A 111,382-nucleotide genomic window follows, 5' to 3' on the forward strand; every position below is an offset into this window, starting at 1 on the left:
GCTTCGTGGTCGTTGTCGACCCAGGCGGTCACCGGGAGGGTGCCGGCGGGGCGCCCGTCGGAGACGACGGGCAGGCCCTGGCGGACGAGCTCGGTGACGACCGGGTCGTGGTCGGAGGGGTCGATGACGACGGTGCCGTCGAGGGCGACGTTCGACCAGACGTCATGGCGGGAGGTGGCGGGCAGGATGACCAGGGCGTAGCCGCGCGCGAGCGCGGCGGATGTGGCGGCTCTGGCCATCTCCGCGAAGTACGCGAATTCGGTGAAGGTGAAAGGTTCATCCCCGTAGGTCGTCACGGTCAGGCCGATGAGGCCCGACTTGCCGGTACGGAGCGTGCGGGCCGCCGCGGATGGGCGGTAGCCCAGCCGGTCTGCGACCTCGCGGACGTGGCGGCGGGTGGCGTCCGGGAGCCGGCCCTTGCCGTTGAGCGCGTCGGAGACAGTCGTGATGGAGACCCCGGCGGCGGCGGCCACATCCCGGATGCCCGCTCGCCCCTGCCGGCTTCCCCGGGTCTGTGCCCGGCTCACCTGGTGCTTCCCTGCTGCTGTCATGGCGAGCCGATAGTAGGGCGAGGGCGGGTGGTTGGGCCGGTCGCATATGCGCCCATTGACAGGCACGTTTCTGCATGATCAATAACTGCCAATTGCCCATGAAGGCAAGGGAGTTAAGGGTCCTGGCATGGGATCTGCGGTTGTCGACCCGCATGGGCCTGCCAAGGAGGCCATGTCTCGAAGAGGTCTCAACTCACCTCTACGGGCGACGCGCGCCACGGCGCACGCCACCGGCGCGCGCCACCCGCTCACGCGCTCCCCGACTTGTCCACAGCTTCTCCGGTCCGTTGTCCACAGCCCATTCGCAGCGGAGGCGAATCCTCATAAGGTGAGGAGTATTGGTGGTACGGATCGGTCGAGGAGGACCACAGTGAGCGCAGTGAGCGAGGCCGGCGGAACCGGCGGGACGAGCGCGGGCAGCCCGAGGCTGCGAGCCGTGCTGGACGGCATCCCCACCTACAAGCCGGGCAAGCCGGCCGCCGCGGGCGGTCCGGTCGCGTTCAAGCTGTCCTCCAACGAGAACCCGTATCCGCCGCTGCCGGGCGTGATGGAGAGCGCAATGTCCGCGGCCTCCACCTTCAACCGGTACCCGGACATGGCCTGCACCGGTCTGATGCAGGAGCTCGCCGACCGCTTCGGCGTTCCCGTCTCGCACCTGGCCACTGGTACGGGTTCGGTGGGTGTCGCCCAGTCGCTGCTCCAGGCGACCTCGGGGCCGGGCGACGAGGTCATCTACGCCTGGCGGTCCTTCGAGGCGTACCCGATCATCACGCAGATCAGCGGGGCGACCTCGGTGCCGGTGCCGCTGACCGACGGAGATGTGCACGACCTCGAGGCGATGGCCGAGGCGATCACCGACCGGACGCGGCTGATCTTCGTCTGCAATCCGAACAACCCCACGGGCACGGCGGTGCGCCGCGCCGAGCTGGAGCGGTTCCTGGACCGGGTGCCCTCCGACGTCCTGGTGGTGATCGACGAGGCGTACCGCGAGTTCGTCCGCGACGCCGACATCCCGGACGGCATCGAGCTGTACCGGAACCGTCCGAACGTCGCCGTGCTGCGGACCTTCTCCAAGGCGTACGGCCTGGCGGGGCTGCGGGTCGGCTTCGCGATCGCCCATGAGCCGGTGGCGGCGGCGCTGCGCAAGACGGCGGTGCCGTTCGGCGTGAGTCAGCTGGCGCAGGACGCGGCGGTGGCCTCGCTGCGGGCCGAGGACGAACTGCTCGGGCGGGTCGGCTCGTTGGTGTCCGAGCGCGAGCGGGTCCATGCGGGGCTCGTGGCCCAGGGCTGGACCGTGCCGGACACCCAGGCGAACTTCGTCTGGCTGCGGCTCGGCGAGCGGACGCTGGACTTCGCGGCGGAGTGCGAGCGGCACGGAGTGGTGGTGCGGCCGTTCGCGGGTGAGGGCGTGCGCGTCACGATCGGTGAGTGCGAGGCGAACGACCTGTTCCTGAAGACGGCGGAGGGCTTCCGTAACGAGGGCTGATCAGTCCGGTGGGAGTCTCGGCGGGAGTGTGTCGAGGGCGGTAGGTCAGTCCTCGACGTGCTCGACGCGGACCGGGTCGCCGTCCCTGACGGTGGCCAGGACGCGCGGGTCGCCGTCGAGCGAGCCCAGGACGTTGCACGGGCTCGCGAGCCGGCATTCGGAGCCCCGGGATATCGGGGTGGGGCCGTAGGGGAGCGCGAGGGCGTCGCCCTCGGTCCAGAAGGCGACCGTGCCCGGCTCCACCACCTGTCGCGCGTCGTCCTCGACGGCGGTGGAAACCGGAGTGTCGAAGTAGACCTCCTCGCCCCATGTGCGGGCGGTGGAGGCGATCGGGAGAGCCCCCACGAGCGCCTTGCTCGTGGGGGTTTCGTCGAGGGTGGCCGTGGTGTGCCCGGCCGGCCAGGAGATGCGGATCCGAAGGGTCATACCCCCGATTCAACAATATGTTGAAGGCCGGGGGAAGAGGTGACCTTCGAGTAGGGGTACCCCGGTCTTACGTACGGATTTCGTATGAGCCATAATGCTTGTGAATGTGAACGCGTTCACAAGCGCGCCCCGTTCTTCCCGAATGGGCGGGATTAAAGGGGCAAACTGCCGACGTGACCACGCGATGTAAGGAGAAGACGTGGACCTAGCTCTGGCGCCGGAGACTCTGGCGCGCTGGCAGTTCGGCATCACCACCGTCTACCACTTTCTCTTCGTCCCCCTGACGATCTCCCTCGCCGCTCTCACCGCCGGTCTCCAGACCGCCTGGGTGCGTACGGAGAAGGAGAAGTACCTCAAGGCGACGAAGTTCTGGGGCAAGCTCTTCCTGATCAACATCGCGATGGGTGTCGTCACCGGCATCGTGCAGGAGTTCCAGTTCGGCATGAACTGGTCCGACTACTCCCGCTTCGTCGGCGACATCTTCGGCGCGCCGCTCGCCTTCGAGGCGCTGATCGCGTTCTTCTTCGAGTCCACGTTCATCGGCCTGTGGATCTTCGGCTGGGACAAGCTCCCCAAGAAGATCCACCTCGCCTGTATGTGGATGGTGTCGATCGGCACCATCCTCTCCGCGTACTTCATCCTGGCGGCCAACTCCTGGATGCAGCACCCGGTCGGCTACAAGATCAATGCTCAGCGAGGCCGGGCCGAGCTCACCGACTTCTGGCTGGTACTCACCCAGAACACCGCGCTCACCCAGTTCTTCCACACCATGACTGCCGCGTTCCTGGTCGGCGGCGCGTTCATGGTGGGCATCTCCGCCTTCCACCTGGCGCGCAGGAAGCACGTCCCGGTGATGCGGACCTCGCTGCGGCTCGGCCTGATCACCCTGATCATCGCCGGACTCGGCACGGCCATCAGCGGCGATCTGCTCGGCAAGGTCATGTTCAAGCAGCAGCCGATGAAGATGGCCGCCGCCGAGGCGCTCTGGGACGGCGAAGCGCCGGCGCCGTTCTCGATCTTCGCCTACGGCGACGTCGAGAAGGGGCACAACAAGGTCGCCATAGAGATCCCGGGACTGCTGTCCTTCCTGGCGAACGACGACTTCACCTCGTACGTCCCGGGCATCAACGACATCAACAAGGCCGAGCAGGAGCAGTTCGGCCCCGGCGACTACCGGCCCAACATCCCGGTCGCCTACTGGGGCTTCCGCTGGATGATCGGCTTCGGCATGGCCTCGCTGGCCATCGGCATGGTCGGCCTCTGGCTGACCCGCAAGAAGTTTCTGCTGTCGCCGGGGATGCGGACCGGTGAGGACGAGGTGCCGAATCTGGTCCTGTTCAAGCGGAAGGCCCTCAACCCCCGCCTGACCACGTGGTACTGGATCGTCGCCCTCTGGACCATGGCCTTCCCGCTGATCGCCAACTCCTGGGGCTGGATCTTCACCGAGATGGGACGTCAGCCCTGGGTCGTCTACGGCGTGCTGCGCACCAGCGACGCGGTCTCCCCCGGTGTCTCGCAGGGCGAGGTCATCGCTTCCATGACCGTCTTCACGCTGCTCTACGCGGTCCTCGCCGTGATCGAGGTCAGGCTGCTGGTGAAGTACGTCAAGGCCGGACCGCCCGAGCTCACCGAGAACGACCTCAACCCGCCCACCAGGATCGGCGGGGACGACCGTGACCCCGACCGGCCCATGGCCTTCTCGTACTGAGGCTCAGGAGATCGAGGCATGGAACTCCACAACGTCTGGTTCGTACTCATCGCCGTCCTCTGGATCGGCTACTTCTTCCTCGAAGGCTTCGACTTCGGGGTCGGCGTCCTGACCAAGCTGCTCGCCCGCGGCCGCTCCGAGAAGCGGGTCCTGATCAACACGATCGGGCCCGTCTGGGACGGCAACGAGGTGTGGCTGCTCACCGCCGGCGGCGCGACCTTCGCGGCGTTTCCCGAGTGGTACGCGACGCTCTTCTCCGGCTTCTACCTGCCGCTGCTGATCATCCTGGTCTGTCTGATCGTCCGCGGTGTCGCCTTCGAGTACCGGGCGAAGCGGCCCGAGGAGAACTGGCAGCGCAACTGGGAGGAGGCCATCTTCTGGACCTCCCTCATCCCCGCCGTGCTGTGGGGCGTCGCCTTCGGCAACATCGTGCGCGGCGTGAAGATCGACGCGGAGATGGAGTACGTCGGCACCTTCGGGGACCTGCTCAACCCGCACGCCATCCTCGGCGGCCTGGTCACCCTCGCCCTCTTCACCTTCCACGGCGCGGTCTTCGCCGCGCTCAAGACGGTCGGGGACATCCGGGCCCGGGCGCGGGCGCTCGCGCTGCGGCTGGGTCTCGTCACGGCCGTCCTCGCGCTGGGCTTCCTGATCTGGACCCAGGCGGACAACGGCGACGGCTGGAGCCTCGGCGCCCTGCTCGTCGCCGTGGTGGCGCTGGTCGGTGCCATCGGGGCGATCAAGGTGGGGCGCGAGGGCTGGTCGTTCGCGCTGTCGGGCATCACGATCGCCGCGGCGGTGGCGATGCTCTTCTTCACCCTCTTCCCGAACGTCATGCCGTCTTCGCTCAACCCGGAGTGGAGCCTTACCGTCACGAACGCGTCGTCGAGCCCGTACACGCTGAAGATCATGACGTGGTGCGCCGCGATCGCCACTCCGCTGGTGCTGCTCTACCAGGGCTGGACGTACTGGGTGTTCCGCAAGCGGATCGGCACGCAGCACATCGCGGCCGACGCCGCTCACTAGTGGGGGATGTTTCACGTGAAACCGATCGATCCGCGTCTCCTCCGGTACGCCAGGGCCACCCGCTTCTTCCTCGGAGCGGTCGTGGCGCTCGGCCTGGCCGGGGCGGCGCTGGTCGTCGCCCAGGCGATGCTCGTCGCCGAGGTGGTGGTGGGCGCCTTCCAGAAGGGCCTGTCGGTTTCCGACCTGACCACGCCCCTGCTGCTGCTCGCCGGAGTGGCGGCGGGGCGGGGGCTGGTCTCCTGGCTGACCGAGCTGGCCGCCCATCGGGCGAGCGCGGCGGTCAAGTCCGAACTGCGGGGGCGGCTGCTCGCCCGGGCGGCCGCGCTGGGGCCGGGATGGCTCAGCGGCCAGAGGGCCGGCTCGCTCGCCGCCCTCGCGACGCGCGGGGTCGACGCCCTCGACGACTACTTCTCGCGCTATCTGCCGCAGCTGGGGCTCGCGGTGGTGGTACCGGTGGCGGTTCTGGCCAGGATCGTCACCGAGGACTGGATCTCGGCGGCGATCATCGTCGTGACCCTGCCGCTGATCCCCCTCTTCATGATCCTCATCGGCTGGTACACCCAGGCCCGGATGGACCGCCAGTGGAAGCTGCTGTCCCGCCTCTCGGGACATTTCCTCGACGTCGTCGCCGGGCTGCCGACGCTCAAGGTGTTCGGCCGCGCCAAGGCGCAGGCCGATTCGATCCGCGCCATCACGTCGGAGTACCGACGGGCGACCATGACGACGCTGCGGATCGCCTTCCTCTCCTCCTTCGCCCTGGAACTCCTCTCGACGCTCTCGGTAGCACTGGTCGCGGTCGGGATCGGCATGCGGCTGGTCCACGGCGACCTCGACCTGTACACCGGTCTGGTCATCCTGGTCCTCGCGCCCGAGGCCTATCTCCCGATCCGGCAGGTGGGGGCGCAGTACCACGCGGCGGCGGAGGGGCTGGCCGCCGCGGAGGAGATCTTCGAGGTCCTGGAGACCCCGGCGACCGAGCACGGCACCGGCGCCGTGCCGTCCTCGCCGCGTATCGAGCTGGAGAACGTGACCGTCCGTCATGCGGGCCGTTCCGAACCCTCGCTGGACGCGGCCTCGCTCGTCGTCGAGCCTGGCGAGACGGTCGCCCTGGTGGGGCCGAGCGGGGTCGGAAAGTCCACGCTCCTCGATGTCCTGCTCGGGTTCGTCGCACCCGAGCCGGGCGGATCGGTCCGCGTCGGGGGCGCGGAGCTCGGCACGCTCGACGTGGAGGAGTGGCGCGAGCGGATCGCGTGGGTGCCGCAGCGGCCGTATCTGTTCGCGGGCACCATCGCCGAGAACGTCCGCTTGGCCCGCCCCGACGCCTCCGACGAGACGGTACGGGAGGCCCTGCGGGACGCCGGGGCCGACGCGTTCGTCACGGGCCTCCCGGAGGGCGTCGACACGCCGCTGGGCGAGGACGGCGCGGGCCTCTCCGCCGGCCAGCGCCAACGCCTCGCCCTGGCCCGCGCGTTCCTCGCCGACCGGCCCCTGCTGCTTTTGGACGAGCCCACGGCCGCGCTGGACGGCGAGACCGAGGCGGCCGTGGTCGACGCGGTCCGCCGCCTCGCGGCCGGCCGCACGGTACTCCTCGTCGTCCACCGCCCGGCACTGCTCGCGGTCGCGGACCGCGTGGTGACCCTGGCACCTGCGCCTTCCCTCTCCGGGGACGGTGCAGTGGGGCACACCCATGGGCGCCCTGCGTCCGGTGACGCTGTTCCGGCTGCGGTGCACGCCGCGCCCGGCGGCCCGGGTGCGACCGTCGACCCTGCCGATCTCGTCGCACCCGTCGAGCGCGAGGCGCTCGACGAGGCGCTCGACAGTGGGCCGTCCAGTGCGGACCGCCCGGACGACGCGGACGTCGCGCGCGGCGGGGCGACTCCTCCCGGCGGGCGTGCCGTCTTTCGGCGCGTCCGCGCCATGGCCGGGGAACTCCGCGGACGGATGGGGTTCGCCCTGCTGCTCGGAAGTCTGGCCCTGGGCTCCGCCGTCGGACTCATGGCAGTGTCCGGATGGCTCATCTCCCGGGCCTCCGAACAGCCCCCGGTGCTCCACCTGATGGTCGCCGTCACGGCCACGCGCGCATTCGGCATCGGCCGGGCCGTGTTCCGGTACGCCGAGCGGATCGTGTCCCACGACGCCGTACTGCGGATGCTCGCCGAACTGCGGGTCGCCGTCTACGGGCGCCTGGAGCGCATCGCCCCCGCCGGGCTGCGCCGCACCCGCCGCGGCGACCTGCTCTCCCGGCTCGTCCAGGACGTCGACGCTCTCCAGAACTACTGGCTGCGCTGGCTGCTGCCCGCTGGGGCCGCCCTCGTCGTGGGGGCCGGCTCCGTCGGGTTCACCGCCTGGCTGCTGCCCGAGGCCGGGGCCGTACTCGCCCTGGGTCTCCTCGCCGCCGGTGTGGCCGTACCGCTGCTGAGTGGCATGCTGGCCCGCCGCGCCGAGCGGCAGCTCGCGCCCGCCCGCGGCGCCCTCGCCGTCACCGTCGTCGACCTGCTGCGCGGCTGCGCCGAACTGACCGTGGCCGGAGCGCTCAAGGACCGTACCGACCGGGCCGGGGCCGCCGACCGCACGCTCACCTCCATCGCCTCCCGGCAGGCCGCCGCGACCGCGCTCGGCGCCGGGCTCTCCGCGCTCGCCTGCGGCCTGACCGTCGCCGCGGCCGCTCTCGTCGGCGTCCAGGCCGTCCGCGACGGCCGCCTCGACGGCGTGGCACTCGCCGTCGTCGTCCTGACCCCGCTCGCCGCCTTCGAGGCCGTCACCGGCCTCCCGCTCGCCGTCCAGTACCGCCAGCGGATCAAGCGCAGCGCCGAGCGGGTGTACGAGGTCCTGGACGCCCCCGCCCCCGTACACGAGCCAGAGCGGCCCGCCGCACCGCCGCTCAGCCCCTTCCCGCTGGAGGTCACCGGCCTCACCGCACGGCACGCGGGCCAGGAACGGGAGGCGCTCAGCGGCTTCACGCTCACCCTGGAGGCCGGGCGGCGCGTCGCCGTCGTCGGCGCCTCCGGATCAGGCAAGACCACGCTCGCCCAGGTGCTGCTCCGCTTCCTGGACGCCGACGCAGGCTCGTACCGGATCGGCGGAGTGGAGGCCGCCGGGCTCGACGGAGACGACGTCCGCCGCCTCGTCGGCCTGTGCGCACAGGACGCCCACATCTTCGACAGCACCATCCGCGAGAACCTGCGCCTGGCCCGCACCGGCGCGAGCGACGACGAACTGCGGGCGGCACTGAGCCGGGCGCGGCTCCTGGAGTGGGTCGACGGGCTGCCGTACGGTCTCGACACCCTCGTCGGCGAGCACGGCTCGCGGCTCTCCGGCGGGCAGCGGCAGCGGCTCGCGCTCGCCCGCGCGCTCCTCGCCGGCTTCCCCGTCCTCGTCCTGGACGAACCCGCCGAACACCTCGACCTCGCCACGGCGGACGCGCTCACCGACGATCTGCTGCGGGCCACCGAGGGCCGCACCACCGTCCTCATCACCCACCGGCTGCACGGCCTCGACGCCGTCGACGAGCTGGTGGTCCTGGACGGGGGCCGGACCGTGCAGCGCGGACCGTACGCGGAGCTGGCACAGGCCGACGGCCCGCTGCGGCGGATGCTGGAGCAGGAGCGGGAGACCGATGCCCTGCTCGCTCCGGGCCAGACCGCGGAGCGGCCGACTTTTCTCGCCAAATAGGACTTACTAGGCTCAAGCCCATGACCGCCGCCGTGCCCGATCTCCCGGACCCCCTGGAAGCCGCCACTCAGGCCACCCGCAGCCTCCAGGGCCTGTCCACGGAGCTCACCGCACGCGTGCCACAGCTCCTGGAGGCCATGCGCTCGGTCGGCACCGGGCTCGAACTGCACTCCACCCTCGACCGCATCTGCGTCACGGCGGCCGAACTCGCAGGCTCCCGGTACGCCGCGATCGGCGTCGTCGACGAGGAGGGCGACGGCCTCTCCGACTTCGTCACCTCGGGCGTCGACGACGAGACCGCACGCCGGATCGGGCGGCGCCCCGACGGACACGCGGGCCTGCTCGGCGCACTCATCCGCGCCCCCCAGACGATCCGGCTCGCCGATCTGTCCGCCGACCCCCGCGCCGCCGGGTTCCCGCCCGGACACCCCCCGATGCGGACCTTCCTCGGCGTCCCGATCCGGGTCCAGGGCGAGATCTTCGGCAACCTCTACCTCGCCGAGAAGAACGACGGCGGCGAGTTCAACGACTACGACGTCCACATGGTCCGGGTCCTCGCCACCGAGGCGGGCATCGCCATCGGCAACGCCCGCCTCTACGAGGCCGCCCGCCAGCGCGAGCGCTGGATCGACGGCTCCGTGGCCGTCACCACCGCCCTGCTCTCCGGCGGCGACGCGGACGACGCCCTGGCGGTCGTGGCCGAACAGGCCCGCAGGCTGGCCGACGCGGCCGCCGGCATCGTTCTGCTGCCCGCCGAGGACGGCGGCCTGGAGATCGTCGCCGTCTCCTCCGACCGGCCCGCCACGTCGCTCGGCGTGGTGATCCCGCCCGAGAGCGGCGTGGTGCGACGACTCCTCGAAGGCGAGGCGGTCTTCGTGGACGACGCCTCCACCGACCCGCGCATGAGCAGCCGGCTCGCCGCCCCGTACGGCCCCAGCATGCTGCTGCCACTGCACAGCGGCGGAAAGGTGCTCGGCGCGCTCGCCACCCCACGCGCGCGTGGCGGCAGGCCCTTCACCGAGGCGGAACGGACCCTCGCCACCCAGTTCGCCTCCCAGGCCGCGCTCGCGCTGATGATGGCCGACGCCCAGCGCGACCGGGAACGGCTCGCCGTCTACGAGGATCGCGACCGGATCGCCCGTGACCTGCACGACCTGGTCATCCAGCGGCTCTTCGCCACCGGGATGATGCTGGAGAGCGCCCAGCGGAAGTCGATCGTGCCAGAGGTGCGCGAAGGAGTCGGCAAGGCCGTCGACGAACTCGACGTGACCATCCAGGAGATCCGTACCGCGATCTTCGCCCTGCAGCAGGGACCCGCGGAGGCCCCGTCCGGACTGCGGACCCGGGTGCTGCGGGAGATCAACATGGCCGCCGTGCCCCTCGGCTTCAAGCCCGCGCACCGCTTCCTCGGGGCGATCGACTCGACGGTCGGCGACCTCACCGGCAAGAACCTCATCGCCGCCCTGCGCGAGGCCCTGTCCAACGCCTTCCGGCACGCGCGGGCCACCCGGATCGAGGTCGTCGTCGACGCGGGCGCCCGACTCCCCGACGGCACCGCCGGGGTCCGGCTCTCCGTCGCGGACGACGGCGTCGGCATCCCGGAGGGCGGGCGGCGGAGCGGACTGCGCAACCTGGCGCGGCGCGCCGAGTCGCTGGGCGGGTCGAGCTGGTGCGGCCCGGGAATCGGCGAGGACGGCGGCGGTACGACGGTGGTGTGGCAGGCGCCGCTGTAGGGCCCACGCTGGGAGGGCTGCCCGGAGGTACGCCCGGAGAGACGCCCGCCTGCACGCCCCGCTGTAGGGCCTGCCGCAAGCCGTCGAGCGTGCCGGCAAGGATCTGCTAGTCGTCGAGCGTGCCGGCGAGGATCCGCTCGATGACGACCGCCACGCCGTCCTCGTTGTTGGCGACCGTACGGCCGGAGGCGGCGGCGATCACGTCCGCGTGGGCGTTGCCCATCGCGTACGAACGGCCCGCCCAGCTGAGCATCTCGATGTCGTTGGGCATGTCCCCGAACGCGACGACCTCCTCGGCGGAGATGCCGCGCTCGGCACAGCACAGGGCCAGGGTGGACGCCTTCGAGACGCCGAGGCCGCTGATCTCGAGCAGCGCGGTCGGGCTGGACCGGGTGAACGAGGCCAGCGTGGCGGCCGCCGCGCGGGCCGTCGCCAGGAACGCGTCCGGGTCCAGGTCCGGGTGCTGCGCGAGGAGCTTGAGGACCGGGGCGGCGGCGCCCGGCTCCTCCTCGAAGAGCAGCTTCTCGGCGGAGGCGACGGTCGCGCCCGGGTCGAGGAAAAACGGCGGATACTGCGGCTCGTAGTGGATGCCGGTGGTGAGCTCGACCGCGAAGGACGTCCCCGGCGCGGCGGCCCGCAGCGCCGACACGACGTCGAGCGCGACGTCCCGCCCCAGCGGACGTACCTCCAGGAACGTTCCTCCCGCGCGCAGATCGACGACAGCCGCGCCATTGGCGCAGATCGCGAGGCCGTGGCCGTGGACGTGGTCGCTGACGACGTCCATCCAGCGGGCCGGGCGCCCGGTGACGAAGAAGACCTCGATCCCAGCCCGCTCGGCGGCGGCGAGCGCGGCGATCGTGCGCTCCGACACGGATTTGTCGTCGCGCAGCAGCGTGCCGTCGAGGTCGGTGGCGATCAGTCGGGGGGCCGGGGCTGCGGGGCGCGCGGAGTGGGGTGAGGTCACCGATCCATTCTTCCGCACCCGATGCACGGGCGTGCGAGGGGGCGCACATCTGAGAGGGACATTTCCGGCCGCCCGCACCCCGGCTCAGGGCGTGGCAAGCCGTTCACCCGTCGCGTTTGGGTGTCACGGCGCCGGAGCAAGACCCGGCTGCTCGAACGTGCTCGGCACCGGCAGGATCGTCCAGCGGTCGACCGGCCAGGCGAGCACCACGGCACGGCCCACCACGTCCGTCAGGGGCACCATGCCGCCGCGGGGGTCGCTCTGGTGGTACCGGGAGTCCTGCGAACTCTGCCGGTGGTCGCCCATCACCCAGAGACGGCCGCTGGGCACCGTGACCTTGAACTGGCCGCCCGCGTCCGTGCTGCAGGCGGTGTTCCCGGGGAAGACGTACGGCTCGGTGAGCGGCTTGCCGTTCACCTTCAGTGGTCCCGTACCCACGCACTCGACCGTGTCGCCGGCGACGCCGATGACCCGCTTGATCAGGTGCTGCTCTCCGGCCGCGGGCATCAGCCCGATGAAGCTCAGGAACGTCTGGGCCGCGTTGGGCTCCTCCGTCGGATGCCCCACCAGCCAGTCGCCGGGATCGCGGAAGACCACGACCTCGCCCCGGGCGGTTTCCGAGCCGAACCACGGGGTGAGCTTGTCGACCAGGACGCGATCGTCCTTCTGCAAGGTGTTCTGCATGGAGCCCGAGGGGATCAGGAACGCCTGGAGCAAGAACGTCTTGATCAGAAAGGCCAACGTCAGCGCGATGGCGGCGAGGATCGGAAGCTCCATCCAGAAGGGGCGGTGCCGCTTCGGTCCGCGGACGGAGGCAGAGGCGGCCTCATCCGCAGGACCACCCTCCGGGCCCTCCCGGCCGGATCGCGCATCGATCGCCAAGTCCCCCATGTCTACCCCGCCTTCGTCGCATTCCTGCCGTGTGCACGGACCCTATGCCCGATGGCGCCCGGGGCGGCGGCAGCCGACCGCTCAACGCCACGTACGGGTGACCAGGTCGCCCGCATCAGCGGATCCCTTCGATGGGCAGACGCGTGAGGGTCTCCTGGAGCGGCGGACGTAGGCTCGGGGGCATGAGTCTGCGCCTGAGCACCGTGATCCTGCCCGTCGACCGCTGGCACGAGGGAGGCCGCGCCAAGTGGCAGCGCGCCGAGGAGCTCGGCTTCCATGCCGCCTACACCTATGATCATCTGTCCTGGCGCAGCTTCCGGGAACGTCCTTGGTTCGGCGCCCTGCCCACCCTCACCGCCGCCGCCACGGCCACGGACCGCCTGCGCCTGGGCACCCTCGTCACGTCGCCCAATTTCAGGCACCCCGTGACGCTCGCCAAGGAGCTGATCTCGCTCGACGACATCTCCGGTGGCCGGGTCACGCTCGGCATCGGGGCGGGCGGCAACGGCTTCGACGCCACCACGCTGGGGCAGGAGGCGTGGACGCCGAGGGAGAGGGCGGACCGCTTCGGTGAGTTCGTGCCGCTGCTCGACCGGCTCCTGACGGAGGACGCGGTCTCGCAGCAGGGCGACTTCTACACGGCGGAGGAGGCCCGGAACATCCCCGGCTGTGTCCAGAAGCCCCGGCTGCCGTTCGCCGTGGCCGCGACCGGGCCGCGCGGCCTGAAGCTGGCCGCCCGCCACGGGCAGGCGTGGGTGACGACCGGCGACCCGAAGCTGTACGAGGAGGGGACGCCGGAGCAGTCGGTGGAAGCGCTGCGCGGCCAGGTCGAGAAGCTCGGCAAGGCGTGCGCGGAGCTCGGCCGGGACGTGGCCGAACTCGACAAGATCCTGCTCACCGGCTTCACACCGGACCGCAGCCGGCCGCTGGAGTCCCTGGACGCCTTCGTCGACTTCGCTGGACGCCACCGGGACCTCGGCTTCACCGAGATCGTGATCCACTGGCCGATCCCGGACTCGGACTTCGCCTCCGACCAGGCCGTCTTCGAGCGCATCGCCACCGAGGCCGCGGCCCAGCTCGGCTGAAGCCTCCCGTCGCACAGGCACAGGCACAGGCACAGGCACCTGCGACGGCGGCGACCTTGTCAGCGGACCTGCCGGCTCAGCCAGGGGGTCAGCGCGTCGTCCAGGACCAGCTCCTTGTACGTCTCGTCACCGGGCAGCGGCACGATCAGCCGCCATCCGGGCGGGAAGAACCTGCCCGTCACATACGCGAGACCGCCGTGGACGGAACGCAGGAAGGCGGGCACGGAGTCGCGGGGGATGTCGTCGAACTCCACCCCGTCGACAATGATCTTCGCGTCGTCCTCGGGGAAGATCTGGACGGTGACCGCCGGGGAGCCGCCCAGCTCGACGAAGGCCTCGTGCGGGAGCGAACCGTCCGGGTCGAGGACGGTGAAGGCGCCGGAGGAGAGCCGACGGGAGGTCTGGTCGGCACCGATGTCGTCGGTGACGATCATCTCCAGGTTGTACTCACGGGCGATCTCACGGATCGCGGTGACGGCCGACTCGGTAGTGGGCAGGTGCGCATGTCCCATACGAACGATCATGCCGCACGACAGGACGGTCTAGCCGGGGAAGCGGAGGAACTCCGGGGGGACGGCGTCGGTCAGCCAGACCCCGTTGGCGCTGACGTGGAAGACATGGCCGGCCTGGTACATCGCGCCGGCGTCCACACTGAGCACCACCGGGCGGCCCCGGCGGGCGCCGACGCGGGTCGCGGTCTCCCGGTCGGGCGAGAGGTGGACGTGGTGGCGGGCCATCGGCCGCAGGCCCTCGGCCCGGATGGCGTCCAGCCGGGCGGCGACCGTACCGTGATAGAGGTACGCGGGCGGCTGCGCCGCCGGCAGGTCGAGGTCGACCTCGACGGTGTGGCCCTGGCTGGCGCGGATCCGCGTGCCCTCGATCGCGAAGCGCTTCTTGTCGTTGACCGCGACGACATGGTCCAGCTCGGCGCGTGTGATCGGGAAGCCGTGCTCGGCCGCCGCACGCAGGAGCGTGTCGATCTCGGTCCAGCCGTTCGCGTCGAGGACCAGTCCGATCCGCTCGGGCTGGTGCCGCAGATGCTTCGAGAGGTACTTCGACACCTTCACGGTGCGTCTCTCGTCCATCGGTCTGTTCATGACGCCAGCATGCCGGAGGACGGATCGGGCGACCAATGAATTCGTGGAGGAGGTTTGATCCACAGCGAACCTGATTTATCCACAAGGGAATTGGCGATTCTGTGGACAACTGATAATGCTTATCAGGGCATTTGGGCTATTTCGCTGTGCTTGAGGTGATTTGAGCTGAGCGAGTCCAAGGTCCGTGTCTGTACCTCGCGTTCGGTGGCCGCGGTGACGAACGCCGCCACGTTCTCGGGGCCAACCAGCCGCTGCACGGCCCGAATCGTTCCCGAGGGGAGTGGGATCGGACGGGGCTCGTCGTCGCGGGTCGGCGGGTGGTCGGGTGACAGGTGGTGCTGGAGGTGGCGGGTGGCGAACAGGCGCATCGCACGCGCCAGTTCGGCGTCCACGGTCTGCTGCGCGAGCGGCCTCAGCCTGCGCACCATCGCCGCCGCCTCGGCCGCGTCGGCGTCCGTCGGCGGCCTGTGCTCCAGATAGCGCGCGAAGACGTGCTCGGTCGTGAACTCCAGGAAACGCGAGGCGATGTGTTCGACCTGGACGCGAAGTTCCCTCAGGTGCCCGGAGATCGCGGAGAGCGGGACGCCCGCTGCGTACAACTCCGCTGCCACGGCCAGCTCCTGGGGGCTCGGGACCAGGAACTCGTCGTCCCGGTCCGGGATCCGCTCCAGGACGCCGAGCTCGATGGCCTCCCGGATCGCGTCCTCGTCGGGCTTGCCGCCGAACGTGGCATCCAGCTCCGCACGCGATATCCGGTCGGCCTCCTCGTCCGTCCACGGCCCGTCGACCTCGGCGACAAGCCCCAGGACGCCGCCAAGACCGCGACCCGCGTCCCAGGCCTCCAGGAGCTCCTTGATCGAGGCCAGCGTGTAGCCACGGTCGAGCAGGTCGGCGATCTGGCGCAGCCGGGCCAGATGCGAGTCCCCGTACACATTGGACCTGCCCCGGCGCTCGGGGCGGGGCAGCAGGCCACGGTCCTGGTAGGCGCGGATCGTCCGGACCGTGGCACCGCTGTGGTGGGCCAGATCCTCGATCCGGTACTCCACCGGGCATGCCTGCCCCACGGGCGGCCCCTGTGCTGACTGCTCCGACAAACCCACCACTTCCACCCGCTCGCTCCTGCTACCCGATCGCGGTCCTGCGCGGGAACCCCTCCCGGGAGGGATGGTACGACCGCCGGACGGGGCGGCGTACGGCCCCGCCCGGCTCGGCCCTGCCCCGCTCGACCCCGCCCGCCAAGTCCCCGCCCGGCTCGGCCCCGCTCGTACGGTCCCTCACGCCGGCGGCTCCAGCCGGGCTATCGCGCGCAGGGCCCTGGGGGCGAAGCGGGACAGGAGGTGGGCGCCGCGCGCCTCGGGGGTGACGGGGACGACGGCCTCGTCGCGCACCACGGCGCGCAGGATCGCGTCCGCGACCTTCTCCGGCGGGTAGTTGCGCAGCCCGTACAGGCGGGAGGCCTTCTTCTGGCGGCGCTTCTGCTCCTCCTCGCCGGCCCCGGCGAACCGGGCCGTCGCGGTGATGTTCGTGTTCACGATCCCGGGGCAGATTGCCGTGACCCCGATGCCCTGGCCCGCCAGTTCGGCGCGCAGGCACTCGCTCAGCATCAGCACGGCCGCCTTGGACGTGCTGTACGCGGGCAGGGCGCGGGAGGGCTGGAAGGCTGCGGCGGAGGCGGTGTTGACGATGTGGCCGCCCTGGCCGCGCTCGGCCATCTGTCCGCCGAAGATCCGGCAGCCGTGGATGACGCCCCAGAGGTTGACGTCGAGGACCTTCTTCCAGTCCTCGCTGGTCGTCGCGAAGAACGAGCCGGAGAGGCCTATCCCCGCGTTGTTGACGAGGACGTCGACGACTCCGTACTCGCTCGCCACCTTCGCCGCGAGCTTCTCCATGGCCTGCTCGTCGCTGACGTCGACGGTCTCCGCCCAGGCCTCGGGAGCGCCGATCAGCCGGGCCATCTCGGCTGTGCGCGCCGCGCCCTCGCTGTCCCGGTCGACGGCGACGATCCGCGCGCCGGCCTCGGCGAAGGCGAAGGCGGTGGCCCGGCCGATGCCGCTGGCTGCGCCCGTGACCAGGACCAGCCGGCCGCCGAACCGCTCGGCGTACACGGGGTCGGCGGTGCTCTTCGCGGCCGTGTTCGGGGCCTTGGTGGCCGGGTCATCGTTGGCCTGGACGAACTCGGTGATCCAGGCGGCCAGTTGGTCGGGCCGGGTGCGGGGGACCCAGTGCTTGGCCGGCAGGGAGCGCCGGGTCAGGTCCGGGGCCCAGGCGGCGAGGTCGTCGTAGAGCCGCTCGGACAGGAACGCGTCTCCGGTGGGCGTGATCAGCTGCACGGGCGCGTGGGCGTAGGCGTCGGCGCGCGGCCGGCTCAGCCGGGAGCGGACGTTGTCCCGGTAGAGCCAGGCGCCGTGTGCGGCGTCGTTGGGCAGGGAGGGCGTCGGATAGTCGCCGGTCGGGACCTTCTCGATCCGCTCCAGCAGCTTGGCCCACCGCTTGCCGAGCGGTCCGCGCCAGGCGAGCTCGGGCAGGACGGGGGTGTGCAGCAGGTACACGTACCAGGACTTGGCGCCCTGGCCGAGGAGCTGGCCGATCCTGCGCGGGGTGGGCCGGGTCATGCGCTGCTTGATCCAGTGCCCGAAGTGGTCCAGGGACGGTCCGGACATCGAGGTGAAGGAGGCGATGCGGCCCTCGGTGCGCGGGACGGTCACGAACTCCCAGGACTGCACCGAGCCCCAGTCGTGCCCGACCAGGTGCACGGGACGGTCCGGGCTCACCGCGTCGGCGACGGCCAGGAAGTCGTCCGTCAGCTTCTCCAGCGTGAACCCGCCGCGCAGCGGTGTCGGCGCCGTGGACCGGCCGTGGCCCCGGACGTCGTACAGCACGACGTGGAACCGTTCGGCGAGCCGGTGCGCGACGTCCGACCAGACTTCCTTGGAGTCCGGGTAGCCGTGCACGAGCAGGACGGTCGGCCTGCCGGTGTCGCCCAGCTCGGCGACGCACAGCTCGATTCCGCCCGTACGGACCCAGCGCTCCCGCGCCCCCTGCAGTCCTGCCATCACGCCGCCCCTTCGCTTTCGTTCCAGCGCCGCACGTGCGGCAGGTCGTCGTCCAGCCAGAAAGCGCTCTGCTCGGGGTCCTTCGAGTCGGTGACGACGAGGATCTCCTCGAACTTCGCGCCCGTACCCCGGAATCCGAGGTGCGGTTCGACCGCCCACAGCCCCGGCTGGGGAGGGTGGTCGGAGAACGTGTACGGCGACCAGAGCGGTGACCAGCCGTCGCGGTGGCCGTGGATCGCGTCGCTCGCGAGGCCCTTGAGGGCCTGGGTGCCGAAGCCGAAGAGCGTGGGTGACCAGCGGCGCTCCCTGACTCGGTCGATCTTGTGGGCGATCACGCCGAAGGGATATGCGCGGTGCCGGTTGGCGTACCCCTGGCGGACCATGAGCCGGTCCACGTTCTCGTAGATTTCCCGGAGCGAGCGGCGCTCGCGCACTTGGGTCAGGATCAGTTCCCGGTGGGCCTTCAGATCGGCGAGCAGCTTGTCGTGGACCGGGTTGAGGCCCAGGCAGCCGGAGTAGCCGATGTCCGAGGTGTAGCCCTTGTACACGGGCGCCATGTCGAGGATGAAGGGCATGCCGGCCTCGAGGCGCCGGTTCGTGGGGAAGAACTGCAGCGGGATCTTGAAGTCTACGAAGGCGGTGCGGTCGCCGAACCAGGCGAAGGGCCGGTGGAACCAGTCCCGTACACCGCGCTCGTACAGCCAGTCGCGCTGCATCTTCGCGGCCTCGCGCTCGGTCACGCCCGGCTTGAGCTGCGCCGCGACCGCTTCCGCGCACTCGTACGACAGGCGCTGCACTTCTCTGAACCCGCGCAGTTCCGCGGTCTGTTCGCTTGCCACTGCTGAGGTCATGCCACCCGTCCGTCCCGTGAACATCCGTGTGCGCTACGTGCCCGTAACTTGACACTGATGAATGTGACAATGCCCGGCGGCTGCGTCAAGGGGTGTGCAGGGTCCCTGTGGAAAACGACTTTGGTATCGGCTCACCTACGGGTTCCGTACTCCTGGAGTCGGATACGGATCGAGCCGTTGGGCTGACGACCGCTGTGGTGCACGCCACTACCGTCGAGGTGTGACTGTGATCGCCACCGAAAGCCTCAGCAAGCGGTTCCCCCGGGTGACCGCTCTCGACCGGCTCTCCCTGGACATCGGGCCCGGTGTGACCGGACTGGTGGGTGCCAACGGAGCCGGCAAGTCCACGATGATCAAGATCCTGCTCGGTCTGTCGCCCGCCACGGAGGGCGGTGCCGCGGTGCTCGGCCTGGACGTCGCCACGTCCGGCCCCCAGATCCGTGAGCGTGTCGGGTACATGCCCGAGCACGACTGCCTCCCGCCGGACGTCTCGGCCACCGAGCTCGTCGTCCACATGGCGCGGATGTCGGGCCTGCCCGCCAGCGCCGCCCGTGAGCGGACGGCCGACACCCTGCGCCACGTCGGTCTGTACGAGGAGCGGTACCGCCCCATCGGCGGCTACTCGACGGGTATGAAGCAGCGGGTGAAGCTCGCCCAGGCGCTGGTCCACGACCCGCAGCTGGTCCTCCTCGACGAGCCGACGAACGGCCTCGACCCGGTGGGCCGCGACGAGATGCTCGGCCTGATCCGCCGGATCTGGACCGACTTCGGCATCTCCGTCCTCGTCACCTCGCATCTCCTCGGCGAGCTGGAGCGCACCTGCGACCACGTCGTCGTCATCGACGGCGGCCGGCTGCTGCGCTCCAGCTCCACCAGCGACTTCACCCAGATGACCACGACGCTCGCGGTCGAGGTCACCGACTCCGACACGCACCCCGACGGCGCCCACGCCCTGCGCGGCGCGCTCGCCGCGGCGGGCGTCACCCTCCACGAGGGCGTGGAGGACGGGCTGCCGGGCGCCGGCCACATCCTGCTCGTGGAGGCCGCGGGCGAGGAGACGTACGACCTCGTCCGCGACACCGTCGCCGACCTCGGCCTCGGACTTGTACGGATGGAACAGCGGCGCCACCACATCGCCGAGGTCTTCCGCCCCGGCGCCCAGCAGCAGGAGGAGGTGCCCGCGCGATGAGCTCCCAGGCCCCCGAGACCACACAGATCCACAACATCGGCTACCGCGACTACGACGGGCCGCGCCTCGGCCGTGCGTACGCGCGCCGTGCGCTGTTCTCGCAGTCGCTGCGCGGGGCGTACGGTCTTGGCCGCAGCGCCAAGTCCAAGGTGCTGCCGATGATTCTCTTCGCGGTGATGTGCGTTCCCGCGCTGATCATCGTCGCGGTCGCGGTCGTCACGAAGGCGACGAAGCTGCCGGTGGACTACACGGCCTACGCGATCTACCTCCAGCTCGTGATCGCCATCTACCTGGCCGCGCAGGCCCCCCAGTCCGTCTCGCGCGACCTGAGGTTCCGGACGGTGCCGCTGTACTTCTCGCGCCCGATCGAGCGGACGGACTACGTCCTCGCCAAGTACGGGGCGATGGCCTCGGCGCTCTTCGTCCTCACCGCCACGCCGCTGGTGATCCTGTTCGTCGGCTCCCTGCTCGCGAAGCTGGACTTCACCGACCAGGCCGAGGGCTTCGGCCAGGGGCTGGTCTCCGTGGCGCTGCTCTCCCTTCTCTTCGGCGGCATCGGCCTGGTCATGGCCGCGCTCACCCCGCGCCGCGGCTTCGGCGTCGCCGCGGTCATCGCCACGCTGGTGATCTCCTACGGCGCGGTCTCCACGCTCCAGGGCATCGCCTACGGCACGGACAACATCGACGCCATCCAGTGGATGGGCCTGTTCTCGCCGATCACGCTCATCGACGGGGTGCAGACCGCCTTCCTCGGCGCCTCCACCTCCTTCCCCGGAGGGGAAGGGGCGGGACCGGGCGCCGGAGTCGGCGTGGTGTACCTGCTGGTCGTCCTCGCGCTCATCGCCGGCTCGTACGGAGTCCTGATGCGCCGCTACCGAAAGGTCGGGCTGTGACAACCCTGAACATCGACCACGCCTCTCGGTGGTTCGGCAACGTCGTCGCCGTCAACGACGTCACCATGACGATCGGCCCCGGTGTCACGGGCCTCCTCGGCCCCAACGGCGCCGGAAAGTCCACCCTCATCAACATGATGGGCGGCTTCCTGGAGCCCTCCACGGGCACCGTCACCCTCGACGGCGAGGCGATCTGGCGGAACGAGTCCGTCTACCGGCAGATCGGCGTCGTGCCCGAGCGGGAGGCGATGTACGACTTCCTCACCGGCCGCGAGTTCGTCCTCGCCAACGCCGAGCTGCACGGCCTCGGCGCCAAGGAGGCGCAGAACGCGCTCGCCACGGTCGAGATGGAGTACGCACAGGACCGCAAGATCGCCACGTACAGCAAGGGCATGCGGCAGCGCGTGAAGATGGCCTCGGCCCTCGTCCACGACCCGTCCGTGCTGCTGCTCGACGAGCCGTTCAACGGCATGGACCCGCGCCAGCGCATGCAGTTGATGGACCTGCTGCGCCGGATGGGCTCCGCGGGCCGCACGGTGCTGTTCTCCTCACACATCCTGGAGGAGGTCGAGCAGCTCGCCTCGCACATCGAGGTGATCGTCGCCGGACGGCACGCCGCCTCGGGCGACTTCCGCAAGATCCGACGGCTGATGACGGACCGGCCGCACCGCTATCTCGTACGGTCCAGCGACGACCGGGCGCTCGCGGCCGCGCTCATCGCCGACCCGTCCACGGCCGGCATCGAGGTCGACCTCGCCGAAGGCGCCCTGCGCATCCAGGCGGTGGACTTCGGGCGGTTCACGGAACTGCTGCCCCGGGTCGCCCGGGCGCAGGGGATCCGGCTGCTGACGGTCTCGCCCTCGGACGAGTCCCTCGAATCGGTCTTCTCGTACCTCGTAGCGGCCTGAAAGGAGCCTGACCGATGTACAACCCCACAGTCGCCCGGCTCACCTACCGGGCCCTCCTCGGCCGCCGGCGGGCGCTGATCCTCTTCGCGCTGCCCGCGCTCCTGCTGGTGATCGCCGCCGCGGTACGGGCGTTCAACGGCGCCGACGACCAGATCGCGGCCGACGTCCTCGGCGGTTTCGCGCTTGCCACGATGGTTCCGCTGATCGGTGTGATCGCCGGAACGGGTGCGATCGGGCCGGAGATCGACGACGGTTCGATCGTCTATCTGCTGTCCAAGCCGGTGACGCGGCCCTCGATCATCTTCACCAAGCTGATCGTGGCGATCGCCGTGACCATGGTCTTCTCGGCGGTGCCCACGTTCCTCGCCGGCCTGATCCTCAACGGCAACGGTCAGCAGGTGGCGGTCGCGTACACGGTCGCGGCGCTGGTCGCCTCCATCGCGTACAGCGCGCTCTTCCTGCTGCTCGGCACGGTCAGCCGCCACGCGGTGGTCATCGGGCTGGTGTACGCGCTGGTCTGGGAGGCCCTGTTCGGCTCCCTGATCTCCGGGGCGAAGACGCTCAGCGTGCAGCAGTGGGCGCTGGCGGTCGCCCAGAAGGTCAGCGGGGAAGGGCTCGTGACCTCGGACGTGGGCCTGGGGACGGCGGTGGCGCTGCTGGTCGGCGTGACGGTCGCCGCGACCTGGTACGCGGGCCAGAAGCTGCGGACGCTGAAGCTGGCGGGCGAGGAGTAGGCCCCGGCCGCCGCCATCAGACCGCCGACGGTCCGGGCCATCCCGGAGAGCCGGCCCGGGCCTCCACGCGCGCGTGGAGGCCCGATTCCGTGCCCGTGGTCACCGCGACCTCCCTGCAGGCGCCGGCACCGCTCCACCCGCCCATTCGCCCGGCCCACAGGGCCGCGGGCCGTCCGGGGAGCGCCGGACTACTGTGGCTCCGTACGGGACACGAACACCCTCACCACCCTCGGGAGTCAGTCATGTCAGACCGCTTCGACGTCGTCGTACTCGGAGCTGGCCCCGGCGGCTACGTCGCCGCCATCCGCGCCGCCCAGCTGGGCAAGCGGGTCGCGGTCGTCGAAGAGAAGTACTGGGGCGGTGTCTGCCTGAACGTCGGCTGCATCCCCACCAAGGCGCTGCTGCGCAACGCCGAACTCGCCCACATCTTCAACCACGAGGCCAAGACCTTCGGCATCAAGGTCGACGGCACGGTCTCCTTCGACTACGGCGAGGCGTTCCGCCGCAGCCGCACGGTCGCGGACGGCCGGGTCAAGGGCGTCCACTTCCTGATGAAGAAGAACGGCATCACGGAGTTCGACGGCCGGGGCACCTTCGTCGACGCGAACACCCTGCAGGTGAACAAGGCCGACGGCACCTCGCAGACGATCGCCTTCGACAACTGCATCATCGCCACCGGCGCCACTCCGAAGCTGCTGCCCGGCACCGCCCGCACCGAGCGCGTCGTGACGTTCGAGGAGCAGATCCTCGCCGAGGACGTGCCGCAGTCGGTCATCATCGCCGGCGCCGGCGCGATCGGCATCGAGTTCGCGTACGTGCTCCACAACTACGGCGTCAAGGTCACCATCGTCGAGTTCCTCGACCGGATCGCGCCGCTGGAGGACGCGGACGTCTCCAAGGAGCTGGCCAAGCAGTACCGCAAGCTCGGCATCGACGTCCTGACCTCCACCCGCGTCGAGACGATCGACGAGTCCGGCCCGCAGGTCCGCGTCACCGTCACCGGCAAGGACGGCGCGCAGAAGGTCCTGGAGGCCGACAAGGTCCTCCAGGCCATCGGCTTCGCCCCGAACGTCGCCGGCTACGGCCTGGAGAACACCGGCGTGGCACTCACCGAGCGCGGCGCCATCGAGGTCGACGGCTGCTGCCGCACCAGCGTGCCGCACATCTACGCCATCGGCGACGTGACCGCGAAGCTGATGCTCGCGCACACCGCCGAGGCCATGGGTGTCGTCGCCGCCGAGACCATCGGGGACGCCGAGACGATGGAGCTCGACTACCCGATGATCCCGCGCGCCACCTACTGCCAGCCGCAGATCGCCAGCATGGGCTGGACCGAGGAGCAGGCCCGCGAGAAGGGTTACGACGTCAAGGTCGCCAAGTTCCCGTTCACGGCGAACGGCAAGGCGCACGGCCTGGGCGACTCCACCGGCTTCGTGAAGATCATCGCCGACGCGCAGTACGGCGAGATCATCGGCGCCCACCTGATCGGCCCCGACGTCACCGAGCTGCTGCCCGAGCTGACGCTGGCACAGCAGTGGGACCTCACGGTCCACGAGGTCGCGCGGAACGTCCACGCGCACCCGACGCTGGGCGAGGCCGTCAAGGAGGCCATCCACGGCCTGGCCGGACACATGATCAACTTCTGAGGTTTTCTCGGGGAAACCCGTCCGCCGGGTGGCGAACCCTCCCGACCGATCAGGTCGTGGGTGGGTTCGTCACCCGATAAATCGGTGGCTTCCGAACCTCCGCCGCGCGCACACTGGTCGAGCGGGAAACGCCCGCCACAAGACCGGGGAGGAGCGCGACGATGACCGACACCAGTTCGAGCCGGAGTTCGAGTCCGTCGAGCTCCCTGCAGGGCGGCGCCCCCTAGCGCCGCCGGGGCGGCCGCTTCGAGCGCGCGGGTTCTCCGCGCGGGCCGCCCACCCGGAGGATTGGCCGAGCGGTAAGGCACCGGCTTGCACTGTGCTTGATTCAAAGCGAGTCGTGGTCGGGGTCACCCCCGCGCGCGTTCGATCCGCGCATCCTCCGCAGAACGCAAGCCCGCTCTACTCCGCCAGCAGACGATCCAGTACGACCGCGATGCCGTCGTCCTCGTTCGAGAACGTCACCTCGTCCGCGACGTCCTTCAGGGACGCGTGGGCGTTCGCCATCGCCACGCCGCGCGCCGCCCAGGCGAACATCGGGATGTCGTTCGGCATGTCACCGAAGGCGATCGTCTCCGCCGCCTTCACGCCCAGCCGGCGCGCCGCCAGCGACAGACCCGTGGCCTTGCTCAGGCCCAGCGGGAGGATCTCCACGATCCCCGGACCGGCCATCACCACGTCCACCAGGCTGCCGGCCGTCTGCCGGGCGGCCCCCGCCAGCTCGTCGTCCGACAGCGTCGGGTGCTGGATGTACAGCTTGTTCAGCGGGGCGGCCCACAGCTCCGCCGGGTCCTCGAAGGGGACGTACGGCAGCGGCCCGTCCTGCACTCGGTACCCCGGGCTGATCAGCACCTCGCCGTCCAGACCGTCGCGGCTCGCGGCCAGCGCCAGCGGCCCCACCTCGGCCTCGATCTTCGACAGCGCCAGACCGGCCAGCTGCCGGTCCAGGGTCACCGAGGTCAGCAGTCGGTGCTCGCCCGCGTGGTAGACCTGCGCGCCCTGACCGCACACCGCGAGCCCCTCGTAGCCGAGGTCGTCGAGGATGTGCCGGGTCCAGGGGACGGACCGGCCCGTGACCACGATGTGCGCGGCCCCCGCCGCCACCACGGCGGCGAGGGCGTCACGCGTACGGTCCGAGACCGACTCGTCGGCGCGCAGCAGCGTGCCGTCGAGGTCCGTCGCGACGAGCTTGTACGGGAACGGACTCACTTGGAGATCGGCTCCAGGACCTCGCGGCCACCCAGGTACGGCCGCAGGACCTCCGGCACCCGCACCGAACCGTCCGGCAGCTGGTGGTTCTCCAGGATCGCCACGATCGTGCGCGGTACGGCGCACAGGGTGCCGTTCAGCGTCGCGAGCGGCTGGACGACCTTCTTGCCGCCCCGCTCGTCGCGCATCCGCACGGACAGGCGGCGCGCCTGGAAGCCGTCGCAGTTCGACGCGGAGGTCAGCTCGCGGTACTTGCCCTGCGTCGGGATCCAGGCCTCGCAGTCGAACTTGCGCGAGGCGGAGGAGCCCAGGTCGCCGGTGGCCACATCGATGACCTGGAAGGGCAGCTCAAGGCTGGTCAGCCACTGCTTCTCCCAGTCGAGCAGCCGCCTGTGCTCGTTCTCGGCGTCCTCCGGAGCGACGTACGAGAACATCTCGACCTTGTCGAACTGGTGGACCCGGAAGATGCCCCGGGTGTCCTTGCCGTACGTGCCGGCCTCGCGGCGGAAGCACGGCGAGAAGCCGGCGTAGCGCAGCGGGAGCTTGTCGGCGTCGATGATCTCGTCCATGTGGTACGCGGCGAGCGGCACCTCGGACGTACCGACGAGGTAGAAGTCGTCCTTCTCCAGGTGGTACACGTTCTCCGCGGCCTGGCCGAGGAAGCCGGTGCCCTCCATGGCGCGGGGGCGGACCAGCGCCGGCGTCAGCATCGGGATGAACCCGGCCTCGGTCGCCTGCGCGATCGCCGCGTTGACGAGGGCCAGCTCCAGCAGGGCGCCGACACCCGTCAGGTAGTAGAAGCGCGAGCCGGAGACCTTGGCGCCCCGCTCGACGTCGATGGCGCCCAGCGCCTCGCCCAGCTCCAGGTGGTCCTTGGGCTCGAAGCCCTCGGCCGCGAAGTCGCGGATGGTGCCGTGCGTCTCCAGGACGACGAAGTCCTCCTCGCCGCCGACGGGCACGTCCGGGTGGACGATGTTGCCGAGCTTCAGCAGCAGGTCGCGCGCGGTCTCGTCGGCCTCGTTCTGCTCGGCCTCGGCGGCCTTGACATCGGCCTTGAGCTGCTCGGCCCGCTGGAGGAGCTCGGCGCGCTCCTCGGGGGAGGCCTTGGGGATCAGCTTTCCGAGCGACTTCTGCTCGGAACGGAGCTCGTCGAAGCGGACGCCGGACGACCTGCGCCGCTCATCGGCGGAGAGCAGGGCGTCGACGAGCTCGACGTCCTCTCCACGGGCGCGCTGGGAGGCGCGAACACGGTCGGGGTCCTCACGGAGCAGGCGAAGGTCAATCACCCCACCAGGCTACCGGTGCGGGCTCGCCCCACCCCACCCGATATAGCGGTGCGTGTCGCTTTGCCCGAATTGCCGGTATTGGGAAATCCTCTCCCTATTCGTCAATAAAGGGTGCTGGGACCCCCGAAAAGGGGCGGACCGGCGTGCGCGCCTTGACTGAATCGCCGCGTGGATCACTGGACTTCTCCACAGCGAGATCGGCCCTCGCCCAAGTTTTCCACAGGCTGTGCGTCAGATCTGTGGATCGTGAACGAATTTGCTGGGCGTCGTCATGATCAAACCCGCCCCGCGCACTCTTCCGAGTGGGAATTCCTCGCCCGGCCTCGCCCTAAAGAGTTGATCAATGGAATGGGGCTGACGTGGCCCGACCTGCGCCCCTGTGGGTGAACGGAACCCGGCTGGGGCGATTTGTCGACCTTGCCCAACCGCCATATCGACTTGTCCCCAGGCTGGGAAAGAGGCCTGTGGATAACTTGGGGGTTCGTAGGAATATACGCAGGTAGGACAACCCCTTCGCGCCTGTGGACGACCAACCCCGGCGAAGGCAGCGGCGGGGCACGATCAGGTCAGGCCCGACCGTCCTGGGCCCTCGCCAGCCAATCGGAGGCCGCCATGAACTCCGCGTCCGACGTCCCGCGCCGCAGCGCCCGTACGTCCTTCCTCGCGACGCCCGCACGCGGGTACGACCCGAGGAACCGCACCTTCGGGCAGATCCGCTTCAGGCCCATCAGCGCCTCGCCCACGCGCCGGTCCGAGATATGGCCCTCGGCGTCCACGGCGAAGCAGTAGTTCCCGATGCCAGCCCCCGTCGGGCGGGACTGGATCAGCATCAGGTTGACCCCGCGCACCGCGAATTCCTGGAGCAGCTCGAGGAGGGCACCCGGATGATCGTCACCCAGCCACAGCACCACCGACGTCTTGTCCGCCCCGGTCGGCGCCGCGGGCCGGGCCGGCCGGCCCACGAGGACGAAGCGGGTCTCGGCGTTCTCCGCGTCGTGGATCTCGGTGACCAGGGCCTCCAGGCCGTAGGTCGCCGCCGCGAACTCGCCGGCGAAGGCGGCGTCGAAGCGGCCCTCCTGCACCAGCCGGGCCCCGTCCGCGTTCGAGGCCGCCGACTCCCAGAGGGCGTCGGGGAGGTGGGCCCGGAGCCAGTTCCGCACCTGCGGCTGGGCGACCGGGTGACCGGTCACCGTCTTGATCTCGGAGAGCTTGGTCCCGGGGCGGGCGAGGAGGGCGAAGGCGATCGGCAGGACCACCTCGCGGTAGATCATCAGCGGTTCACCGGAGGCCAGCTCGTCCAGCGTCGCGGTGACGCCGCCCTCCACCGAGTTCTCGATCGGTACGAGAGCGGCGGCGGCCTCTCCGTTGCGTACGGCGTCGAGCGCGGCGGGGACGGAGACCATCGGGACGAGTTCCCGGGTCGCGGCCTCGGGCAGCGTACGCAGCGCGGCCTCCGTGAAGGTGCCTTCGGGGCCGAGATACGTATACCGGGTGGCGGACATACGGTCACCCTAATAGGCGCCGGGTCCTTACGACTCCAGAAGCCGCTGGCCCACGTATTCGCCGTCGGCGGCCCCGCCCGGCACGGCGAAGAGGCCGCTCGCCTCGTGCCGGAGGAAGGGGGAGAGCGCGTCGCCCCGGTCGAGCTTGCGCTGCACGGGCACGAAGCCCCTGAGCGGGTCGGCCTGCCAGCAGATGAAGAGCAGTCCGGCGTCGGGTGTGCCGTCGGCGCCGATGCCGTCGTGGAAGGAGAAGGGGCGGCGCAGCATGGCGGCTCCGCCGTTCTGTTCGGGGGCGGAGATCCGGGAGTGGGCGTTGTCCGGGATGACGAGTGTGCCGTCGGGGCCGGTCTTGTTCAGGTCGGGTTCGGTGGTCTCGGTTCCGCCGGTGAGGGGGGCGCCGTCGGATTTGCGGCGGCCGATGACCTTCTCCTGCTTGTCGAGGGGGAGCTTCTCCCAGTCGTCGAGGAGCATGCGGATCCGGCGGACGACGGCGTAGGAGCCGCCGGCCATCCAGTCGTGCGCTCCGCCCGCGCCGGCGCCGCCTGCGGGGACGAAGATCCGCTGGTCGAAGTCGGGGTCGGAGGGCTTGGGGTTGCCCGTGCCGTCGACCTGGCCCATGAGGTTGCGGGCGGTCATGGGCTTGGCGGTGGCGCCTGCGGAGCGGTTGAAGCCGTTCATCTGCCAGCGGACGGTGGCGGCTGCGCCGGCGTCCTTCTGGAGGGCGCGCAGGGCGTGGAAGGCGACGAGGGCGTCGTCGGCGCCGATCTGTACCCAGAGGTCGCCCTCGGAGCGCTTGGGGTCGAGGGCGTCGGCGGAGAAAGCGGGCAGGGGGTCGAGCTGCGGGGGGCGGCGGGCGGTGAGTCCCGTACGGCCGAAGAAGGAGTGGCCGAAGCCGAAAGTGACGGTGAGGGAGGAGGGTCCGGCGTCGAGGGCGATGCCGGTGTCGTCGGTGGACGGCTTGCCTGCCATGAGGGCCTTGGCCGTGGTGGACCAGCGGCGCAGGAGTGCCGCGGCTTCCTTGCGGCCGGCGCCTGGGGCGAGGTCGAAGGCGATCAGGTGGCCGCGTGACTGAAGCGGAGTGGTGATCCCCGCTTGATGTTTCCCGTGAAACATCGCCTCGGTGGCGCCGACCACTGTGAGTGCGGTCGTGTCCGAGGCGGGGGTGCCGGAGTCGCCGACCGCGCTGTAGACGCCGGCGCCTCCGGCCGCGCCGAGGGCGAGGCCGGCTGCGCCTGCCGCGCCGACGGTGCCGAGGAGCTTGCGCCGGGAGATGTCGAGGGTGTCGTCGTCGTTGTTCACGTCGGTCAGCCGATCTTCACGGTCTTGTCGATGGTGGTCTGGTCGATGTCGGAGGTGCGGACCGTCACCTGGATCTGCCATTCGCCGGCCATGGGGATCTGGACTCCGTTGGCGCTCCAGTGTCCGGTCTGGATGCGGTCGGGGACGACGGGGAGGGGGCCGATGTCCTTCGCCTTGAGGGTGAAGGCGACCTTGATCTCGGGGACGTCCAGGGGGCGGCCGTTGGGGCGGTCGACGTAGAGGTGGAGGGCGTTGGCGCCGGTGCGGCCGGGGTCGAGGCTGAGCCGTACGGTGCCCTTGCCATCGACGCCCCCGGTGTCGAAGGGGAGGCGGATGTCCACGGGGCGTTCGGGTACGGCGGTCGAGCCGGAGGCGGAGCGGGAGCGTCCTGCCTCTTCTTCCGTGCGGCCGGGTTCGGTCGAGGTCAGGACGGTCGTGACGGCGAGCAGGACGACGGCGACGGCGGCTTCGGTCAGGACGGAGCGGCGCAGGCCGGTGCGTTCGGGGTCGGCGTCGCGGTCCCTCTTCTTGCGGGCGGTGGCGACGGCGGCTCGTTGCCGGGCGAGTTGGGCGGCCCGTACGGGGTCGGTGCCGCCGGCGGAGGCTTCGGCTTCCTCCGCCTCTTCTTCCTCGGCCTCGGTGTCATCCGTGGCCGTCGTCTCCGACTCCGTCTGTGCCGGTGTGGCGAGTCGCTGGGTCCAGCGGCGCGAGATCCAGGCGATGCCGACGAGGACGGCGACGAGTCCGATCTTGACCAGGAGCAGTTGTCCGTACGCGGTGCCGGTGAGGGCGGACCAGGAGCCGGCCTGGCGCCAGGACTGGTACAGCCCGGTCGCCGCGAGGACGGCCACGGAGCCGAAGGCGATCTTCGAGAAGCGTTCCACCGCGGCCCGCTCGATGCCGGGTGCCCGGTAGAGCGCGACGAGCAGGGTGGCCAGGCCGCCGAGCCAGGCCGCGACGGCCAGGAGGTGGAGGATGTCGACGGGCATCGCGATCCCGGGCTGGATGCCGGTGGAGGCGTGTTCGGCGAGTGCCCAGGTCCCCGCGATTCCGGCGGCGACGACGGTGCCGCCGATCGCGAGTCCGAAGGTGAGGTCCTTCTTCTCCCTCTCGTCGGTCCGCTTGGTGTACGTGCCGAAGAGCACGGCCACGAAGAGTGCGGCGGCGCCGAGCAGCATGAGCCGGGAGATGAGTGCGGCGCCCGTCTTCGTCTCCAGGACGGAGCTGAGTCCGCCGAGGTCGAAGGCGTCGGCGAGTTCGCCGGAGCCGGTGTAGGGGTTGCGGAGCAGCAGCATGACGAGGGTGGCGGCGGTGAGGGTGAGCCAGCCTCTGACGACGAGCCGCTGGAGGGGCCGGATGCTCGCGCCGCGCGGCCAGCAGGCGAGGACGAAGGCGCCGCCGCCGACGAGGACGATGAAGCCGGCGTACGAGAGGTAGCGGGCGATGCCGTACAGCGCGCCGACGAGTCCGCCGCCTGCCTGCTGGTCGGGGAGGGTGACGGAGGTCGGGGAGGGGGCGCCGACGGAGAAGGTGAAGGCGCCGGCGATGGGGTGGCTGTCGGCGGAGACGGCCTGCCAGGCGACGGTGTAGGTGCCTTCGGGGAGTCCGGAGCGGAGGCCGACGCCGTACCGGATGACGGCGCCGCTGCAGAGGTCGCGGAGTTCTCCGGTGTCGACGCGGTTTCCGGCCGGGTCGAGGACGCGGATGGAGTCGTCGCCCATGGCGACCTGTTCGGAGAAGGTGAGGTGGACGTCCTTGGGGGCGGTGGCGACCACCGCCCCGTCCTGCGGGTCGCTGCCGGTGAGTGCGGCGTGCGCGGACGCGGGGGCGGCGCCGGCGAGCAGGGCGCCGAGGAGCGTGGCCGCGACGAGCAGCAGCCGGGCCAGGGCGGTTCCGAGGCGCGGGGCGGTGGTGGGCATGGGTGTGTTCAGTCCCTCAAGTAGCTCAGTGCTGCTTCGGGTTGTGGGTGGCGGCTTCGACGGGCAGGTCGACCGTGATGGGGTCGGCCTTCTCGAAGTGCAGCTCGATGCTGACCTTGTCGCCCTGCTTCGGCTTGGTCTTCAGGCCCATGAACATGATGTGGCTGCCGCCTCGTTCGAGCGTGAGGTCGCCGTTCGCGGGGATGTCGAAGGACGTCACCTGCCGCATCTTCTGCTTCTTCGTCTCGTGGATCTGGACGTCGTCGGAGATCGGGCTCGTGACGGAGGTGAGCTTGTCGGCGGTGCCGCTCTCGTTCTTGATGGTGAGGAAGGCGCCGGCCATGTCCATCACGGGCTGGGGCATGAAGGCGCCGCTGACCTTCAGTTCGGGCTTGCCGTCGGCTTCGGCGGAGCTGTCGGACGAGCACCCCGTCAGCGCCAGTGCTGCCGTGAGGGCGACGGTGGCGGACAGGGCGGTGGTGCGGCGGTTCACGGGTTCTCCCCCTTGATGAGCTTCGGCAGGTCCTTGGCGTAGTCGTCGATGGTCGTGTCCTCGCCGTACAGGACGTAGCCCTGGTCGGTCGTGGGCGAGAACGCGATCACCTGGGCTCCGTGCATGGAGACGACCGAGCCGTTCTTCTCCTTCTTCGGCGGGTCGATGCCGATGCCGATCTGGCGGGCGCCGGCCTGGATGGCGGGGAAGTCGCCGGTGAGGCCGATGAAGGAGGGGTCGCCGGCGGCGGGGAGCCACTTGGCGAGTGAGGCGGGGGTGTCCCGTTCGGGATCGGTGGTGACGAAGACGACCTGGAGCTTGTCCTGGTCGGCCTTGGGGAGCTGCTTCTTGGCGATGGCGATGTTGCTCATCGTCAGGGGGCAGACGTCGGGGCAGTGGGTGTAGCCGAAGTAGATCAGCGTCGCCTTGCCCTTGGTCCGGGCGCGGAGGTCGTACTTCTGGCCCTTGGTGTCGGTGAGGACGAGGTCGGGCTTGGTGAAGGGGCGGTCGAGGACGGTCGCCGCCTTGGTGCTGTTGCCGTCGGTGGAGACTTCGGCGACGGGGCCGGTTCCGGTTCCGGTGGTCTTGTCGGCTCCGCCGCCGAGGCCGACGGCGGCCGTCACCGCGAGGGCGGCGACGACCGAGGCTGCGGCGATGATCAGGGGGGCGCGGCGGCTGGGCCTGGCCTGCTCGTCGGTGGTGGGGCCGGTCGTCTTCTGGACTGACATGGGGCGTGTTCTTTCTGGTTCAGGCGGAGCGGCGGCGGCCGGCGAGGAGGCCGAAGGCGACGCCGGCGGCGCCGATGAGGATGCCGACGACGCCGAGGACGCGGGCGGTGGTGTCGCTGGAGGAGGCGGAGGCGGATTCGGTGTGGCCGTGGCCCTTCTCGTCCTTCGCCTTGTCCTCCTGGCCGGCCTTCTCATCCGTCTTCGTGTCGCTGCCGCCGTGGTGGTCGTCGGTGGCGGCGGTGAGCTTCAGTACGGGCGCGGGGTTCTGGGGTTCCTCGGCGCCTTCCTTGGGCTCTTCGATCCAGCGGACGACCTCGTTGTTGTCGTAGGTCTGGATGGCCTTGAGGACGAGCTGGTCGGTGTCCTCGGGCAGCCGGCCGAGCGAGAGGGGGAACTGCTGGAACTGGCCGGGGCCGATCTTGGAGCCGTCGGCGGTCCAGGTGACCTTGGAGACGGCCTCGTTGATGGTCTTGCCGTGCAGCTCCAGCGGCTTGGCGAGCTTGGCCTTGGTGACCTCGGACTTCCAGCCGGGGACGGGCTGCGGCATCACGGAGGCGAGCGGGTGGTCGGTGGGGAAGTTGATCTCGACCTTGACGGTGGAGGCGTTGTCGCGCTCGTTGGGGACCTTGACGTTGACGGTCGCGTAGCCGCCCTTGGTGGCTTCGCCCTGCGGCTGGACGCCGACGTGCGCGAAGGCGGTGCCGGAGAGCAGGACGACGGAGGAGAGGGCGATGCCACCGGTGAGGGCGATACGGGAAACGTTCATGGCAGAAGACACTCCAGCTCGGGAGAGGGGTCGGGGTTCCGGCACGCCGACGGCCGGAAGGGTGTGTTCCGGGTGGTGCGGGCGTACGAAGGGCCACGGACCGGCTCTCGGTGAAGCGGAGCGGGTCCGGGTCAGGCCGCGAGGGCGCAGTCGGCGGCCGGGGGGCCGCGCCGGATGACGGTGTGCTGGAGTGCTTCGGTGCCGGTGGGCGGTGCGGTGTCGTCCGTGGTGCGGGCGGGCCGGCGCGGGCCGGCGGCGGGAAGTCCGGGAAGGCCGGCGAGCAGGGCCCGTACGAGGGTGAGTGCGGCGCGCAGGGAGCGGACGAGGGCGGCTTCGGCGAGTTCGGTCGCCCGGTGGGTGGAGAGCCGGGCGAGCCGGCCGAGGGCGAGGTCGCCGTGGCGCAGCAGCCAGCCGGTGGCAAGTGCGGCCAGGAGGTGGCCGAGCACCATCGGGAGGCTGGGCAGGAGGCCGGCGCTCTGGACGGCGCCGGCGGCCGTCCCGCCGGCCAGGTGGGCGGCGTGGGTGTGGGTGGCTGCGGTGGCCGGGTCGAGGCCGGCGTCGCTGATGATGCGCGTGGCGTCGGCGGCGCTCATGGACGCGGCGCCGGCGCCGCAGACGAGTCGGGCGGCCATCCGGATCAGCGCGTCGTCGGTGACCGGGCCGAGGGAGCCGCCGGTGAGCGGCCGTTGTCCGAGTCCGAAGAGAGCGTGCAGTCCGAGTTGTCCGCCGGCCAGGGCGGTGACGATGACGGGCAGCGAGCGTTGCCGTCCGGCGAAGAGGACGGCGATGCCGAAGAAGCCCAGGAAGCCGGCGACCAGGGTCCACAGGGCGAGGCCCGCGAAGGCGGCGATCGCGTGTCCGAGCCCGGACAGCACGACGCAGACCGCGGTGAACACCGCGGCCCTCAGCAGGCGTGGTGCGAGCGCGGGCGCAGACATGGCGGGCCCATCATCGCACCAGGCCCTGGCCCGCCATGCGGCAGGTCCGGAAGATCACCTTTGGCCGCCTTCGGATCCGATATACACGCGGCCTTCGGGTCCGGCACGCTGGCGGCCTCGGTCCGACATACAGACGGCCTTCGGGTCCGACGCGCTGGCGGCCTCGGTCCGACATACACCGGCCGTGGTGCGCACACATCCGCCGAATGAGCGCTCTTGTGCCTTCCGGGGGCTTACGGACCCCTTGGCGCGGCAATAGGTATCGGTATGTCGCGCCGCAGCATGTCGAGCCGCAGCCAGGAGGCTGGAGCATGAGCATCTGGTGGTCCCTCCATCTGAGGCGCGAGGCCGCGAGCGTTCCGCTCGCCCGGCGGCTGCTGCTCGGCACGATGGAGACGGCGGGGGTCGACCCCGATGTGTCGTACGACTTGTCGGTCGCGCTCACCGAGGCGTGTGCCAATGCCGTGGAGCACGGTGGGGACACGGGTTCCGGTCCGGCCTCGGAGGCGTACCGGGTGACGGCCTATCTGGACGGGGAGACCTGTCGTATCGAGGTGGCGGACTCGGGTCCTGGTTTCTCGGGTTACCCGCTCCCCGCCGCCCACGATGCCGAGAACGGGCGGGGGCTGCGGCTGATCGAGGAGCTCGCCGATCATGTCCATTTCGGCCGTACGGGCCGGGGCGGGGCGCTGGTCAGCTTCGACAAGATCGTCAAGTGGCGGACGGACGCGCCGCTCGCGCTGACCTGAGGACGAGCACGTGAGAACGGGTACGGGAGGGCCCCCGCCGATCACGTCTGCGGGGGCCGTATTCCGTACGAACGTCAGCCTGTACGTCAGCCCTTGAGGCCGGCCATCCAGGCCTCGACCTCGTCGGCCTGGCGCGGCAGTGCGGCGGAGAGGTTCCGGTTGCCGTCGTCGGTGACGAGGATGTCGTCCTCGATCCGGATGCCGATGCCGCGGTACTCCTCGGGCACGGTCAGGTCGTCGGCCTGGAAGTAGAGTCCCGGCTCGACGGTCAGGCACATGCCCGGCTCCAGCGTCGTGTCGACGTACGCCTCGGTGCGCGCGGCGGCGCAGTCGTGGACGTCCATGCCGAGCATGTGGCCGGTGCCGTGCAGGGTCCAGCGGCGCTGGAGGCCGAGCTCCAGGACGCGGTCGACGGGGCCCTCGATCAGGCCCCACTCGACGAGCTTCTCGGCGAGCACGCGCTGGGCGGCGTCGTGGAAGTCGCGGTAGGCGGCGCCCGGCTTGACGGCGGCGATGCCCGCCTCCTGCGCCTCGTACACGGCGTCGTAGATCTTGCGCTGGAGCTCGGTGAAGCGGCCGTTGATCGGCAGGGTGCGGGTCACGTCGGCGGTGTAGAGCTCGGTGGTCTCGACGCCGGCGTCGAGGAGCAGCAGCTCGCCGGAGCGGACCGGGCCGTCGTTGCGTACCCAGTGGAGGGTGGTGGCGTGCGGGCCGGCGGCGCAGATGGAGCCGTAGCCGACGTCGTTGCCTTCGACGCGGGCGCGCAGGAAGAAGGTGCCTTCGATGTAGCGCTCGCTGGTGGCCTCGGCCTTGTCGAGGACCTTGACGACGTCCTCGAAGCCGCGGGCAGTGGAGTCGCAGGCCTTCTGCAGCTCGGCGATTTCAAACGCGTCCTTGATGAGACGGGCCTCGGAGAGGTGGACCCGCAGCTCTTCGTCGCGTTCGGCGGTGACCTTGTCGGTCAGGGCGGCCTCGATGCTTGCATCGTGGCCGCGGACGGCGCGGACCGGGCCGGTGGCCTCCTTGAGGGCGGCGGGCAGCTCGCGGACGTCCTTGGCCGGGATGCCGAGGAGCTGCTCGGCCTCGGTCAGGGAGTGGCGGCGGCCGACCCAGAGCTCGCCCTGGCCGTCGAGCCAGAACTCGCCGTTCTCGCGGTTGGAGCGGGGCAGCAGGTAGATCGTGGCCTCGTGGCCGTCCTTCACCGGTTCCAGGACGAGGACGCCGTCCTGCGTCTGGTCGCCGGTGAGGTAGGCGTACTCGGTCGAGGCGCGGAAGCCGTACTCGGTGTCGTTCGAGCGTGTCTTCAGGTTGCCGGCGGGGATCACCAGGCGCTCGCCGGGGAAGCGCGTGGACAGCGCGGCGCGGCGGGCGGCGGTGTGCCGGGCCTGGGCGATCGGCTTCAGGCCGGTCAGCTCGGTGTCGGCCCAGCCGGACTTCATGTTCTCGGCGAGCTCGTCGGACACGCCCTGGTAAAGGCCGTTCTTCCGCTGCTTGATCGGCTCTTCGGTCTCGTCCGGGGTTTCCGGGGTGAGCTCGTCTGCCACGGGGGTCTCCTTCTTACGACACTGAACCCCGTCCATCGTACGGTCGTACGGAAGGGGGCCCAGGGCCGGAAGACCTATTACCGCTGCGTCACGTACCGCTCACTCGCGGCGGGCGGCCTACTCGAAGCGAGCGGCGAGCAGGACCACGTCCTCGCCGTCGCCGGCGGTGTCGAGGCCGTCGGGCAGCAGGGTCCGCAGGATGTGGTCGGCGATGGCCCCGGGGTCGGTCCGGTCGGCCTTCGGGACGCTCGTGGCGGCCGCGTGGAGCCGGGCGAAGGCCCGGTCCATGGGGTCGCCGGTACGGCGGAGCAGCCCGTCGGTGTAGAGCAGCACCGTTTCTCCGGGCTCGGGGGCGATCTCGACGCTCGGCGCCTCCCAGCAGGCGAGCATGCCGAGCGGCGCCGACAGTGAGGTTTCGACGTACTCGGTGCGGTGGTCGCCGATGATCAGCGGCGGGGTGTGGCCGGCTCCGGCGAGGACGAGTTTGCGCTGCTTGGGCTCGGAGTAGGCGAAGAGCGCGGTGGCCGAGCGGGCGGGCTCGGTGAGCCGGAGCAGGAGTTCGAGGTCGGAGAGGACGGCGACGGGGTCCTCGCCCTCCATGACCGCGTAAGCGCGCAGGGAGGCGCGCAGCCGGCCCATCGCGGCGAGCGCGCTCGGTCCGGTCCCGGAGACGGAGCCGACGGCGAGGCCGAGGGCGCCTTCGGGGAGCGGCAGCGCGTCGTACCAGTCGCCGCCGCCCTGGGGGCCGGTGCGGTGGCGGGCGGCGAGCTGGACGCCAGGGACGCGGGGGAGGCGGCTGGGCAGCAGCTCCTCGGCGACGGTCGTGACCTGGACGCGGGCGCGCTCCAGTTCCAGGAGGCGGGCGAGGTGTTCGGTGGCGTAGCGGCCGTAGAGACCGACGAGGTGGCGCTGGCGTTCGACGGGTTCGGCGGGTTCGTCGTACAGCCAGACGACGGCGCCGAGTCGGCCGGCGGCCTCGGTGGCGAGCGGGAGCGCGTAGCTGGCGGCGTAGCCGAGCCGGGCGGCGACCTCGCGGTGGCGGGGGTCGAGCTCCGCCTCGCCGAGCAGGTCGGGGACGGCGACCGGGTCGGGGACGGTTCGGGATCGGGTGGGGTCGGGGGTGGTCTGCGGTCCGGTCGGTTCGGGGACGGCTCGGGATCCGGTCGGTTCGGGGAGGCCGTCGAGGATGCGGCCGTAGGAGGTGGCGGAGCGCGGGACGGTCTCGATGGTGCCGAGTTCGGCGTGGGCGAGTCCGAGGCCGACGGTGGAGGTGGGGCCGAGTCCGTCGCCGGGTTCGAGGACGGCCATGCCGCGGCGGGCGCCGACGAGGGCGGCTCCGGCGCGCAGCAGTTCGCGCAGTGCTTCGTCGAGTGAACCGGTCTTGACCAGGCGTTCGGTGAGTTCGTGGAGGGTGGTGAGGTCGGAGACCCAGCCGGCCAGCCGGTCCTGGATCATCGCGCCGGGGATGCCCGGGAGGGTTGCTGCGGACGGGTTCACGGGCGGGACGGGCGCGGTAGTGTGCGCGGGCGAGGGAACCGTGGAATCGATTCCAGCCACTTTCGGCAGGTGTGGGGCGCTCATGTCGACCGGCTTTCCGACCGGTGCGTTTCGCTCAATAGCATCGCAAACCCCCATGTCAATCTGCGCCGCTAGCAATGCATCCACATGTACACGCACAAGAGGAGCGATGTCCAGCATTGTCCCCACGGGACTTGTGGTGTCCGTGGGGTTTGGCAGAAGGGTTGAAGTGCAGGCCAAGTTGGCCGAAAATTGCCCCCTCGGTGCACCTTTCGCGGTCGACTGGCGTCGTTTGAAAGCGCGTTGATTTGAACGTGATGGGTACGTAATCGGTGATGGCCAGGGGTAGTTGGAACGGCCCCGGAACCTGGCAGGGTGCCTGGGCGTCCTCACCGCCGCAGGCCGCGCCCCTCGAGTGGACGACGAGCCTCAGCTCGGCCCCTCCCGCCCCACCGCACGGGGCGGCGAACCGCCGACCTTGTACGCGGTGCTACGCACAGTGAAGTGATCTGCACATGGTGTGATGTGGATTCGGCGTTCAATGGAAAGGAACGAGCGCTCATGCGCGAGATCCTCGGAAGGCGACGCGGGCTCCGGTTCCGGCGCAGGGAAAAGACCGTCCAGCTCGACGCGGCGCTCGTCTGCGCCGCCGAGTGGGGCTGGCCCGTACTGCCCGGCGTGGGGCTGAAGGCGACGACCCGTACGTCCAGAGGGGCCGGCTGCGCCTGCCCCGACCCGGGGTGCGTCGTCCCCGGCGCACACCCCTTCGACCCCGGACTGCTCGCGGCCACCACCGACGAGCGCATGATCCGCTGGTGGTGGACCCGGCGCCCGGGCGCCCCGATCGTCCTGGCCACCGGAGGCGGCGCGCCCTGCGCGGTGAGCCTGCCGGCCGTCGCGGGGGCGCGGGCCCTGGCCGCCCTCGACGCGATGGGCATGCGGCTCGGGCCGGTGGTGGCGACGCCCACGCGCTGGTCGCTGCTGGTCGCTCCGTACGGCCTCGAACAGCTCGGCGAGCTCCTGTACGCGAAGGACAGCGTGCCCAGTTCGCTGCGGTTCCACGGCGAGGGCGGCTATCTGCTGCTGCCGCCGTCGGTCGCGGGGACGGGGCAGGTGCGCTGGGAACGGGCGCCGCTGGCCGGGTCGGCCAGGCCCTGGCTGCCGGACGTGGAGGCGGTCGTGGACGCACTGGTCGAGGCGAGCACGGGCGCGCCGGGCGGCGGCAGCAGACTCGCGTACTGACGCGGTACCGAACGGGGAGCGGAGGGTCTGGGGTTTCCTCACCCGTACGGGTGTGAGGCTGCCCGACTTGTACGGGAAATGGGCGCGGGGCGCGCGGTGCGCCGTAGTTCCGCCGATATCTTCGGCCCACGGTTCACGCCGTACACGCCGTTCACGAGTCGCAGCCAGCCGGGCAGGTGGATCCCATGAATCTCCGCATGATCGGGCTCGGGGCCGTCGTGGTGTGTGCCACGTTCCTGCCGCTGGCCGCCCTCGCCGGCCAGGCGGCCGGCCCGGGGCCGGGCGACGACGCCAAGCCGCCGGCGGAGGACGCCGGGCGGCGCGCCGACGGCGGTCTGCTGCCGGGCCTCGGCCTCGGCGCGCGGAAGGCCGCGCCGACTCCCCCGCCCGCGCCCTCCCCCTCGGCTTCGGGGGCGCCGTCGGCCGTTCCCGCCCGTGCCTCGCACTGCGGTCCCGAACTGACCTCCCCCGATGGGATCGAGGCGCAGACGTGCGTGCTCACGGAGGGCCCGGACACCTGGGCGCGTACGTACTACCGCAACGCCAGCGGCCAGCAGCTCGACGCCGTACTCACCCTGATGGGGCCCGGCGGGCGGACCGTACAAGTGCGTTGCGCCGTTCCCGCGCAGGACGAACCGGGGGCGTGCGAGACGCCGCGGGAGCGCGCGCGAGGCGCGGTTTCGGCATATTCGGCCGTGTCGGAATTCGCGGGTGCGGGCGAGGGCGGCAGCACGCCGCTGCTGCTGCGGTCGGGGAGCAACATGGCGGGTGCGGGCGGCAGTTGAGCCTCGGGACGGGATCCGTCCGGGCATGAGAAGACCCGGTCGCTGGCGACGGGGGATGCACCAGCGACCGGGCTTCTAGAACGGTAACAAGAGATCTGCTGTTCGCAAATTCGATCTCGGTTATTCGGACAGGGATTTACCTGGCCGCACGGGGAGTTGTGGCGGATGTCACCGACTGGTCGGTCTGTCAGCCACCACGGTCATCACCGTCATCACTGTCACCACAGGCACCACCGTCACCGCCGGTGTCAGCTGAGAGTCACCTGACGGTTGGTGAGTCCGCCGCGCGCCCGGCGCTCCTCGGGGGTGAGCGGGGCGTCGGTGGCCAGCGCCGCCGCCAGTCGCTCGGCGAACTCGGCGGCCGGCTTCTCGCACGCCTCGGCGCCCATCGACGTCGGCAGGTCCCAGACCGGCACCATCAGGCCGTGCGCCCGGAAGGAGCCGACCAGACGGGTGTCGTCGCCGAGGGAGGAGGTGCCGGCCGCGTGCAGGCGGGCCAGCGCGTCGAGAAGCTTCTCCTCCGGGTAAGGCATGACCCAGCGCAGGTGGTTCTTCTCCGGGGTCTCGCACCAGTACGCCGAATCCACGCCGGTCAGCTTGACCGTGGGGATCGCGGCGGCGTTGGCGCGCTCGAGGGAGGCGCTGACCTCGGGGTTGGAGTTCTCCGCGGACTCCGGAATCCAGAATTCGAAGCCCTCGTGCACGACCGGCGTGAAATCGCTGTTCGGGTCGAGCAGATCCTGCAGGCGCGGGCCCTCGGCCGGTACGCGACGGCCGGCGACCGGAGTACCCGGCTCCGCCTCCAGGGCGCGCAGGAGGGTGTCGGCGAGGTCGCGGGCGAGATCGCCGGAGGAGGAGTCGTTCTGCAGGGCGAGGAGGACGGAGCCGTCGTCGCGGCGCAGCGCGGGCCACGCCATGGGCAGCACGGTCGCGAGCGTCACGGAAGGCACGCCCTCGGGCAGCCCGTCCTTCAGGGTGAGCGGGACGGTGGCGGCGGGCACCAGTTCGCGCAGCGCGACCCAGTCGCACTCGCCGGGCAGCCCCTCGAAGGGGCGCTGGACCAGCTCGGTCACGGCGTGCGCGGCGGCCCGGCCGTGGCACGCCTTGTAGCGGCGGCCCGACCCGCAGGGGCACGGCTCGCGCGCCCCGACGACCGGGATCTCCCCGTTCGTGACCTGTGCCTTGGCGGCCTTCGTCTGGGGGCGCTTCTTGGCCATGGTGTGGCTTCTCCCGATAGCGGCAGTGCTGTGGTGCAGGCCGCGCTCGGTGCACGGCTCTGTGTCGGGCGAGCCTAGCCGCACGGAAGCGCCAAGGGACTCAGGCGGGCATGTTCACCGACCCGGGCCTCTGCGACCGGTGCGTGCGCGGGGGCCGATCGCCGCGCTGGGACGCCGGGGCGCGGCTCCGGGGGGCCGGGTGCCGGGCGCCAGGGCGCTGGTGCCGTGCGCCCGGCGGCAGGTCCCGGGCGGTCGAGGGCCGGGAGTTCAGGAGGCCGCCCCCGGGGCTCGGTCGCCCAGGGGCCGGGAGCTCGGTTCGCCGCCCCCGGGCTCGGAGCACCCCGGCTTCAGTCCAGGTCGTCGTACGCGTCCAGGAAGTCGAAGCCCGAGCCGCCGCCGACCCTCGCCGCGAAGTCCTCGCGACGGTGGCCCTCGGTGACGACCACCCAGACCGTCACCTCACCGGACGCGCCGTCCCGTACACCCCAGTCCTGAGCCAGGGCGCCGATGATGTTCAGCCCACGGCCGCCGCGTGCGGTGACCGAGGGCGTCGACGGAACGGGCCGGGTCGGACCACCGCCGTCCGTCACCTCGACGGTCAGGCCACCTGACGGATCGATGCGCCAGGCCGCACGGACGTCCCCGTCGCCCATCTCCGCCCGCCCCAGCGGCCTGCCGTGCCGGCAGGCATTGCTGAGCAGCTCGGAAAGGATCAGTACCGCATCGTCGACGACCGATTCGGACATCCCGCTGCGGCTCAACTGCTCCCGCATACGGTGTCGCGCCTCACCCACGCCCGCAGGGCCATGGGGTACGGCCATGCTCGACGACGTGGGCACCTCCTGTGCCACCACCAACGCCACCCCCGAGACCTCCTTTGCCCCACGCCACGGTGTGGATGCCCCAATGGCCTGGACCGGAAACCGTCCAAGCAACGTGCGGTGACGCACTCGTAACGATCGAGTACGGACCGAACGCGCCGGTGCACTCCCTGTAACCCTGAGGCGCATGTGGCGGAAGGGGCGAGAAGAAGGAAGGGATGGGGTCAAAGGCGGCCCAACTGGGACAGCACCTGCTTGGGCCGGTTGGTGATGACCGCCTCCACGCCGAGCCGCTCGCAGAGCTCCACGTCCTCCGGCTCGTCCACCGTCCATACATGGACCTGGTGTCCGGCCTTCTGGAGCCGAAGGATCACGGTGGGGTGATGGCGGACGATCCGGATCGACGGTCCGGCGATCCGCGCGCCCGCCGGCAGCCTTCCGTCGCGCAGCCGGGGGGTGACGAACTGCGAGAGCGAGACGGTGGGGAGCGTCGGCGCGGCGGCCGCGATCCGGTGCAGTGAGCGCGCCGAGAAGCTCATGACCCGTACGGGAGACTCCTCGGGGGACGCCGGCGCCGCGAGGCCGAACCGCCCGAGCAGCTCGAGCAGCCGCTCCTCCACCTGGCCCGCCCAGCGGGTGGGGTGCTTGGTCTCGATGGCCAGTTCTATGTGGCGTCCGGCGTCGGAGACCAGCTCCAGGAGGCGTTCCAGGGTGAGTACGGAGGTGAGCCCGGAGTCCTTCCAGTCCGGGCTCTCGCGGGCCTCCTCGCGGCCCCGCCAGGTGCCGAAGTCCAGGGCGGCGAGGTCGGCGAGCTCCAGGGCGGAGACGGCGCCGCGGCCGTTGGAGGTGCGGTCGACGCGGCGGTCGTGGACGCAGACGAGGTGGCCGTCGGCGGTGAGCCGGACATCGCACTCGAGGGCGTCGGCGCCGTCCTCGATGGCCTTCACGTAGGCGGCGAGGGTGTGTTCCGGGGCGTCTTCGGAGGCTCCGCGGTGGGCGACCACCTGGAGGGGGGCGCGGTTCGTGTGCGGCCGGGGGTGCTGCCGTGCGTGGGTCACCGCGTCATGGTGCCATTGGCGGGGCGGCCGTACCGGATCGCGTCCGTTCTGTCCACAAATAAAGAATGGGGCGCGGACGCACAGCTCCGCCTTACAGTGGCCTGACGCCCTGTGGGAAAAGCTGTCCGCAGCACCCCAGTGAGGGCATCCACCTGCGCAGTGAACGAGGAGAGAGCTGTGAGCACCGAGAACGAGGGCACCGAGGTTCCGGCGGACCCGAGTGCCCCGTCCGCCCCTCCCGTCCCTCCTGCCCCCGTCGCGCCGCCTGCCGCGTCGGTAGATGCGACCGAGGCGCCGGCGGCCGGTACCCCGGCTCCGACCCCGGCGGCCGGTACCCCGGCTCCGACCCCGGCCGAGGCTCCGGCTCCCGCGGAGGCCGAGGCTCCGGCTCCCGCGCCGACGGCTGCGGCTCCCACCCCGGAGACCGCGACCGCGGCCGCGGCGCCGGCCGGTGGCTGGCCTCCGCCTCCGCCGGCCGTACCGGCCTGGGGTGCGCCCGTCCCGCCCGTCCCGGAGGCTCCGCCCAAGCGGAGGACTGGTGGTCTGGTGGCGGCGGTTCTCGTGGCGGCCCTGGTGGCCGGCGGTGTGGGCGGCGGCATCGGCTACTGGGCGGCCGAGCGTGGCGACACGGGCGTCAGTTCGACGACGGTCGCCGCGGGGGACTCCCCGGCGTCGTTCAAGCGGGACCCGGGCACGGTCGCCGCGGTGGCGAACAAGGCGCTGCCGAGCGTCGTGACCATCCAGGCCAAGTCCGGCGGCAGCGTCGGGGAGAGCGAGGGCGAGGGCGGTACGGGCACCGGCTTCGTCTACGACAAGGAAGGCCACATCGTCACCAACAACCACGTGGTGGCGTCGGCGGCGGAGGGCGGCACGCTCTCGGCGACCTTCTCCAACGGCAAGACGTACGACGCGGAGGTCGTGGGCCGCGCGGAGGGCTACGACGTGGCCGTCCTGAAGCTGAAGAAGGCGCCGGAGGGGCTGGCTCCGCTGCCGCTCGGCGACTCCGACAAGGTGGCGGTCGGAGACTCGACGATCGCGATCGGCGCGCCCTTCGGCCTGTCGAACACGGTGACGACGGGCATCATCAGCGCCAAGAACCGCCCGGTCGCCTCGGGTGACGGTTCCAGCGGCAAGAACTCGTACATGAGCGCGCTGCAGACGGACGCCTCGATCAACCCGGGCAACTCCGGCGGCCCGCTGCTCGACGCGAGCGGCGCGGTGATCGGCATCAACTCGGCGATCCAGTCGACGGGCAACGGCTTCGGCCAGTCCCAGGCGGGTTCGATCGGCCTCGGCTTCGCCATCCCGGTCAACCAGGCGAAGAACGTGGCCGAGCAGCTGATCAAGACCGGCAAGCCGGTCTACCCGGTGATCGGCGCGACAGTGAACATGACCGACAAGGGCGAGGGTGCGACGATCGCCGACGAGGGCGCGGGCGGCACCCCGTCCATCACCGCGAACGGCCCGGCGGCGAAGGCGGGTCTGAAGCCGGGTGACGTGATCACGGCCTTCGGCAACCGCCAGATCGACAGCGGCCCGACGCTGATCAGCGAGATTTGGACCCACAAGCCGGGCGACTCGGTCCAGCTCACCTACGAACGCGACGGCAAGACCGCCACGACCACGGTCACCCTCGGCGAACGCACGGGCGACAGCTGACCGGCTAGGCTGTCCCCCGCGCCGCCCCGAACGGGATCCGGCGCGGGGTGGGTTGCCCGAGCGGCCTAAGGGAACGGTCTTGAAATCCGCGATCAGCTTCGCGGGCGGATCCGGGCCACCGCCAGAGGCTTTCCGCAGCTAACAAAGCTGCACGTGAGAGGGGCTGCCGAGTAGATCGGCAGCCCCTTCGACATGTCCGGCTGTCCCACCGTGTCCCACCCAGTCCCACTGTGGATCAGTGCGTGTGGTCAACCTGTGGTCAGCGTCGAGGGCACACCGAAGACCTGCCGCGTGGACCACCGTGCGAGCACAACCCCCACGCTGCAGGCACTATGCACGGCCATCAGCGCACTTGCCACTGCCCGGTTTCTGGCCCGAACCCGCTGTTCATGGTGAACTGCACTTTGGCGATCTTCGAGGAGTTGGGCACCTCGAACACGATGAACCCCAGAGCCGAGTCCCCGACTGCAACCGTGACGCCTCCGGGGAAATTCGGCCCTGCGGAGGTCTCCGCGAACGTCGAGTCGAACTGCTGCCCTTGGGAGTCCACGAGTCTGGCCCCATTGCTGGGGGAGTCGTCGTACACGGCTGTCCCCGTGTTCTTCAGCCGGAACTGGACCGCCACAAAGCGCTGACCTGGATCAGGCTTGGAGTATGAGGTGCCCGTCGCCGGGTCGACCACCTTGACGACGGTGACCGCGAGGTTCTCGCCGGAGGCATTCCCGGAGAGATTAAGGGTGTCTCCCACCTTGGCGGCCGGCGAGGGAGGTGGCGGCGTCGGTGTGTCCGGGACGGTCGGTGGCACGGTTTCGGGAGCGGTGGGCACCGTGGTCGGAGTTTGTTCCGGCTCCGTGACTACTTCGCTGCTGCCGCAGGCCGCAAGAGCTGCCGCGAGTAGCAGCGGAAGTGCGACGGCGAGGGGTCGGCGCATTAGGCCACCTCCCGGTTCAGCGGGTGTCCCGCCTACCTCAAGAGACGCTTCTAAGGATCCTCTGGTGGGCTTGGATCTGCACCCTGCATAGCGGTCTGGGACTGCTTGGACACCGTCTGTGATTTTGGCTCGCATGCCGACCGCCCTCCGACGAGGTGAGCAAGAAGATCGTCTCGAACGGTCCGCTGCTTTGGAGACGCGGCTACCCGAGGGGCCGTACGAGGCCAGACGGCCTCCAGAAGCAGGTTTTGAGCGGTCGGGCAGCGGATGTCCTGAAAGCAACGATGCCCCCACCATCGGTGAGGGCATCGGCGAATTACGGGTTCAGGCGACCACGAGTGGGCGCAGCCGGGCAAGTCAATGACTCAGCGCGCTTTCGATGAGCTCGTTCGCCTTGTGCTGCTGGCCTCGCAGGATCTTGGCGTAGAAGCGCCAGAGGACCGCGATGCTGTGGCCGGCGCGGCGGGCGACTTCGACCGGGTCGACGCCTGCCTTGATCCAGAGGGAGACGCACGCGTGGCGGAGTGAGTAGGGCACGTCGGCGAGCGGGGTGTTCACCTCCTCCTCGGAGAGGACCTTGCGGCGGGCCTTCTGCCAGAGCTCGGTGTATTCGTTGGACCGGACCCGGCCCCCGCGCACGGCTCGGAAGAGGCGGCCGTCAGGGGCCACTCCCTGGGTCTCGATGTGGTCGCGGAGCATCTGGACGAGGACCGGCGGGATCGGTACGGGGCGGGTGGCGCGGCGGGCGCGGCGCTTCAGGCCGCGTTCCTCGTACGGCTTGCCGTCGTCGGTCCAGCCGGAGCCGACCTCTGGGCGGCTACCGGCAAGGATCATCTCGCCCCACCCCTCCTCCGGCAGGACGAGGTTCGACTTCTTCAGGTCGGCCACTTCCGACGGACGGTTCGCGGCGTAGTACATGCACCCGAGGAAGGCGTACAGGTGCTCGCCGCGCGGGCCCTGGGCTCGGACGGCGTCGATGAGCTCGCGGGCCATCTTCGGCTCGGGGACGTACCGGAAGTCGACCTCGTCGTCCGTCTCCGGTGCGCTCCAGTCGATGCGGGTGAGCGGGTTCACGTCGAGGAGGTCCCGCTCGACCGCGTACCGGAGCGCATTGCTGAGTACCGTCCGCTTGCGGGCGACCGTGTTGTCCGCTGCCTTCTTGCCGTTCAGCTTGAGCGAGATCGCCTTGAGCGCGGGGCGGAGATTGTCCGAGACGGCCAGGTCCTTGACCTTGAGGGAGTTCGCCGCGATCCAGTCGAGCGCGGCGGCCACGTCCTCCGGCGGCTCCTGGACGTCCTTCCTCGGCGCCCACTCGCCCTCGCCGTCCTTGACCATCTGGAAGGCCCAGTTACGCAGGGCCAGGCGGAGGGTCTTGGCCTCCGGTGCTCCCTTCTGGCTCGTCGTGAGCGCCGGCGTGATGTTCGTCAGGGCCTCGGCGATGCCGACGCGGTGCTTCGCCGCCGCGTTGGGCCACTTCATCTGGGCGTACGCGCAGGCATGCGCGAACCAGGTGGGGGAGTTGAGTGCACGCAATTCGGACGTGGGGAGGCCGGTCTCCGTGTCGAACTGCTCGCCCTTCCGCTGGGCCGACATGAGTTGAGAACGGCGGCCGTCCGCCAGCGTCTTGTTCGCGAAGACCAGGTAGTGAACCTCAGGCCCGACCTTCCAGCGGAGCTGGAACGGTGACGACTTGCTCGGCCGACTGCGGACGCTCCAGATCTTCACTTCGTAGGTAAGCAACGTGGTACCTCCGGAACGGGGCGCGCCTTCGCAGGCGCGCCCCACGTCTGGGAACGGCTTAGGCGGCGAGCTCTTCGCAGGCGGCGAACCAGGCGTCCAGGTCGCTCCTGCGGACGCGGATCTGGCCGTTCGGGAGCTTGATGCACCTCGGCGCCTGGCCGCGGGCGCGCAGCCGATAGAAGGCCGAGCGGGACATGTTCAGCTCCGTCAGGACGTCCGGCAGCTTCAGGTTCGAGTCGCCGGACCGGCGGGGCTTGGTGGACGTACGGGGCATGGCGGCGGCTCCTCGGTTCCGTGCGACAGAGGTGACGGGGGTGACGCTGTGACGCGTGTGACGGCTCATGCGCCACCGCCTGTCACGTCGGGGACGACGTAGCCGCCGTCCTTCCTGATCAGCTGGGCGTCCTTGGCCATCCGGGAGCATGTCTGCCGGACGAGGTCCGACTCCAGGCCCGTGCCCTCGGCGATGGCCTTCGGCCTGGCGCCGGGGTTCGCGCGGACAAAGCGGAGGATCGTCGCGCGGGTGTCGCCGATCGTGTGCTCGGCGGCGGGGCCTTCGAGGAGCTGCCAGGCGCCGGCCTCCGCGTAGAAGCGGAGGGCGTACTCGGCCTCGTCCACGTCGCGGCCAGTGACGTGGAGAACGCCGTCGGCCTGGCCGCGGGCGCGCTTCAGGACGAGCGTGGCGTCCGCCGCTCCCGCGAGGCCGTTCGTGCCGGAGACCTCGGCGAGGAAGTCGTCCGACGCGGCCTTACGGACGTGGTGGACCAGGACCACCGCGATGCCGTAGTGGTCCGCGATCCGCTTCGCGTGACCGACGGCCGCGTAGTCCGCGTCGTACGCAGAGGCACCCGGAGCCGAGTTGCCCCGCATCTTCGCGAAGACGTCGATCACGACCATCCGCGCCTCGGGGTTGCGGTCGAGCCACTGGGCGATGGCCTCATTCCCGCCCTGCGGCAGCGGCGGGCACGAGGTGGCCAGGGTGAGACCGGACGGCGCGCGGTTGCTGCCGAGGATCTTCCCCATGCGGGTCTGGAGCCGCCGCGGGGTGTCCTCCAGGGCGAGGTACAGCACCGGTCCACCCTCGACGGGGATGGTGTCCATGGCCGTACCGCCGGCGGCGACCGAGAGGGCCAGGCCGAGGGAAAGCCAGGACTTGCCGACCTTCGGCGGTCCGGCGAGGAGGTTGACGCCCTCGGAGATGATCCCGGGGACGGCCCACTTCGGCTCCGGGAACTCGGTCGCCATCAGCTCGTCGGCCGTCCACGCCGTCCGGATGCGCTGCTGCGCGGGCTGGAGCGGGCGGGGTTCGGGTGACGGAGCGGAGTACAGGTGGGGCATGTCGTACGGGGTGTCGTTCACTTCGCCTCGTCACTCTCGGGCGTCTGCACCGCGATCCACTTCGCGGCGGCGGAGCAGGAGGTGAAGCCCTCCTCCGAGCGCGACCAGCGGAGCGTCCTGACCCCGTACGCGCCGTTGGGCGACGGCAGAGCGGCGGCCGAGAACCGCTTGCCGCCGCGCGGACCGCGTCCCTCGTAGATCTCGCCGACCACGTCCGCCGCCGTCAGCCGCTGCGGCCTGGCGCGGCTGACCAAGAATTCGTGCGGCTCGTCGCCGAACCAGGGCTGGCCCGGCCACAGGTAGAGGCCGGCGACCTTGCGCGGAGCCTCGCCGAAGCCGGTCGTCCGGGTGTTCGTGCTCCGGCTGCTGACGCTCTCGCCCGTGATGACGTGCGCGAGCGTGACAGGCGAGGCAGACCACGCGGACCGTCGTACGGGGGTAGGAACTCCCGTGGTCGCAGTCCTCGTTCGGGCAGGAGTGCCGCTCGGTCGCCCCGCCGTACGACGAGCGGTAGTGCTCGTCGTCGCGGACGTCGACGGTCCACGACGGCCGCGGGCAGTCTGCCCCGTGGGCCAGCTCGCGCCAGCCGAGGTAGACGTCTTGAACGCTGAGGTTCATGCGGCCCTCCGCGTGACGGTGCGGGGCTTGCGGGCACCGGCGCGGAGGCCGGAGGCGACCGTACGGCGGGCGTCCGACTCGGGCAGGCCCTTTCCCACGGCGGCGACGACGAGCTTCGCCGTCACGTCGCCCTCGGCCAGCTCTCCGCCGGCCACGAGCTGCCCGAGGGCCACGGACGCCTGATAGAGGGCGTTGTTCCGATTGCCCTCGACGGCCCGCTCGACCCGCTGGATCTCTCCGGCGACGGCCGCCGCGAGGTAGCGGTCCAGGCCGTCGGCAGCGAGCAGGGACACGTCCAGCGGTCCCTGCGGCGGCAGCGTCGCCGGAACGAGGAGCTTCGTCAGCCAGGGCGGGAGCGGTGCCGGGGGCGCCTCGTGGATGACTCGGTAGGACCGGCCGTCCACCGTGCTGCCCGCGCCCACGACATAGCCGCCGTTCGCCCGGGTGTCGATCTTCCAGCCGAGCTTGCCCGCCGTGTTCCGCAGTGCGGCGCCGGCAGGGGCCGTGAAGTAGAGGTGGAGGCCTCCGCTGCCGGTCCGGACCGTGTACGTGTCGCTGGGGTACCGCTCGCCGTGTTCCTCGGCGAGCAGGCCGAGCGTGTCCGCGCCGTCGGTCACACCTGCCGGGGTTCCGGCGGGCGGACGGTCCTCGTCTCCCTTGGGGACGTCCAGGTCGACGACGACCAGGCGCGAGGGGCCGGTGGCGATGCCGAGGTTGTAGTCACCGGCCGACCAGCAGCGGGTGAGGCGGGCGGGGTCGGTCGTGGCGCGGGTCTCCCACGAGCGGACGGCCGGACGCTTGCCGCCCTGGACGAGCGGGAAGACGTGCCAGCCCTGTTCGGCCGACTGCAGGACTGCCGGGGGCGGGGTGAAATGGTGCATCCTGATGGCACCTCCTGATTCTTTGGATGGGATGGGGAGGACCGGGGCAGCGGGCTTCGTTGGCCCGTCGACCGCTGCCCCGGGTCGATTCAGTGGTTCTGCGCGAGCAGCCAGACGCGGTACTCCTCGCGGACGTACGCCTGGTGGTCGTCAGAGGCGAACAAGTCGTGGCCCCTGAGGCTCAGCCCGCGGTGCTCGATGTCGTGTACGACCAGGCGATCGGCGGCGCCGAGCGCGGCCAGAACGAGCGGCATGACCGCGCCCTGGATGGCGAGGCGGTCGAGCAGCGCCGCCTGGCGGAGCAGGAACTCGCGGCTCGGCTCGAACCCCGGATCACCGGTGCAGGCCCGGAGCCACGCCAACTCGTCGTCCAGCGCCGGAGCGTCCGCGTAGGCGGCGCCCAGGTCCTTGGCGGTGCGGTCAATGGTCATGCGTGTTCCTCCTCAGGAGTCGAAGTCGGGGATAGCGTCGGCGAGCGCCGCCATGACCTGGTCGATGGCCGGCGCGGCGGGGGTGTGGGAGAGGTAGTAGCCGAAGAGCACGGCGACCACGGCCGCAACGCCCCCGACCGACTTCGAGCGGATGAGCATGAAGAGCAGGAGTCCGAAGAGGAGCAGGGCGGAGATCGTGAAGGTCAAGATCAGTCCTCCGTTACGGGAGTTCGGGCGATACGGTCGGCCGGGTCGGCTGCGGCTCGTTGGCGGGGCACGAGGTGGCCGCGAAGCCGAGCAGCAGACCGAGCAGGGCGAGGTGTACGAGTCGGCGCACGGCGGTCTCCTCGTCAGCGGGTGCCGTCGTCGTGGAGCCGGACGGCGAGGTTGTAGAGGCGGCGTCCGATCCGGACGCGCTGCCCGTAGCCCTCGCAGCGGCGGCAGTCGCGCCCGCGCTTGAGCCGCCCGCTGAAGCGGGAGACGCGGACCTTGGCACCCCAGCCCCTGCACTTGCGGCAGGCGCCGAGGGGGCTGGCCGCGCACAGGGCGGCGTAGCTGAGCGTGAGGAGCAGGAGAACGGTGGCAAAGTCGAACCACAAGGGCATGGAAACCCCTCTCAGGGCTGGATTCTGGGGTTGCGCAGGGAGTGGTGCTAGGCGCTAGTTCGCAGGTCAGAAGCCATTGAGGCCGCTAGCGGAGGTGCTAGACCTAGCGGGGTGGCCCGCTAGGTCTAGCGGCGCGGAGGGCTAGGCCGCGGCGGCTCCGCCGTCACGTTCGGCGACGGCCTTGAGGAGATCGGCGCGCTTGATGCCGCGCCGGTTCGCGCCCTTGCCGTCCTCCGCCGTGCCCCACACCTGGCCGACCCGGACGCCGTACGGCTTGAGCGCGAGGGTCAGTTGCTCGCCCGTCCACCCGCCGTACACGCCGGGCCGCAGCTCGGCGAGGGCGGCGACGGCCACCTCGTTCCAGACCTTCTGGCTGCCGTCCGGGATCGCGGCGAGGAGATCGGCGAGCAGGTCGTACGTCGGAGCCTCGTCGGTCTCCGGCTGTTCGCCGGCGGCGTGCCCGGCGAGCGTTCCGGCCCGCTCGCGGAGGGCGCGGGCCCGGAGAGCGATCCGGTCGGCCTCCACGGCGTCGATGAACGCGGATCGCACGATCCGGGCGTCCGCGCCTTCGCCGAGGAAGTAGCTGACGCCCTTCTCGGACCAGGCGAACAGGGTGGCTCGTACGCCCCGCTTGTAGGCGCCGGTCCCGAGGACCATGTCGTTCTCGACCTGGCCCATGACCTTGAGGCACCAGCGGGCGGAGGCGTTGGCGCTGATCGCCTTCGGGATGCTGTCCTTGTCCGGCCGCTGCGTCGCGAGCAGCAGCACGATGCCGGTCGCGGGGCCGCGCTTCACGAGGTCGACGCAGATCTCCTCGAACTCCGCTCCGTACTTGTCGTGTTCGAACCAGACCTGGCACTCATCGACGCCGATGACGATCGGGTGGAGGCCGAGCGAGCGCTTCGACGCCAGCTCGGTGGTCACCTTGGACTCGGGGCAGATGTCCTTGGGCAAGGACCGGATCACCTTCGCCCGCCGCCGCATCTCCTCTCGGACCGCTCGGAGGTCGGCGATCGCGTACTCGATGTCCGCGTCTTCCTCCCCGGCCCGGTGCCGGTAGCCGACCCGGTCGCCGACCGCGTCCAGGTCGCCGGTGCCCTTGAGGTCGTACGTGTGGATCTCCGCCCGCACGTCGAGGGCGGCGATGAGGAGCAGCAGGCGGAGGAGGAAGGTCTTGCCCATCCGGGGGATGGCGCCGATCACGCCGGCGATGAACATCAGCGTGATTCCGACCCACCGGCCCCGCTGGTCCGTCCCCCAGTCGATCGGCCGGAAGAGGTCCACCGTCCCCGACTTGGCGAGCGGCCAGGAAGCCTGCCGGGTCTTCGACAGGTCCTGGTCGCCGACCCACAGTCGGAGGTGTCCGGTGTGCTCGTCGGCCACGGACTCCGGCCAGACGCAGCCGAGGGGGCGCCGCAGACCGGAGGCCAGGCGTTCGCGTCGGTCGGCGACATCGGTCACGGTGACGCCGTACGGGAGGTCTCCCTCGGCGAGCCAGCCGGGCCCGTCGCGGGTGATCGGCGCGGTGAAGGTGAAGCCGGGACCGCCCTTGGCCTGGTCCTGGTTGATCGCCTGGATACCCAGGGAGCCCAGCGCCCGGAGGACGATGTCGCTCGTCAACTTGGTCGCCTTCGGGATTTCCACAGCCCTGTTGATGACCGGAGCGTCGGCCGACTGTCCGAGCCGACCGAGCATCATCACGCCGACCGCCGTCGCGAGCACCGTCAGCCACGTCGGGGCGAGGACGTACAGGGCGAGGGCGACCGTCGGGCCGACGATGCCGGCGACGATGGACACGACAGTCCGCCACCGGACCCGGCGGTCTCGCTGCCGGGAGAGCTTGAGGTAGTCGCCGACGTCCTCGCGGCTGGCGGCGTCCTGCCGCAGCGGCTCGCCTTCGGCGTCCGACACCCACCGCATCGAGTTGCCGAGGAACCGGGCGGCGCCGAACGGCGCCTGCACGGTGAGCCGGAGCGCGTACCAGGGCGTTCGTACCGCGTGATACGCGGCGACGTGCCAGGCGTACGCCGCGACGCCCTTCCCCGCGGTCTTGAATTCGTCCCAGGATCGCGCCCACGCGGGGATCACCGGGCGCCGCTTCGAGCCGAGGACGCGATCCATGAGGCCGGGGCCCGACGGTCCGCCGGGACGGTCCACCATGATCACGGCGGTCGGGTCGGCCGACTCGTCCGGTCCAGCCGGAGCCGACTCAGCGGAACGGCCGGTACCCGACTCTCCGCCCTCCGGGGCGGATACCGACTCCGGGGAGTCGGCAGCAATCTCTTTCTCCAAGCGCGCGAAGAGCTCGGTCTCGTGAGCGTCACCGCTCTCGTGTTTCACTGACATTCCTTCCTGAAGGAGGGGCAGCCGGGCCCCGGCCCTACCCGCCAAAGCAGCGGCCGGGCCCGGCAAAAGAGGTGGGGCGGTCTTCGTCGTCAGACGCCGGCCGGGTCGGGCAGCATCTGTTCCTGGCGCTCGGTCCTCAGGACGTCCCGAAGCTGACGGGACCGGTCCTGGCTGCATCCGACGGCCTTGCGGATCCGCTCGGCGTCCAGGTGCTCGTACGACCAATCAGCCGTCAGGGCACGGGCTTTGATGAGCGCTTCGTCCCAGCTCATGCGGGGACTGTTCTTGTCGCGTGCGCTGCGGCGCCGAGGCCGGGGCTTCGGAGGCTCGGTCTCGTCGTCCTCGTTCTCGTCCTGCGACGCCTCAGGGTCGAGTTCGCCCATCCGGAGAAGTACGAGGTCACGGCGCGGCGCCTTCCAGCGCCACAGGCTGCCGTACTGTTCGCGCAGTTCGGCGCGGGCCAGCAGGCGCCGCTTCTCCTCGCGCAGGGCCTCGCGGTAATCGGTCAGCTCCCAGAGCACCATCCGGCGCCAGAGAGCGAGCGTCGCGCGGGGCGCGAAGAGCCAGCGGGAGCGCCGGATGCGCTCTATCCGGCGACCGGTGGCCGCGCCGATCCGTACGGCGTACCCGTGAGCGACGATCTCGCTGAGGACGACCCACAGGAGCGGCATCGTCCCGTGCGCGATCCGGGCCGAAGTCGACGTCCCGGCAGCGACGTTCAGCCAGCACGTGACGAGCGTCAGCGCCCACGGCACCACGCGCACCCAGGCCAGCGGCATGCCGAACCTGATGAGCAGCAGATTCGCCGCGGTGAAGACGGGGATCGCGAAGTCGATGCCGATCGGCAGCATCCAGGGCTCCGTGAAGCCCCAGCGTTCCGCCGCCTCCGAGACGGAGTTGAACGAGGAGGCCAGGCCGAGACCACCGACTCCAGCGCCGGCGGGGGCGACCGTGCCGAGGAGGACCCGCTCGCTCCTCGTGAGCGGCGGAAGCTGCGGACGTGTCGCGGTGCGCGGGTCGGGCTCGTTCACGCGGCCTTCCTCGACCACGGAGCCCGGGTCTTCACGACCCGGTTCTTCAGTGGCACCGCGCTCATCAGCTGCTCGGCGTAGAGCGCGTTGAGCAGCGACACCTCGTCGGCGTCGCTCGACTCCCGCAGCTCCGCCAGCACGTCACGGGCGGCGGCGAGCCGGACGGCCCGCTGCTCGCCGGTCTCGTCCGGCACGCCGAGGAACAGATCGCGGAAGTCCTCGGGCATCGGGATGTCGAACTCGAACCCGTAGGCGAGCTCGGTGAATTCAAGGGCGTTCACGGCCTCCTGGCCGCCAACGTACGTGCGCATCGGTCTCTCCTGAGTCCGGGATGGGATGGGAGAGCCGAGGGCGGTGGGCATCGTTTGGCCCGTCGACCACCGCCGTCGGCAGGGAAGTGCGGAGGGCGCGAGAACCGTCAGACGCGGAAGCGGCGAGGCCCGGTCAGGCGTGCCCACGATTCGTACGCGAGCTTGACGGCGGTGTAGCAGCCGAGGCCCGTCAGGAAGGCCAGCGGCCATCCGGCGCCGAGCTCCTGGGCAGAACGCCAGCCGATGACGGCGGCGGCCAGGGCCACGACGAGGGCGAGCACGGACACCACGGTGTGGGCGGCGCTCGGCGGCCGGCTGTGGCGGGCCACGAGGTCCAGGTCGTAGGGCGAGGTCAGCCGTACGCCTCCGCCCGAGAGCTGGAGTGCGACGAGGTTGCCTTCCGCGTTGGTGGCCATCCCGGCCACGGTGGCAAGGGCCAAGTCGCCGCGATCCCGGACGACATCGCCGATGGCGAGCTGCATGGGTCCCCCCTTCGGGAACAGGTGGCGGACCGGAGGCGGAAGTCCCGCCCCCGGTGGAACGGGCACCGTCGGGACGACGGCGCCGAAGATCAAATGCGCTGTTCTTTCAGGCACGCTGTGGAGTTCTCAAGGGACGAATGCGGCCTTCGTACTCACCCCTGCGGGCTTTCCTCCGGGCATCAGGCGTCGCAACTCCTAAAGAAGTCAAGTCCTCAAGACCTCTTTAGGAGTTGCCTAGGACTATTGCGTACGTCTCCTCCGGTCGTCAAGACCTCTTTAGGAGTCGTATGCTGGCGGCGTCCCTCGACTGGAACGGTGAGCACCACATGGCTAAGGCGTACGAGAAGATCGCCGATGAGCTGAGAGAGGCCATCCGCGCAGGTCAGCTAGCGCCTGGCGACCGGCTTCCGGCGGAGACTGCGCTGGCCGAGCGGCACAAGATGAGCGTCCCGACGATTCGGGAAGCGCTCCGCCTCCTCCAGGGCGAGGGGCTGGTCGAGAAGAAGCACGGCCGCGGCAACTTCGTCCGACGGCCCCGCACCCGCGTACTCCGCACGAACCTGCGCCACCAGTGGGAGAAGCGCCGCGCGCGAGAGACCGAGCAGGAACGGCTGCAGACCGGCGCCACCGAGCACGACACCGGCCTCCAGGTGAACGATCTTGTCTTCCATGCCTCCTACGGCGAGGCCAAGGCGGACGCGTCCCTGGCGGAGGCCTTCGGAGTCCCGGAGGGCACGGCCCTGGTCGAGCGGGTCTACCGGACGCGGTACGCGGCGGAGACCGCGCCCTTCGCCCTCGTGTCCTCGTATCTCGTGCGCGACATGGTCGCGGTGAACCCCGATCTCCTGGACGAGACGAAGGAGCCGTGGCCGGGGGGCACGCAGAACCAGCTCATGACGATCGGCATCGAACTCGACCGCATCGAGGAGCTGATCATCGCCCGCCCGCCGACGCCCGAAGAGGCCGAGGAACTGGAACTTCCGCCGGGGACGTCGGTCATCGTCCTCCGCAAGACCTCGTACGACACCGACAACCGCGCCGTGGAGATCTCCGACGTGACGCTTCCTGGCGACCGCACGGAAATGCTCTTCACCACTCCCCTGGAAAGGTGGTGAGTGCTGCCGTGAGCCGGCGCATCATCATCGTCACCGCTGTCCACGCTCCGTCGGCGCACTTCCTGCCGGACGCGTACAAGTCGATCTGCGAGCAGGAACTCCCGGATGGCTGGGAGTGGCACTGGCTGATCCAGGAGGACGGCAAGACCGACCAGGTCGCCCCGCATGTCCCCGACGACGAGCGGGTGTCCTTCCGTCAGGGCCGACCGGGCGGTCCCGGCGTCGCGCGCATGATGGCGATGGCCCACGCGGACGGTGACTACGTCAAGGTTCTTGACGCCGACGACCAGTTGGCCCCGGGCGTGCTGGCCCGCGACCTGGCCGCGCTCGAAGCGGACGCGTCGATCGGCTGGGCGACGTCCCGCGTGCTCGACTTCCTGCCCGACGGCTCGACCGTGGGCTTCCCCGGCGACCCGGAGCCCGGCGCAATCGAGCGCGGCGAGGTGCTGGAGTACTGGAAGGCGAATGGTTTCCGCGCCCAGGTCCACCCAGCGACCCTCTTCGTCCGCAAGGACCTGCTCCTCGCCCTGGGCGGCTGGATGGCCCTGCCGGCCTCCGAGGACACCGGCCTGCTGATGGCCCTGAACGCGACAAGCCGCGGCTGGTTCTCGGCCGAGGTCGGCCTCCTGTACCGCAAGTGGCCTGGACAGGCGACGAGCCAGCCCTCCCACACGGAGGCGGCGGAGCGCGACGCGCGCATGGCGGTCGTGCAGGCGCGCGCGGAGAAGCTTGCCGAGTTCGGGTGGCGGTACCCGGCCTGAGGCATGCAAGAGCGCGCCCTCCCCTGGCTTCGGGAGGGCGCCTTGTCCGTCAGGCTTGCAGGTCGGGCCGTTATTCGAGCGTGGCGATCGCGAGGCCGGCGAGCGCGATCACGGGCGAGCCGAACAACACGATGCCGCCCATGAGTCGAAAGAACCAGGCACCGAATCGCGATGGCTCCATGAGTCCCATATCCAGGGTCCGTACTGCGGTCGCAGCCCTCACCGCGTTGCGCCTCGCGGCGACCTTGTCTGCCGCGCCCCGCACGTTGAAGAGGAACATCGCTCCCCACGCGATGCCCGCCAGTCCCAGTACGAAAAGCGCTATACCCACAACCACAGCCGATCCCCTCCCTGCATGACCACCGTGATCAGCGGTCATCCAACGGATGATGCCAGTCAGCCGGTGGGCGAGCGCAAGCGGCCTTTGATCAGGGCTTCAGCTGTCTCGGTGACGCCAAGAGCACGGTGTGACGACCGAGGCCACTTCCTGGCCTGAGGCGCCGTGGTGGTCAGCCCTGCGGCTACGCATTGATCGGGACCTCATAGACGATCTCGCAGAGAGCGGCGGGCACGACGATGTCAGCCGTCTCCACCGGGCGCCCATCGTCGCTGTAGTAGGTCCGCTGGATGCGCGTGACGAGCGCGCCCCGCTGAACGCCGAGCAGGGCCGCCTCCTCGGCGTTCGCGTGTCCGGGCTCCGGCCGCTCCTCGGCACGACTGACGGTGATGCCGATCTCCGCCATGCGACGCACCACACCCATCCCGGCGTACGGCCCACCCTCGGGCAGGACCGCGAGCGTGCCGGACGTGATGCTGTACGGCTCCCAACTCGTCGACACCAGTACGGGCTTGCCGTCGGCCAGGTACTCGTACGAAGTGCGTACGCAGTAGTCCGCCTCGGGGATGCCCAGGCGCGAGGCAATGTCGGCCGGGGCCGGCACCATCGCTTCGCTTCGGCTCTCCCACGTGCCCCTCTTGCCGAACGTCGCCATCTCCGCGCGGAACAGGGAGCCATCCGTGTGCTCGCGCTGCTGTGAGCGGACCATGCGTAGCCGCTCCCGCGGCTCTGCGACGTAGGTCCCCGAGCCGGCCCGCCCCTCCAGGACCCCCTGCGCGATGAGCGTTTCTTGAGCGCGACGGATGACGGCCTCGCCCACGCCGCACTCCTGAGCCAACTGCGCACGGGAGGGCAGCCGGTCTCCCGGCGTCCATTCCTGGTCGGCGATGCGCTGTCGTAGCACGTCAGCGATGTGGAGGTACGGCGGCTGCTCACGCATATGGAAAATCTAGAGCACTACCTCTAATCTAGATAACTAGCTTGCTCTTAGCTATCTAGCTTGCGGGGTGATCAGGTGCAGCCGAGGGAGAGCCTCGCGTTATCCCCCGAAGGTCGCGTCGACCGCATGACCGCATGTCTCTCCGCCCTGGGGCTCGAGTCCCTGGTGACGCGTCACGAGAGCCGCATCCATGTCGAGGCGCACGTACCTCAATCGCTCACTCCCGAGCAATGGCGAGAGCTCCTGGCAGTGCTGAAGACGGCCGACTGTTTCGGTCTTGTCGACAGCAGCGCGGACGGCCGCAGCGTATGGGCCGGAGTGAATGACAAAACCCCCGCGACGGTGCGCGCCGCCCGGGGGCACGGCCATCAGCCCTAAGGAGCTGATCAGCATGTTCAACCGTATCCGTGGCGCTCTCGCGCGCGCCAGATCACAGTGTCAGACATCGAGGGGCCGACACCGTCAGGGCCCCGCAACTCCTGCTCGACCGACGGTCGTTCACCTTGGTCGCGCGGTGCAGCGGTTCGGCGCGGCCCGTTGCGACGTCCTCGCGGGTGAGGAGACGGCGCTTGTCCGCCCGTACGTCCTGGCCGCCGAGGAGCGGGCGCGGCGTGCGGCGGCGCGTGCGTACATGGCCGCGCGCGTCGGCACTTGGGCTCCGGAGGTCGCGCAGTGACGGCCCGGAGTCGCCGTACGCGTGTGCCGTACGCCCGCACTCCTGCCCCGTACCGGTCCACCGCGTGCCGGATCGGGTCCCATCGCGACTGCGCCCACTCGGACCCTTTCGCAGCGCCGATGGACATCCCGGTGATCTACGAGACCTGCACCTGCTCCTGCCACCACCCGGCTTCGTCGGAGGGTGGTGGACGGTGAGTACCTGGGTGCCCAGCGGGGCGATGGCCTCGTCCATCGAGGTCACGGCAGCCACCGTCCAACGCGGCGACGTCATCCAGATAGGCGGCCAGCCGTGCCGTGTGGCCGACCTCTTCCAACTGCCCCTCGGAGCCAAGCGGCTGCGGTTCGAGTCGGGCGAGTTGTTGACCATGCACTCCCGTACTCGGCTCATCGCCCTGAGGATGTTGAGAAAGTGGTGATTCACTCCGTGGCTTCCCGCCATCAGATCATCGCCGACGACCTGCGCGGACAGATCTCCACCGGCCGGATCAAGGCCGGCGACCGCCTCCCCTCGGAGGCCCAGCTCGCCTCCCGCTACACGGTGAGCGTCCCCACCCTGCGGAGCGCCCTCGCGGTCCTTCAGGGCGAGGGCTTGGTCGAGAAGGTCCACGGCCGGGGGAACTTCATCCGGCACCCGCTCCAGCGGATCACGTACGTCGGCGGCGGCCAGCGCGCCGACGCCCAGGCCGCGGCCAATGCCGGCCTACGGGTCACCGTCCGTACGACCAGGTTGCGGGCGCGAGGGAGCCTGACCAACCTTCTGCGTGTACCCGCCGGCGCTCCGCTGACCGAGTACCGCTGCCTCAGCCAGCAGGGGAAGTCCCCGCACAGCCTGAGTCGCGTCTACATCCCTCGCGACCTGGCCCCCGAGGACGTCCACGATGCCGCCGAGTCGCGCTGGGAAGAGGGTCTTGAAGCGCGGCTCGCCGCACTGCGCCCGCCTCTCGCCGAGGTCCGTGAGCGGATCGGCGCCCGCCTCCCCACGGCCGAGGAAGCGGTCACCCTGCGCATCAGCATGGCCCAGGCCGTCCTCGCGATCGAACGTGTGGCGGTCGACGCCACCGGCCGCGTGGTCGAGGGAACGGTCCTGGTGCTCCCTGGTGACCGCGCAGATGCCGTCTTCATCACCCACCACACGATGACCGAAGAGAAGGGGTCGGAAGGATGACCACCAGCAACGAGCTGCGCCTTCTTCCTTGGGAGGGGCCCGAAGGCAAGCCGTGTTTCCTCAGTGCCGACGACAGCACCGGGTACCTTTCCCGGCTGGCCGACAACACTGAAGCGATCCAGGTCGGATTGGGGACCGATCTTCTGGGCAACGCTGCGGAACTGCTTGCAGACTCAACGGCCACGTCGGACGAGCTGCGGAGCCTGGCGCGTGCTCTGACCTCAGCGCTCCGGGATGTGCTCCGCGTCGCGGAGAGCCGAGGCCACCGTCTCTCTCTGCCGACCGATATCGGCACCGGGGACGGCGATGAAGGGCCCCGTCTGCCAGCAGCGTCCTTCTGCTGACCTCGCCTCAATTCACGAAGCCCGGGTTCCCGATCACGGAACCCGGGCTTTGTGGCGTGCGGCGACGTTGCGGCCAATCCGGCTACTCAGGCGCCCACCAGTTCGCTGTGACGCTGTTCCATCCTGTTCAGGAGCTTGTCCACCAGGTCCTCAAGAACAGGGTCATCCGGTGCATGGCGCAGGAGCATCATGCCGAGCGCGATCGCCTCACCCTCTGTGATCAGTGGCAGGACATCACCGGGGGTGTCCAGGCTCTCCTCGACCTCCTTGTAGAAGGACAGCTCCTCCGGGGCCATCGCCTCGCGAAGCAGGGCGGCAAGGTTCCTGCGGACCCATCGGGCGGGCGTGCGGGGGCCGCTGGACTCCAGTTCGTAGCTGTGGGCCCCAGGATGGTTCTGCATCAATAGGCAGAACTCGTCTTCGTCTTCCGACGACTGCCTTCCGCAGTTCCCGATTGGATAGATGCGGCGATCGGTCTCCTGCCCCTGAAACCGGAGCTGACTTCCATCAGGTGCCCACACGAGCCACCAGAACCTCCCCTGAGACTCTTGTGCAAGGGCCGCGTGCACTCCGCTGTGCCCGGCCTGCAGCTCGCATTGGGGGTCGGACACGAGTTCATGGGATCCCTCGGGGAGTCGCTGAACAAGCTCCACCTCGATGAAGTTGAGACTGGTCTGGTCGTCGCACAGCGACAGCAGTTCACTCATGGCTGGCACCGTAGGGATCAGGTCAGACAACACCTCCCCCGATCGGCGGCCCCAGGTCCCCCAACGGGCTGACATGTTCGCCGGTCCGGCCCAGTGCCAGAGGGGCGACGTTGACATCGAGAGCCGCAGGCTGCGTCAGGCCAGGTCCTCCGCATCGACTCTGGAGAAGATCAAATCGCTCTCCCCGAGGAGAGACCCGACGAGGCGCTGCGGGACCCGGGTGGCCCCGTGGAGCGCCGCCACGTAGCTCTCCGGCGTGTAGTCGTTGACGAGGTGGTACGCATGGAAGCCGTGCGCCTTCATGGTCGCCATCAGCTCGTCGGCGGAGTCGCCGAGCTGCGCCATACGCTCCGGGGTCACCTCCACCGTGATCTCTGCGTCCGGACGGAGCTGGGGGAGCATGGCCGCCATCCCTCGTACGACGCTTCCCTCGGCACCTTCGACATCGACCTTGATCACTCGGGCCCGACGGATCTCGTCCTCGGTAAGGAGATCCGGCAGCGGTCGCGCCGCGATCTCGAAGGTCGACTCGGCCGGACCCTCGTACGGAACGATGCTGTTCGCCCCCATGTTGGCGGAGCTGGCGAGCACAAACTTCAGGGTCTCCTCGGTGTCCGAGACCGCGCTGTTGATCGCACGGATATTGCCGTACTCATTGAGTGCGACGTTCCGCAGGAGGTGCTGGTGAAACACGGGCGACGCCTCGATGGCGACGACCTGGCCCTCGCTCCCGACGAGCTGCGCGGCGAGGAGGCTGTAGTACCCGATGTTGGCGCCGACGTCGACGTACGTGTCCCCGGGCCGAAGCCGCCGCCGGAGCCATCCGGTCATGTACGGCTCCCAGACCCCGAACAGGTAGAGGTACCGCTGGATGAGGTCCTGGGTGTCGACGGCGACCCGGGCGCCGAACTCGGTCACAGTGACGCGGCGGCGGGCGTGCTCCCGTAGGTGGCGGTTGAGGACCCGGCCGGCGAGCAACGCCTTGCCGACGGAGATCGGAGCATCGCGTACGTACCGACGCCCGAGGGTCACCAAAGCCTCTGACACGGGGGTGATCATCCGTTTGCCTCTCTGCCGGACTTCACCCCGAACCGTAGCGCGCGGCAACTGCCACGTGTCTTGTTGCCTCGGTCAATCAATCCCTGCGTCGCTCTGGTCTCTTCGGAGAGCGCGTGCCACCCTGCCGCCGACGAGCGCACCGGTAGACGAGGAGACGGTCATGACCGCACCCAACGGAACCGCCCAGTCCGAAGCCACCACGGTTCAGGAAAGCGCAGGCACTGCAGAGGCAGCCTTTCGCGACCTCCACGGCGCCCGCGCCCGTAGTGCCGTGAACCGTGCTGTGGCAGCCTGCCGCCACGCCGGAGTCGACGACAGTCAGGCGAAGCTCGTGCCCAACAGCCCGGAGTCGAAGGCGGCCCACGCGGTGCGTCTGTCGAGCCAGTCCATCGACGCACTGTCCGAGAGCGGTCCCGACCCGGCAGCCGACGCGCGGTGCGCGCGGAACGCTGCGGCTACGGCGACCGTCGCCGCCCAGGTGGCGAAGGCTCACGACGAGGGTGGCGAGCTCGCTGAGGCTGCCTACAGAGGCGCGCTCCAGGCATCCCTTGCCGCTGCAGAGGCCGCGGGCGGCAGCGCCCTGGGGCGGGACGAAGAATTGAACGCCAAGGCCGAGGCCGCCGAGACGGCGGCAGTCGCTGCAGCCAAGGCAGCGGGCTGGATGTAGGCCGCCGGGGACCGGAATGCCGGGTGCCAGCTCGTCCGGTGGCGTGAGGGTCGTGACGGCACCTCCCTATGGCCTGTCATGTCCGGTTCCTTGACTCCGGACAAGTGAGCCATGACGGCGCAACGGTCAGCTCGGTCGAACGACGTCTGGAGAGGGAAGGAGGAGTCCTGCGGGTGGGGCAGCCAACACCAAGTCGTCGAAGTGGGGCGGCGACGCCCACGAGGCGACAGTTCGCAAGTCCACGCTGCTGCCGGAGAACGTCGCGTCGTCGAAGCTGACCTCGCCGGCGGAGAACTTTGCGTCGTGGAACCGGACCTCGCCGCCGGAGAACATCGTGTCGGTGAAGCTGACCGTGCTGCCGGAGAACTCTGCGCGGGTGAAGTCGACGATGCCGCCGGAGTACATCGCGCCGGTGAAGCTGACCGTGCCGCCGGAGAACCTGGCGCGGGTGAAGCGGACGAGGCTGCCGGAGAACTCTGCGCCGGTGAAGCGGACGAGGCTGCCGGCGAACTCTGCGCCGGTGAAGCTGACCTTGCCGCGGGAGAGCATCGCACGGTGGAAGCTCACCGTGCCGCCGGAGAACCTGGCGCCGGCGAAGCGGATGCCGCCGGAGAGCTCTGCGCGCGTGAAGCTGACCGTGCCGCCGGTGAACGCTGCGCGGTAAAAGCTAACCGTGCCGCCGGAGAACATCGCACGGTCGAAGCTGACCTCGCTGCCGGAGAACATCGCACGGTCGAAGCTGACCTCGCTGCCGGAGAACATCGCACGGTCGAAGCGGACCGTGCCGCCGGAGAACGCTGCGCTGGAGAAGTCTCCTCCGTCAAAGGTCGCCCCGGTGAAGTCGAAGTCGCGGCTGTGCCAGGAGTGCGCATGGTCAGGGTCGAGGCGGAGGTGGTCCCGGACGAGGCGGATGACGGTGTGCCGGACTTCGCGTTCGCCCTCCTTGTATCCGGGGACATTCGGGTCGGTTTGGTAGGGCATACGGAGGTAGGCGCAAAGGACGTCGATGCACACCTGGCGCTGTTCTTCCCAGTCGTCCGCGAGCCGGGCGAGCGCGTAGACGCCGGCCAGGCGTACGGCGGCTTTGTCGTGGCCGAGGTGTTCAGCCGCTGTGGTGTAGCGGTCGGCGAACTGGTTGGCGTCGGCGCGGTGGGCGTCGCTTTCGGCGATGCGCTGCTTGCGGTAGGCATACACGCCCGCCAGCACGGCGCCGGCCAGGGTGAGGATGGCGAGGGTGGTCTTGATGGCGTCCGAGGTGTTGGCAACGAGGCGGTCGACGACGAAGCGGTAGATAAGGTAGCCGGTGCCGATGGCCGCAATGAGGGCGAGCGGGGCGACGATCCACACCCGCGCGAGGCGCGGGGCGTGCCGTCCACCCGACGCCCGGCCCTGATGGGACCACCTCAGCTTGCCTGCCACCCCTTCACCATGGGCGCGCTCCGCGTCGCCCGGCGGCCGAGACGGCCGTTCGGCGGCGTACCGACACCCGTGGGGGCGGCGACACGCCCCTGCCGCTCTCGGCCCGGCCGCCGGCTTGTCGGTCTTCGGCCGTGCGGTTCCTACAGCACGCCGAGCAGGGCGTTGTCCTCCCACTGGTCGACGACTTCGAGGTAGCCGGCGAGCACCTTGGAGTGCGGGGCCCAGCCACCCTGTTTGGCGATGACGATCTGGTCGTGGCCCTTGAGCCGGGATGAGGTGGCGAGTCCTCGGCGGGGGCTGTGGCCGGTGAAGCGGATCTCGATCCCGGCGCGCTGGCCGGCGCGGGTGATGACGTCGCCGATGGATTCGGGCTGCAGTCCGCCGTCCATGACGGTGTGCCAGCGGGAGTGGAGGCGGCGCCAGGCGGGGCCGTCCGGGTCGGTGAGCTCGGCGGCCTCCTTCCAGGCGGTCCACGCGCGGACGGGGCAGGTGGAGGGGCGGGAGCCGTACGGGACCGGGACGACGCGGGGGCGGACCTTGGAGACGCGGAGGTCGGCCTGGATGCCACCGGGGGCGGCGGCGTAGTCGCGCACCCGGTTGGCGGCCAGTTCGTGTTCGCGGCCGGCGACGGCGAAGTGCATGAGGACCAGGGCGCGGTCGCGGATGCCCATGAGGTTGTCGACCAGGAGCGGGGCGGCCTGGCCTCGGCCGCGCTTCTCGCCGGTCTTCTCCATCTCCTTCACCAGCTGCTTGAGCCGGTTGCGGGCGAGGCGGGCCACGCCCTGCTCCGTCTTCACGCCGTGCTCGTCGCGGGCGGAGACGACGGTGCCGGAGATCCGGCGGTCGATGGTGGAGGGCGCCATCAGGGTTCCGGGCTTCCACCCGGGCTGGGTCCACAGCCACTCGACGTACGCGGTCAGGGTACCGGGGGTCACCGCGAGCAGGGGCGCACCGCTCTCGGTGCAGAACGCCGTCCAGCTCGCCCAGTCCTGGGCGTAGCCGGTGCGGGTGCGCTCCGGTCGGCCGTCGGCGACGATGCGGACGGCCCGGCGGTCGATGTGGTCGAGCGCGGCGCGGGTCTGCTCGTCGTACTCCTCCGGCCGGGCCGGGCCGGCGGCCGCGGGCGGGGCGCTGCTGGAACTGACCGACAGATCCGCGTTCGTCATGGTCTCTCCCGATGGACCGTCATGCGGCTTTCTGGACTGCGGACATGGGGAGCTTATCCGGAGTCCAGACCTTGCAGGGTCTACCTAGGTAGACGATTCGGCCTCTACCTAGGTAGATTGATGCCATGTCAACCGTGAAGATGACCGCCCACACCCAAACAGTGCTGCGGGCACTCCTCGGGCAGGGGGCCGGCGGCGAGCGCCGCTCCGTCGTCCTGACCGAGGGGCTCTACGGACTGGAGCTCTCCCGGCTCTCAGGGCTCCCCAACGGAACGCTGTTCCCGATCCTCGAACGCCTCCGCCAGGCGGGATGGGTGGAGCGCTACTGGGAACAGGACGCCATCGCGGAAGCCGAGGGCCGCCCCCGCCGCCGCTTCTACAAGATCACGTCCAAGGGAGCGGACCTCGTCCCCCAGGCACTGGCGGAAGCCATGGCAGCCGAGCCTGCCGCCCCGCGCGGAGCGTTCACGAACCCCGGCCTGGCGGGGGGCGGCGCATGAGCATCGAAATCCCTGGGTCCGAGGACCTGATGGCCATGCTGCCCCAGGAGATCGACGACCCTGAGCTCATCGGCTCGGTTGGCGTGGAGCAGATCGACGCCAGCGGGCGCTACCTCGTTGAAGTCGAGTTGCGCGACACCTTGCCGCGTCGCGTGATCAACCTGAACCTCCATCGGCCCGACGGCGTCTCCTTGACCTTCGGAAACCGCTTTGTGCAAGTGGTCCCGTCGCCTGGTCCCGCCTACGGTCTCGGGGATCGCATGGAGGTATCCGCGTCAAGTGCTCCCGCCGGAGGTCTGGGCGTTCTCCGGCTGGCCGTCTTGGCCCTCCCGTCGCGCGAGCGGGCGGACTGGGTGGAGGAACAGCGGGCCTACCTCACGGACCTGTCCACACGTCGCCAGCGGTGGGGCTGGATCCTCTCCATGGTGCTGGCCATGCCCCGCTACGCGTACACCATCCGCACCGGCACCGAGAAGGAGACAGCATGACCGCCGCGCCACCGCCTGGGGGCCCCGACCAGGACCCACTGCTGACCGCGCACTCGGCGCTCGTGCTGCTGATGGCCCTGTTCTTCGGGACAGCGATCGGGGTCCTCGCGTACTTCAGCGTCAGCAGCATCGCCGGCGCCCTGCTCGCAGGTCTGCCTGCCTTCGGACTCAGCGCCGTAGCCCTGCACAAGCTGATCGGTCCCTGACCACGACCTGGAGAGCTGAACGTCCGAACGGTGGGTGTGCTGCTCAGGCCGAGATGCCCCGGACTCCTAGCGCTCGGACTGCTACTGGAGCCAGGGAACCTGACAGGAACGGTCAGGGCCTCCAACTGACGGCACGACGGAGCCCCGGGGCGAGATGCCTCCGGGGCTCCGTCGTGCCTGCGGCGGGTACGGTGCTGTCGACGTGATGGCGTGCCGTCCGGCACCGAGGAGGGGGCGGTCATGACCCTGAAGACCCGGTTCTACCTTCTGCTCGCGCTGATTGTGGTCGGTGTTCTGATCGGCGTGAACACGGGCGACGGTGGGCCAACCCCCTGACCCCTTGAGGTTGTTGTCATCCCGGGCGGCTGTCGGCCCGACTGTCCCTACTCGAGGGTCTGGACGAGTGCGCGCTCATGCCGCTGCTGGCACCGGACGTCCAGGGCTGCTGCTGCGGCGCCGAACTCTGGCGGACCATGGCCTCGGTGGCGTGAGTGTGTTGATGCACCAGTCCGGCGGTCGGCGTACGAGCCGGCCGCCGGAGTGCTTCGTACCGCTCAGCGGGCGCCCGGAACGGCCGACAGGTCCCGGTCGAAGGGCAGGTCGAGCATCCGGATCGCGTTGCCTCGGAGGAGCTTGTACGTGACGTCGTTGGGAAGGCCGGCGACGTGATCCGCTGCCACCTGCTTTGTGTGCGGCCATGTCGAGTCGACGTGCGGGTAGTCGGTCTCGAAGGTGGCGTTGTTGACGCCGACGGTCTCGATCGCCTCGATGCCGTGCTTGTCGCGGAAGAAGCAGCAGAAGATCTGCCGGTAGTAGTACGTCGACGGCGGCTCTGGGATGAGGTCCTTCACCCCGCCCCATGCCCGGTGCTCCTCCCAGACGTCATCCGCGCGCTCCAGGGCGTACGGGATCCAGCCCATCTGACCCTCGCTGTAGGCGAGCTTGAGTCGCGGGAATTTCACCAGGACACCGCTGAACAGGAAGTCCATCATCGACGCCATCGCGTTGTTGAAGCTGAGCGCGGCTTGGACGGCCGGGGGGGCGTCCGGGGAGGCGGCGGGCATCTGCGACGACGATCCGATGTGCATGTTGACCACGGTCCCCGTCTCCTCGCAGGCCGCGAAGAACGGATCCCAGTAGCCGGAGTGGATGGACGGCAGCCCGAGGTACGTCGGGATCTCCGAGAAGGTAACCGCGCGCACGCCACGGGCCGCGTTCCGCCGGATCTCCGCTACCGCCAGGTCGATGTCCCAGAGGGGGATGAGGCAGAGCGGGATGAGTCGGCCCCCGCTGTCACCGCACCACTCCTCCACCATCCAGTCGTTGTACGCGCGAACGCAGGCAAGGGCGACCTCCTTGTCCTTGGCCTCGGCAAAGGTCTGGCCGCAGAAGCGCGGGAAGGTTGGGAAGCAGAGCGAGGCCTCGACGTGGTTCATGTCCATGTCGGCGATCCGTGCCTTCGGGTCCCAGCAGCCCCGGCGCATCTGCTCACGCGTGATGCCGTCCAGGGTCATCTCGTCGCGGGAGAAGCCGACGGCGGCGATGATCCGCTTGTACGGGAAGATCTCGCCCTCGTATCGCCACCAGTCCGTGAGCTGGCCGTCCGGGTCGGTCGTGAACCGGTACTTGCCGCCGATGTACGCCAGCTCGCCAATCCCGGCGGTGAAGGGCTTCGGCCCACGGTCGCGGTACTTGCTTGGAAGCCAGGTCTCGAAGAGGTGCGCGGGCTCGATCACGTGATCGTCCACGCTGATCACCTTCGGGAGATCCATGGTGCCGCTGTCGTCGGTAGCCACGTCGTGTACCCCCTGCCGCTCGTCGGTCTCCCGACAAGAATCTGACGAACCGTCAGCTTGAGGTTATGGGGTAGCTCCACAAGCGGCAAGGCTGACGCCGCGACAGCCCCCCTTGTCAGACGAGCTTCGATCCGCTGAACTGACGCATCGTCAGACTGAGCACGGAGGGGTTCCTGATGAAGACGATCTGGCTCGACGGAGCCGAGTGGATAGCGGTTCTCCGGATCGGCCTCGGTCTGTGGTGGCTGGAGAGCTGGCGCCACAAGGACAAGAAGGACTGGTTCGCCGGCGGCGGGATCCGCTGGGCGGCGGGCGTGGCGGCCGAGCACCGCTGGGGGTTCGTCCGCCAAGGCTTCGACGTCGTGGTGAAGCCCCGCCCGCGCCTGATGGCCTACCTCGTCGCGTACGCAGAACTCGCCCTTGGCCTCGGAATCATCCTTGGGTTCCTGACGCCGATCGCGTTGGTCGCCGGCCTGGCCCTCAACCTGATCTACCTGGTCCTGATGATTCACGACTGGGGCGAGCAGGGCCAGAACCTGATGATGGCACTGATCTCGGCCGTCGCGTTCTTCGCCATGGGGTGGCAGGAGTGGTCACTGGACAGCGTGGTGGGCTGGTTTCTCTAAAACGGGAAGATTGCGCCGCTGGAGAACTGCCGTTCAGCCCGGGGTCTCGATGTGAATGTCACAGCAGATGGGTCCCGCCCACCGTTTCTGAGAGTGGGCGGGACCCATCGAAGTGTCGCTGTCAGGATGGAATGGAGATGATCTGCCAGGCGATCATTCCTGTTGCCCCGTCTGTTGCGGTGACATCGATCGGCAATTGTGCCGGGGCCTTTTCAATGCGCTGGCCCACAGGTACTCCGTCGCACGGCACGGACTGAGGAGTCTTGTCCGCGATGACGACCTTCACAGTCCCTGTTCCGGCACAGGCCACAGAGACCTTGTATGCCTTTCCCTTCTGGAGCGGGGAGAGGGTGTGCACGCCCTCCCGGACCCGCTCCAGTCCGGATTCCACGAACTCCGGGTCGTCCGGTGAGACCGTCTCCACCGCGGCCTTGGCACGCTTGCCCTGGTCTTCCTCGCTTTCACCTGGGGGTGACTGCGTCTTCGTCGGCTTCCCCGTCACCGAGGCCGAAGGAGTGCCCGACGGCGTCGCGCCGTCGGTGCAGCCGGCCGCCAGGAGAGACACGAGAGCGAGGGCCACAGCGGCGGTCATTGGCTTGCGCGATGCCGTCACGAGTTCGTCTCCCAGTACCGCCATCCGACCTCCGACGTGGGAAGCTTCGCGGTTCCGCTCTTGATGAGCTTCTTGCCGCATCGATCCGCGCTGGTCTCGTACTTGGCCCACTTCACGGAATACCCCCAGGAGCCGTACTGGAGATGACCGTACTTGCCGTTGGTCACGTTTCTGCGGTACTCGTGCCCCACAGTGACTCCGGCCTCGGTGCCGATCGTGGCCGAGATCGAGACCTTGGCCTTGGCGACGATGCCGCTGACCTCTACCTCCCCGCCCGCGCTGACTTCCCGGGTGATCTTGCCTGACTTTTCCACCCTGACCACCATGATGCCTCCCGGCCCGTCCTTGAAGGACGTACCCCCAAACTTGGCAGGCATGTGGATGCCGGTCTTCGAGGTGATCTCGATCCATGTGCGGCGAGGGTTGTCGCATGCCTGTGTGCCGGTCTCCCCGTTTGCCGACGCCTCCGGCAGTCGCGCCAGCGAGTCGTCCTCGGGCGCAGCCGCTTCCGCAACCTCGACTGAAGTGGTCACGGGCTCCGGTTCCTCGCTTGCAGCGTGGGCCGGGGACGCCAAGCCGCTCAGCAGAGCCAGAGCGAAGACCGGGACGGCAGTCCCCCGTGCCGTAAAACGCATAGTTCCCCCACATCAAGACTGATTGGAGGCCACCTGTTAGGTCAGTGAGGTGGCCTGTGCGAAGACCGTAACCGTGTTCGCAGGGGATGCGGGAGAAACGAGCGTTCTTCTGAGCAAGAATTGAGGAAGGGGGGTTTTCCGTCGCTGCCAACACCGGCTGCGCACAGTCAAGTTCACTGCCTGCCACAGTGTTCGCCGACTCGCGACGTTGCTAGCACCCCACATCTCCCAGGGTCGACTGCGGCCTCCCGCCGGTCCAGTCATCGTCGCGAGGGCTTCGTCGGCGAGCAGAGTGCTTGTGCCGTGAGGCTGAAACATGGGGGAGTCACAGGTGTCACAGCGTCACAAAGCAGCGATGACCGGCACAAACATGACGACGGTCGGCGTGACACCCCCATGTTGCAGCCAGGCGCCGCCGCGGGAGCTGGATGGGGATGCCCACTCCTAAGATCCTCTAGACATCTAGATGACTTTCTTGTCTGGGGGACGCATGGGGAGCGCCGAGCAGTGGGTCACGATCGCAGCCGTGTTGCTGGGCGCGCTGACCACCCACCTCACGACGTACGCGATGGAGCGCCAGCGTAAGAAGCACGAGCTGGTGACTCGATGGGACACCAAGAAGCTCGAAGCCTACGAGGGCTACATCGACAGCGTCCGCGCCTGCATCTTCCTGGCGGTCCACCTCTACGAGTGCCGTGAGGGCCTGCGGGAGCGCGACAAGCCGGATCAGGAGCTGTTGGCCGAGATGTCGGAGGCCGGCCGGACCCGCGGCCGAGCCTTCGAGCGGATCATGCTCCTTGCCGGCGACGACGTGGTGGAGGCTGCGCACGAGCTGAACGCCGTGGCCCTCCAGGTCGACTGGCAGGCCACCGGCAAGGTCGAAGGGAGCCTGGAGGAGTGGCGCGAGCGAAACCGCGCCGTCTTCCGCGCGATCAACAACTTCCACGAGGAGGCGCGCGTCGACCTCGGAGTGGACGGCAGCGTCTCTGGTGAGAAGCATCCCGAGCGAGACCTCTTGCTGCCCTCCGCGCGGCGTGAGGACGACGCCAGCAACGCCTGACCGCTTGGGCGCTCCCGGGGGTGGTGGGGAGAATGCGTGGCGCGGCATCGGAAGTGGCCTGAGTCACAAGCGGCAGCCCCAACGATGTGAACGGCATGCGATTGCTGCCCTCGCCGGACAGCCGCGTGCCGGCCCGCGTGCCCTCCTGTCGCGTCGTTCGGCACCGGTCCCTCCCCTCGTGGGGACCGGTACCGAACGATGCGCGCGGCGTCGATCCGCTGGTACGGAGCGGATCGAGGAATGGCGGGACCCGTGGTCGACGCTATGGGCAGTCCGGATGAGGCGACGAGATCGTCGCTACTCTCTGAGCTGGTGGCCTATCCGGACGACGCGTGGCTGGTTCGCTACTGCTTCGTGATCCTGTCAGGTGCGGCTCCCTTCGAGGAGATTCCGCCATCAGGCCGAGGGCTTAACCGCAGGTCAGCCATATAGAGTGAGTTTTCCGGTCCGGATGTCCAGGTGCGGGGGAAGTAAGGGGTAGACGCCTTGAGCGCCGACTCAGAGGCACGCACAGCCTTCGCGGAACGGCTCGCGCTCCTGTACAAGGAGGCCGGCAACCCTCCCCTCAAGCGCGTGGCCGAGGCGGTCGTCCAGCTTCAGCGGGTCGACGAGCGAGGACGGCCCGTCCGGGTGTCCTCTCAGCGGATCAGCGACTGGCGACGGGCCAAGAACGTGCCTGCCCAGTTCGCCGCCCTCGCAGCGGTGCTGCACATCCTGATACCCCAAGCACGGCGCTTGCGGCCCGCGCCGGTGTCCACGGGACTGTACGACCTGGCCCAGTGGCAGCGCCTTTGGGAGCGCGCGGTTACCGACCCGGTCGGCGACTGCCCCGCGTCATCCGCGGAAGAGAAGGAACGACCCCCGGTCGAAGCCCTGACCGTCCCGGGTGGTGTGTGCCCATATCGGGGGCTGGCTCCGTACCGTCAGCAAGACGCCAGGTGGTTCTTCGGCCGAGAGCGGAGCACGGATGCCCTCGTCGCTCAGCTCCGCGCAGCGGAGAAGACAGGTGGCTTGGTCATGCTCGTGGGCGCCTCAGGGGCGGGAAAATCCTCCCTGCTGAGCGCTGGCTTGGTGCCCACATTGCGGGACGGCACATGGGGCGACGCGGACAGCCGGGCGAGGAAGGTACTCCAACTCGTGCCGGGAGCCGATCCTCTCGCAGAGCTGACCCACCGGATCCCTGAGCTTGCACCCGTCATCTCTGTCGCGGAGGAAGCGGAGGAACCGGCGGCGCAGAAGCCCGGTACTCCGCAGTTCGCGCACGTCGTGCGGGAGGCCATCACGGCATGGGGGCACCGCGAGACATCCTCCCCCGCCCGTCCCGTCGTCATCGTGGATCAGTTCGAGGAGGCGTTCACCCTCTGCTCCAACGAGGCGAACAGGCGCACTTTCATCCAACTCCTCCACGCTGCGTGCACGCCCGCCGACCCCGGTGATCCGGCCCCCGTGCTCGTAGTACTCGGCATACGCGCCGACTTCTACGAGCAATGCCTCGGGTATCCCGAACTGGCCGACGCGCTGCAACACCGGCACATGGTGCTCGGGCCGCTGACCACCACGGAGCTGCGCGAAGCGGTGACTGGCCCTGCCAAGGCCGTGGGTATGGAACTCGAACCGGGGCTGGCGGAGCTGATCGTCCGGGAAGTGAGCGCTGACGGCCCCCGCGGAGGGCACGGCGCTGGGGCGCTGCCGCTCCTCTCCCACGCCCTGCTCGCCACCTGGCAGCGACGGAAGGCGGGAAGACTGACGCTGGCCGGCTACCGCGCGGCGGGCGGAATCCAGGGAGCGGTGGCGGCGACCGCCGAGCGGGCCTGGTCGAGCCTCGACCCGGCAGCACGCACGGCCGCGAGACTGCTCCTCCTCAGGCTGGTCAAGCTGGGCGAAGACACCCAGGCCACCCGTAGGCGGGGGACGCGGCGCCAATTGGCGGAGGAGTCGACGGACCCCAACAAGACGGAGCACTCACTCGAAGCGCTGGTTCACGCCCGATTGGTGACACTCGACGCGGAGACCGTGGAGATCACCCATGAAGCGCTGCTCCACGCCTGGCCACGCCTGCGCGACTGGATCGACGAGGACAGGAGCGGCAACCTGCTGCGCCAGCGACTGGAGGAGGACGGAAGGGCATGGGAGGGCGCGAACCGCGACACGTCACTGCTCTACCGGGGCTCCCGTCTGGAGCAGGCCCACAGCTGGGCAAAATGTGCCGGTGACGGCGCTCTGACCCGGAGCGCGGTGGAATTCCTGGCTGCTTCGGTGAGGCTGCGCAGGCGCACAGTCCGGCTCAGCCGTGGCGCGGTGTCGGCTCTGGTCGTCCTGGCGATGCTGGCCGTCGGTTCGGCGGTGGTGGCGTGGCAGCAGCGGGACGACGCGGTGTTTGCGCAGGTGCTCGCTGAAGCGGATCGGGTCCAGTACACGGATCCGTCGTTGTCCGCTCAGCTCGACCTCGTGGCGTACCGCTTGCGCCCGGACGACGAGGGCACGCGCAATCGCTTGATCTCGATCGTGAACGCGCCGCTGGCCACCCCTCTCCTCGGCCACACCGGCGCCGTCTACCTCACCTCGTTCAGCCCGAGCGGGCGGATCCTGGCCACCGCCAGCTACGACCGGACCGTCCGGCTTTGGGACGTGACAGACCCGACTCGCCCCGAACCTCTGGGCGGGCCCCTCACCGGCCACACGAGTTGGGTGAGCACCGCGGTCTTCAGTCCTGACGGCCACACCCTCGCGAGCGCTTCGGACGACGGCACGATTCGCCTGTGGGACGTGCGGGATCCCCGCCACCCGCAGCCGCTCGGTCTGCCCTTGACTGCCCGTGCGGGTGCGATCTACTTGCTCGCCTTCAGCCCGGACGGACGGACGCTGGCTTCCGCCAACGACGACCACACCGTTCGCCTGTGGGACGTGGCGGACCCCCGCCGGCCACGCGCGCTCAGTGCTTTGACCGGCTACACGGCCGCCGTGCGTTCTGTGGCGTTCAGCCCCGACGGCGAAACGCTGGCCGCGGGGAGCGACGATGCCACGATCAGGGTGTGGGGCATCGCCGATCCACGTCGCCCGAGGCCTGTCGACGCGGTGCTGACCGGCCACACGGACACGGTGCACTCCGTCGCCTTCAGCCCCAACGGCCGCACTCTCGCCAGCGGCAGCTCGGATGACACCATCCGGCTCTGGAACGTGGCCGACCCCCGGCATGCGACGCCGATCGGCACGCCGCTCACTGGTCACACTGGTCCCGTGTGGTCCGTGGCCTTCAGCCCGGACGGGGCCATGCTCGCCGCCGGCAGCGCGGACAGCAGGGCGAGCCTGTGGAACGTCAGTGATCCCGCCTACCCGTCGCAGGTCGGCGAGCCCCTTGCCGGGAGCAGCGGCGAGATATACGCCGTGGGCTTCAGCCCCGATGGCCGAACCCTCGCCACAGGAAGTGGCGACAACAAGATCCGCCTGTGGTCGATACCAACCTCGGACATGATCGGCCGAATCGGAGCGTTCCGCCCGGATGGGCGGGTGCTCGCCACGGCTGCACGCGACGGAAGGGTCCGGCTGTGGAACGTGGAGACTCCCCACGCGCCCGCGCTCCTGAGCAATCCGTTCATGCCCGGGGAGGGTGACACGCGTGCGCTGGTGCTCTCCCCTGACGGCCACACACTTGCGGCGTTCATGGGAAACCGCGCAGTGCAGTTGTGGAACATCACTGACCCGACTCGGCCTGTGCCCTATGGGCCACCCGTGGCGCTACGGACACGATTCGCGGGTCCCGGTGCGCTGACATTCAGCCCGGACGGGCGCACCCTGGCAACCGCCTACGACGACCGCACCATACAGCTCTGGAATGCCGGCGACCCGTCCCGCCTTCTTCCGCTCGGCACGCCGCTGTCCGGTCACAGCGGCTACGTCAACTCCCTCGCCTTCAGCCCGGATGGCCGCACTCTCGCGAGCGGCAGCGCGGACGACACCATCCGGCTCTGGAACGTGGCCGACCCACGACATGTCACCCCACTGGGATCACCTTTCACAGGGCACCTCGGCCCCATCAACGCGCTCGCCTACAGCCCGGACGGCCACACGTTGGCCAGCGGGAGCGATGACAACACGGTCCGGCTCTGGAACATCGCCGGCCCTCTCAAGGCGGCCCGGCCGGTCTCCACCCTCACCGGCCACACCGAGGCACTCGTGTCGCTGACGTTCAGCCGGGACGGCCGCACGCTGGCGAGCGGTGGCAATGACAACACGGTCCGGCTCTGGAACGTCGCCCGCCCCTCCGCAGCCGCTCCCATCGGTCAATCGATGAGCCCCAACGCCAAAACGGGCAACTTCTTGTCATTCAGCCCCAAGAGCCACATGCTCGGCGTATCGAGCGGCACCGATACCGTCCGCCTGTGGAACCTGAACGTCGGCGAGGCCGTTCGTCGCGTTTGCTCGACCACCCGAGGCATTCTGACGCCGGAAAAATGGGCCGAGTATCTGCCTCGCCTCTCGTACGAGCCTCCGTGCGACCAGTAGCTGACCCGAGGCTCAACACGGCGTGTTCCCTAAGCTTGCCGTTTATCGTCCGCCGTCGAGTGAGCGTCGAACATGATCGGAGCTTGCATACTGCTGGATCACGAGGGCGGCCCACCTTGGGCATTCTCTGTGTGGGTTGCGATGGCTCTTGTCCGGCTGTCGAGCAGGTTCCGGAGTGCTTCCTGGATGGCTTCGCGATCCAGCTGAGTCTCCTGTGCGAGAAACAGGCGGGCTCCCGCTTCGACCTCAGCCCACGCCAGTCGGCTGCGTCGGTTCTCGGCGCGTCTTGCGTCGCTGCGGAGGAAGCCTGCCCCTGCTGCGAGGCCAGCGGAGACGAGGGCCAGCAGTGCCGCAGGGACACGGGCATTCGGCGACGCCAATCCGGCAGCTCCGGAGATGCCGGCAAGCACTGCAGCGGGAAAGCCGAGCGCGATGTCCATGACGCCCCAAAGGCGCACTCGTTGGTGGGCGCTGCGTTCTCGACGCTCCGCTTCGACAAGCACGCGTTCGGCTTCGGCCCGAACAGGCGTCATTTGCCCCTGTGAGTCGTCTTGATGCTGCGTGTTGTCTCCAGCCATGAGCCCAAGGCTCTCACCGGCGCCTCGGTGTAGTGACGAGCCGACACCGAGATTCTGCTTTGTGTCCTTGACCTCGTCGTCTATCCGGTGCGCCGAGGTTTCGTGCCCTTCTTGTGGTGGGCCGGGTGGGCGTATGCCTCGCCAGTGGCGAGGACTCGTCCCACGTCCTGGCGTGCGGCCAGCCGGCGGTTCTTCGAACCAGGGGGTCGCCCCGGACCGGGACGAGAGGGTTTGGGTGCACCAGCCGGGGAACCGGTCTTCGCGTGGAGGTTTCTGAACCCCCGCCGGACCCGGGCGGGGGTTAGCTTGTTCGGCGGGGATGGCCTCTCCCAGGGCCGCCGCAGGTCGGTGGCCAGCGGCCGGGCGAGCCGGAGCTGGGCATAGGCGGCGATCACCAGCCACGTCCACCGATCAGCCGCCTCCGGGCTTCGCACCCGTGGCTTGGTCCAGCCGAGTGCCTGCTTGAAGAGGCGGAACGTGTGCTCCAGGTCGAAGCGGCGCAGGAACGATTGCCAGCAACGGTCAACGTCCCTGCCTGTGGCCTTGGTTCTCGACCACCGGAGCCAGACCGGCTTGTTCACTCCGCCGCTGGGCAGCTTCTCCACGACCAGGCGGATGACGGTGCCCTCGATGATGGGCAGCGGCCCGTCGTGATCGAGCCAGGCCGCCCGGCGGGTAAGCCGCGGGTGCAGCCGGTCCCAAGCTTGAGCGGTCGCTGTTCCGTAGAGCCGCGTGTCTGTGGTCGTCACGGCCTGCTCCGTGCCCCAGGTGTCGGAGTCGCCGAAGACGAACTCGCCGCCGTGCTACGAGCCGCGTTCGACGCCGGACGTTAAACGACAAGCTAAGACGTCGTTTCTTATGGCGTGATCCGTCGTTGAGCCGTGCATGACGGATCTCGTTGAGCGGCTGGTGCCGGACGAGTTGTGGGTACTGTTCAGGCGGGTGGTGCCGCCGACGGTGGTGATACGTCCGCAGGGTGGTGGCCGACGTCGGACGGGTGACCGGGAGGCGCTGGCGGCGATCATCTTCGTGGCGACGTCGGGCTGCACGTGGCGGCAGCTGCCGCCGGTGTTCGGCCCGGCCTGGCCCACGGTCTACCGCCGGTTCGCCCAGTGGAGCCGGGACCGGGTCTGGGCGAAGCTCTACCGCGTGATCCTCGACGAACTCGGAGCGCGGGGCGAGCTCGACTGGTCGCGGTGCGCGATCGACTCGGTCAGTCTGCGGGCTGCAAAAGGGGGCCACTGACGGGACCGAATCCGACCGACCGCGGCAAGCTGGGATCGAAGATCCACCTGATCTGCGACCGGAACGGACTGCCGCTGTCCCTGGGCATTTCCGGCGCGAACACGCACGACAGCCAGGGTCTGGAGCCCCTCGTGCGCGGCATCCCACCGATCCGGTCCCGCCGCGGGCCCCGGCGTCGACGGCCGGCGAAACTGCACGCCGACAAGGGCTACGACTACGACCACCTGCGTCGATGGCTCCGTCGGCGGGGCATCCGCCCCCGCATCGCCCGCAAGGGCGTCGAGTCCTCGCAGCGGCTGGGCCGGCATCGCTGGGTGGTTGAAAGAACTGTGTCCTGGCTGGCCGGCTGCCGTTGCCTCCATCGGCGGTATGAGCGCAAGGCCGAACACTTCCTCGCCTTCGTCGGCATAGCCGCAACCCTCATCGGCTACCGCCGACTCACCAACCAACCCAGTGTCTGACCCATTGAGGTGCCAACCCCCGTCACAGGGCATCGTCAGGTCCGGCGACGGCTGGGCCGAGCCCCACGGGAAGGTGGGCAGTTGCCAGAGCGACAGCCTCGTCAGCCGTTTCGGCTTCACTGATCACGCCGCCGTCGTGAAGGAACTCTTGAACCCGGTAGGGGCGGCCGTTGCACGCGGGGACGATAGCGACCTCCACCTTGGACGCATGGCCAGTGCTGGCGCTGAAGCCCAGCGTCCAGTGACTGGAGAACGCCGACAGCCGCCTGAGCTGCGGCTCGGCGTACGCTGCTTCCACGAGCAGGCCGAACTCTGGGAACCCCGGCTCACCAGCTGCCTGTTCCCTCAACAGCCGCCACTGGAGGTCCACTACCGCCGCTGGACCGCGTTCATGCGCCCTCGCGCGCTCGTCCGAGGACATGAAAGGGAAGAGCTCGTGCAGTTCACTCAGGCTCCTGCCCTCCCCCCAGGCCACTGCCGCCAGTACGACGTCCCTGAGGTCTGTTGTCGATCCTCTGATGAGTTCGACCCCTCGGCTCCTGCCCCACAGCAGGAACATGCGCTCCTTCGCTCCGAGAACAACGGACAGAGGCCGACGGAACGGCACAGGTGGCGGGCTGACCGCTGAGACAGACGTCCCCCAGCCGTCGGGCACCACGTTCACGTCCACGGCCAGTTCGACTGACACGCGCTCCAGAGCGGTGGCCAAGGTGCCCGCAGCCGCCAGATCGGGATAAAGGTCAGGGTTCATCTCAGCAGTGTGGCGTCTCGGGTCAACGAAAAGAAACGGACTCTAAGAAGCCATCCGCTTTTCCGAACGTGATCGTTTGGTTCCTGGTGGGTGGCCAAGCCTCGGCGGAGGCGGAGATGCTCTCGCCCCGCGCACTCTCTTTCCTACTTGTGAACTACGTTGCGTGATCCCGATCACAACGCCTCGTCGCAGCGGAACATTCGGTTCCCGCCGAACAAGCGGCCTTGTTACTGTTGGCTACAGCCCGATCGCTGGTGCATCCCCCGTCGCCAGCGGTCGGGTTCTTCCATGTCGTGCGGAGTGCATCAACAACATGGACAGGGGTGCATGGAAGCACTGAGCACACACCCTGACATGGCGAGGTTTCGCCGCCGGCTGGACGTGTGGACCTCATCTGCTACCAGGCGCCCAAATTGTGACGTGTAGGGGTGGCTGCGTTGATGGGGTTCTGGCTCAACCTTTTGTGGCGGTGGCCCCTCAAGCAGAAGGATTGACCGGTTGCTTCGTGTCGGAGTCGTGGATCAGCTCGGCAAGCTGGATGAGGAAGCCGTACGTTGACAGACGACCCTGGATGCGAATGAAGCAGGACCTGCTGGAAGACTTGAAGATTTCGCGGCGGCGCACCTTCCAGAGACTGTGCTCGTAGGTGTGCGCCGCCTGCAGGAGAGCCGCCTCCGCCTCGTCCGTGCTGCCTTCGAACTCCGCAACGGTCCGCGCGTCACGATCTGTCTCTGACACGCCGTCGACAGGCACGGCCAGAATTATCCATCGGGGCATCCCGCGATCAGCTCCTTCCCCCTCGGCGTCGCCTGCCGCGACGCGCGCACGGCGCCAGTGTGGCAGGCGGGCAGCACGAGCTGAACGCCGTCGCCCTCCAGGTCGACTGGCAGGCCAACGGCAAGGTCGAGGGGAGCCTGGAGGAATGGCGCGAGCGGAACCGTGCCGTGTTCCGTGCGATCAACGCCTTCCACGAGTCGGCTCGTGTCGACCTTGGCGTGGATGGCAGCGTCTCCGGCGAGCAGCACCCCGAGAGGGTCCTCCTGCTGCCCTCGGCGCGGCGCGAGGACGGTGCGCAGACGTCCTGATCCCGAGGCCGGTCCGGCGGCGTGGCAGACTCGTGGGAGCCGCCTCCGTGGTCAGCTCAGACCGCCCGTGGTCAACCTGTGGTCAGACTTCCATGCCGGAGGCGCCCAGCCGGTAGGCTGTTGCCCGCTCCGCGGCAGGTGAGGCGGGGCGTGGGTGGGTTGCCCGAGCGGCCTAAGGGAACGGTCTTGAAAACCGTCGAGGCAGCGATGTCTCCGTGGGTTCAAATCCCACACCCACCGCTTGCAGGTCAGAGAAACAGCACGTCAGAGGGCGCGCTCCCGGTTCGGGGGCGCGCTTTCGGCGTTCTGGGTGAGGCGGGACGCCGAGAGGATCGTCGTGCGGGCCTCGTGTTCGGTCAGGCCCGTGTGGACGGCCGCTGTGGTGAGGGCTTCGGCGAGGGCGTCGCCGAGGCCGTTCTCGTAGGCGCGGCAGGCCGCCCAGAACAGGCGGGTGTTGCGCTGGCCCTCGTGGGCGGTGCGGACGAAGTGGACCAGGCCGCGGCCGTGGCGGGGGCCCGTGGGGGTGCCATGGGGGCGCGGGGGTGGTGTGGGGGGCGCGATCAGGGCCAGGAGGGCGCGGGGGCAGGGCGCGGGGTCGAGGTTCTCGCTGCCCGGAGCAAGCCGGTACGCGCCCTTGGCGGTGACCGAGCCCGGTCCCACCAGGTAGCCGCCGGCGCCGCGGATGTCGATGCCGGGGGCGAGGCGGCTCGCAGAGTTCGGGACGACGACGTCCGGCGGGCCTGTCAGCCAGAGGTGGCGGCCGCCGCTCGGGGTGAGGACGGTGACTGTGGGCGGCAGCGTGAACAGGTGCTCGAGCGCGAGGTGGCGCAGTTCGGCCGTGGCGTCCGCGGGTGCGTCCGCGTGTTTGACGTCGAGGTCGACGCCGATGAGGTGGTGCGGCGGGCGCCCGCAGGCGATGCCGTAGCCGGTGGCCCAGGGCGCGGCGGCGAACAGCGCTCGTACGGCCGTGGGGTCGGTGGTCGCGTCGTGGACGCCGTGGCCCGGACGACCGCACTCGCCGTGGCAGGGGGTCGGGTCGGGGTCGTCCCGGTGGGGTGAGCGCAGGGCGGGGAGCTTGGAGGCGGACAGGGGGATGACGGGGAGCCCGCGCTCTGCGGCGGACAGCGCGTGGGCGAGGGCCAGGGTGGCGGAGCGCCGGTCTGAGGTGGCCATGGGAATAGTTTCGTACAGGCGTTCGAAGAACGGAAGGGGAGGATTGGCTGAAAATCTGCCGGAACGCTTCATCCCTTGCCATGGCGCGGCTCCAGCGGTTCGGAATCGTCTCCACCGGGGGGAAGTGCGCCTTTCGGGGCGCGCAGGTGGTTTATCGACTTGTCCTCACGCTTGAGGGGGAATCAGCCGCTCAGGGGTGGTTCGCCGGGGATTGTGTGGGCAACTCTGGAGTCGCGACGTCGAGCACAACGACCGAGGCGGTCGGCCAACTGCCTTGGTGCAAGCAGTACTTCAGTGCCACAGCACTTCAGTTTCAGCTCAGCTCAACGGAGGAAAAGACATGGCAAGCATCCGTACCGCCCGCGTTCTCGCCGCTGCCGCCGCGCTGCCCCTGGCCGCCGCACTCTTCACCGGCGTCGCGCAGGCCGACAACGGCGGCTTCGCGGACGACGGATCGAACACGAGCGTCGCCAGCATCATCGGCAGCGGCGTGGGCGGCGACAACTTCGGCAACTCGACGACCACGCAGCAGGTGGCGACCGGCTCCGGTGCCTCCAATCAGAACAACACCGCGAGTGTGAACGGCTCCGGGTTCACGTCGATCGGCCAGTCGAACACGGTGGTCAACTTCTACCCCTGGTGGTTCTAGCCGACAGCTGGGGACCGGCCCGACGGGGGGAATGACCGCGGGGTGAACGGCGGCCTGTGCGGCGGCGCTTCGGCGTCGGCGCGCAGGCCGCTCCTGTGTGTGGGGGGCCGCTCCTGCGTGTGCAGGCCGCTCCCGCTCTGCGGCTGTGCGGCTGTGCGTGTGCGGGCCGAGGTCCGGTGGCGTGCGTGGGTGGCGGCATCGGTGCGGGCGGGCGACCGGCCCGGTGCGTGGCGTCCGTGACCTTGACACCGGTTCGGTATCTGACGGACAGTCAGAAAACTTAGCCGTACCCCCCGGGAGGCCGTCGCCGTGCACCTCGCCCCGACCGAGCGGCAGCTACGGCTGCGCGCCGAACTCCGCGCGTACTTCCGCGACGTGATGCCCGACGGCCCGCCGCCCCCCGCCGACAGCGCCGCGCAGCGCGCGCTGCTCCGCCGGATCGGCGGCGACGGCATGCTAGGGCTCGGCTGGCCGAAGGAGTACGGAGGGCAGGGCCGCGGCCCCGACGAGCAGTTCGTCTTCTTCGACGAGGCCTACCGGGCCGGCGCCCCCGTCTCCATGGTCACGCTCAACACCGTCGGCCCGACCCTGATGAAGTACGGGACCGAGGAGCAGAAGGCGTACTTCCTCCCCCGGATCCTGCGCGGCGAGACCGTCTTCGCCATCGGGTACAGCGAGCCGGAGGCCGGCACCGACCTGGCATCCCTCTGCACGAAAGCCGTACGGGACGGGGACTCCTGGCTGATCGACGGGCAGAAGATCTTCACCTCGAACGCCCAGAACGCCGACTGGATCTGGCTCGCCTGCCGCACCGACCCCGAGGCCCCCAAGCACCGCGGCATCTCCATCGTCCTGGTCCCGACGGACGCCCCCGGGTTCTCCTGGACGCCGATCGAGACGGTCGGCGGGCTGACGACGACGGCGACGTACTACGACGGCATCCGCGTCCCCGCCGGAAACCTGGTCGGGGAGGAGAACGGCGGCTGGGGGCTGATCACCAACCAGCTCAACCACGAACGGGTCGCCCTCGCCGCGATCGGCATGCAGGCCGAGGACTTCTACAAGTCGGCGCTCTGCCGGGCCCGCACACCCGATCCGGTGACGGGACGGCGCCGCATTGACGAGCCGTGGATACGGATTCGGGCCGCCGAGGCACATGCCCGGCTCGCGGCAACGCGCCTGCTCAACTGGCGTCTGGTGGGGGACGTGGGGGCGGACCGGCTGGCCCCCGGAGACGCGAGCGGGGTGAAGTTCGCGGGAACCGAATCGGCGGTGGAGGTGTACCGAATATGTCAGGAGATCGCGGGCGGAGCGGGTCTCGTGCGGTCGGGGTCGCCGGGAGAGTTCGACGGCGGTGAGCTCGAGCGGATGAACCGCGCCGCGCAGATCAACACCTTCGGGGGAGGGGTGAGCGAGGTGCAGCGCGAGATCGTCGCGACGATGCGACTCGGCATGAAGGGAAGGGGGCGGCGATGAGTGACGGCTACGACAGCCGGTACGACGGCCTGTACGAGCGGCTGAAGGCGTACGAAGGACAGCCCGCCGCCACCGCGGGCGTCGGCAAGGACCTGGTCAACGAGCCCATGATCAGGCACTGGTGCGAGGCAATGGGCGACACCGACCCGGCCTACCGCGGGCCGGACGCCGTCGCGCCGCCGACCATGCTCCAGGCGTGGACGATGGGCGGCCTGTCCGGCCACAGCAACCGGTCCGGGCCGTACGACGAGCTGCTCGTGCTGCTGGACGAGGCGGGGTACACCTCCGTGGTCGCCACCGACTGCGAGCAGGAGTATCCGCGGCAGCTGCGTCCGGGCGACGCGATCACCTTCGACGCGCTGATCGAATCGGTATCGGAGCGCAAGACCACCAAGCTCGGGACGGGGCACTTCGTCACGACCCGGATGGACGTCCGGGCCGGCGGCGAGCTCGCGGGAACCCACCGCTTCCGCATCCTCAAGTACGCCCCGGCGGCACCGAAACCGAAGGGGACCGGCGAGCCCAAGGCCAGGCGGCCCCGGCCGGTCGTCAACCGGGACAACGCCGGGTTCTGGGAGGGTGTGGGCGCGCACCGGCTGCTCATCCAGCGCTGCGAGGCCTGCGCGACGCTCCGCTTCCCCTGGCTGCCCGGGTGCAACGCCTGCGGCTCGCAGGAGTGGGACACGGTGGAGGCGAGTGGCGCCGGGACCGTCTTCTCGTACGTGGTGATGCACCACCCGCCCTTCCCAGCCTTCGACCCGCCCTACGCGGTCGGGCTGATCGAACTGGCCGAAGGTGTACGGATGATCAGCAACGTGGTCGGTGTGCCGTACGACAAGGTCCGGATCGGGATGCCGGTCCGGCTGGAGTTCCTCCGCGTGGATGAGGAGCTGGAGCTGCCCGTGTTCCGGGCGCAGGACGGCGGTGAGGGCTGACATGGACTTCACACCCACGGAGGAGCAGGCCGCGGCGCAGGAGCTCGCGGCGCGGATCTTCGGCGATCTCGCCACGCACGAGCGGCTCGCGGCGGCCGGCACGGGTACGGACGCCGAGCTGTGGAAGGCCCTGTGCGCGGCCGGACTGCCGGGGGCGGTGGAGGAGACCGGGCTGCTGGGCCTCGTGCTGCTGGCCGAGGAACAGGGGCGGACGACGGCGCAGGTGCCGCTCGCCGCGAGCGGGGTGTTCGGCCTCCTCGCCATCGCCCGGCACGGCACGGAGGAGCAGCGGGAGCGGCTGTTGGCGGGGCTCCGGGACGGTACGGCGGTGGCGACCGGGGCGTTCCCGCCCGCCGGACACGTACGGGCCGAGGGGGACGGCCGTCTCGCCGGGGCGGTGGACTGGGTGCCCTGGCTCAGGGACGCCACGCACGTCCTCGTACCGGACCAGGACGCCGCGCTCTGGCTCGTGCCCACGGCGGAAGCCTCCGTGGAGCCCGTCGAACTCACCGCCCCCTGGGCCGCCGGCCGGCTCGTCCTCGACGGCGCGCGGGGCGAGCGGATCGGGGGCGGCGCGGAAGCCTGCGCGGACGTGCTGGCCATGGCCCGGATCGTGTTCGCGGGGCTCCAGGCCGGGGTCTGCGCCGGCTCGCTCGCCCGGGCCGTCGCGTACACCTCGGTACGGGAGCAGTTCGGGCGCCCCCTCTCCACCCACCAGGCCGTCCAGCTCCGGGCCGCCGACGCCCATATGGACACCGAGGCGATCCGGGTGACCGTCTACGAGGCGGCCTGGCGCCACGACGAGGCCTTGCCGGCCGCCGCGCACGCCCTGACGGCCGCCTGGTGGGCGTCGGAGGCGGGGAAGCGGGTCGTCCATGCGGGCCAGCATCTGCACGGCGGCATGGGGGCCGACCTCGACCACCCCGTCCACCGGCACTTCCTCTGGGGCAGACAGCTCGACGCGTATCTCGGCTGCGGTACCGAACTCCTCGCCGAACTCGGTGACCTGATCGCGAACGGAGAGCTCTCATGAAGGCTGGGGACACGCTGGCGCCGCTGGAGATCCCGATCACCCGCACCCTGATCGTCGCCGGGGCCGTCGCCTCCCGGGACTACCAGGACGTGCACCACGACGCGGAGCTGGCCAGGGCGAAGGGCTCCCCGGACATCTTCATGAACATCCTGACGACCAACGGCCTGGTCGGGCGGTACATCACCGACCGGCTCGGCCCCGGGGCGGTGCTGCGCAAGGTGGCGATACGGCTCGGTGCGCCCAACTATCCGGGGGACACGATGACGTTGACGGGGACGGTCACCGGGGTCGACGGCGCCACGGCCCAGGTGCGGGTGGTCGGTGCCAACGGGCTCGGTCACCACGTCACCGGCACCGTGACCGTCACCCTCCCGGAGCCGGAGCCGGAGCCGGAGCCGGGGCCGGAGCCGGAGCCGGAGTCGCAGTCGCAGTCGCAGTCGGGGCCGGGGCCCGAGTCGCAGTCGGAGTCAGGGCCGGAGTCGAAGGAGGCGGGGGCATGAGCATCAGGAGGGCTGATCGGCTCGGGGGGCGCGCCGCCGTCGCCGGGATCGGTGCGACCGAGTTCTCCAAGGACTCCGGCCGCAGCGAGCTCAAACTGGCCGTGGAAGCGGTGCACGCGGCTCTCGACGACGCCGGTCTTGCCCCCGCCGACGTCGACGGCCTGGTCACCTTCAGCATGGACACCAGCCCGGAGATCACCGTCGCCCAGGCGGCCGGCATCGGCGAGCTGTCGTTCTTCTCCCGCGTCCACTACGGCGGCGGGGCGGCCTGCGCCACCGTCCAGCAGGCAGCCCTCGCCGTGGCCGCCGGGGTCGCCGAAGTCGTCGTCTGCTACCGGGCGTTCAACGAACGCTCGGGGCGCCGCTTCGGCTCGGGCGTCCAGCAGCGCGAGCCCTCCGCCGAGGGCGCCGCGCTCGGCTGGCAGCTCCCCTTCGGGCTGCTCACCCCGGCGTCCTGGGTCGCCATGGTCGCCCAGCGGTATCTCCACACCTACGGCCTGACCCCGGACGCCTTCGGCCATGTCGCCGTCACCGACCGCCGGTACGCGGCCACCAACCCCGCCGCGTACTTCTACGGGAAACCGATCACGCTTGCCGACCACGCCGCCTCGCGGTGGATCGTCGAGCCGCTCCGGCTCCTCGACTGCTGCCAGGAGACCGACGGCGGGCAGGCGATCGTCGTCACCTCCGCCGAGCGCGCCCGGGATCTGCGTCACCCGCCCGCGGTGATCGTCGCCGCCGCCCAGGGAGCCGGACGCGGCCAGGAGGCGATGACCAGCTTCTATCGCGACGACCTGACCGGCCTGCCCGAGATGGGCGTGGTCGCCCGGCAGTTGTGGCAGACCTCGGGGCTCGCGCCCGGGGACATGGACGTCGGCATCCTCTACGACCACTTCACCCCGTTCGTCCTCATGCAGCTGGAGGAGTTCGGGTTCTGCGGGCCTGGGGAGGCGGCCGACTTCGTCGCGGCGGACGCGCTGCCGCTGAACACGCACGGGGGCCAGTTGGGGGAGGCGTATCTGCACGGGATGAACGGGATCGCGGAGGCCGTTCGGCAGGTGCGGGGCACGTCCGTGAACCAGATACCCGGAGTGGCCAGGGCACTGGTCACGGCGGGCACCGGGGTTCCCACGTCCGGGTTGATCCTGGGCGCGGACGGCTGAGGCCACGGCCGGAGCGGTGGCCGACGGGGGTGGGGCGCACTTCACTCGCCCCATGAAAAGCTCCCAGGCCGTCGCGAGGCCCCGCCACCGCGCCGTACGGGCAGCCGCCTCCGCCCTGGTGGCCGCGCTCGCGGTCGCGGTCCTGGCCGCCCCGCCGAAGGACCCTGCCCCCGCGCCCGCCTCTGCCCCCGCACCCGCTCCTGCCCCCGCGCCCGGGCCCGCACCCGTCGAGCCCCGCTCCGGCCTCCGTTTCCTCGGGCGGGCCTTCGACACCTGTGAGGCCCCGTCCCTCGCCGTCATAAGGGCCTGGCAGGCCTCCCCGTACGGGGCCGTCGGCGTCTACTTCGGTGGCCGGGGCCGGGGCTGCCTCACCCAGCGGCATCTCAACGCGGCCTGGATCGCCGAGGTGCACACGATGGGCTGGCAGCTGCTGCCCCTGTTCGTCGGCTCCCAGGCGCCCTGTGTGATCGCCGAGCACAAGAAGGACACCCCCATCGGCCGTACGCCGTGGGCCCAGGGCACCAAGGAGGCGGCCGAGGCCGTCCGGACCGCCGACGCCCTGGGCATCGCCCCGTCCAGTCCGCTCTACCTCGACATGGAGGCCTATGAGATCACCGACCTCGCCTGCGCCGCCACGACCCTGCTCTTCGTCCGCGCCTGGAACCGAGAGGTCCGCCGCCTCGGTTACCTGCCCGGCTTCTACAGCAGCGCCGACACCGGCGTGCGTCACATGGAGCAGGCGCGGAAGGCTGGGACGAAGGACCTGCCCGCCGTGCTCTGGTTCGCGCGCTGGGGAGGCACGCCCGCCCTGTTCACCGAGCCCGTCCTGCCGTCCACGGCGTGGCGGGAGTACGGCCGCGTCCACCAGTACGCGGGCAATGTCACGGAGTCGTACGGCGGCCACCGCGTGAGCATCGACCGCAACGCGGTCGACGCCCCGGTCGCCCACGTCCAGCCCCGCCCCTGAGCCCCCACCCCCGAGCCCCACCCCCGAGCCCCCCACCCCCGAGCCCCCCGATCCCCCGCCCCCGAGCCCCCGCCCCCCAAGCCACCGACCCTGAGGCCCCCGGGCGTCGGACCTCCACCTTCAGGAGGTCCAGCCGTCCCCACCCCTACAACCTGAGGGGGAGTGCGGTTCGGGACCTGGGGCCGATCCGCCGCCACGTACCCGCTCCTAGCGTGGAGCCATGACTCCGCCACTGTCCGGCCCCGTCTGCGTCGGCGCCTCCACAGCCGCCGGCTACCCGTCGTTCTCGTCCTACGTACGGGCGCGCGGGCCCGTGCTGCTGCGCACCGCGCGCTCGCTGACCGCGAACCCGTCGGACGCCGAGGACCTGCTGCAGACCGCGCTGACCAAGACGTTCGTCGCCTGGGAGCGGATCGAGGACCACCGCGCCCTGGACGGCTACGTCCGGCGCGCGCTGGTGAACACGCGCACGTCCCAGTGGCGCAAGCGCAAGGTCGACGAGTTCGCGTGCGAGGAGCTCCCGGAGCCCGCCGGGCTGCCCGAGCCGGACCCGGCCGAGCGTCAGGTGCTGCACGACGCCATGTGGCGCGCGGTGATGAAGCTCCCCGAGCGTCAGCGCCAGATGGTGGTCCTGCGGTACTACGAGGACCTCAGCGAGGCGCAGACGGCCGAGGTGCTCGGTGTCTCGATCGGTACGGTCAAGAGCGCGGTGTCCCGGGCGCTCGGCAAGCTCCGCGAGGACCCTGAACTGTCCCCCGTACGCTGACCCGAAGCCGGTCAGCTCACCCGTGCCAGCGATCACTGGCAATTTCCGTACTCCCGGGTAGTGACATACCGAGCGGTACGTGCGCAGAATCTGCACACCCTTACTACTGCCACGTAGCGCCCACCGGGAGGACGCCGTGCTGAGCACCATGCAGGACGTACAGCTGACTGTGAGCCGCATCCTGAATCACGGGATGACGATCCACGGAAAGTCCCTCATCACCACCTGGACCGGGGAGCCCGAGCCGCACCGCCAGACCTTCGCGGAGACGGGCGCCCGCGCGACCCAGTTGGCGAACGCCCTGCGCGACGAACTCGGCGTCACCGGAGACCAGCGGGTCGCGACGCTCATGTGGAACAACGCGCAGCACGTCGAGGCGTACTTCGCGATCCCCTCCATGGGCGCCGTCCTGCACACCCTCAACCTGCGGCTTCCCCCCGAGCAGCTGGTCTTCATCGTCAACCACGCCGACGACCGGGTGGTCATCGTCAACGGTTCGCTGCTCCCCCTCCTCGCCCCGCTCCTCCCGCACCTGCCGACGATCGAGCACATCGTGGTCGCGGGCCCCGGCGACCGTTCCGTCCTGGACGGCGTGACGCCCCGCGTGCACGACTACGAGGAGCTGATCGCGGGCCGCCCCACCACGTTCGACTGGCCCGAGCTTGACGAGCGTTCGGCCGCCGCCATGTGCTACACCTCCGGCACCACCGGCGACCCCAAGGGCGTCGTCTACTCCCACCGCTCGATCTACCTGCACTCCATGCAGGTCAACATGGCCGAGTCGATGGGCCTGACGGACAAGGACACCACCCTCGTCGTCGTCCCGCAGTTCCACGTCAACGCCTGGGGCCTGCCGCACGCCACCTTCATGACCGGCATCAACATGCTCATGCCGGACCGGTTCCTGCAGCCCGCCCCGCTCGCCGAGATGATCGAGCGCGAGAAGCCGAGCCACGCCGCCGCCGTCCCCACCATCTGGCAGGGCCTGCTCGCCGAGGTCACCGCCAACCCGCGCGACCTCACCTCCATGCGGCAGGTCACCATCGGCGGCGCGGCCTGTCCGCCCTCCCTCATGGAGGCGTACGACCGGCTCGGCGTCCGCCTCTGCCACGCCTGGGGCATGACGGAGACCTCCCCGCTCGGCACCATGGCCCACCCGCCGGCCGGACTGACCGAGGAGCAGGAGTGGCCGTACCGCGTCACGCAGGGCCGCTTCCCGGCCGGCGTCGAGGCCCGGCTGGTCGGCCCCGGCGGCGAACGCCTGCCCTGGGACGGTGAGTCGGCCGGTGAGCTGGAGGTCCGCGGCACCTGGATCGCGGGCTCGTACTTCGGCGGCGCCGACGGCGAGGCGATCCGCCCGGCCGACAAGTTCAGCGAGGACGGCTGGCTGAAGACCGGCGACGTCGGCGTGATCAGCCCCGACGGCTACCTCACCCTCACCGACCGCGCCAAGGACGTCATCAAGTCCGGCGGCGAGTGGATCTCGAGCGTCGAGCTCGAGAACGCGATCATGGCGCACCCGGAGGTCGCCGAGGCCGCCGTCGTCGCCGTGCCGGACGAGAAGTGGGGCGAGCGGCCGCTGGCGACCGTCGTCCTCAAGGAGGGCTCGACGGCCGACTACGCTACGCTCAGGGACTTCCTCGCCACCGAGGGCGGGATCGCCAAGTGGCAGCTCCCGGAGCGCTGGGCGATCGTGCCGGCGGTGCCGAAGACGAGCGTCGGCAAGTTCGACAAGAAGGTGATCCGCAAGCAGTACGCGGAGGGCGAGCTGGACGTGACCGAGCTGTAGTTCCGACGGGCGAGAGGGGGGAGCGGTTACGGCCGCTCCCCCTTTCCCGTCGGCTCAGTTGGTGCCGATCTTCGCGAGCAGGTCGACGATCCGGGCCTGCACCTCGTCGCTCGTGGAGCGTTCGGCAAGGAAGAGGACCGTCTCGCCGGAGGACAGCTTCGGCAGCTCCTCCTCGTCGAGCCCGGCGGAGGTGTAGACGACGAGCGGCGTACGGTTCAACTGCCCGTTCGCGCGCAGCCAGTCGATGATCCCGGCGCGGCGACGGCGGACCTGCATCAGGTCCATCACCACCAGGTTCGGCCGGATCTGCGTGGCCAGCGCGACCGCGTCGGTGTCCGCCGCCGCCCGCGCGACCTGCATCCCGCGCCGCTCCAGGGTCGCCGCGAGCGCCTGCGCGATGTCGTCGTTCTCCTCGATGAGCAGCACGCGCGACGGGTGCTGTTCGCTGTCGCGGGGCGCCAGCGCCTTGAGGAGTACGGCGGGATCGGCGCCGTACGCGGCCTCCCGGCCGGCCTGTCCGAGCCCGGCCGCGAGCAGCACGGGCACCTCGGCGGCGACGGCGGCCTGGCGGAGCGACTGGAGGGCCGTACGGGTGATGGGCCCGGTCAGCGGGTCGACGAAGAGCGCGGCCGGGAAGGCGGCGATCTGGGCGTCGACCTCCTCGCGGGAGTGGACGATCACCGGACGGTAGCCGCGGTCGCTCAGCGCCTGCTGGGTGGAGACGTCCGGCGCGGGCCAGACGAGCAGCCGGCGCGGGTTGTCCAGGGGCTCCGGGGGCAGCTCGTCGTCGACGGGCCGCGGCGCCGGCTGGTTGGCGACCTCGACCGCGCCGCCCGGACCGTCGAGCGGCTCGGGCCCCTCGGCGCCCTCGGCGGGAGCTCCTATCGCGTACGCGCGGCCCTCGGGAGCCGGAGGGGCCAGCTTGGGCTGCGGGTGCGGCTTGGCGGCGGGCTCCACGGGTGCCTTGGGGGCGGTCGGGGCCGTCGGGGCCGGGGTGACGGCCGCGGGGGCCGGGCGGTCACCGTCGGGCGGAGTGGCGAGCTTGCGCCGCCGCCCGGAGCCGTTGGTCCCGGCGGGCGGGGTGGTCTGCCCGCTCTGCTGCGCGGCGAACTGCTGGGCGAAGGGCACGCCCTGCCCGAGCGTCCGCACGCTGAACGCCCGCCCGCCCTGCGTCCCGTCCTGCGGCGCTGATACAGGTGCGGGTGCGGGTGCGGGTGCGGGTGCGGGGACCTCCGGCGGCAGCGGTACGGATCCGGTGCCGGTACCGCTCCGGGTCTCCTGCGGCGCGCCCGGGTTGCGGCGGCGGCCGGTCGGCTCGGGCAACGGGTGCGGCTGCGGGGGCGTGTGGTCGGCGTCCGGCACGGACCGTACGGCGTCGTGCTGCCCCTCGTCGCTCACGGACAGGGGCATGGGCATCGACTGCGGTACGGGCTGCGGCTGCGCAGTCTCCGGTTCCGGGGCGCGGTCCGCGTCGGCCGGGGGCAGCGCGAACGGCGTACGCGGTCCGGCCTCGGCGGCCGCGGTCCGCTCCTGCGCCGCGAGCGCCCGGCGCGCGCGCCGTCCCGTGGGCTGCTCGCTGTCCGCCACGGCGGGCAGCGCCCGGGCGAGGGCGGGAGCCTCGGCGGGCACGCCCTGCGCGGGTACGGGCACACCCTGCGGGGGCACGGTGCCGCCGAGCCCGAGCGCGGCACGGCCCTGCGCGCCCTCGGCCGCGGTCACGACGGCGCCCTCGGCGGGGCGCCCGCGACGGCGCCCGGTCGGCTCGACGGCGGCGGGCGCACCGCTCGTCGTGCCCGCGTTCTGGGCGGGGATCAGCTCGGCGTGAGCGGCCGGAGCCTCTTCCGTACGGCCCCGGCGACGCCCGGTCGGCTCCACGGCACGGGCACCGGCACCCGTTCCCTGGGGGGCGACCGAGCTCTCCAGGAAGGCGTCGGTGGACGGCCGTCGGGCGCGCCGCCGTCCGCCGCCGTTGGTGTCCGAGGCCTGCGCGGGCAGCGCGAGCGCCGCACCTGCGGAAGAGGGCGTCTCCGGAGCGGACGGAGTGGACGGAGCGGGCGGCGGGGGCGTGACCGTGCCCTTCCCGGCGCCGAGCGGCACCTCGAGGACGTACGCGCTGCCGCTCATCCCCGGCACCTCGTGCGTCTGCACCACACCGCCGTGCGCGGTCACGATGCCACGGACGATGGGCTGGTGGACGGGGTCGCCGCCGGCGTACGGCCCGCGGACCTCGATCCGTACGACATCGCCGCGCTGCGCGGCGGCCACCACGATCGTGGAGTCGGCGTACCCGGCACCCGGGACGACCCGGGCCTTGCCGGTGGAGTCGACCCCGGCCACGTCCGCGACGAGATGGGCGAGCGCGGTCGCGAGGCGCGCCGCGTCCACCTCGGCCTCGATCGGCGGGGCGTGCACGGCGAACTGGGCGCGCCCCGGCCCGATGAGCTCCACGGCCCCGTCGACGCCGGCCGTCACGACGCCGTCGAGCAGGACGACGGACTTGGCGAGCGACTCGGCCCCGGCGTTCAGCCGCTGGTAGCCGAGGACGTTGTCGACGAGGGTGGTCATCCGGGCGTAGCCGGCGGCCAGGTGGTGCAGGAGCTGGTTGGCCTCGGGCCACAGCTGCCCGGCGTCGTCGGCGGCGAGGGTGGCGAGCTCCGTACGCAGCTCCTCCAGCGGCCCGCGCAGCGACTCGCCGAGGACGGCCGTCAGCTGCTCGTGCCGGGCGGCGAGGGAGGCGTACCGCTCCTTGTCCTGCTCGGCCCGCTCCTCATGGCTCTTCTTCAGCTCGGCGAGTTCGGCGGCGTGCTTCTCGGTGAGAGCGGCCAGCTCGGCCGCGTGCTCGGTGGTGAGCTGCTCGTACGGCCGGCGGTCGGTGAAGGTCATCACCGCGCCGACGAGCTGGTCCCCGTCCCGTACCGGCGCGGTCGTGAGGTCGACCGGCACCTGCGAACCGTTCTTCGCCCACAGCACCTGACCGCGGACCCGGTGCTTGCGCCCCGACTTGAGGGTGTCGGCGAGCGGCGACTCCTCGTACGCGAACGGTTCGCCGTCCGGCCGCGAGTGCAGGATCAGCGGGTGCAGCTCCTTGCCCCCGAGATCGCTGGCCCGGAAGCCGAGGATCTGCGCGGCGGCGGGGTTGACGAGGACGACGCGTCCGTCGGTGTCCGTGCCGACGACTCCCTCGGCGGCGGCGCGCAGGATCATCTCGGTCTGGCGCTGCGAGCGGGCCAGTTCGGCCTCGGTGTCGAGCGTGCCGGTGAGGTCGCGGACGACGAGCATGAGCAGCTCGTCGCCGGTGTAGGAGCTGTACGAGTCGTAGGCCTCGCGCCCGTCCTCCAGGCTGGCGCTGGTCACCTCGACGGCGAATTCGCTGCCGTCCGTACGGCGGGCGATCATCCGGGCCGGTTTCGTACGGCCCCGCTCGTCGGCGGCCTCGGGGCGCCGCATGGAGCCGGGGATCAGCCGCGAGTCGAACCCGGGCAGGAGGTCGAGCAGCCCGCGGCCGACGAGAGCGGTGCCGGGGGTCTCGAACATGCCGAGGGCGATGGTGTTGGCGTTGACGACCGTCCCGTTGCAGTTGACGAGCACGAGGCCGTCGGGGAGAGCGTCAAGTATGGCTGCGAGGCGAGCAGCGCCTCGGGATGGCCTGCTGCTCACGACGACGCTTCCTCCCTGACCCACTGCACCTTGCCCGGCTGGCCGGCCCCATCTTGCCCCTCGGGCCGCAGCCTGTCACTGAGAGGGAGTCTAAAGGCAGCCCCGGCGGTCGCGGGGGGAGGTCGTGTGCCCGCAGCAACATCCGAACGTCATCCACACGTCATCCCCGCACGTGGGGCAGTACGGGCTCCAGGTTCTCCCACCGCTCGATCTCGCATCCGTTGGCCCGGGAGAAGCGGGCGTCGACGGGCCGTCCCTGCCACTTGCCGGTGATGTGTGCGAGGACGGGACCGCCGTGCTGGAGGGAACAGAACCGGTCCTTCCCGACCGGCGCGAACGGGTCCTTGCCCGCCTTCGCGTACCCGGCGAGCCGCTCGCACGCGCCCTCGGCCGCCGGGTGGTCCCCACCGGCCCGGTCGCCGCACTCCAGCCTGAACGTGCCGTCGGCGTTCCGGTGCCCGCTCTTGCTGATCTTGACGGTGAGCGCGTCGGGCGAGGGCGAGCCGAGGAGGGGCAGGGGCGGCAGCGGCCCGAGCCCGCCGAGGCCGGCGGTGGTGGTGGCGAGGGTGGCGAGGACGAGGCGGCGCAGCATACGAACTCCAGGGGAGGAGGGTGGGGCGGTGGGGCCGGTGGCCGGTGGCCGGTGGGCCGGTAAGGCGGTGGGGCCGGTGGGACGGTGGGCGCGGGCCCGGCCCGTCGGGCGGCTGGGCCGGCCGGGCGGGACCCGTCTCCTCTAACGCTCCGTACTGCCGTTCGTTGCGCAAGCGGGGTGCGCCGACGGGCTTTGCTCTCCGCCCCGGAGGCCTAGTACGGTGAGAAGCGATTGGTGACACCAGGCTCGCCTGTGTCATCATCTGCACGCACCAATCGCGCCCGCGCGAGGTGCATGGAGGCGTCGCCTAGTCCGGTCTATGGCGCCGCACTGCTAATGCGGTTTGGGTCTTAAAGCCCATCGAGGGTTCAAATCCCTCCGCCTCCGCCCCACCCCGAAGCCCCGGCCCCCAAGGCCGGGGCTTCGGCCGTTCCGGCTCCGGATGACGGCCTCAGGGGTCACCCGTCCGGCGGTCGCGCCGGGGTGACGGGGAGGCCCCCGAATGGCGTTTTCGCAGGTCAGAGGGGGTCTGGCTAATGGATTTCGCGCTACGGCGCAGGTCATGTAATGTTGTCCACGCAACGCCGACCGGCAAGAAAAAAGCCGAGAAGCACAAGCACTCGTAGCTTAACGGATAGAGCATCTGACTACGGATCAGAAGGTTGCAGGTTCGAATCCTGCCGAGTGCACAGCAGGCAAGAGGCCCCGGACGAGAGTCCGGGGCCTCTTGCGTTTAGGGCCGAACAGGGCGCCGCCGGGTTAGTCTGAAGATCGTTCTTTCATCGAACCGTGGGGGTTTGGGGCATGGCGCTCTTCGGAAACGCACACAAGATCGACCCGGCGCAGGCGCAGCAGGAGTACGCGCGGCTGCTCGGGCAGGGGGAGCAGGTGCACGCCGCGTATCTGCTGATCCGCGACACCATCTTCTTCACCGACCGGCGGCTCGTGCTCGTCGACAAGCAGGGCATCACCGGCAAGAAGGTCGAGTACCACTCGATCCCGTACCGGAGCATCACCCACTTCGCCGTCGAGACCGCCGGCACGTTCGACCTGGACGCCGAGCTGAAGATCTGGATCTCCGGCAACTCGGTCCCCGTCCAGAAGACCTTCACCAAGGGCGTCGACATCTACGAGGTGCAGGCGATCCTGACGCAGTTCGTGGCGCGGTAGGGCCTTCCTCGATCGGGTGAACGTCCCCCGATTTCATGACAATTGAATATGCCATCGGCCTAGCTTCCCTCGTGGAGGTGATGCTCGATGGACGAGCAGAAGGACGCGATCGACATCAACGACTTCGTGTACGCGGCGACGGGCGCGCGTGTACGGAGGCTGACGATGCCGGACGGGACGCATTGGTTCCCGGCCGTTGATGTCGCGAAGCAGTTGGGGTACGTGAACACCCGGCAGGCACTGCTTGTGCATGTGGCGAAAGAGAGCCACATGACACTCGGTGATGTTGCACGAAGCGTCTATGGGGTAGACGCTTCGTGCAACATCGCAGGTCACGGCTTCAAGAAGTCGATGCGTATGGTGAATCTCCAAGGGCTCATCCAGCTCGTCAACGCCTGCACCAAACCCGAGTGCGCCCCCTTCAAAGCCTGGGTCTCCGACGTCATCGCCACCGTCCAGCGGGACGGTTCCTACGCCCTCGAACCGTCTCCCGTGCAGCCCGGATACGTCATGCCCCAGGCCGTCGCCGACATCATCGTGCGGCTCGAGGAGCGGAACCTGCGGATGGACGAGGAGTTCGCCGCTCGCGAGTCCGAGCGCATCTCGCTCATGCGGGAGCAGAACCGCAGTCTCTCCCGTATCGCCGTCTCCCTCGAACGTCTCTCCGTTCCCGCCCAGCGCACCCGGCCCGTCATGACCCCCCAGGAGCTCCTCGCCTCCTGGCAGGCCGACAACCTCGCCGTCACCGGGGACGTGCACGCCGTCGCCGCTTATCTCGCGCCCGCGCTCGTGCGCGGCGGGGCGCGGTATCGGCTGGAGGAGATCGCGCGACGGACCGGGCTCGCGGTCGAGCGCGTGCAGGACTGTGTCGGGTTGCTTGTCGAGCGGGGGTGCGTGAGGGAGAGCGGGTACGCCGGCGACGGGGCGAGGATCTACGTGCTGCCGTAGGAGGTAGGAGACTGGGGTGTAAGACGAGAGCAGGTGGAGCGAGCGCGTGGTGTGGCGGTGTGCCGGGATGCGGTGGAGCGGGGGTGTGCCCGGGCTTCGCTGGGAGGGCGGGCGCGTGTCCACGCTCACGTACGGGCAGCGGCTCGCCTTCCGTGCCGTCGGGCAGCGGCTGTGCGCCGGCGCCCGTGGGAATCCGTGTCCGCTCGCCGCGACCGTTCCCCCGCGCGCCACCGGCGGGCAGTGCCCCGAGTGCGCGCGGCTCGACCGGGCCCACTCGGTCGCCGCCGACACCATCGCCGACGACCCCCGGCCGTACCGCGTGTACCTCGCCTGGTTCGGGCCCGGGATGACCAAGGTCGGGATCACGGCCGAGGAGCGCGGCGCCGCCCGGCTCCTGGAGCAGGGGGCCGTCGCCTTCAGCTGGCTCGGGCGCGGGCCGCTCATGGCCGCCCGGCGGACCGAGGAACTGCTGCGGCACGCCCTCAAGGTGCCCGACCGGATCCCGTACGCCCAGAAGCGCGCCGTACGGCACGCCCTGCCCGCCCCCGACGCCCGCCGGCGCGAGATCGAGGAGCTGTACGGGCGGGCCACCGGGCTCGCGGGCTGGACCGAGACCCTGGAGCGGCTGGAGTTCCGCGCGTACGACCACGCTGAGGCGTTCGGGCTCGACGCCCTGCCCGCCCTCTACGGAACCGTCACCGAGCTCCGCGACGACAGTGTCGTCGCCGGACGTCTCCTCGCCGCCGCCGGGCCCGACCTGCACCTTCTCGACTCCTTGGGGCGCTGTCTCGCCCTCGACACCCGTGTGATGCGTGGCTGGGGGCTCGTCGCGGTGGAGGCCGGCGGTACGCCGTCCGTCACCGTGCCCGTGAGGAAGGCGAACAACGACGTCCAGGACGGGCTGTTCCCGACGTGACGGAGTAAAGACTTGGATCCCTTCCGGCGGCCCTTATGGACACGCCCACCCCGCCCGACGGAGGGTGATCCACATGACCCAGAGCCTGGTGGCGGGCCTCGAACCGCCCTACTACACCGCTGTCTTCACCTCGATCCGCCCCGACGCCCCCGAGGGCTACGCCGAGACCAACGCCCGTATGCGGGACCTCGTCAAGGACGTCCCCGGCTTCCTCGGCTACGAGTCCGCCCGCACGCCCGGCGGCATCGGCATCACCGTCGCCTACTTCCGCGACCTCGACTCCCTCGACGCCTGGCGGGACCACGCCGAGCACCAGGCCGCCAAGCGTCACGGCCGGAAGCACTGGTACGAGAGCTACAGCGTCCACATCGGCAAGGTCGAGCGGAGTTACGGCTTTGACAAGGGATGACCCCCGCGAGTTCGTTCAGCAGCTCGGGATCCCCGGGCTCGTCGACGTCCACACCCACTTCATGCCCCAGAACGTCCTCGACAAGGTCTGGGCCTACTTCGACGCCGTCGGCCCCACGACCGGCATGGAGTGGCCCATCACCTACCGCGAGGAGGAGGACCGACGGGTCGCGATCCTCCGGGAGTTCGGGGTGCTCGCCTTCACCTCGATGCTCTATCCGCACAAGGCCGGCATGGCCCAGTGGCTCAACAGCTGGGCCGCCGACTTTGCCGCCCGTACGCCCGGCTGCCTGCGCACCGCCACCCTCTACCCCGAGGCCGGCGCCACCGGATACGTACGCCACGCGATCGACGGCGGGGCCCGCGTCTTCAAGGTGCACCTTCAGGTCGGCGGGTTCGATCCCAACGATCCGCTCCTGGGCGACAGTTGGGGACTCCTCGCCGACGCCCGCGTGCCCGTCGTCATCCACTGCGGCTCCGGGCCCGCCCCCGGCAGGTTCACCGGGCCCGGGCCCGTCGAGCGGCTCCTCGCCCGCCATCCCCGGCTGCGGCTGATCGTCGCGCACATGGGGATGCCCGAGTACGCCGACTTCCTCGACCTCGCCGAGCGGTACGAAGGCGTCCACCTCGACACCACCATGGCCTTCACCGACTTCACCGAAGCCCTCGCGGCCTTCCCCCTCGCCGAGCTCCCCCGGCTGAGGGCGCTCCAGGACCGCGTTCTCCTCGGCTCCGACTTCCCGAACATCCCCTATCCGTACCTTCACCAGCTCCAGGCACTGGAGCGGCTCGGCCTTGGGGACGACTGGCTGCGCCGGGTGCTGTACGAGAACGGCGCCGCGCTCTTCCCCCAGGTTCCCCAGGTTCCCCAGGTTCCTTAGGTTCCTTAGGTTTCTCAGGGAATTCACAGGTAGGGGAAAGGGAGCTCTCAGTACCTCCGGCCAGCGTGGCCGTATGACTGCGACGAAGCCCCAGGGGCGCGCCACGCGCACCGACATGCTCCGGCCCGACGGCTCCGCCGTCCGCGTTCTCGTCGTGGATGACGAGGCCTCGCTCGCCGAGCTGCTCTCCATGGCCCTGCGCTACGAGGGCTGGCAGGTCGACAGCGCGGGCGACGGGGCCGGGGCGCTGCGCGCGGCACGGGAGTTCCGGCCCGACGCCGTGCTCCTCGACATGATGCTGCCCGACATGGACGGGCTCTCGCTGCTCGGCCGGCTGCGGCGCGAGCTGCCCGACGTGCCCGTGCTGTTCCTGACCGCCAAGGACGCCGTCGAGGACCGGATCGCCGGGCTCACGGCCGGCGGCGACGACTACGTCACCAAGCCGTTCAGTCTGGAGGAGGTCGTCGCGCGGCTGCGCGGGCTGATCCGGCGCTCCGGCGCCGCCCAGGCGCGCAGCGAGTCGCTGCTCGTCGTCGGGGACCTGACCCTGGACGAGGACAGCCACGAGGTCACGCGTGGCGGCGAGTCGATCCACCTCACCGCGACCGAGTTCGAGCTGCTGCGCTACCTCATGCGCAATCCGCGCCGGGTGCTCAGCAAGGCGCAGATCCTCGACCGGGTGTGGTCGTACGACTTCGGCGGCCAGGCCAACGTCGTCGAGCTGTACATCTCCTACCTGCGGCGGAAGATCGACGCCGGGCGCTCCCCGATGATCCACACGCGGCGCGGGGCGGGTTATCTGATCAAGCCGGGGGAGTAGGGCGCCCGATGTTCCGCCGGCCCCGGTCCTCCCGCCGCCTCCGCTCCCCTCGCTCCTGGTCCCTCCGGACCCGGCTCGTCGTCTCCGCCGTCAGCCTGATCGCGATCGTCGCCGCCGTGATCGGGACGGTGACGACGATCGCGTACCGCTCGTACCTCTACGACCAGGCCGATGAGCGGCTGCGGAGCGTCTCGGCCCGCGCCATGGGGCCGCCGCCCTCCCTGCGCTCCCACGAGCCCGACGGTGACCCGCTCGCCTTCGTGCTCGGGCCCGGCGCCCCGCTCGGCACGGTCGGCGCAGTGGTCGTGGACGGCGGCACGCTGGGAACCGCCGAGCGGTCCGTCGAGGTCGAGCAGGACGGGTACGGGCCGAAGGCCACGAGCACCCCGCTCGACGAGGCGCAGCGCGCCGCCCTGGGCGAGGTGGTGCGCGACGGCCGGCCGCACACCGTCGAGCTGCCGGACCTAGGCGACTACCGGGTCGCGTACGTCTCCGGGGGCAACGGCGACGTCCTCGTCGGGCTCCCGCTCGCCGAGCTCCAGGGCTCCCTCTCCACCCTCGTCCTCGTCGAGGTGAGCGTCACCGGCGCCGGTCTCGTCGCCGCGTCGCTCGCCGGCGGCGCGCTGGTCGGGATCGCGCTCCGGCCGTTGCGGCGGGTCGCCGCGACCGCCACCCAGGTCTCCGAACTGCCCCTGCACAGCGGCGAACCGGCCCTCCACCACCGTGTCCCCGAGGCCGATCCGCGGACCGAGGTCGGGCAGGTCGGGGCGGCCATCAACCGGATGCTCGACCATGTCCACTCCGCGCTCCACGCCCGCCAGCAGAGCGAGACCCGGGTACGACAGTTCGTCGCGGACGCCAGCCACGAGCTGCGGACGCCGCTCGCCTCGATCCGCGGGTACGCGGAGCTGACCCGGCGCGGCCGGGAGGAGTGCGGGCCCGACACCCGGCACGCGCTCGGGCGGATCGAGTCCGAGGCGACCCGGATGACGGGGCTCGTGGAGGACCTGCTGCTCCTCGCCCGCCTCGACGCCGGACGCCCGCTCTCGTACGAGAGCACTGATCTCGCTCCCTTGGTCGTGGACGCGCTCTCCGACGCCCGCGCGGCAGGGCAGGACCACAAGTGGCGGCTCGAACTCCCCGATTCGGCCGTGACCGTACGCGGCGACGGTGCGCGCCTCCACCAGGTGCTGGTCAACCTCCTCGGCAACGCCTGTACCCACACCCCGCCCGGCACGACCGTCACGGCACGCGTACGAGCGGAGGACGGCCACGCCCTCGTCGAGATCGAGGACGACGGGCCGGGGATCCCGGCCGAGCTGCTTCCCTGCGTCTTCGAGCGGTTCGCTCGCGGAGACGCCTCCCGGACGCGGCACGCCGACGGCGGCGCGAGCAGTACCGGGCTCGGCCTCGCCATCGTCCGCGCGGTCGCCACGGCCCACGGCGGGGACGTCGATGTCACCAGCGTCCCGGGGCGGACCGTCTTCACGGTCAGGATTCCCCTCGACTCACAGGCAGGGCACAGGCTCATCACACAGCCGTGACAGCCGCCACGGCGAGCGTCTGTGCCATGCGAACCCAAACGATCGCGGGCCCCGCCTCCGGTGTAGGCACCCTCCCCGCCCGGGACCACCTGCCCGTCGGCACGGCCGGGCGGCCCGTCCTCGATGTGGTGATTCCCGTCTACAACGAGGAGAAGGACCTGGAGCCGTGCGTCCTGCGGCTCCACGACCACCTCTCCCGTACCTTCCCGTACGGCTTCCGCATCACCGTCGCCGACAACGCCTCCACCGACCGCACCCCCGAGGTCGCGGCCGGCCTGGCGACGAAGCTGCCCGAGGTGCGGTCCGTACGGCTGGAGCAGAAAGGCCGCGGCCGGGCGCTGCGTACCGTCTGGTCGCACTCCGACGCACCCGTCCTCGCCTACATGGACGTGGACCTGTCCACCGACCTCAACGCCCTGCTCCCGCTCGTCGCGCCGCTCATCTCCGGCCACTCCGACCTGGCGATCGGCTCCCGGCTCGCCCGCGCCTCGCGGGTCGTGCGCGGACCGAAGCGGGAGTTCATCTCGCGGGCATACAACCTGATCCTGCGCGGCTCGCTCGCCGCCCGGTTCTCCGACGCGCAGTGCGGGTTCAAGGCCATACGCGGTGAGGTCGCCGAGCGGCTGCTGCCGATGGTCGAGGACACCGGCTGGTTCTTCGACACCGAGATGCTGGTCCTCGCCGAGCGCGCCGGGCTGCGCATCCACGAGGTGCCCGTGGACTGGGTCGACGATCCCGACTCCACCGTCCACATCGTGAAGACCGCGACCGACGACCTGAAGGGCGTCTGGCGGGTCGGCCGAGCGCTCGCCACCGGCTCGCTGCCGCTCGACCGGCTCGCCCGGCCCTTCGGCGACGACCCGCGCGACCGCCAACTGGCAGGCGTGCCCGGCGGGTTGGCCCGGCAGCTGGTCGGCTTCTGTGTCGTCGGCGCGCTGTCCACCCTCTTCTATCTCCTTCTCTACTCGGCCTTTCGGCTCGGCGTGGGCTCCCAACTCGCCAACGCCGCCGCCCTCCTGGTCTCCGCCGTAGCCAACACCGCCGCCAACCGGCGCCTCACCTTCGGCGTACGGGGACGGGACCGGGTCGTACGCCACCAGGCGCAGGGGCTCGTCGTGTTCGGCATCGGCCTCGCCCTGACCAGCGGCTCGCTCGCCGCGCTCGGCGCTGCCACCGGCGCCCCCGCCCACTCCACCGAACTCGCCGTCCTGATCGTGGCCAACCTCGCCGCGACCGTCCTGCGCTTCCTCCTCTTCCGGCTCTGGGTCTTCCCAGACGCCTCCGCCTCAAGCTCCTCAAGGAACGCCCGATGACCACGACCACGTACGCGGAACCCGCCGCGCCGCCCGGCCGCCCCGCCCGCCTCTGGCGCGGTCGGGCCGGGGACGCGCCCTGGGTGCGCCCCGCGTTCCTCGCCCTCCTCGCCGTCACCACCGCGCTCTACGTCTGGAACCTCAGCGCCTCCGGCTACGCCAACTCCTTCTACTCCGCCGCCGTCCAGGCCGGCAGCGAGAGCTGGAAGGCCTTCTTCTTCGGCTCGCTCGACGCCGCCAACGCCATCACGGTCGACAAGCCGCCGGCCGCTCTCTGGCCGATGGCCCTGTCCGTACGCCTCTTCGGGCTCGGGTCCTGGCAGATCCTGCTGCCCGAGGTGCTGATGGGGGTGGCGACCGTCGCCGTCCTCTACGCGGCGGTACGGCGCCGGTTCGGCGCGGGCGCCGGGCTGATCGCGGGCGCGGTCCTCGCCCTCACCCCGGTCGCGGCGCTGATGTTCCGCTTCAACAACCCGGACGCGCTGCTCGCACTGCTGATGACGGTGGCCGTGTACTGCGTGCTGCGGGCCCTGGAGGACGCGAAGAGCGGCACGAGGTGGCTGGTGTGGGCCGGGGTCGCGTTCGGGTTCGCATTCCTGGCCAAGACGCTCCAGGCGTTCCTGATCCTGCCGCCGCTGGCGCTCGTGTACGCGGTGTGCGCACCGGCCGGGTTCGGCCGCAGGATGGGCCAACTGGCCCTCAGCGGGCTCGCGATGATCGTCTCGGCGGGCTGGTGGGTGGCCCTGGTCGAGCTGTGGCCGGCGTCCTCCCGCCCGTACATCGGAGGCTCGCAGGACAACAGCTTCCTGGAGCTCACCTTCGGCTACAACGGCCTCGGCCGGATCAACGGCAACGAGACCGGAAGCGTGGGCGGTGGTCAGGGACGCGGCTGGGGCGAGACCGGCATCGGGCGGATGTTCAACGACTCGGTCGGCGGCCAGATCTCCTGGCTGCTGCCCGCCGCGCTGATCCTGCTCGTGGCCGGTCTGGTGATCACCTGGCGGGCCCCCAGGACGGACACCGCCCGGTCCGCGTTCCTCGTCTGGGGTGGTTCGCTGCTGATCACGGTGGCCGTGTTCAGCTTCATGGCCGGCATCTTCCACGAGTACTACACCGTCGCCCTGGCCCCGTACATCGCGGTCCTCGTCGGCATGGGCGCGAGCGTCCTGTGGGAGGAGCGCGGGCGGTTCCTCGCCTCGGCGGCCCTCGGGGCGGCGGTCGCGGCGACGGCGGTCTGGGCGTACGTCCTGCTCGGCCGGACGCCCGACTGGCTGCCGTGGCTGCGCTGGACGGTCCTGGTCGCCGGCTCGGTCGCCGCGCTGGGGCTGCTGCTCGCGGGACGGCTCGACCGGCGGATCGGGCTCGGGATCGCGGGGCTCGGTCTGGCGGCGGGGCTCGCGGGGCCGTTCGCGTACACGCTGGAGACGCTGAGCACGGGCCACCAGGGGTCGATCGTGACGGCGGGACCGGCGGGTCCGGCGGGCGGTCGCGGCATGGGCATGGGCATGGGCGGCGGGCCGAGCGGCGGCATGCGGATGGAGGACGGGCAGAGGCCGGGCGGTATGGCTCCGGGTGGTCAGGCACCTGCTGGTCGTGGCCAGATGCCCGGCGGCGCTCCCGGCGGCACCCCTCCCCAGGGCATGGAGCGAGGCGGCCCCGGCGGGATGGGCGGTCTCCTCAACGGCGCCACCGTCGGCGCCCAGGCCAGGGCCGCCCTCCTCGACGGCGCCGACGACTACACCTGGGTCGGCGCGGCCATCGGCGCGCAGAACGCCGCCAGTTACCAGCTCGCCACCGGAAAGCCGGTGATGGCGATCGGCGGCTTCAACGGCAGCGACCCGTCCCCGACCCTCGCGCAGTTCAAGCAGTACGTCGCCCAGGGGAAGATCCACTACTTCATCGGCGGCTCGCAGGGCGGACCCGGCGGCGGCAACTCGGAGATCGCGACCTGGGTCACGGCCACCTTCGAGCAGGTCACCGTCGACGGCGCCACCTTCTACGACCTGACGAAGAAGAAATAGCCGCGAAATAATCGCTATACAGCGTAAGAGAGATCCTTGTACGGTGTACGAGACCGAGTCCCGTACACCGTACAAGGAGTGCTGTCCATGACGGCGACGACCGCCGCGTCCTCACCCCCGGCCGCCACCGGCGGCCACCCGCAGCGCTGGCTGATCCTCGGCGTCATCTGCCTCGCCCAGCTCACCGTGCTGCTCGACAACACCGTCCTCAGCGTCGCCATCCCCTCGCTGACCTCGGAACTCCACGCCTCCACCAGCGACATCCAGTGGATGATCAACGCATACTCGCTCGTCCAGTCCGGCCTGCTGCTCACCGCCGGCAACGCCGCCGACCGCTACGGCCGCAAGAAGCTCCTCGCCGCCGGCCTCGCGCTCTTCGGCCTCGGCTCGCTCGCCGCCGGACTCGCCGACTCCACCGGCCAGCTGATCGCCGCCCGCGCCGGTATGGGCGTCGGCGGCGCGCTTCTCATGACCACCACGCTCGCCGTCGTCATGCAGATCTTCGACGACTCCGAGCGGGTCAAGGCCATCGCGCTCTGGTCCACCGTCAGTTCGCTCGGCTTCGCCGCCGGACCGCTGATCGGTGGCGTGATCCTGAACCACTACTGGTGGGGAATGATCTTCCTCATCAACATCCCGGTGGCGCTGATCGGCCTGGTCGCCGTCCTCAAGCTCGTACCGGAGTCGAAGAATCCGCAGGGCGACCGCCCCGACCTGCTCGGCGCGCTGCTCTCCACCCTCGGTATGGCCGCTGTCGTGTACGCGATCATCACCGGCCCCGAGCACGGCTGGACCTCCGCCGAAGTGCTGGTCCCGGCCGCCATCGGTGCCGTCGTCCTCGGCGCCTTCGCGCTGTGGGAGCTGCGCATCCCGTACCCGATGCTCGACATGCACTTCTTCCGCAACCAGAAGTTCATCGGCGCAATAGGCGGTTCGCTTCTCGTCGTCTTCGGCATGGGCGGCTCGCTCTTCCTCCTCACCCAGCACCTGCAGTTCGTCCTCGGCTACGAGCCGCTGGAGGCCGGCCTGCGGATGGCGCCGCTCGCGCTGACGATCGTCGGTCTCAACCTGACCGGTGTCGGCCCGCGCCTGGTCATGAAGATCGGCACTCCGCCCGCGGTCCTGCTCGGCATGACCCTGGTCTCCGGCGGTCTCACCTCGATCGCCGTCCTCGGCGGCGGTACGGACGGCAGCTACGGGGGGATGCTGCTCGGCCTGGTCCTGATGGGCGCGGGCATCGCCGTCTCCTCCCCGGCCATGGCCAACGCCATCATGAGCGCCATTCCGCCGGAGAAAGCGGGCGTGGGCGCCGGTATCAACGGCACCCTCGCCGAGTTCGGCAACGGCCTGGGCGTCGCCGTCCTCGGCGCCGTCCTCAACGCGCGGTTCGCGGCGCTCGTCGCCGTCACCGCGACCTCGCTGCCCGCGGCGCTCGCTGCGGCCGGCAGCGACGCCGAACGGCAGCAGATCTCCGAATCCTTTGCCTCCGGCCTGCAGACCAGCCAGCTGGTCGGCGCGATCGCCGTCTTCGCCGGTGGTCTGCTGGCGGCGGCGCTGCTCAAGCGCGCGGAGCGGGGAGAGAAGGAGCGGTCCGAGAAGAAGGCGGTCGCTGCATAGCATGGTGACGAACTGCCGACGGTGAACCCACGGAGGAACGCGATGGTCAAGGCCGCCGACCGGGCCAAGAACCCGGCGCGTTCCAGCGTGTGGCTGGAGCAGCCGGCCGCCCGCGCGGGGGGCGGCCCGGCCGGTCTCGACCGCGAACGGATCGTGGCGACCTCGATCCGGATCCTCGACGAGGAGGGCCTGGCCAAGCTGTCGATGCGCAAGCTCGCGGCCGAGCTGGGCGTCACGGCGATGTCCCTGTACTGGTACGTGGACACCAAGGACGACATCATCGAGTACGCCCTCGACGCCTGCTACGGGGAGATCGACCTCGACGCGGTCGACGCCGCCGGGGACTGGCGCGACCGGGTGCGCGTACTCGCCCTGGACTACCGGCGGATGCTGGTGCGCCACCCGTGGATGTCGCCGTGCGCGGGCCAGTACCTGAACATCGGCCCGCACGCGATCGCCGTGTTCGTCAAGATCCAGGAGGCGATCAGGGACACCGGCCTGTCGATCGACCGGCAGCCGAGCGCGATGTCGGCGGTCTTCCAGTTCGTGTACGGGTACGGGACGATCGAGTCCCAGTTCGGGCGCCGGGCGGCCGAGGCGGGCATGTCGCAGGACGACTTCTACGGCGAGGCGATGACCGCGTTCCGCGACGATCCGCAGTTCGTGGACGCGCTCGAACCGATGGCGGAGCTCCTCGACGAACGGGCCTCGCACGGCAGCGTCAGCGAGATCTGGGACCGCGACTTCGACTACGCCCTCGATGTGCTGATCGCGGGCATCGAGGCCATGGCCGCCCGCGGCAAAGCTCGCGGCAAAGCTCGCGGCAAGGAGAACTGACGGAGCGACGGGCCGTCCCTTACCCGCCGCTCCGTACCCGACCCGGCCGCGCCTCCGCTCGGAGCGCGGCCGGGAGCCTTTCACCTCTCCTGGCTGCTGCTGCTCTTCAGCGCGACCTCCTTGATGAACAGCGTCACCAGGAAGGCGAGCAGCGCGAACGGCGCCGAGTAGAGGAAGACGTCCCCGACGCCGTGTCCGTACGCGCTCTCCATGACGGTACGGATCGGGGCCGGCAGCCTGTCCATGTCCGGGATCGAGCCCGCGCCCGCCCCACCGCCCTGGCCGAGCGCACCCGCCGCCTTCGGGCCGAGGGCGGCCATGCCGTCCTGGACGTAGTGCGTGACCCGGTTGGCCATGACCGCGCCGAGCGCCGAGACACCGACCGCACCGCCGAGGGAGCGGAAGAACGTGACGACGGAGGACGCGGCGCCGAGGTCGGCCGGGGCCACCTGGTTCTGCGTGCAGAGCACCAGGTTCTGCATCATCATGCCGAGGCCCAGACCCATGACGCCCATGAAGAGCGCGATGTGCCAGTACGCCGTGTCGTAACGGATCGTGCCGAGCAGCCCGAGCCCGCCGGTCGTCAGCGCACCGCCGCTGACCAGCCAGGCCTTCCAGCGGCCGGTCTTGGTGATGACCATGCCGGAGACGGTCGAGGAGACGAACAGGCCCGCGATCATCGGGATCGTCAGGACGCCGGACATCGTCGGCGACTCGTTCCGGGCCAACTGGAAGTACTGGCTGAAGAACACCGTGCCGGCGAACATCGCGACACCCACGAAGAGCGAGGCGAGCGAGGCGAGGGTGATGGTGCGGTTGCGGAAGAGGCGGAGCGGGATGATCGGCTCGCTCGCCCTCGACTCGACGAGGAGGAAGAGCGCGCCGAGGACGACCGCACCGCCGACCATGGCGGCCGTCTGCCAGGACATCCAGTCGTACTTGTCACCGGCGAAGGTCACCCAGATGAGGAGGAGCGACACGGCGGCGCTGATGAAGAAGGCGCCGGTCCAGTCGACCTTGACCTCGCGACGCTTCACGACAGGGAGCTTCAGGGTCCGCTGGAGGACCAGGAGCGCGATGAGCGCGAAGGGCACGCCGACGTAGAAGCACCAGCGCCAGCCGAGCCAGTCGGTGTCGGTGATGACACCGCCGAGCAGCGGGCCGCCGACCGTGGCGACGGCGAAGGTGGCGCCGAGGTAGCCGCTGTACCGGCCGCGCTCGCGCGGGGCGATCATCGCGGCCAGGATGATCTGCGAGAGCGCGGTCAGTCCGCCGACGCCGATGCCCTGGACGACACGGCAGGCGATGAGCATGCCGGTGTTCTGGGCGAGACCGGCGACGACCGAGCCTGCGACGTAGATGACCAGGGCAATCTGGACCAGCAGCTTCTTGGAGAAGAGGTCCGCGAGCTTGCCCCAGAGGGGGGTGGTGGCGGTCATCGAGAGAAGCGCGGCGGTGACGACCCAGGTGTACGCGGACTGGCCGCCGCCGAGGTCCTTGATGATCTCCGGCAGGGCGTTGGAGACGATCGTCGAGGACAGGATGGCGACGAACATGCCGAGCAGCAGCCCGGAGAGCGCCTCCATGATCTGCCGGTGCGACATGGGCGCACCGTCGGAGCTGTGGCCGCCCGCCTGCGCTGGCGGGGCGGGGGTGGTCGTGGCCATGAACGTCCTTTGCTGTTACGCGCTGGGCTTACGCGTGGTGGGCCCGGCAGTCTCCGAAGGCGTCGCGGAGGCGGGCGAGGAGGGCGGTGAGGAGTTCGACGTCGTCGTCGGACCAGTCCGTGAGGCTGCGGGCGAACGTCTCGGTCACCCGGCGGTCGAGCTCGGCGAGCATGTCGTGGCCGGCGGCGGTGAGCCGCAGGATCCGGGAGCGCTTGTCGGCGGGATCCGGGAGCCGCTCGACCCAGCCGTGCTCCACGGTGTGTGCCACATGCCGGCTGCTGACCGACATGTCGACGGCCATCAGCTCCGCGATGCGGCCCATCCGCATGTCGCCGTGATGCTTCAGGAGCGCCAGTACGGCGGCGGATCCGCCCTGGCACTCGACGGGCAGAGCGCGGGCGAGCCCGCGCTTGACGGCGCCGATGGCGCTCACCTGGCGGGCGAGGTTCTCGTAGCGGTTCGGCGTGTCCACGGGCACTCCCACATCTTGTTGCTTAGGGCAACCATAGAGTTGGATGGTTGCTCCAGGCAAACTAAATCGGTCAAACCGCGCTAAAGAATCGGCAAAGGGGGTGGGAGGGCGGAGGGGGACGGGTGCAACCGCGAGGCCCCGCCCGGTCGTGCCGGGCGGGCGCCTGCGCGTCTCCGGTGACCATGTCGTCGTGGAACGTGCGGACGGGTGAGCGCCCTGTGAAGACCCTCCGCGCCCCACTGGACCCGATGGGGGCCGGGTTCGCTAGGGTCTGGGCCCATGGCACACAACCCCCAAGCACCGTACGGCCAGGGCCCGGCGAACGACGGCGGCTACGACCCCGCCGGCAGCACCCAGATGTTCCGCGCCTTCGTCGACGAGGGCGCCCCGCAGGGCGGCGCCCGCCCGGCGGCGACCCCCCAGTCCTCCGGCCCCCGGGTCGGCCTCATCGTCGGCGTGATCGCGGCGATCGCCGTCCTGGCGGCAGTGGCCTGGCTGGCCTTGGGCTGACGGGGCTGGCGGGGCGGGGTTTCTGAGGCACCCACAGTCCGGGCCCCTCGCGGGCTTCTGGCTCGGCCGCCCTCGTTCCGAGTGTGGCGACCGGAGGCGGCGCGTCAAGGGCGCTCCTCCGTCGCGTCGCTGCGCGATCGGCTCCGCCGACCCTTGACCCGCCGCCTCCGGTCGCCTTTTCACACTCGGAGGGCGGCCGGGGGCGTGGCCACGCGCCAACTCTCGTGCTGCTGGGATGGGTTCGGCGCCTGCGGGCGTGTGGGTGGTTCGCGCGGCAGTGGCATGGGGCGGCCCGGCTCAGCGGCTGACGGCGGGTCGGCGGCCGGGATTCATGCCCCGCTGGTCACCCTGGGTGGGTGGTGCATCAGATCTCCCGAAAGATCAGAGCTGCGCCGAGTGCGGCTTCGGCCGGAACGAAGGGCTCCCCTCGGGCCGTCTTGCGTACCGGCAGTCCGTTCTCCGCAAGCAGCGCACGCACCCGAGCGATGTCGGGGACAGTGACTGTGCAGGCGACCAGCGCCGGGAGCGCGGGCGGTTCCTCACCCGGCAGCAGATCCGCGAGGTCGGCCTTGGTCATGAGGGTGACCGGCCCCTCGGCGGAGATCGGCCTGCCCAGATACCGTTCGTACCGCTCGCGAACCAGGGGGAGTTGTCCGCCAGGTGCGCACAGCACCACCTCGACGAGGTCCTGGGCGCCGTTGGGGTGGTCGAGGCGACGGGTGTGCTGGAATTCAGGGCTCAGGTCGGCGACGACGCCGACCCGGCCTTCCGGCGCTCCGTCGATCTCCAGGTAGCGGACGAGTTCCGTGCGTACGCCGTCGGGGGTCTCGACCGGCCGGCCGACGGTGTTCACCCCGCCGTGTCCGACACCGGCGGCGGTGAGCCGGTCCGCCGCGCCGTCGACGTCCGGCGAGGAGAACATCAGGATGTGCAGCCCCTCGAAGCGATCGCGCCATCCGCCGAGCTGGGCACTGGTCGCCTCGATCCGCGACACGAGCATGGGGAGCTTCTCCGGCGGTGCCTGGAGTGGAACGATCCGGGCGTCGGTTGGGAGACCCGCTGTGTTCCCGGGCTTCACCGGGGTCACCAACTCGACGAAGCTCCGGGACAGGTCGGCGTGGGTGTTCGCTGCCCCGAAGGGCTCCGGCGCCGCCCCCTCGCGGGGTGCCAGCGCCGGCACACTGGGCGGCGGAACGTGAAATCCCAACCGCCGGTAGACGGCTATGGCCTGTGCCATGTCACTGACGACGTGGCCGACGTGATGTAAGCGCGTGATGTCGTGAGGCATGGCCT

General features: G+C 70.4%; 104 protein-coding genes, 4 tRNA genes and 2 pseudogenes (1 of these 110 running past the window's edge). 55 read left to right on the top strand and 55 right to left on the bottom strand.

The window, feature by feature from the left end; translation table 11 throughout:
• Positions 1 to 551: the 5' end (the start) of a LacI family DNA-binding transcriptional regulator gene (locus tag ACZ4VI_RS15840; protein WP_361600124.1), read on the bottom strand. 556 nt of this gene lie to the left of the window's left edge; 551 of the gene's 1,107 nt are visible here — the first part of the coding sequence; it begins with the start codon at positions 549 to 551; its stop codon lies off the left edge, out of view.
• Between the two features lie 379 nt (positions 552 to 930).
• Here ACZ4VI_RS15840 and hisC point away from each other — a divergent pair, with 379 nt between their 5' ends.
• Entirely contained in the window at positions 931 to 2,037 is a 1,107-nt protein-coding gene (gene hisC, locus ACZ4VI_RS15845; RefSeq protein WP_467999981.1) for a histidinol-phosphate transaminase, read from the top strand.
• 45 nt (positions 2,038 to 2,082) lie between these two features.
• On the opposite strand, the gene ACZ4VI_RS15850 is transcribed toward hisC, so the two are convergent.
• Positions 2,083 to 2,463 carry a cyclophilin-like fold protein gene (locus tag ACZ4VI_RS15850; RefSeq protein ID WP_467999783.1) on the bottom strand — a complete coding sequence of 127 codons (381 nt, stop codon included), beginning with the start codon at positions 2,461 to 2,463 and terminating at the stop codon, positions 2,083 to 2,085.
• Between the two features lie 199 nt (positions 2,464 to 2,662).
• Here ACZ4VI_RS15850 and ACZ4VI_RS15855 point away from each other — a divergent pair, with 199 nt between their 5' ends.
• From ACZ4VI_RS15855 to ACZ4VI_RS15870, 4 genes are read left to right on the top strand one after another with little or no spacing between them, the layout of a single operon-like run.
• Positions 2,663 to 4,171 carry a cytochrome ubiquinol oxidase subunit I gene (locus ACZ4VI_RS15855; protein WP_467999784.1) on the top strand — a complete coding sequence of 503 codons (1,509 nt, stop codon included), beginning with the start codon at positions 2,663 to 2,665 and terminating at the stop codon, positions 4,169 to 4,171.
• A gap of 18 nt (positions 4,172 to 4,189) precedes the next feature.
• A complete protein-coding gene (gene cydB / locus ACZ4VI_RS15860; RefSeq protein WP_467999785.1) occupies positions 4,190 to 5,197 on the top strand; it encodes a cytochrome d ubiquinol oxidase subunit II in 1,008 nt (335 codons plus the stop codon).
• A 15-nt stretch (positions 5,198 to 5,212) separates the two neighbouring features.
• Positions 5,213 to 8,869 (top strand): thiol reductant ABC exporter subunit CydD, encoded by a 3,657-nt coding sequence (gene cydD / locus ACZ4VI_RS15865; protein WP_467999786.1) that lies wholly within the window; start codon positions 5,213 to 5,215, stop codon positions 8,867 to 8,869.
• A gap of 20 nt (positions 8,870 to 8,889) precedes the next feature.
• Positions 8,890 to 10,602 carry a GAF domain-containing sensor histidine kinase gene (locus tag ACZ4VI_RS15870; RefSeq protein WP_467999787.1) on the top strand — a complete coding sequence of 571 codons (1,713 nt, stop codon included), beginning with the start codon at positions 8,890 to 8,892 and terminating at the stop codon, positions 10,600 to 10,602.
• A gap of 106 nt (positions 10,603 to 10,708) precedes the next feature.
• On the opposite strand, the gene ACZ4VI_RS15875 is transcribed toward ACZ4VI_RS15870, so the two are convergent.
• Positions 10,709 to 11,566: a Cof-type HAD-IIB family hydrolase gene (locus tag ACZ4VI_RS15875; RefSeq protein ID WP_467999788.1), complete on the bottom strand. Its 858-nt coding sequence runs from the start codon at positions 11,564 to 11,566 to the stop codon at positions 10,709 to 10,711.
• A 129-nt stretch (positions 11,567 to 11,695) separates the two neighbouring features.
• A pseudogene (lepB, locus tag ACZ4VI_RS15880) lies at positions 11,696 to 12,457 on the bottom strand (signal peptidase I); the annotation flags it as partial.
• Between the two features lie 182 nt (positions 12,458 to 12,639).
• On the opposite strand from lepB, the gene ACZ4VI_RS15885 reads away from it, so the two are divergent.
• The gene (locus tag ACZ4VI_RS15885) at positions 12,640 to 13,542 is read left to right on the top strand and encodes an LLM class flavin-dependent oxidoreductase (protein WP_467999789.1); all 903 of its coding nucleotides are present in this window, start codon (positions 12,640 to 12,642) and stop codon (positions 13,540 to 13,542) included.
• Positions 13,543 to 13,601: 59 nt separating this feature from the next.
• Here the strand turns inward: ACZ4VI_RS15885 and ACZ4VI_RS15890 are convergent, their stop codons facing one another.
• The 5 genes from ACZ4VI_RS15890 to ACZ4VI_RS15910 all read right to left on the bottom strand — a co-directional run bounded on the left by ACZ4VI_RS15890 (position 13,602) and on the right by ACZ4VI_RS15910 (position 18,543).
• Positions 13,602 to 14,054, bottom strand: coding sequence for a hypothetical protein (locus ACZ4VI_RS15890; protein ID WP_467999790.1), 453 nt, complete (start codon positions 14,052 to 14,054; stop codon positions 13,602 to 13,604).
• 30 nt (positions 14,055 to 14,084) lie between these two features.
• Positions 14,085 to 14,627: an RNA 2'-phosphotransferase gene (locus ACZ4VI_RS15895; RefSeq protein WP_467999982.1), complete on the bottom strand. Its 543-nt coding sequence runs from the start codon at positions 14,625 to 14,627 to the stop codon at positions 14,085 to 14,087.
• 134 nt (positions 14,628 to 14,761) lie between these two features.
• Entirely contained in the window at positions 14,762 to 15,703 is a 942-nt protein-coding gene (locus ACZ4VI_RS15900; protein WP_467999791.1) for a MerR family transcriptional regulator, read from the bottom strand.
• A 210-nt stretch (positions 15,704 to 15,913) separates the two neighbouring features.
• Complete coding sequence (locus ACZ4VI_RS15905) at positions 15,914 to 17,692, bottom strand: SDR family oxidoreductase (protein WP_467999792.1); 1,779 nt, start codon at positions 17,690 to 17,692, stop codon at positions 15,914 to 15,916.
• Complete coding sequence (locus tag ACZ4VI_RS15910; protein ID WP_467999793.1) at positions 17,692 to 18,543, bottom strand: M24 family metallopeptidase; 852 nt, start codon at positions 18,541 to 18,543, stop codon at positions 17,692 to 17,694. The genes ACZ4VI_RS15905 and ACZ4VI_RS15910 overlap by 1 nt, the downstream gene beginning before the upstream one ends.
• Positions 18,544 to 18,769: 226 nt before the next feature.
• Between ACZ4VI_RS15910 and ACZ4VI_RS15915 the strand changes: the two genes are divergently transcribed.
• The 6 genes from ACZ4VI_RS15915 to ACZ4VI_RS15940 all read left to right on the top strand — a co-directional run bounded on the left by ACZ4VI_RS15915 (position 18,770) and on the right by ACZ4VI_RS15940 (position 24,298).
• Positions 18,770 to 19,732, top strand: coding sequence for an ABC transporter ATP-binding protein (locus ACZ4VI_RS15915; RefSeq protein ID WP_467999983.1), 963 nt, complete (start codon positions 18,770 to 18,772; stop codon positions 19,730 to 19,732).
• The gene (locus ACZ4VI_RS15920; RefSeq protein ID WP_467999794.1) at positions 19,729 to 20,625 is read left to right on the top strand and encodes an ABC transporter permease; all 897 of its coding nucleotides are present in this window, start codon (positions 19,729 to 19,731) and stop codon (positions 20,623 to 20,625) included. The genes ACZ4VI_RS15915 and ACZ4VI_RS15920 overlap by 4 nt, the downstream gene beginning before the upstream one ends.
• Positions 20,622 to 21,533: an ABC transporter ATP-binding protein gene (locus tag ACZ4VI_RS15925; protein ID WP_467999795.1), complete on the top strand. Its 912-nt coding sequence runs from the start codon at positions 20,622 to 20,624 to the stop codon at positions 21,531 to 21,533. Before ACZ4VI_RS15920 ends, ACZ4VI_RS15925 begins: the two co-directional genes overlap by 4 nt.
• A 14-nt stretch (positions 21,534 to 21,547) precedes the next feature.
• A complete protein-coding gene (locus ACZ4VI_RS15930) occupies positions 21,548 to 22,267 on the top strand; it encodes an ABC transporter permease (RefSeq protein ID WP_467999796.1) in 720 nt (239 codons plus the stop codon).
• A gap of 242 nt (positions 22,268 to 22,509) precedes the next feature.
• Positions 22,510 to 23,913, top strand: a complete 1,404-nt coding sequence (lpdA, locus tag ACZ4VI_RS15935) for a dihydrolipoyl dehydrogenase (protein WP_467999797.1) — start codon at positions 22,510 to 22,512, stop codon at positions 23,911 to 23,913.
• A gap of 282 nt (positions 23,914 to 24,195) precedes the next feature.
• Positions 24,196 to 24,298, top strand: a tRNA-OTHER gene (locus ACZ4VI_RS15940).
• A 17-nt stretch (positions 24,299 to 24,315) separates the two neighbouring features.
• Here ACZ4VI_RS15940 and ACZ4VI_RS15945 read toward each other — a convergent pair.
• The 9 genes from ACZ4VI_RS15945 to ACZ4VI_RS15985 all read right to left on the bottom strand — a co-directional run bounded on the left by ACZ4VI_RS15945 (position 24,316) and on the right by ACZ4VI_RS15985 (position 34,053).
• Positions 24,316 to 25,122: an HAD family hydrolase gene (locus tag ACZ4VI_RS15945; protein WP_467999798.1), complete on the bottom strand. Its 807-nt coding sequence runs from the start codon at positions 25,120 to 25,122 to the stop codon at positions 24,316 to 24,318.
• A complete protein-coding gene (gene serS / locus ACZ4VI_RS15950) occupies positions 25,119 to 26,408 on the bottom strand; it encodes a serine--tRNA ligase (protein WP_467999799.1) in 1,290 nt (429 codons plus the stop codon). The genes ACZ4VI_RS15945 and serS overlap by 4 nt, the downstream gene beginning before the upstream one ends.
• A gap of 566 nt (positions 26,409 to 26,974) precedes the next feature.
• Positions 26,975 to 27,910: a prephenate dehydratase gene (pheA, locus tag ACZ4VI_RS15955; protein WP_467999800.1), complete on the bottom strand. Its 936-nt coding sequence runs from the start codon at positions 27,908 to 27,910 to the stop codon at positions 26,975 to 26,977.
• A 27-nt stretch (positions 27,911 to 27,937) separates the two neighbouring features.
• A complete protein-coding gene (gene efeB, locus ACZ4VI_RS15960) occupies positions 27,938 to 29,209 on the bottom strand; it encodes an iron uptake transporter deferrochelatase/peroxidase subunit (RefSeq protein WP_467999801.1) in 1,272 nt (423 codons plus the stop codon).
• 5 nt (positions 29,210 to 29,214) lie between these two features.
• Entirely contained in the window at positions 29,215 to 31,128 is a 1,914-nt protein-coding gene (locus ACZ4VI_RS15965) for a copper resistance protein CopC (protein WP_467999802.1), read from the bottom strand.
• Positions 31,129 to 31,153: 25 nt separating this feature from the next.
• A complete protein-coding gene (locus tag ACZ4VI_RS15970; RefSeq protein WP_467999803.1) occupies positions 31,154 to 31,621 on the bottom strand; it encodes a copper chaperone PCu(A)C in 468 nt (155 codons plus the stop codon).
• Positions 31,618 to 32,349: an SCO family protein gene (locus ACZ4VI_RS15975; protein WP_467999804.1), complete on the bottom strand. Its 732-nt coding sequence runs from the start codon at positions 32,347 to 32,349 to the stop codon at positions 31,618 to 31,620. The genes ACZ4VI_RS15970 and ACZ4VI_RS15975 overlap by 4 nt, the downstream gene beginning before the upstream one ends.
• A gap of 19 nt (positions 32,350 to 32,368) precedes the next feature.
• The gene (locus ACZ4VI_RS15980) at positions 32,369 to 33,115 is read right to left on the bottom strand and encodes a YcnI family copper-binding membrane protein (protein WP_467999805.1); all 747 of its coding nucleotides are present in this window, start codon (positions 33,113 to 33,115) and stop codon (positions 32,369 to 32,371) included.
• Positions 33,116 to 33,246: 131 nt separating this feature from the next.
• The gene (locus ACZ4VI_RS15985; protein ID WP_467999806.1) at positions 33,247 to 34,053 is read right to left on the bottom strand and encodes a hypothetical protein; all 807 of its coding nucleotides are present in this window, start codon (positions 34,051 to 34,053) and stop codon (positions 33,247 to 33,249) included.
• A 311-nt stretch (positions 34,054 to 34,364) separates the two neighbouring features.
• On the opposite strand from ACZ4VI_RS15985, the gene ACZ4VI_RS15990 reads away from it, so the two are divergent.
• Positions 34,365 to 34,802, top strand: a complete 438-nt coding sequence (locus ACZ4VI_RS15990) for an ATP-binding protein (RefSeq protein WP_467999807.1) — start codon at positions 34,365 to 34,367, stop codon at positions 34,800 to 34,802.
• A gap of 86 nt (positions 34,803 to 34,888) precedes the next feature.
• Here ACZ4VI_RS15990 and ACZ4VI_RS15995 read toward each other — a convergent pair whose 3' ends face one another.
• Positions 34,889 to 36,346, bottom strand: a complete 1,458-nt coding sequence (locus ACZ4VI_RS15995; RefSeq protein WP_467999808.1) for an aminopeptidase P family protein — start codon at positions 36,344 to 36,346, stop codon at positions 34,889 to 34,891.
• Between the two features lie 117 nt (positions 36,347 to 36,463).
• A complete protein-coding gene (locus ACZ4VI_RS16000; RefSeq protein ID WP_467999809.1) occupies positions 36,464 to 38,044 on the bottom strand; it encodes a PP2C family protein-serine/threonine phosphatase in 1,581 nt (526 codons plus the stop codon).
• 381 nt (positions 38,045 to 38,425) lie between these two features.
• Here ACZ4VI_RS16000 and ACZ4VI_RS16005 point away from each other — a divergent pair, with 381 nt between their 5' ends.
• Both ACZ4VI_RS16005 and ACZ4VI_RS16010 read left to right on the top strand, forming a co-directional pair.
• Entirely contained in the window at positions 38,426 to 39,106 is a 681-nt protein-coding gene (locus ACZ4VI_RS16005; RefSeq protein ID WP_467999810.1) for a bifunctional DNA primase/polymerase, read from the top strand.
• Positions 39,107 to 39,291: 185 nt separating this feature from the next.
• Complete coding sequence (locus tag ACZ4VI_RS16010) at positions 39,292 to 39,891, top strand: hypothetical protein (RefSeq protein WP_467999811.1); 600 nt, start codon at positions 39,292 to 39,294, stop codon at positions 39,889 to 39,891.
• A 248-nt stretch (positions 39,892 to 40,139) separates the two neighbouring features.
• Here the strand turns inward: ACZ4VI_RS16010 and ACZ4VI_RS16015 are convergent, their stop codons facing one another.
• The 3 genes from ACZ4VI_RS16015 to ACZ4VI_RS16025 all read right to left on the bottom strand — a co-directional run bounded on the left by ACZ4VI_RS16015 (position 40,140) and on the right by ACZ4VI_RS16025 (position 42,987).
• Positions 40,140 to 41,108 carry a DUF5926 family protein gene (locus ACZ4VI_RS16015; RefSeq protein ID WP_467999812.1) on the bottom strand — a complete coding sequence of 323 codons (969 nt, stop codon included), beginning with the start codon at positions 41,106 to 41,108 and terminating at the stop codon, positions 40,140 to 40,142.
• A gap of 347 nt (positions 41,109 to 41,455) precedes the next feature.
• Entirely contained in the window at positions 41,456 to 42,058 is a 603-nt protein-coding gene (locus ACZ4VI_RS16020; protein WP_467999813.1) for an ATP-binding protein, read from the bottom strand.
• 95 nt (positions 42,059 to 42,153) lie between these two features.
• On the bottom strand, positions 42,154 to 42,987 hold the full coding sequence (locus ACZ4VI_RS16025; RefSeq protein ID WP_467999814.1) for a glycerophosphodiester phosphodiesterase: 834 nt from the start codon (positions 42,985 to 42,987) through the stop codon (positions 42,154 to 42,156).
• Between the two features lie 177 nt (positions 42,988 to 43,164).
• Here ACZ4VI_RS16025 and ACZ4VI_RS16030 point away from each other — a divergent pair, with 177 nt between their 5' ends.
• Positions 43,165 to 44,646, top strand: a complete 1,482-nt coding sequence (locus ACZ4VI_RS16030; protein ID WP_467999815.1) for a S1C family serine protease — start codon at positions 43,165 to 43,167, stop codon at positions 44,644 to 44,646.
• 343 nt (positions 44,647 to 44,989) lie between these two features.
• Here ACZ4VI_RS16030 and ACZ4VI_RS16035 read toward each other — a convergent pair whose 3' ends face one another.
• The 13 genes from ACZ4VI_RS16035 to ACZ4VI_RS16095 form a co-directional block, all read right to left on the bottom strand.
• A complete protein-coding gene (locus tag ACZ4VI_RS16035) occupies positions 44,990 to 45,472 on the bottom strand; it encodes a DUF4352 domain-containing protein (protein WP_467999816.1) in 483 nt (160 codons plus the stop codon).
• Positions 45,473 to 45,934: 462 nt separating this feature from the next.
• Positions 45,935 to 47,317 carry a site-specific integrase gene (locus ACZ4VI_RS16040; protein WP_467999817.1) on the bottom strand — a complete coding sequence of 461 codons (1,383 nt, stop codon included), beginning with the start codon at positions 47,315 to 47,317 and terminating at the stop codon, positions 45,935 to 45,937.
• 58 nt (positions 47,318 to 47,375) lie between these two features.
• Positions 47,376 to 47,591, bottom strand: a complete 216-nt coding sequence (locus ACZ4VI_RS16045) for a helix-turn-helix transcriptional regulator (RefSeq protein WP_282685908.1) — start codon at positions 47,589 to 47,591, stop codon at positions 47,376 to 47,378.
• Between the two features lie 65 nt (positions 47,592 to 47,656).
• Positions 47,657 to 48,676, bottom strand: coding sequence for an AAA family ATPase (locus ACZ4VI_RS16050; RefSeq protein WP_467999818.1), 1,020 nt, complete (start codon positions 48,674 to 48,676; stop codon positions 47,657 to 47,659).
• Complete coding sequence (locus tag ACZ4VI_RS16055; protein WP_467999819.1) at positions 48,673 to 48,909, bottom strand: hypothetical protein; 237 nt, start codon at positions 48,907 to 48,909, stop codon at positions 48,673 to 48,675. Before ACZ4VI_RS16055 ends, ACZ4VI_RS16050 begins: the two co-directional genes overlap by 4 nt.
• A gap of 360 nt (positions 48,910 to 49,269) precedes the next feature.
• The gene (locus ACZ4VI_RS16060; protein WP_467999820.1) at positions 49,270 to 50,154 is read right to left on the bottom strand and encodes a bifunctional DNA primase/polymerase; all 885 of its coding nucleotides are present in this window, start codon (positions 50,152 to 50,154) and stop codon (positions 49,270 to 49,272) included.
• An 89-nt stretch (positions 50,155 to 50,243) separates the two neighbouring features.
• Positions 50,244 to 50,585 carry a hypothetical protein gene (locus ACZ4VI_RS16065; RefSeq protein WP_467999821.1) on the bottom strand — a complete coding sequence of 114 codons (342 nt, stop codon included), beginning with the start codon at positions 50,583 to 50,585 and terminating at the stop codon, positions 50,244 to 50,246.
• Positions 50,586 to 50,597: 12 nt separating this feature from the next.
• Entirely contained in the window at positions 50,598 to 50,792 is a 195-nt protein-coding gene (locus tag ACZ4VI_RS16070; RefSeq protein WP_282685903.1) for a hypothetical protein, read from the bottom strand.
• Between the two features lie 143 nt (positions 50,793 to 50,935).
• Complete coding sequence (locus ACZ4VI_RS16075) at positions 50,936 to 51,190, bottom strand: hypothetical protein (protein ID WP_467999822.1); 255 nt, start codon at positions 51,188 to 51,190, stop codon at positions 50,936 to 50,938.
• A gap of 141 nt (positions 51,191 to 51,331) precedes the next feature.
• Entirely contained in the window at positions 51,332 to 53,530 is a 2,199-nt protein-coding gene (locus ACZ4VI_RS16080) for a cell division protein FtsK (protein ID WP_467999823.1), read from the bottom strand.
• 95 nt (positions 53,531 to 53,625) lie between these two features.
• On the bottom strand, positions 53,626 to 54,567 hold the full coding sequence (locus ACZ4VI_RS16085; protein ID WP_467999824.1) for a DUF2637 domain-containing protein: 942 nt from the start codon (positions 54,565 to 54,567) through the stop codon (positions 53,626 to 53,628).
• Entirely contained in the window at positions 54,564 to 54,878 is a 315-nt protein-coding gene (locus ACZ4VI_RS16090) for a hypothetical protein (protein ID WP_467999825.1), read from the bottom strand. The genes ACZ4VI_RS16085 and ACZ4VI_RS16090 overlap by 4 nt, the downstream gene beginning before the upstream one ends.
• A 107-nt stretch (positions 54,879 to 54,985) precedes the next feature.
• A complete protein-coding gene (locus ACZ4VI_RS16095; RefSeq protein WP_467999826.1) occupies positions 54,986 to 55,360 on the bottom strand; it encodes a hypothetical protein in 375 nt (124 codons plus the stop codon).
• A 326-nt stretch (positions 55,361 to 55,686) separates the two neighbouring features.
• Between ACZ4VI_RS16095 and ACZ4VI_RS16100 the strand changes: the two genes are divergently transcribed.
• Complete coding sequence (locus ACZ4VI_RS16100; RefSeq protein WP_467999984.1) at positions 55,687 to 56,475, top strand: GntR family transcriptional regulator; 789 nt, start codon at positions 55,687 to 55,689, stop codon at positions 56,473 to 56,475.
• Positions 56,476 to 56,483: 8 nt separating this feature from the next.
• Entirely contained in the window at positions 56,484 to 57,236 is a 753-nt protein-coding gene (locus ACZ4VI_RS16105; protein ID WP_467999827.1) for a glycosyltransferase family 2 protein, read from the top strand.
• 70 nt (positions 57,237 to 57,306) lie between these two features.
• On the opposite strand, the gene ACZ4VI_RS16110 is transcribed toward ACZ4VI_RS16105, so the two are convergent.
• On the bottom strand, positions 57,307 to 57,615 hold the full coding sequence (locus ACZ4VI_RS16110; RefSeq protein ID WP_467999828.1) for a hypothetical protein: 309 nt from the start codon (positions 57,613 to 57,615) through the stop codon (positions 57,307 to 57,309).
• 142 nt (positions 57,616 to 57,757) lie between these two features.
• The gene (locus ACZ4VI_RS16115; RefSeq protein ID WP_467999829.1) at positions 57,758 to 58,513 is read right to left on the bottom strand and encodes a GntR family transcriptional regulator; all 756 of its coding nucleotides are present in this window, start codon (positions 58,511 to 58,513) and stop codon (positions 57,758 to 57,760) included.
• A gap of 514 nt (positions 58,514 to 59,027) precedes the next feature.
• On the opposite strand from ACZ4VI_RS16115, the gene ACZ4VI_RS16120 reads away from it, so the two are divergent.
• The 4 genes from ACZ4VI_RS16120 (at position 59,028) to ACZ4VI_RS16135 (ending at position 60,700) form a co-directional block, all read left to right on the top strand.
• Complete coding sequence (locus ACZ4VI_RS16120) at positions 59,028 to 59,189, top strand: hypothetical protein (RefSeq protein WP_467999830.1); 162 nt, start codon at positions 59,028 to 59,030, stop codon at positions 59,187 to 59,189.
• A gap of 220 nt (positions 59,190 to 59,409) precedes the next feature.
• Positions 59,410 to 59,607: a hypothetical protein gene (locus tag ACZ4VI_RS16125; protein WP_467999985.1), complete on the top strand. Its 198-nt coding sequence runs from the start codon at positions 59,410 to 59,412 to the stop codon at positions 59,605 to 59,607.
• A gap of 8 nt (positions 59,608 to 59,615) precedes the next feature.
• Positions 59,616 to 60,356, top strand: coding sequence for a GntR family transcriptional regulator (locus ACZ4VI_RS16130; RefSeq protein ID WP_467999831.1), 741 nt, complete (start codon positions 59,616 to 59,618; stop codon positions 60,354 to 60,356).
• Positions 60,353 to 60,700, top strand: coding sequence for a hypothetical protein (locus ACZ4VI_RS16135; protein ID WP_467999832.1), 348 nt, complete (start codon positions 60,353 to 60,355; stop codon positions 60,698 to 60,700). The genes ACZ4VI_RS16130 and ACZ4VI_RS16135 overlap by 4 nt, the downstream gene beginning before the upstream one ends.
• A gap of 86 nt (positions 60,701 to 60,786) precedes the next feature.
• Here ACZ4VI_RS16135 and ACZ4VI_RS16140 read toward each other — a convergent pair whose 3' ends face one another.
• Together ACZ4VI_RS16140 and ACZ4VI_RS16145 are read right to left on the bottom strand one after the other, a co-directional pair.
• Entirely contained in the window at positions 60,787 to 61,407 is a 621-nt protein-coding gene (locus ACZ4VI_RS16140; RefSeq protein WP_467999833.1) for a hypothetical protein, read from the bottom strand.
• 135 nt (positions 61,408 to 61,542) lie between these two features.
• The gene (locus tag ACZ4VI_RS16145; protein ID WP_467999834.1) at positions 61,543 to 62,466 is read right to left on the bottom strand and encodes an FkbM family methyltransferase; all 924 of its coding nucleotides are present in this window, start codon (positions 62,464 to 62,466) and stop codon (positions 61,543 to 61,545) included.
• A gap of 160 nt (positions 62,467 to 62,626) precedes the next feature.
• Here ACZ4VI_RS16145 and ACZ4VI_RS16150 point away from each other — a divergent pair, with 160 nt between their 5' ends.
• A complete protein-coding gene (locus ACZ4VI_RS16150; RefSeq protein ID WP_467999835.1) occupies positions 62,627 to 63,133 on the top strand; it encodes a hypothetical protein in 507 nt (168 codons plus the stop codon).
• A gap of 126 nt (positions 63,134 to 63,259) precedes the next feature.
• On the opposite strand, the gene ACZ4VI_RS16155 is transcribed toward ACZ4VI_RS16150, so the two are convergent.
• Positions 63,260 to 64,480 carry a pentapeptide repeat-containing protein gene (locus ACZ4VI_RS16155; RefSeq protein ID WP_467999836.1) on the bottom strand — a complete coding sequence of 407 codons (1,221 nt, stop codon included), beginning with the start codon at positions 64,478 to 64,480 and terminating at the stop codon, positions 63,260 to 63,262.
• A 212-nt stretch (positions 64,481 to 64,692) separates the two neighbouring features.
• A complete protein-coding gene (locus ACZ4VI_RS16160) occupies positions 64,693 to 65,718 on the bottom strand; it encodes a site-specific integrase (protein ID WP_467999837.1) in 1,026 nt (341 codons plus the stop codon).
• A gap of 125 nt (positions 65,719 to 65,843) precedes the next feature.
• On the opposite strand from ACZ4VI_RS16160, the gene ACZ4VI_RS16165 reads away from it, so the two are divergent.
• The 3 genes from ACZ4VI_RS16165 to ACZ4VI_RS16175 are packed head-to-tail and all read left to right on the top strand — an operon-like array spanning position 65,844 to position 66,912.
• Complete coding sequence (locus tag ACZ4VI_RS16165) at positions 65,844 to 66,218, top strand: PadR family transcriptional regulator (RefSeq protein ID WP_467999838.1); 375 nt, start codon at positions 65,844 to 65,846, stop codon at positions 66,216 to 66,218.
• The gene (locus ACZ4VI_RS16170) at positions 66,215 to 66,706 is read left to right on the top strand and encodes a hypothetical protein (protein ID WP_467999839.1); all 492 of its coding nucleotides are present in this window, start codon (positions 66,215 to 66,217) and stop codon (positions 66,704 to 66,706) included. Before ACZ4VI_RS16165 ends, ACZ4VI_RS16170 begins: the two co-directional genes overlap by 4 nt.
• On the top strand, positions 66,703 to 66,912 hold the full coding sequence (locus ACZ4VI_RS16175) for a hypothetical protein (RefSeq protein ID WP_467999840.1): 210 nt from the start codon (positions 66,703 to 66,705) through the stop codon (positions 66,910 to 66,912). The genes ACZ4VI_RS16170 and ACZ4VI_RS16175 overlap by 4 nt, the downstream gene beginning before the upstream one ends.
• 554 nt (positions 66,913 to 67,466) lie before the next feature.
• On the opposite strand, the gene ACZ4VI_RS16180 is transcribed toward ACZ4VI_RS16175, so the two are convergent.
• A complete protein-coding gene (locus ACZ4VI_RS16180) occupies positions 67,467 to 68,684 on the bottom strand; it encodes an amidohydrolase family protein (protein WP_467999986.1) in 1,218 nt (405 codons plus the stop codon).
• 200 nt (positions 68,685 to 68,884) lie between these two features.
• Here ACZ4VI_RS16180 and ACZ4VI_RS16185 point away from each other — a divergent pair, with 200 nt between their 5' ends.
• Complete coding sequence (locus ACZ4VI_RS16185; protein WP_467999841.1) at positions 68,885 to 69,334, top strand: DoxX family protein; 450 nt, start codon at positions 68,885 to 68,887, stop codon at positions 69,332 to 69,334.
• Positions 69,335 to 69,455: 121 nt separating this feature from the next.
• Here ACZ4VI_RS16185 and ACZ4VI_RS16190 read toward each other — a convergent pair whose 3' ends face one another.
• Together ACZ4VI_RS16190 and ACZ4VI_RS16195 are read right to left on the bottom strand one after the other, a co-directional pair.
• On the bottom strand, positions 69,456 to 69,971 hold the full coding sequence (locus ACZ4VI_RS16190; RefSeq protein ID WP_467999842.1) for a hypothetical protein: 516 nt from the start codon (positions 69,969 to 69,971) through the stop codon (positions 69,456 to 69,458).
• On the bottom strand, positions 69,944 to 70,480 hold the full coding sequence (locus ACZ4VI_RS16195) for a hypothetical protein (protein WP_467999843.1): 537 nt from the start codon (positions 70,478 to 70,480) through the stop codon (positions 69,944 to 69,946). Before ACZ4VI_RS16195 ends, ACZ4VI_RS16190 begins: the two co-directional genes overlap by 28 nt.
• Before the next feature lie 592 nt (positions 70,481 to 71,072).
• Between ACZ4VI_RS16195 and ACZ4VI_RS16200 the strand changes: the two genes are divergently transcribed.
• The gene (locus ACZ4VI_RS16200) at positions 71,073 to 71,642 is read left to right on the top strand and encodes a hypothetical protein (protein WP_467999844.1); all 570 of its coding nucleotides are present in this window, start codon (positions 71,073 to 71,075) and stop codon (positions 71,640 to 71,642) included.
• A gap of 486 nt (positions 71,643 to 72,128) precedes the next feature.
• Positions 72,129 to 76,145, top strand: coding sequence for an nSTAND1 domain-containing NTPase (locus ACZ4VI_RS16205; protein ID WP_467999845.1), 4,017 nt, complete (start codon positions 72,129 to 72,131; stop codon positions 76,143 to 76,145).
• A 98-nt stretch (positions 76,146 to 76,243) separates the two neighbouring features.
• On the opposite strand, the gene ACZ4VI_RS16210 is transcribed toward ACZ4VI_RS16205, so the two are convergent.
• Entirely contained in the window at positions 76,244 to 76,723 is a 480-nt protein-coding gene (locus tag ACZ4VI_RS16210) for a hypothetical protein (RefSeq protein WP_467999846.1), read from the bottom strand.
• 80 nt (positions 76,724 to 76,803) lie between these two features.
• Positions 76,804 to 77,526 (bottom strand): annotated as a pseudogene (locus ACZ4VI_RS16215) (NF041680 family putative transposase); the annotation flags it as partial.
• 82 nt (positions 77,527 to 77,608) lie between these two features.
• Here ACZ4VI_RS16215 and ACZ4VI_RS16220 point away from each other — a divergent pair.
• A protein-coding gene (locus tag ACZ4VI_RS16220; RefSeq protein ID WP_467999847.1) for an IS5 family transposase occupies positions 77,609 to 78,429 on the top strand; the annotation gives its coding sequence in 2 pieces (ribosomal slippage) (positions 77,609 to 77,956 and positions 77,959 to 78,429; 819 coding nt in all).
• Between the two features lie 22 nt (positions 78,430 to 78,451).
• Here ACZ4VI_RS16220 and ACZ4VI_RS16225 read toward each other — a convergent pair.
• Together ACZ4VI_RS16225 and ACZ4VI_RS16230 are read right to left on the bottom strand one after the other, a co-directional pair.
• Positions 78,452 to 79,180, bottom strand: a complete 729-nt coding sequence (locus ACZ4VI_RS16225) for a DUF6193 family natural product biosynthesis protein (protein ID WP_467999848.1) — start codon at positions 79,178 to 79,180, stop codon at positions 78,452 to 78,454.
• Positions 79,181 to 79,657: 477 nt separating this feature from the next.
• Positions 79,658 to 79,933, bottom strand: a complete 276-nt coding sequence (locus ACZ4VI_RS16230) for a hypothetical protein (protein WP_467999849.1) — start codon at positions 79,931 to 79,933, stop codon at positions 79,658 to 79,660.
• 83 nt (positions 79,934 to 80,016) lie between these two features.
• Between ACZ4VI_RS16230 and ACZ4VI_RS16235 the strand changes: the two genes are divergently transcribed.
• Both ACZ4VI_RS16235 and ACZ4VI_RS16240 read left to right on the top strand, forming a co-directional pair.
• Complete coding sequence (locus ACZ4VI_RS16235) at positions 80,017 to 80,265, top strand: hypothetical protein (protein WP_467999850.1); 249 nt, start codon at positions 80,017 to 80,019, stop codon at positions 80,263 to 80,265.
• A gap of 153 nt (positions 80,266 to 80,418) precedes the next feature.
• A tRNA-Ser gene (locus ACZ4VI_RS16240) sits at positions 80,419 to 80,505 on the top strand.
• Positions 80,506 to 80,529: 24 nt separating this feature from the next.
• Here ACZ4VI_RS16240 and ACZ4VI_RS16245 read toward each other — a convergent pair.
• Positions 80,530 to 81,438, bottom strand: a complete 909-nt coding sequence (locus ACZ4VI_RS16245; RefSeq protein ID WP_467999851.1) for a bifunctional DNA primase/polymerase — start codon at positions 81,436 to 81,438, stop codon at positions 80,530 to 80,532.
• A 340-nt stretch (positions 81,439 to 81,778) separates the two neighbouring features.
• Here ACZ4VI_RS16245 and ACZ4VI_RS16250 point away from each other — a divergent pair, with 340 nt between their 5' ends.
• The 9 genes from ACZ4VI_RS16250 (at position 81,779) to ACZ4VI_RS16290 (ending at position 90,716) form a co-directional block, all read left to right on the top strand.
• Entirely contained in the window at positions 81,779 to 82,087 is a 309-nt protein-coding gene (locus ACZ4VI_RS16250) for a hypothetical protein (RefSeq protein ID WP_467999852.1), read from the top strand.
• A 309-nt stretch (positions 82,088 to 82,396) separates the two neighbouring features.
• The gene (locus ACZ4VI_RS16255; RefSeq protein WP_467999853.1) at positions 82,397 to 83,563 is read left to right on the top strand and encodes an acyl-CoA dehydrogenase family protein; all 1,167 of its coding nucleotides are present in this window, start codon (positions 82,397 to 82,399) and stop codon (positions 83,561 to 83,563) included.
• Positions 83,560 to 84,498: a bifunctional MaoC family dehydratase N-terminal/OB-fold nucleic acid binding domain-containing protein gene (locus ACZ4VI_RS16260; RefSeq protein ID WP_467999854.1), complete on the top strand. Its 939-nt coding sequence runs from the start codon at positions 83,560 to 83,562 to the stop codon at positions 84,496 to 84,498. The genes ACZ4VI_RS16255 and ACZ4VI_RS16260 overlap by 4 nt, the downstream gene beginning before the upstream one ends.
• 1 nt (position 84,499) lies before the next feature.
• Positions 84,500 to 85,531: an acyl-CoA dehydrogenase family protein gene (locus ACZ4VI_RS16265; RefSeq protein ID WP_467999855.1), complete on the top strand. Its 1,032-nt coding sequence runs from the start codon at positions 84,500 to 84,502 to the stop codon at positions 85,529 to 85,531.
• Positions 85,528 to 86,031 carry a MaoC family dehydratase gene (locus ACZ4VI_RS16270; protein WP_467999856.1) on the top strand — a complete coding sequence of 168 codons (504 nt, stop codon included), beginning with the start codon at positions 85,528 to 85,530 and terminating at the stop codon, positions 86,029 to 86,031. The genes ACZ4VI_RS16265 and ACZ4VI_RS16270 overlap by 4 nt, the downstream gene beginning before the upstream one ends.
• Positions 86,028 to 87,194 (top strand): lipid-transfer protein, encoded by a 1,167-nt coding sequence (locus ACZ4VI_RS16275; RefSeq protein WP_467999857.1) that lies wholly within the window; start codon positions 86,028 to 86,030, stop codon positions 87,192 to 87,194. The genes ACZ4VI_RS16270 and ACZ4VI_RS16275 overlap by 4 nt, the downstream gene beginning before the upstream one ends.
• 52 nt (positions 87,195 to 87,246) lie before the next feature.
• Positions 87,247 to 88,161, top strand: a complete 915-nt coding sequence (locus ACZ4VI_RS16280) for a DUF1906 domain-containing protein (RefSeq protein ID WP_467999858.1) — start codon at positions 87,247 to 87,249, stop codon at positions 88,159 to 88,161.
• Between the two features lie 232 nt (positions 88,162 to 88,393).
• On the top strand, positions 88,394 to 88,927 hold the full coding sequence (locus ACZ4VI_RS16285) for a SigE family RNA polymerase sigma factor (protein ID WP_467999987.1): 534 nt from the start codon (positions 88,394 to 88,396) through the stop codon (positions 88,925 to 88,927).
• A gap of 136 nt (positions 88,928 to 89,063) precedes the next feature.
• A complete protein-coding gene (locus tag ACZ4VI_RS16290; RefSeq protein ID WP_467999859.1) occupies positions 89,064 to 90,716 on the top strand; it encodes a long-chain fatty acid--CoA ligase in 1,653 nt (550 codons plus the stop codon).
• A 54-nt stretch (positions 90,717 to 90,770) separates the two neighbouring features.
• Here ACZ4VI_RS16290 and ACZ4VI_RS16295 read toward each other — a convergent pair whose 3' ends face one another.
• Together ACZ4VI_RS16295 and ACZ4VI_RS16300 are read right to left on the bottom strand one after the other, a co-directional pair.
• A complete protein-coding gene (locus ACZ4VI_RS16295; RefSeq protein ID WP_467999860.1) occupies positions 90,771 to 94,373 on the bottom strand; it encodes a response regulator in 3,603 nt (1,200 codons plus the stop codon).
• 160 nt (positions 94,374 to 94,533) lie between these two features.
• Positions 94,534 to 94,965 carry an SSI family serine proteinase inhibitor gene (locus tag ACZ4VI_RS16300; RefSeq protein ID WP_467999861.1) on the bottom strand — a complete coding sequence of 144 codons (432 nt, stop codon included), beginning with the start codon at positions 94,963 to 94,965 and terminating at the stop codon, positions 94,534 to 94,536.
• 296 nt (positions 94,966 to 95,261) lie between these two features.
• Here ACZ4VI_RS16300 and ACZ4VI_RS16305 point away from each other — a divergent pair.
• The 13 genes from ACZ4VI_RS16305 to ACZ4VI_RS16365 all read left to right on the top strand — a co-directional run bounded on the left by ACZ4VI_RS16305 (position 95,262) and on the right by ACZ4VI_RS16365 (position 107,440).
• Positions 95,262 to 95,352 (top strand) — tRNA-Ser (locus tag ACZ4VI_RS16305).
• A 229-nt stretch (positions 95,353 to 95,581) separates the two neighbouring features.
• A tRNA-Arg gene (locus ACZ4VI_RS16310) sits at positions 95,582 to 95,654 on the top strand.
• A gap of 115 nt (positions 95,655 to 95,769) precedes the next feature.
• Entirely contained in the window at positions 95,770 to 96,135 is a 366-nt protein-coding gene (locus ACZ4VI_RS16315; protein WP_467999862.1) for a PH domain-containing protein, read from the top strand.
• An 87-nt stretch (positions 96,136 to 96,222) separates the two neighbouring features.
• Complete coding sequence (locus tag ACZ4VI_RS16320; protein WP_467999863.1) at positions 96,223 to 97,083, top strand: BRO-N domain-containing protein; 861 nt, start codon at positions 96,223 to 96,225, stop codon at positions 97,081 to 97,083.
• Between the two features lie 67 nt (positions 97,084 to 97,150).
• Positions 97,151 to 97,999: a DUF2797 domain-containing protein gene (locus ACZ4VI_RS16325; RefSeq protein ID WP_467999864.1), complete on the top strand. Its 849-nt coding sequence runs from the start codon at positions 97,151 to 97,153 to the stop codon at positions 97,997 to 97,999.
• 73 nt (positions 98,000 to 98,072) lie between these two features.
• On the top strand, positions 98,073 to 98,408 hold the full coding sequence (locus ACZ4VI_RS16330) for an antibiotic biosynthesis monooxygenase family protein (RefSeq protein ID WP_467999865.1): 336 nt from the start codon (positions 98,073 to 98,075) through the stop codon (positions 98,406 to 98,408).
• On the top strand, positions 98,395 to 99,288 hold the full coding sequence (locus ACZ4VI_RS16335) for an amidohydrolase family protein (protein ID WP_467999866.1): 894 nt from the start codon (positions 98,395 to 98,397) through the stop codon (positions 99,286 to 99,288). Before ACZ4VI_RS16330 ends, ACZ4VI_RS16335 begins: the two co-directional genes overlap by 14 nt.
• A 73-nt stretch (positions 99,289 to 99,361) precedes the next feature.
• Positions 99,362 to 100,108: a response regulator transcription factor gene (locus ACZ4VI_RS16340; protein ID WP_467999867.1), complete on the top strand. Its 747-nt coding sequence runs from the start codon at positions 99,362 to 99,364 to the stop codon at positions 100,106 to 100,108.
• Positions 100,109 to 100,116: 8 nt separating this feature from the next.
• Positions 100,117 to 101,652: a sensor histidine kinase gene (locus ACZ4VI_RS16345; protein ID WP_467999868.1), complete on the top strand. Its 1,536-nt coding sequence runs from the start codon at positions 100,117 to 100,119 to the stop codon at positions 101,650 to 101,652.
• Positions 101,653 to 101,678: 26 nt separating this feature from the next.
• The gene (locus ACZ4VI_RS16350) at positions 101,679 to 102,965 is read left to right on the top strand and encodes a bifunctional glycosyltransferase family 2/GtrA family protein (RefSeq protein WP_467999869.1); all 1,287 of its coding nucleotides are present in this window, start codon (positions 101,679 to 101,681) and stop codon (positions 102,963 to 102,965) included.
• Positions 102,962 to 104,986: an ArnT family glycosyltransferase gene (locus ACZ4VI_RS16355; RefSeq protein WP_467999870.1), complete on the top strand. Its 2,025-nt coding sequence runs from the start codon at positions 102,962 to 102,964 to the stop codon at positions 104,984 to 104,986. Before ACZ4VI_RS16350 ends, ACZ4VI_RS16355 begins: the two co-directional genes overlap by 4 nt.
• A gap of 87 nt (positions 104,987 to 105,073) precedes the next feature.
• Positions 105,074 to 106,603, top strand: a complete 1,530-nt coding sequence (locus ACZ4VI_RS16360; protein ID WP_467999871.1) for an MFS transporter — start codon at positions 105,074 to 105,076, stop codon at positions 106,601 to 106,603.
• A 42-nt stretch (positions 106,604 to 106,645) separates the two neighbouring features.
• Entirely contained in the window at positions 106,646 to 107,440 is a 795-nt protein-coding gene (locus ACZ4VI_RS16365) for a TetR/AcrR family transcriptional regulator (RefSeq protein WP_467999872.1), read from the top strand.
• Positions 107,441 to 107,520: 80 nt separating this feature from the next.
• On the opposite strand, the gene ACZ4VI_RS16370 is transcribed toward ACZ4VI_RS16365, so the two are convergent.
• Positions 107,521 to 109,044 (bottom strand): MDR family MFS transporter, encoded by a 1,524-nt coding sequence (locus ACZ4VI_RS16370; protein ID WP_467999988.1) that lies wholly within the window; start codon positions 109,042 to 109,044, stop codon positions 107,521 to 107,523.
• 91 nt (positions 109,045 to 109,135) lie between these two features.
• Positions 109,136 to 109,579, bottom strand: a complete 444-nt coding sequence (locus tag ACZ4VI_RS16375) for a MarR family winged helix-turn-helix transcriptional regulator (RefSeq protein ID WP_467999873.1) — start codon at positions 109,577 to 109,579, stop codon at positions 109,136 to 109,138.
• 279 nt (positions 109,580 to 109,858) lie between these two features.
• Between ACZ4VI_RS16375 and ACZ4VI_RS16380 the strand changes: the two genes are divergently transcribed.
• The gene (locus ACZ4VI_RS16380) at positions 109,859 to 110,089 is read left to right on the top strand and encodes a hypothetical protein (protein ID WP_467999874.1); all 231 of its coding nucleotides are present in this window, start codon (positions 109,859 to 109,861) and stop codon (positions 110,087 to 110,089) included.
• A gap of 364 nt (positions 110,090 to 110,453) precedes the next feature.
• Here the strand turns inward: ACZ4VI_RS16380 and ACZ4VI_RS16385 are convergent, their stop codons facing one another.
• On the bottom strand, positions 110,454 to 111,377 hold the full coding sequence (locus ACZ4VI_RS16385; RefSeq protein ID WP_467999875.1) for a VOC family protein: 924 nt from the start codon (positions 111,375 to 111,377) through the stop codon (positions 110,454 to 110,456).
• Positions 111,378 to 111,382 lie beyond the last annotated feature (5 nt).

It is taken from the genome of Streptomyces sp. NPDC029169, assembly GCF_055563935.1.

Bases quoted from the DNA above. Each gene is read 5' to 3' on its own strand.
- ACZ4VI_RS15850 (WP_467999783.1), bottom strand. From the start codon at position 2,463: ATGACCCTTCGGATCCGCATCTCCTGGCCGGCCGGGCACACCACGGCC.
- cydB (WP_467999785.1), top strand. From the start codon at position 4,190: ATGGAACTCCACAACGTCTGGTTCGTACTCATCGCCGTCCTCTGGATC.
- ACZ4VI_RS15870 (WP_467999787.1), top strand. From the start codon at position 8,890: ATGACCGCCGCCGTGCCCGATCTCCCGGACCCCCTGGAAGCCGCCACT.
- ACZ4VI_RS15885 (WP_467999789.1), top strand. From the start codon at position 12,640: ATGAGTCTGCGCCTGAGCACCGTGATCCTGCCCGTCGACCGCTGGCAC.
- ACZ4VI_RS15890 (WP_467999790.1), bottom strand. From the start codon at position 14,054: ATGGGACATGCGCACCTGCCCACTACCGAGTCGGCCGTCACCGCGATC.
- ACZ4VI_RS15895 (WP_467999982.1), bottom strand. From the start codon at position 14,627: ATGGACGAGAGACGCACCGTGAAGGTGTCGAAGTACCTCTCGAAGCAT.
- ACZ4VI_RS15905 (WP_467999792.1), bottom strand. From the start codon at position 17,692: ATGGCAGGACTGCAGGGGGCGCGGGAGCGCTGGGTCCGTACGGGCGGA.
- ACZ4VI_RS15910 (WP_467999793.1), bottom strand. From the start codon at position 18,543: ATGACCTCAGCAGTGGCAAGCGAACAGACCGCGGAACTGCGCGGGTTC.
- ACZ4VI_RS15920 (WP_467999794.1), top strand. From the start codon at position 19,729: ATGAGCTCCCAGGCCCCCGAGACCACACAGATCCACAACATCGGCTAC.
- ACZ4VI_RS15930 (WP_467999796.1), top strand. From the start codon at position 21,548: ATGTACAACCCCACAGTCGCCCGGCTCACCTACCGGGCCCTCCTCGGC.
- lpdA (WP_467999797.1), top strand. From the start codon at position 22,510: ATGTCAGACCGCTTCGACGTCGTCGTACTCGGAGCTGGCCCCGGCGGC.
- pheA (WP_467999800.1), bottom strand. From the start codon at position 27,910: ATGTCCGCCACCCGGTATACGTATCTCGGCCCCGAAGGCACCTTCACG.
- ACZ4VI_RS15965 (WP_467999802.1), bottom strand. From the start codon at position 31,128: ATGCCCACCACCGCCCCGCGCCTCGGAACCGCCCTGGCCCGGCTGCTG.
- ACZ4VI_RS15975 (WP_467999804.1), bottom strand. From the start codon at position 32,349: ATGTCAGTCCAGAAGACGACCGGCCCCACCACCGACGAGCAGGCCAGG.
- ACZ4VI_RS15980 (WP_467999805.1), bottom strand. From the start codon at position 33,115: ATGAACGTTTCCCGTATCGCCCTCACCGGTGGCATCGCCCTCTCCTCC.
- ACZ4VI_RS15985 (WP_467999806.1), bottom strand. From the start codon at position 34,053: ATGTCTGCGCCCGCGCTCGCACCACGCCTGCTGAGGGCCGCGGTGTTC.
- ACZ4VI_RS15990 (WP_467999807.1), top strand. From the start codon at position 34,365: ATGAGCATCTGGTGGTCCCTCCATCTGAGGCGCGAGGCCGCGAGCGTT.
- ACZ4VI_RS16000 (WP_467999809.1), bottom strand. From the start codon at position 38,044: ATGCTGGACATCGCTCCTCTTGTGCGTGTACATGTGGATGCATTGCTA.
- ACZ4VI_RS16005 (WP_467999810.1), top strand. From the start codon at position 38,426: ATGCGCGAGATCCTCGGAAGGCGACGCGGGCTCCGGTTCCGGCGCAGG.
- ACZ4VI_RS16010 (WP_467999811.1), top strand. From the start codon at position 39,292: ATGAATCTCCGCATGATCGGGCTCGGGGCCGTCGTGGTGTGTGCCACG.
- ACZ4VI_RS16015 (WP_467999812.1), bottom strand. From the start codon at position 41,108: ATGGCCAAGAAGCGCCCCCAGACGAAGGCCGCCAAGGCACAGGTCACG.
- ACZ4VI_RS16045 (WP_282685908.1), bottom strand. From the start codon at position 47,591: ATGCCCCGTACGTCCACCAAGCCCCGCCGGTCCGGCGACTCGAACCTG.
- ACZ4VI_RS16060 (WP_467999820.1), bottom strand. From the start codon at position 50,154: ATGCACCATTTCACCCCGCCCCCGGCAGTCCTGCAGTCGGCCGAACAG.
- ACZ4VI_RS16065 (WP_467999821.1), bottom strand. From the start codon at position 50,585: ATGACCATTGACCGCACCGCCAAGGACCTGGGCGCCGCCTACGCGGAC.
- ACZ4VI_RS16075 (WP_467999822.1), bottom strand. From the start codon at position 51,190: ATGCCCTTGTGGTTCGACTTTGCCACCGTTCTCCTGCTCCTCACGCTC.
- ACZ4VI_RS16090 (WP_467999825.1), bottom strand. From the start codon at position 54,878: ATGCGCACGTACGTTGGCGGCCAGGAGGCCGTGAACGCCCTTGAATTC.
- ACZ4VI_RS16095 (WP_467999826.1), bottom strand. From the start codon at position 55,360: ATGCAGCTCGCCATCGGCGATGTCGTCCGGGATCGCGGCGACTTGGCC.
- ACZ4VI_RS16100 (WP_467999984.1), top strand. From the start codon at position 55,687: ATGGCTAAGGCGTACGAGAAGATCGCCGATGAGCTGAGAGAGGCCATC.
- ACZ4VI_RS16110 (WP_467999828.1), bottom strand. From the start codon at position 57,615: ATGACCGCTGATCACGGTGGTCATGCAGGGAGGGGATCGGCTGTGGTT.
- ACZ4VI_RS16115 (WP_467999829.1), bottom strand. From the start codon at position 58,513: ATGCGTGAGCAGCCGCCGTACCTCCACATCGCTGACGTGCTACGACAG.
- ACZ4VI_RS16125 (WP_467999985.1), top strand. From the start codon at position 59,410: ATGGCCTCGTCCATCGAGGTCACGGCAGCCACCGTCCAACGCGGCGAC.
- ACZ4VI_RS16135 (WP_467999832.1), top strand. From the start codon at position 60,353: ATGACCACCAGCAACGAGCTGCGCCTTCTTCCTTGGGAGGGGCCCGAA.
- ACZ4VI_RS16140 (WP_467999833.1), bottom strand. From the start codon at position 61,407: ATGAGTGAACTGCTGTCGCTGTGCGACGACCAGACCAGTCTCAACTTC.
- ACZ4VI_RS16145 (WP_467999834.1), bottom strand. From the start codon at position 62,466: ATGATCACCCCCGTGTCAGAGGCTTTGGTGACCCTCGGGCGTCGGTAC.
- ACZ4VI_RS16150 (WP_467999835.1), top strand. From the start codon at position 62,627: ATGACCGCACCCAACGGAACCGCCCAGTCCGAAGCCACCACGGTTCAG.
- ACZ4VI_RS16160 (WP_467999837.1), bottom strand. From the start codon at position 65,718: ATGACGAACGCGGATCTGTCGGTCAGTTCCAGCAGCGCCCCGCCCGCG.
- ACZ4VI_RS16165 (WP_467999838.1), top strand. From the start codon at position 65,844: ATGTCAACCGTGAAGATGACCGCCCACACCCAAACAGTGCTGCGGGCA.
- ACZ4VI_RS16170 (WP_467999839.1), top strand. From the start codon at position 66,215: ATGAGCATCGAAATCCCTGGGTCCGAGGACCTGATGGCCATGCTGCCC.
- ACZ4VI_RS16175 (WP_467999840.1), top strand. From the start codon at position 66,703: ATGACCGCCGCGCCACCGCCTGGGGGCCCCGACCAGGACCCACTGCTG.
- ACZ4VI_RS16180 (WP_467999986.1), bottom strand. From the start codon at position 68,684: ATGGATCTCCCGAAGGTGATCAGCGTGGACGATCACGTGATCGAGCCC.
- ACZ4VI_RS16185 (WP_467999841.1), top strand. From the start codon at position 68,885: ATGAAGACGATCTGGCTCGACGGAGCCGAGTGGATAGCGGTTCTCCGG.
- ACZ4VI_RS16190 (WP_467999842.1), bottom strand. From the start codon at position 69,971: ATGGCGGTACTGGGAGACGAACTCGTGACGGCATCGCGCAAGCCAATG.
- ACZ4VI_RS16200 (WP_467999844.1), top strand. From the start codon at position 71,073: ATGGGGAGCGCCGAGCAGTGGGTCACGATCGCAGCCGTGTTGCTGGGC.
- ACZ4VI_RS16210 (WP_467999846.1), bottom strand. From the start codon at position 76,723: ATGGCTGGAGACAACACGCAGCATCAAGACGACTCACAGGGGCAAATG.
- ACZ4VI_RS16225 (WP_467999848.1), bottom strand. From the start codon at position 79,180: ATGAACCCTGACCTTTATCCCGATCTGGCGGCTGCGGGCACCTTGGCC.
- ACZ4VI_RS16245 (WP_467999851.1), bottom strand. From the start codon at position 81,438: ATGGCCACCTCAGACCGGCGCTCCGCCACCCTGGCCCTCGCCCACGCG.
- ACZ4VI_RS16250 (WP_467999852.1), top strand. From the start codon at position 81,779: ATGGCAAGCATCCGTACCGCCCGCGTTCTCGCCGCTGCCGCCGCGCTG.
- ACZ4VI_RS16260 (WP_467999854.1), top strand. From the start codon at position 83,560: ATGAGTGACGGCTACGACAGCCGGTACGACGGCCTGTACGAGCGGCTG.
- ACZ4VI_RS16265 (WP_467999855.1), top strand. From the start codon at position 84,500: ATGGACTTCACACCCACGGAGGAGCAGGCCGCGGCGCAGGAGCTCGCG.
- ACZ4VI_RS16270 (WP_467999856.1), top strand. From the start codon at position 85,528: ATGAAGGCTGGGGACACGCTGGCGCCGCTGGAGATCCCGATCACCCGC.
- ACZ4VI_RS16275 (WP_467999857.1), top strand. From the start codon at position 86,028: ATGAGCATCAGGAGGGCTGATCGGCTCGGGGGGCGCGCCGCCGTCGCC.
- ACZ4VI_RS16280 (WP_467999858.1), top strand. From the start codon at position 87,247: ATGAAAAGCTCCCAGGCCGTCGCGAGGCCCCGCCACCGCGCCGTACGG.
- ACZ4VI_RS16300 (WP_467999861.1), bottom strand. From the start codon at position 94,965: ATGCTGCGCCGCCTCGTCCTCGCCACCCTCGCCACCACCACCGCCGGC.
- ACZ4VI_RS16315 (WP_467999862.1), top strand. From the start codon at position 95,770: ATGGCGCTCTTCGGAAACGCACACAAGATCGACCCGGCGCAGGCGCAG.
- ACZ4VI_RS16320 (WP_467999863.1), top strand. From the start codon at position 96,223: ATGGACGAGCAGAAGGACGCGATCGACATCAACGACTTCGTGTACGCG.
- ACZ4VI_RS16325 (WP_467999864.1), top strand. From the start codon at position 97,151: ATGCGGTGGAGCGGGGGTGTGCCCGGGCTTCGCTGGGAGGGCGGGCGC.
- ACZ4VI_RS16330 (WP_467999865.1), top strand. From the start codon at position 98,073: ATGACCCAGAGCCTGGTGGCGGGCCTCGAACCGCCCTACTACACCGCT.
- ACZ4VI_RS16340 (WP_467999867.1), top strand. From the start codon at position 99,362: ATGACTGCGACGAAGCCCCAGGGGCGCGCCACGCGCACCGACATGCTC.
- ACZ4VI_RS16345 (WP_467999868.1), top strand. From the start codon at position 100,117: ATGTTCCGCCGGCCCCGGTCCTCCCGCCGCCTCCGCTCCCCTCGCTCC.
- ACZ4VI_RS16350 (WP_467999869.1), top strand. From the start codon at position 101,679: ATGCGAACCCAAACGATCGCGGGCCCCGCCTCCGGTGTAGGCACCCTC.
- ACZ4VI_RS16355 (WP_467999870.1), top strand. From the start codon at position 102,962: ATGACCACGACCACGTACGCGGAACCCGCCGCGCCGCCCGGCCGCCCC.
- ACZ4VI_RS16360 (WP_467999871.1), top strand. From the start codon at position 105,074: ATGACGGCGACGACCGCCGCGTCCTCACCCCCGGCCGCCACCGGCGGC.
- ACZ4VI_RS16365 (WP_467999872.1), top strand. From the start codon at position 106,646: ATGGTCAAGGCCGCCGACCGGGCCAAGAACCCGGCGCGTTCCAGCGTG.
- ACZ4VI_RS16370 (WP_467999988.1), bottom strand. From the start codon at position 109,044: ATGTCGCACCGGCAGATCATGGAGGCGCTCTCCGGGCTGCTGCTCGGC.
- ACZ4VI_RS16380 (WP_467999874.1), top strand. From the start codon at position 109,859: ATGGCACACAACCCCCAAGCACCGTACGGCCAGGGCCCGGCGAACGAC.
- ACZ4VI_RS16385 (WP_467999875.1), bottom strand. From the start codon at position 111,377: ATGCCTCACGACATCACGCGCTTACATCACGTCGGCCACGTCGTCAGT.